At 59.9% G+C, this 111,036-nt stretch carries 106 protein-coding genes, 3 tRNA genes, 3 rRNA genes and 1 pseudogene (2 of these 113 running past the window's edge); 42 read left to right on the top strand and 71 right to left on the bottom strand.

Annotated features, from left to right (window positions below):
* Window positions 1–360 carry the 3' portion of a prepilin peptidase gene (locus AC0IYN_RS07275; RefSeq protein WP_457248551.1) on the top strand. Its footprint begins 90 nt before the window's first position, so 360 of the gene's 450 nt are visible here — the last part of the coding sequence; its start codon lies off the left edge, out of view; the stop codon is at window positions 358–360.
* A gap of 126 nt (window positions 361–486) precedes the next feature.
* A complete protein-coding gene (locus AC0IYN_RS07270; protein WP_457239564.1) occupies window positions 487–1,275 on the top strand; it encodes a response regulator in 789 nt (262 codons plus the stop codon).
* A gap of 11 nt (window positions 1,276–1,286) precedes the next feature.
* On the opposite strand, the gene AC0IYN_RS07265 is transcribed toward AC0IYN_RS07270, so the two are convergent.
* The 8 genes from AC0IYN_RS07265 to cpaB are packed head-to-tail and all read right to left on the bottom strand — an operon-like array spanning window position 1,287 to window position 8,710.
* Window positions 1,287–1,556 carry a DUF3613 domain-containing protein gene (locus tag AC0IYN_RS07265; protein ID WP_078046694.1) on the bottom strand — a complete coding sequence of 90 codons (270 nt, stop codon included), beginning with the start codon at window positions 1,554–1,556 and terminating at the stop codon, window positions 1,287–1,289.
* A 3-nt stretch (window positions 1,557–1,559) separates the two neighbouring features.
* The gene (locus AC0IYN_RS07260; protein ID WP_406599382.1) at window positions 1,560–2,276 is read right to left on the bottom strand and encodes a tetratricopeptide repeat protein; all 717 of its coding nucleotides are present in this window, start codon (window positions 2,274–2,276) and stop codon (window positions 1,560–1,562) included.
* 10 nt (window positions 2,277–2,286) lie between these two features.
* Window positions 2,287–3,174: a type II secretion system F family protein gene (locus AC0IYN_RS07255; protein ID WP_406599381.1), complete on the bottom strand. Its 888-nt coding sequence runs from the start codon at window positions 3,172–3,174 to the stop codon at window positions 2,287–2,289.
* A gap of 1 nt (window position 3,175) precedes the next feature.
* Window positions 3,176–4,057 carry a type II secretion system F family protein gene (locus AC0IYN_RS07250; RefSeq protein ID WP_471840924.1) on the bottom strand — a complete coding sequence of 294 codons (882 nt, stop codon included), beginning with the start codon at window positions 4,055–4,057 and terminating at the stop codon, window positions 3,176–3,178.
* 10 nt (window positions 4,058–4,067) lie between these two features.
* Window positions 4,068–5,339, bottom strand: a complete 1,272-nt coding sequence (locus AC0IYN_RS07245; protein ID WP_406599379.1) for a CpaF family protein — start codon at window positions 5,337–5,339, stop codon at window positions 4,068–4,070.
* On the bottom strand, window positions 5,336–6,529 hold the full coding sequence (locus AC0IYN_RS07240) for a CpaE/TadZ family protein (RefSeq protein ID WP_406599378.1): 1,194 nt from the start codon (window positions 6,527–6,529) through the stop codon (window positions 5,336–5,338). The genes AC0IYN_RS07245 and AC0IYN_RS07240 overlap by 4 nt, the downstream gene beginning before the upstream one ends.
* Window positions 6,526–7,743 (bottom strand): type II and III secretion system protein family protein, encoded by a 1,218-nt coding sequence (locus AC0IYN_RS07235; RefSeq protein ID WP_406599377.1) that lies wholly within the window; start codon window positions 7,741–7,743, stop codon window positions 6,526–6,528. Before AC0IYN_RS07235 ends, AC0IYN_RS07240 begins: the two co-directional genes overlap by 4 nt.
* Window positions 7,744–7,762: 19 nt before the next feature.
* The gene (gene cpaB, locus AC0IYN_RS07230) at window positions 7,763–8,710 is read right to left on the bottom strand and encodes a Flp pilus assembly protein CpaB (RefSeq protein ID WP_406599376.1); all 948 of its coding nucleotides are present in this window, start codon (window positions 8,708–8,710) and stop codon (window positions 7,763–7,765) included.
* A gap of 331 nt (window positions 8,711–9,041) precedes the next feature.
* Here cpaB and AC0IYN_RS07225 point away from each other — a divergent pair, with 331 nt between their 5' ends.
* Window positions 9,042–9,239, top strand: a complete 198-nt coding sequence (locus AC0IYN_RS07225; RefSeq protein ID WP_406599375.1) for a Flp family type IVb pilin — start codon at window positions 9,042–9,044, stop codon at window positions 9,237–9,239.
* A 47-nt stretch (window positions 9,240–9,286) separates the two neighbouring features.
* A complete protein-coding gene (locus AC0IYN_RS07220; RefSeq protein WP_252993445.1) occupies window positions 9,287–9,688 on the top strand; it encodes a response regulator in 402 nt (133 codons plus the stop codon).
* A 29-nt stretch (window positions 9,689–9,717) separates the two neighbouring features.
* On the opposite strand, the gene AC0IYN_RS07215 is transcribed toward AC0IYN_RS07220, so the two are convergent.
* The 4 genes from AC0IYN_RS07215 to AC0IYN_RS07200 all read right to left on the bottom strand — a co-directional run bounded on the left by AC0IYN_RS07215 (window position 9,718) and on the right by AC0IYN_RS07200 (window position 15,621).
* On the bottom strand, window positions 9,718–11,400 hold the full coding sequence (locus AC0IYN_RS07215; RefSeq protein ID WP_471840920.1) for a ShlB/FhaC/HecB family hemolysin secretion/activation protein: 1,683 nt from the start codon (window positions 11,398–11,400) through the stop codon (window positions 9,718–9,720).
* Between the two features lie 186 nt (window positions 11,401–11,586).
* Complete coding sequence (locus tag AC0IYN_RS07210; RefSeq protein WP_406599373.1) at window positions 11,587–13,125, bottom strand: collagen-like triple helix repeat-containing protein; 1,539 nt, start codon at window positions 13,123–13,125, stop codon at window positions 11,587–11,589.
* A 301-nt stretch (window positions 13,126–13,426) separates the two neighbouring features.
* A complete protein-coding gene (locus AC0IYN_RS07205) occupies window positions 13,427–14,275 on the bottom strand; it encodes a MaoC family dehydratase (RefSeq protein ID WP_471840919.1) in 849 nt (282 codons plus the stop codon).
* Window positions 14,276–14,277: 2 nt separating this feature from the next.
* Complete coding sequence (locus AC0IYN_RS07200; protein WP_406599371.1) at window positions 14,278–15,621, bottom strand: 3-oxoacyl-ACP reductase; 1,344 nt, start codon at window positions 15,619–15,621, stop codon at window positions 14,278–14,280.
* Window positions 15,622–15,735: 114 nt separating this feature from the next.
* Here AC0IYN_RS07200 and AC0IYN_RS07195 point away from each other — a divergent pair, with 114 nt between their 5' ends.
* Both AC0IYN_RS07195 and AC0IYN_RS07190 read left to right on the top strand, forming a co-directional pair.
* The gene (locus tag AC0IYN_RS07195) at window positions 15,736–17,013 is read left to right on the top strand and encodes an acetyl-CoA C-acetyltransferase (RefSeq protein ID WP_471840917.1); all 1,278 of its coding nucleotides are present in this window, start codon (window positions 15,736–15,738) and stop codon (window positions 17,011–17,013) included.
* A 124-nt stretch (window positions 17,014–17,137) separates the two neighbouring features.
* Entirely contained in the window at window positions 17,138–18,037 is a 900-nt protein-coding gene (locus AC0IYN_RS07190) for a PA4780 family RIO1-like protein kinase (protein ID WP_406599369.1), read from the top strand.
* Window positions 18,038–18,149: 112 nt separating this feature from the next.
* Here AC0IYN_RS07190 and cueR read toward each other — a convergent pair whose 3' ends face one another.
* From cueR to AC0IYN_RS07175, 3 genes are all read right to left on the bottom strand, one after another.
* The gene (gene cueR, locus AC0IYN_RS07185) at window positions 18,150–18,548 is read right to left on the bottom strand and encodes a Cu(I)-responsive transcriptional regulator (protein ID WP_406599368.1); all 399 of its coding nucleotides are present in this window, start codon (window positions 18,546–18,548) and stop codon (window positions 18,150–18,152) included.
* Window positions 18,545–20,746 carry a heavy metal translocating P-type ATPase gene (locus tag AC0IYN_RS07180; protein ID WP_471840915.1) on the bottom strand — a complete coding sequence of 734 codons (2,202 nt, stop codon included), beginning with the start codon at window positions 20,744–20,746 and terminating at the stop codon, window positions 18,545–18,547. Before AC0IYN_RS07180 ends, cueR begins: the two co-directional genes overlap by 4 nt.
* A gap of 166 nt (window positions 20,747–20,912) precedes the next feature.
* Window positions 20,913–21,293, bottom strand: a complete 381-nt coding sequence (locus tag AC0IYN_RS07175) for a hypothetical protein (RefSeq protein ID WP_406599366.1) — start codon at window positions 21,291–21,293, stop codon at window positions 20,913–20,915.
* Between the two features lie 147 nt (window positions 21,294–21,440).
* Between AC0IYN_RS07175 and AC0IYN_RS07170 the strand changes: the two genes are divergently transcribed.
* Window positions 21,441–21,638 (top strand): heavy-metal-associated domain-containing protein, encoded by a 198-nt coding sequence (locus tag AC0IYN_RS07170; protein ID WP_406599365.1) that lies wholly within the window; start codon window positions 21,441–21,443, stop codon window positions 21,636–21,638.
* A gap of 85 nt (window positions 21,639–21,723) precedes the next feature.
* The gene (locus AC0IYN_RS07165; RefSeq protein ID WP_099493350.1) at window positions 21,724–22,917 is read left to right on the top strand and encodes a Bcr/CflA family multidrug efflux MFS transporter; all 1,194 of its coding nucleotides are present in this window, start codon (window positions 21,724–21,726) and stop codon (window positions 22,915–22,917) included.
* A gap of 8 nt (window positions 22,918–22,925) precedes the next feature.
* Here AC0IYN_RS07165 and AC0IYN_RS07160 read toward each other — a convergent pair whose 3' ends face one another.
* The 3 genes from AC0IYN_RS07160 to AC0IYN_RS07150 all read right to left on the bottom strand — a co-directional run bounded on the left by AC0IYN_RS07160 (window position 22,926) and on the right by AC0IYN_RS07150 (window position 24,587).
* Window positions 22,926–23,108: a hypothetical protein gene (locus AC0IYN_RS07160; RefSeq protein ID WP_010213424.1), complete on the bottom strand. Its 183-nt coding sequence runs from the start codon at window positions 23,106–23,108 to the stop codon at window positions 22,926–22,928.
* A 146-nt stretch (window positions 23,109–23,254) separates the two neighbouring features.
* Entirely contained in the window at window positions 23,255–24,268 is a 1,014-nt protein-coding gene (locus tag AC0IYN_RS07155; RefSeq protein ID WP_406599363.1) for a zinc-binding alcohol dehydrogenase family protein, read from the bottom strand.
* Between the two features lie 25 nt (window positions 24,269–24,293).
* Window positions 24,294–24,587, bottom strand: a complete 294-nt coding sequence (locus AC0IYN_RS07150; RefSeq protein ID WP_025857591.1) for a putative quinol monooxygenase — start codon at window positions 24,585–24,587, stop codon at window positions 24,294–24,296.
* A 117-nt stretch (window positions 24,588–24,704) separates the two neighbouring features.
* On the opposite strand from AC0IYN_RS07150, the gene AC0IYN_RS07145 reads away from it, so the two are divergent.
* Window positions 24,705–25,631 (top strand): LysR family transcriptional regulator, encoded by a 927-nt coding sequence (locus AC0IYN_RS07145; protein ID WP_406599362.1) that lies wholly within the window; start codon window positions 24,705–24,707, stop codon window positions 25,629–25,631.
* A 137-nt stretch (window positions 25,632–25,768) separates the two neighbouring features.
* The gene (locus AC0IYN_RS07140; protein WP_406599361.1) at window positions 25,769–26,464 is read left to right on the top strand and encodes an ArsR/SmtB family transcription factor; all 696 of its coding nucleotides are present in this window, start codon (window positions 25,769–25,771) and stop codon (window positions 26,462–26,464) included.
* Between the two features lie 94 nt (window positions 26,465–26,558).
* Here the strand turns inward: AC0IYN_RS07140 and AC0IYN_RS07135 are convergent, their stop codons facing one another.
* Entirely contained in the window at window positions 26,559–27,512 is a 954-nt protein-coding gene (locus AC0IYN_RS07135; RefSeq protein WP_012722045.1) for an adenosine deaminase, read from the bottom strand.
* Window positions 27,513–27,706: 194 nt separating this feature from the next.
* Between AC0IYN_RS07135 and AC0IYN_RS07130 the strand changes: the two genes are divergently transcribed.
* Entirely contained in the window at window positions 27,707–28,798 is a 1,092-nt protein-coding gene (locus tag AC0IYN_RS07130) for a calcium:cation antiporter (RefSeq protein WP_406599360.1), read from the top strand.
* Here AC0IYN_RS07130 and AC0IYN_RS07125 read toward each other — a convergent pair whose 3' ends face one another.
* The 6 genes from AC0IYN_RS07125 to AC0IYN_RS07100 all read right to left on the bottom strand — a co-directional run bounded on the left by AC0IYN_RS07125 (window position 28,799) and on the right by AC0IYN_RS07100 (window position 34,766).
* Entirely contained in the window at window positions 28,799–30,154 is a 1,356-nt protein-coding gene (locus AC0IYN_RS07125; protein ID WP_368983923.1) for an 8-oxoguanine deaminase, read from the bottom strand. It abuts the gene before it with no gap.
* 145 nt (window positions 30,155–30,299) lie between these two features.
* Window positions 30,300–30,986: an SDR family oxidoreductase gene (locus AC0IYN_RS07120; RefSeq protein ID WP_078046721.1), complete on the bottom strand. Its 687-nt coding sequence runs from the start codon at window positions 30,984–30,986 to the stop codon at window positions 30,300–30,302.
* A gap of 35 nt (window positions 30,987–31,021) precedes the next feature.
* A complete protein-coding gene (locus AC0IYN_RS07115) occupies window positions 31,022–31,603 on the bottom strand; it encodes an IMPACT family protein (protein WP_471840911.1) in 582 nt (193 codons plus the stop codon).
* Between the two features lie 12 nt (window positions 31,604–31,615).
* Complete coding sequence (locus AC0IYN_RS07110) at window positions 31,616–32,275, bottom strand: TetR/AcrR family transcriptional regulator (RefSeq protein WP_457239575.1); 660 nt, start codon at window positions 32,273–32,275, stop codon at window positions 31,616–31,618.
* Between the two features lie 87 nt (window positions 32,276–32,362).
* Window positions 32,363–33,757 (bottom strand): uracil-xanthine permease family protein, encoded by a 1,395-nt coding sequence (locus AC0IYN_RS07105; RefSeq protein WP_457267732.1) that lies wholly within the window; start codon window positions 33,755–33,757, stop codon window positions 32,363–32,365.
* Window positions 33,758–33,845: 88 nt separating this feature from the next.
* Window positions 33,846–34,766 carry a LysR family transcriptional regulator gene (locus AC0IYN_RS07100; protein ID WP_078046725.1) on the bottom strand — a complete coding sequence of 307 codons (921 nt, stop codon included), beginning with the start codon at window positions 34,764–34,766 and terminating at the stop codon, window positions 33,846–33,848.
* 125 nt (window positions 34,767–34,891) lie between these two features.
* Between AC0IYN_RS07100 and aptA the strand changes: the two genes are divergently transcribed.
* The 10 genes from aptA (at window position 34,892) to AC0IYN_RS07050 (ending at window position 47,340) form a co-directional block, all read left to right on the top strand.
* Window positions 34,892–36,241 (top strand): omega-aminotransferase AptA, encoded by a 1,350-nt coding sequence (gene aptA / locus AC0IYN_RS07095; RefSeq protein WP_065900385.1) that lies wholly within the window; start codon window positions 34,892–34,894, stop codon window positions 36,239–36,241.
* Between the two features lie 39 nt (window positions 36,242–36,280).
* Window positions 36,281–37,774 (top strand): CoA-acylating methylmalonate-semialdehyde dehydrogenase, encoded by a 1,494-nt coding sequence (locus tag AC0IYN_RS07090; RefSeq protein ID WP_406599355.1) that lies wholly within the window; start codon window positions 36,281–36,283, stop codon window positions 37,772–37,774.
* Window positions 37,775–38,399: 625 nt separating this feature from the next.
* Window positions 38,400–39,936, top strand: a 16S ribosomal RNA gene (locus AC0IYN_RS07085).
* 82 nt (window positions 39,937–40,018) lie between these two features.
* Window positions 40,019–40,095 (top strand) — tRNA-Ile (locus tag AC0IYN_RS07080).
* Window positions 40,096–40,125: 30 nt separating this feature from the next.
* Window positions 40,126–40,201, top strand: a tRNA-Ala gene (locus AC0IYN_RS07075).
* Between the two features lie 249 nt (window positions 40,202–40,450).
* Window positions 40,451–43,342: ribosomal RNA gene (locus AC0IYN_RS07070) — 23S ribosomal RNA — on the top strand.
* A gap of 157 nt (window positions 43,343–43,499) precedes the next feature.
* A 5S ribosomal RNA gene (gene rrf, locus AC0IYN_RS07065) occupies window positions 43,500–43,615 on the top strand.
* The 16S, 23S and 5S rRNA genes sit together here with 2 tRNA genes alongside, the layout of an rRNA operon.
* Window positions 43,616–43,774: 159 nt before the next feature.
* Complete coding sequence (locus AC0IYN_RS07060) at window positions 43,775–44,434, top strand: paraquat-inducible protein A (RefSeq protein ID WP_025859499.1); 660 nt, start codon at window positions 43,775–43,777, stop codon at window positions 44,432–44,434.
* Window positions 44,421–45,044: a paraquat-inducible protein A gene (locus AC0IYN_RS07055; RefSeq protein WP_034101913.1), complete on the top strand. Its 624-nt coding sequence runs from the start codon at window positions 44,421–44,423 to the stop codon at window positions 45,042–45,044. Before AC0IYN_RS07060 ends, AC0IYN_RS07055 begins: the two co-directional genes overlap by 14 nt.
* Entirely contained in the window at window positions 45,037–47,340 is a 2,304-nt protein-coding gene (locus AC0IYN_RS07050; protein WP_099493957.1) for a PqiB family protein, read from the top strand. Before AC0IYN_RS07055 ends, AC0IYN_RS07050 begins: the two co-directional genes overlap by 8 nt.
* A gap of 190 nt (window positions 47,341–47,530) precedes the next feature.
* On the opposite strand, the gene mksF is transcribed toward AC0IYN_RS07050, so the two are convergent.
* The 3 genes from mksF to mksB are packed head-to-tail and all read right to left on the bottom strand — an operon-like array spanning window position 47,531 to window position 52,345.
* Window positions 47,531–50,359, bottom strand: coding sequence for an Mks condensin complex protein MksF (mksF, locus tag AC0IYN_RS07045; RefSeq protein WP_100491566.1), 2,829 nt, complete (start codon window positions 50,357–50,359; stop codon window positions 47,531–47,533).
* A complete protein-coding gene (mksE, locus tag AC0IYN_RS07040; protein WP_078046731.1) occupies window positions 50,356–51,063 on the bottom strand; it encodes an Mks condensin complex protein MksE in 708 nt (235 codons plus the stop codon). Before mksE ends, mksF begins: the two co-directional genes overlap by 4 nt.
* Window positions 51,053–52,345: an Mks condensin complex protein MksB gene (mksB, locus tag AC0IYN_RS07035; RefSeq protein ID WP_078046732.1), complete on the bottom strand. Its 1,293-nt coding sequence runs from the start codon at window positions 52,343–52,345 to the stop codon at window positions 51,053–51,055. Before mksB ends, mksE begins: the two co-directional genes overlap by 11 nt.
* A 187-nt stretch (window positions 52,346–52,532) precedes the next feature.
* Between mksB and AC0IYN_RS07030 the strand changes: the two genes are divergently transcribed.
* Together AC0IYN_RS07030 and rimI are read left to right on the top strand one after the other, a co-directional pair.
* Window positions 52,533–53,279 (top strand): energy transducer TonB, encoded by a 747-nt coding sequence (locus AC0IYN_RS07030; protein ID WP_457267956.1) that lies wholly within the window; start codon window positions 52,533–52,535, stop codon window positions 53,277–53,279.
* A complete protein-coding gene (gene rimI / locus AC0IYN_RS07025; protein ID WP_003188286.1) occupies window positions 53,272–53,724 on the top strand; it encodes a ribosomal protein S18-alanine N-acetyltransferase in 453 nt (150 codons plus the stop codon). Before AC0IYN_RS07030 ends, rimI begins: the two co-directional genes overlap by 8 nt.
* Window positions 53,725–53,835: 111 nt before the next feature.
* On the opposite strand, the gene AC0IYN_RS07020 is transcribed toward rimI, so the two are convergent.
* Complete coding sequence (locus AC0IYN_RS07020; RefSeq protein ID WP_406598494.1) at window positions 53,836–54,240, bottom strand: serine kinase/phosphatase; 405 nt, start codon at window positions 54,238–54,240, stop codon at window positions 53,836–53,838.
* A gap of 154 nt (window positions 54,241–54,394) precedes the next feature.
* Here AC0IYN_RS07020 and can point away from each other — a divergent pair, with 154 nt between their 5' ends.
* Window positions 54,395–55,039 carry a carbonate dehydratase gene (gene can / locus AC0IYN_RS07015; protein WP_010213394.1) on the top strand — a complete coding sequence of 215 codons (645 nt, stop codon included), beginning with the start codon at window positions 54,395–54,397 and terminating at the stop codon, window positions 55,037–55,039.
* Here the strand turns inward: can and AC0IYN_RS07010 are convergent.
* The 5 genes from AC0IYN_RS07010 to AC0IYN_RS06990 form a co-directional block, all read right to left on the bottom strand.
* Window positions 55,036–55,557, bottom strand: coding sequence for an SET domain-containing protein-lysine N-methyltransferase (locus AC0IYN_RS07010; protein ID WP_406598493.1), 522 nt, complete (start codon window positions 55,555–55,557; stop codon window positions 55,036–55,038). The genes can and AC0IYN_RS07010 overlap by 4 nt on opposite strands.
* Window positions 55,558–55,704: 147 nt before the next feature.
* Window positions 55,705–56,874 (bottom strand): hypothetical protein, encoded by a 1,170-nt coding sequence (locus tag AC0IYN_RS07005; protein WP_406598492.1) that lies wholly within the window; start codon window positions 56,872–56,874, stop codon window positions 55,705–55,707.
* 122 nt (window positions 56,875–56,996) lie between these two features.
* On the bottom strand, window positions 56,997–58,697 hold the full coding sequence (acpA, locus tag AC0IYN_RS07000) for an acid phosphatase (protein WP_471840908.1): 1,701 nt from the start codon (window positions 58,695–58,697) through the stop codon (window positions 56,997–56,999).
* Window positions 58,698–58,790: 93 nt separating this feature from the next.
* Window positions 58,791–59,111 (bottom strand): hypothetical protein, encoded by a 321-nt coding sequence (locus AC0IYN_RS06995; RefSeq protein ID WP_406598490.1) that lies wholly within the window; start codon window positions 59,109–59,111, stop codon window positions 58,791–58,793.
* A 126-nt stretch (window positions 59,112–59,237) separates the two neighbouring features.
* Window positions 59,238–60,656, bottom strand: a complete 1,419-nt coding sequence (locus tag AC0IYN_RS06990) for a short-chain fatty acid transporter (RefSeq protein WP_406598489.1) — start codon at window positions 60,654–60,656, stop codon at window positions 59,238–59,240.
* A gap of 185 nt (window positions 60,657–60,841) precedes the next feature.
* Here AC0IYN_RS06990 and AC0IYN_RS06985 point away from each other — a divergent pair, with 185 nt between their 5' ends.
* Window positions 60,842–62,131, top strand: a complete 1,290-nt coding sequence (locus AC0IYN_RS06985; protein ID WP_406598488.1) for an MFS transporter — start codon at window positions 60,842–60,844, stop codon at window positions 62,129–62,131.
* A gap of 2 nt (window positions 62,132–62,133) precedes the next feature.
* Here the strand turns inward: AC0IYN_RS06985 and AC0IYN_RS06980 are convergent, their stop codons facing one another.
* Window positions 62,134–63,504 carry a GntT/GntP/DsdX family permease gene (locus AC0IYN_RS06980; RefSeq protein WP_214496693.1) on the bottom strand — a complete coding sequence of 457 codons (1,371 nt, stop codon included), beginning with the start codon at window positions 63,502–63,504 and terminating at the stop codon, window positions 62,134–62,136.
* A 292-nt stretch (window positions 63,505–63,796) separates the two neighbouring features.
* On the opposite strand from AC0IYN_RS06980, the gene AC0IYN_RS06975 reads away from it, so the two are divergent.
* From AC0IYN_RS06975 to AC0IYN_RS06960, 4 genes are all read left to right on the top strand, one after another.
* Window positions 63,797–64,702, top strand: a complete 906-nt coding sequence (locus AC0IYN_RS06975) for a cation diffusion facilitator family transporter (RefSeq protein WP_471840907.1) — start codon at window positions 63,797–63,799, stop codon at window positions 64,700–64,702.
* Window positions 64,703–64,811: 109 nt separating this feature from the next.
* On the top strand, window positions 64,812–66,035 hold the full coding sequence (locus AC0IYN_RS06970) for a TolC family protein (RefSeq protein WP_471840905.1): 1,224 nt from the start codon (window positions 64,812–64,814) through the stop codon (window positions 66,033–66,035).
* 18 nt (window positions 66,036–66,053) lie between these two features.
* Entirely contained in the window at window positions 66,054–67,160 is a 1,107-nt protein-coding gene (locus AC0IYN_RS06965) for an efflux RND transporter periplasmic adaptor subunit (RefSeq protein ID WP_471840904.1), read from the top strand.
* 18 nt (window positions 67,161–67,178) lie between these two features.
* Window positions 67,179–70,316 carry a CusA/CzcA family heavy metal efflux RND transporter gene (locus tag AC0IYN_RS06960; RefSeq protein ID WP_457266924.1) on the top strand — a complete coding sequence of 1,046 codons (3,138 nt, stop codon included), beginning with the start codon at window positions 67,179–67,181 and terminating at the stop codon, window positions 70,314–70,316.
* On the opposite strand, the gene AC0IYN_RS06955 is transcribed toward AC0IYN_RS06960, so the two are convergent.
* The 3 genes from AC0IYN_RS06955 to AC0IYN_RS06945 all read right to left on the bottom strand — a co-directional run bounded on the left by AC0IYN_RS06955 (window position 70,240) and on the right by AC0IYN_RS06945 (window position 74,025).
* Window positions 70,240–71,676, bottom strand: a complete 1,437-nt coding sequence (locus tag AC0IYN_RS06955) for a heavy metal sensor histidine kinase (protein WP_406598483.1) — start codon at window positions 71,674–71,676, stop codon at window positions 70,240–70,242. The genes AC0IYN_RS06960 and AC0IYN_RS06955 overlap by 77 nt on opposite strands.
* On the bottom strand, window positions 71,673–72,347 hold the full coding sequence (locus AC0IYN_RS06950) for a heavy metal response regulator transcription factor (RefSeq protein ID WP_058423142.1): 675 nt from the start codon (window positions 72,345–72,347) through the stop codon (window positions 71,673–71,675). Before AC0IYN_RS06950 ends, AC0IYN_RS06955 begins: the two co-directional genes overlap by 4 nt.
* A gap of 358 nt (window positions 72,348–72,705) precedes the next feature.
* Entirely contained in the window at window positions 72,706–74,025 is a 1,320-nt protein-coding gene (locus AC0IYN_RS06945) for an OprD family porin (protein WP_471840901.1), read from the bottom strand.
* A 225-nt stretch (window positions 74,026–74,250) separates the two neighbouring features.
* Between AC0IYN_RS06945 and AC0IYN_RS06940 the strand changes: the two genes are divergently transcribed.
* The 4 genes and pseudogenes from AC0IYN_RS06940 (at window position 74,251) to AC0IYN_RS06925 (ending at window position 76,638) form a co-directional block, all read left to right on the top strand.
* Entirely contained in the window at window positions 74,251–74,583 is a 333-nt protein-coding gene (locus AC0IYN_RS06940; protein WP_406598481.1) for a DUF2790 domain-containing protein, read from the top strand.
* Between the two features lie 106 nt (window positions 74,584–74,689).
* Window positions 74,690–75,466, top strand: a pseudogene (locus tag AC0IYN_RS06935) (PAS domain-containing protein); the annotation flags it as partial.
* A 108-nt stretch (window positions 75,467–75,574) separates the two neighbouring features.
* Window positions 75,575–76,006: a methyl-accepting chemotaxis protein gene (locus tag AC0IYN_RS06930; protein ID WP_370589429.1), complete on the top strand. Its 432-nt coding sequence runs from the start codon at window positions 75,575–75,577 to the stop codon at window positions 76,004–76,006.
* 53 nt (window positions 76,007–76,059) lie between these two features.
* Window positions 76,060–76,638, top strand: a complete 579-nt coding sequence (locus AC0IYN_RS06925) for a flavin reductase family protein (protein WP_406598480.1) — start codon at window positions 76,060–76,062, stop codon at window positions 76,636–76,638.
* Between the two features lie 95 nt (window positions 76,639–76,733).
* On the opposite strand, the gene AC0IYN_RS06920 is transcribed toward AC0IYN_RS06925, so the two are convergent.
* Window positions 76,734–77,618, bottom strand: coding sequence for a LysR family transcriptional regulator (locus AC0IYN_RS06920; RefSeq protein WP_406598479.1), 885 nt, complete (start codon window positions 77,616–77,618; stop codon window positions 76,734–76,736).
* Window positions 77,619–77,740: 122 nt separating this feature from the next.
* Here AC0IYN_RS06920 and AC0IYN_RS06915 point away from each other — a divergent pair, with 122 nt between their 5' ends.
* Window positions 77,741–79,078 (top strand): MFS transporter, encoded by a 1,338-nt coding sequence (locus AC0IYN_RS06915; RefSeq protein ID WP_078046752.1) that lies wholly within the window; start codon window positions 77,741–77,743, stop codon window positions 79,076–79,078.
* On the opposite strand, the gene AC0IYN_RS06910 is transcribed toward AC0IYN_RS06915, so the two are convergent.
* Window positions 79,055–79,876, bottom strand: a complete 822-nt coding sequence (locus AC0IYN_RS06910; protein ID WP_406598478.1) for an AraC family transcriptional regulator — start codon at window positions 79,874–79,876, stop codon at window positions 79,055–79,057. The two genes, AC0IYN_RS06915 and AC0IYN_RS06910, sit on opposite strands and share 24 nt — an antisense overlap.
* A gap of 193 nt (window positions 79,877–80,069) precedes the next feature.
* Here AC0IYN_RS06910 and AC0IYN_RS06905 point away from each other — a divergent pair, with 193 nt between their 5' ends.
* From AC0IYN_RS06905 to ddlA, 4 genes are read left to right on the top strand one after another with little or no spacing between them, the layout of a single operon-like run.
* Window positions 80,070–80,633, top strand: a complete 564-nt coding sequence (locus AC0IYN_RS06905) for a DUF2975 domain-containing protein (protein WP_406598477.1) — start codon at window positions 80,070–80,072, stop codon at window positions 80,631–80,633.
* Window positions 80,634–80,640: 7 nt separating this feature from the next.
* Entirely contained in the window at window positions 80,641–80,862 is a 222-nt protein-coding gene (locus tag AC0IYN_RS06900) for a helix-turn-helix domain-containing protein (RefSeq protein WP_099493974.1), read from the top strand.
* A 31-nt stretch (window positions 80,863–80,893) separates the two neighbouring features.
* Window positions 80,894–81,532 carry a LysE family transporter gene (locus AC0IYN_RS06895; RefSeq protein WP_406598495.1) on the top strand — a complete coding sequence of 213 codons (639 nt, stop codon included), beginning with the start codon at window positions 80,894–80,896 and terminating at the stop codon, window positions 81,530–81,532.
* Window positions 81,533–81,576: 44 nt separating this feature from the next.
* A complete protein-coding gene (ddlA, locus tag AC0IYN_RS06890) occupies window positions 81,577–82,671 on the top strand; it encodes a D-alanine--D-alanine ligase (protein WP_471840900.1) in 1,095 nt (364 codons plus the stop codon).
* Here the strand turns inward: ddlA and pgeF are convergent.
* From pgeF to AC0IYN_RS06870, 4 genes are all read right to left on the bottom strand, one after another.
* Complete coding sequence (gene pgeF / locus AC0IYN_RS06885; protein WP_471840899.1) at window positions 82,661–83,386, bottom strand: peptidoglycan editing factor PgeF; 726 nt, start codon at window positions 83,384–83,386, stop codon at window positions 82,661–82,663. The genes ddlA and pgeF overlap by 11 nt on opposite strands.
* Window positions 83,387–83,413: 27 nt before the next feature.
* The gene (ggt, locus tag AC0IYN_RS06880) at window positions 83,414–85,243 is read right to left on the bottom strand and encodes a gamma-glutamyltransferase (RefSeq protein WP_471840898.1); all 1,830 of its coding nucleotides are present in this window, start codon (window positions 85,241–85,243) and stop codon (window positions 83,414–83,416) included.
* Between the two features lie 77 nt (window positions 85,244–85,320).
* Window positions 85,321–85,671, bottom strand: a complete 351-nt coding sequence (locus AC0IYN_RS06875) for a DUF2388 domain-containing protein (RefSeq protein ID WP_406598473.1) — start codon at window positions 85,669–85,671, stop codon at window positions 85,321–85,323.
* Between the two features lie 57 nt (window positions 85,672–85,728).
* On the bottom strand, window positions 85,729–86,562 hold the full coding sequence (locus AC0IYN_RS06870; protein ID WP_406598472.1) for an EamA family transporter: 834 nt from the start codon (window positions 86,560–86,562) through the stop codon (window positions 85,729–85,731).
* A 337-nt stretch (window positions 86,563–86,899) separates the two neighbouring features.
* On the opposite strand from AC0IYN_RS06870, the gene AC0IYN_RS06865 reads away from it, so the two are divergent.
* Window positions 86,900–87,145, top strand: coding sequence for a hypothetical protein (locus tag AC0IYN_RS06865; protein ID WP_471840896.1), 246 nt, complete (start codon window positions 86,900–86,902; stop codon window positions 87,143–87,145).
* 3 nt (window positions 87,146–87,148) lie between these two features.
* Here AC0IYN_RS06865 and AC0IYN_RS06860 read toward each other — a convergent pair whose 3' ends face one another.
* From AC0IYN_RS06860 to AC0IYN_RS06830, 7 genes are all read right to left on the bottom strand, one after another.
* Entirely contained in the window at window positions 87,149–87,592 is a 444-nt protein-coding gene (locus AC0IYN_RS06860; protein ID WP_471840894.1) for a hypothetical protein, read from the bottom strand.
* Window positions 87,592–88,038: a type II toxin-antitoxin system HicB family antitoxin gene (locus tag AC0IYN_RS06855; RefSeq protein WP_471840893.1), complete on the bottom strand. Its 447-nt coding sequence runs from the start codon at window positions 88,036–88,038 to the stop codon at window positions 87,592–87,594. Before AC0IYN_RS06855 ends, AC0IYN_RS06860 begins: the two co-directional genes overlap by 1 nt.
* A complete protein-coding gene (locus tag AC0IYN_RS06850; protein WP_471840891.1) occupies window positions 88,035–88,289 on the bottom strand; it encodes a type II toxin-antitoxin system HicA family toxin in 255 nt (84 codons plus the stop codon). The genes AC0IYN_RS06855 and AC0IYN_RS06850 overlap by 4 nt, the downstream gene beginning before the upstream one ends.
* 564 nt (window positions 88,290–88,853) lie before the next feature.
* Complete coding sequence (locus AC0IYN_RS06845) at window positions 88,854–89,054, bottom strand: hypothetical protein (RefSeq protein ID WP_471840889.1); 201 nt, start codon at window positions 89,052–89,054, stop codon at window positions 88,854–88,856.
* Between the two features lie 736 nt (window positions 89,055–89,790).
* Complete coding sequence (locus AC0IYN_RS06840; RefSeq protein ID WP_078827578.1) at window positions 89,791–90,015, bottom strand: hypothetical protein; 225 nt, start codon at window positions 90,013–90,015, stop codon at window positions 89,791–89,793.
* A gap of 842 nt (window positions 90,016–90,857) precedes the next feature.
* The gene (locus AC0IYN_RS06835) at window positions 90,858–91,613 is read right to left on the bottom strand and encodes an NYN domain-containing protein (protein WP_471840888.1); all 756 of its coding nucleotides are present in this window, start codon (window positions 91,611–91,613) and stop codon (window positions 90,858–90,860) included.
* Between the two features lie 714 nt (window positions 91,614–92,327).
* Complete coding sequence (locus AC0IYN_RS06830) at window positions 92,328–93,272, bottom strand: DUF4760 domain-containing protein (RefSeq protein ID WP_471840886.1); 945 nt, start codon at window positions 93,270–93,272, stop codon at window positions 92,328–92,330.
* Between the two features lie 971 nt (window positions 93,273–94,243).
* On the opposite strand from AC0IYN_RS06830, the gene AC0IYN_RS06825 reads away from it, so the two are divergent.
* Window positions 94,244–94,939, top strand: a complete 696-nt coding sequence (locus AC0IYN_RS06825; RefSeq protein WP_471840884.1) for a hypothetical protein — start codon at window positions 94,244–94,246, stop codon at window positions 94,937–94,939.
* 166 nt (window positions 94,940–95,105) lie between these two features.
* Here AC0IYN_RS06825 and AC0IYN_RS06820 read toward each other — a convergent pair whose 3' ends face one another.
* From AC0IYN_RS06820 to AC0IYN_RS06725, 20 genes are all read right to left on the bottom strand, one after another.
* Window positions 95,106–96,071: a hypothetical protein gene (locus AC0IYN_RS06820; RefSeq protein ID WP_471840882.1), complete on the bottom strand. Its 966-nt coding sequence runs from the start codon at window positions 96,069–96,071 to the stop codon at window positions 95,106–95,108.
* A 133-nt stretch (window positions 96,072–96,204) separates the two neighbouring features.
* Window positions 96,205–96,639 carry a hypothetical protein gene (locus tag AC0IYN_RS06815; protein ID WP_471840880.1) on the bottom strand — a complete coding sequence of 145 codons (435 nt, stop codon included), beginning with the start codon at window positions 96,637–96,639 and terminating at the stop codon, window positions 96,205–96,207.
* Between the two features lie 43 nt (window positions 96,640–96,682).
* Entirely contained in the window at window positions 96,683–97,267 is a 585-nt protein-coding gene (locus AC0IYN_RS06810) for a tail assembly protein (RefSeq protein ID WP_471840879.1), read from the bottom strand.
* Window positions 97,264–97,842, bottom strand: coding sequence for a tail assembly protein (locus AC0IYN_RS06805; protein WP_471840878.1), 579 nt, complete (start codon window positions 97,840–97,842; stop codon window positions 97,264–97,266). The genes AC0IYN_RS06810 and AC0IYN_RS06805 overlap by 4 nt, the downstream gene beginning before the upstream one ends.
* An 8-nt stretch (window positions 97,843–97,850) precedes the next feature.
* Window positions 97,851–98,231, bottom strand: coding sequence for a hypothetical protein (locus AC0IYN_RS06800; RefSeq protein ID WP_471840876.1), 381 nt, complete (start codon window positions 98,229–98,231; stop codon window positions 97,851–97,853).
* A 106-nt stretch (window positions 98,232–98,337) separates the two neighbouring features.
* Entirely contained in the window at window positions 98,338–98,946 is a 609-nt protein-coding gene (locus tag AC0IYN_RS06795; RefSeq protein WP_471840874.1) for a hypothetical protein, read from the bottom strand.
* The gene (locus AC0IYN_RS06790; protein ID WP_471840873.1) at window positions 98,943–99,251 is read right to left on the bottom strand and encodes a hypothetical protein; all 309 of its coding nucleotides are present in this window, start codon (window positions 99,249–99,251) and stop codon (window positions 98,943–98,945) included. Before AC0IYN_RS06790 ends, AC0IYN_RS06795 begins: the two co-directional genes overlap by 4 nt.
* A 336-nt stretch (window positions 99,252–99,587) precedes the next feature.
* Window positions 99,588–101,390 carry a DUF927 domain-containing protein gene (locus AC0IYN_RS06785; RefSeq protein WP_471840871.1) on the bottom strand — a complete coding sequence of 601 codons (1,803 nt, stop codon included), beginning with the start codon at window positions 101,388–101,390 and terminating at the stop codon, window positions 99,588–99,590.
* Window positions 101,377–102,258, bottom strand: a complete 882-nt coding sequence (locus AC0IYN_RS06780; RefSeq protein ID WP_471840870.1) for a toprim domain-containing protein — start codon at window positions 102,256–102,258, stop codon at window positions 101,377–101,379. The genes AC0IYN_RS06785 and AC0IYN_RS06780 overlap by 14 nt, the downstream gene beginning before the upstream one ends.
* Window positions 102,255–102,482 (bottom strand): hypothetical protein, encoded by a 228-nt coding sequence (locus AC0IYN_RS06775; RefSeq protein WP_471840868.1) that lies wholly within the window; start codon window positions 102,480–102,482, stop codon window positions 102,255–102,257. Before AC0IYN_RS06775 ends, AC0IYN_RS06780 begins: the two co-directional genes overlap by 4 nt.
* Window positions 102,475–102,762 (bottom strand): hypothetical protein, encoded by a 288-nt coding sequence (locus tag AC0IYN_RS06770; RefSeq protein WP_471840866.1) that lies wholly within the window; start codon window positions 102,760–102,762, stop codon window positions 102,475–102,477. The genes AC0IYN_RS06775 and AC0IYN_RS06770 overlap by 8 nt, the downstream gene beginning before the upstream one ends.
* Before the next feature lie 100 nt (window positions 102,763–102,862).
* Complete coding sequence (locus AC0IYN_RS06765; protein ID WP_471840864.1) at window positions 102,863–103,372, bottom strand: hypothetical protein; 510 nt, start codon at window positions 103,370–103,372, stop codon at window positions 102,863–102,865.
* Window positions 103,369–103,632 carry a hypothetical protein gene (locus AC0IYN_RS06760; protein ID WP_275964835.1) on the bottom strand — a complete coding sequence of 88 codons (264 nt, stop codon included), beginning with the start codon at window positions 103,630–103,632 and terminating at the stop codon, window positions 103,369–103,371. Before AC0IYN_RS06760 ends, AC0IYN_RS06765 begins: the two co-directional genes overlap by 4 nt.
* Window positions 103,633–104,104: 472 nt before the next feature.
* Window positions 104,105–104,578 (bottom strand): Rha family transcriptional regulator, encoded by a 474-nt coding sequence (locus AC0IYN_RS06755; protein WP_471840862.1) that lies wholly within the window; start codon window positions 104,576–104,578, stop codon window positions 104,105–104,107.
* Window positions 104,575–104,874 (bottom strand): helix-turn-helix domain-containing protein, encoded by a 300-nt coding sequence (locus AC0IYN_RS06750; RefSeq protein ID WP_471840861.1) that lies wholly within the window; start codon window positions 104,872–104,874, stop codon window positions 104,575–104,577. The genes AC0IYN_RS06755 and AC0IYN_RS06750 overlap by 4 nt, the downstream gene beginning before the upstream one ends.
* Entirely contained in the window at window positions 104,874–105,143 is a 270-nt protein-coding gene (locus AC0IYN_RS06745) for a helix-turn-helix transcriptional regulator (protein ID WP_471840860.1), read from the bottom strand. Before AC0IYN_RS06745 ends, AC0IYN_RS06750 begins: the two co-directional genes overlap by 1 nt.
* Before the next feature lie 198 nt (window positions 105,144–105,341).
* A complete protein-coding gene (locus AC0IYN_RS06740) occupies window positions 105,342–105,968 on the bottom strand; it encodes a hypothetical protein (RefSeq protein WP_471840858.1) in 627 nt (208 codons plus the stop codon).
* Window positions 105,969–106,141: 173 nt separating this feature from the next.
* Complete coding sequence (locus AC0IYN_RS06735) at window positions 106,142–107,383, bottom strand: tyrosine-type recombinase/integrase (RefSeq protein ID WP_471840856.1); 1,242 nt, start codon at window positions 107,381–107,383, stop codon at window positions 106,142–106,144.
* A gap of 170 nt (window positions 107,384–107,553) precedes the next feature.
* Window positions 107,554–107,630 (bottom strand) — tRNA-Met (locus AC0IYN_RS06730).
* A 192-nt stretch (window positions 107,631–107,822) separates the two neighbouring features.
* Window positions 107,823–108,374, bottom strand: a complete 552-nt coding sequence (locus AC0IYN_RS06725; RefSeq protein WP_078046761.1) for an RNA polymerase sigma factor — start codon at window positions 108,372–108,374, stop codon at window positions 107,823–107,825.
* Window positions 108,375–108,636: 262 nt separating this feature from the next.
* Between AC0IYN_RS06725 and AC0IYN_RS06720 the strand changes: the two genes are divergently transcribed.
* Window positions 108,637–109,707 carry an HrpJ domain-containing protein gene (locus tag AC0IYN_RS06720; RefSeq protein ID WP_471840854.1) on the top strand — a complete coding sequence of 357 codons (1,071 nt, stop codon included), beginning with the start codon at window positions 108,637–108,639 and terminating at the stop codon, window positions 109,705–109,707.
* Window positions 109,704–111,036: the 5' portion of a type III secretion system export apparatus subunit SctV gene (gene sctV, locus AC0IYN_RS06715; protein WP_457239045.1), read on the top strand. 761 nt of this gene lie beyond the right edge of the window; 1,333 of the gene's 2,094 nt are visible here — the first part of the coding sequence; the start codon lies at window positions 109,704–109,706; its stop codon lies off the right edge, out of view. Before AC0IYN_RS06720 ends, sctV begins: the two co-directional genes overlap by 4 nt.

Genomic DNA, 111,036 nt, shown 5'->3' with positions numbered 1-111,036 from the left:
GGGGGGGCACTGCTGGCATTGATTTACCTGCTCTGGATGGGCCTGACCTGGCTGGGAGCGCCCGCCAGCGAGGGGGGCTGGGCCTTCGCTGTGGTGCTGCTGCTGACCTTGCCCGGCTATGCGCTGGGCCGCTTTGGCGCGGGGGATGTGAAGCTGCTGGCCGCCCTGGCCCTGGCCAGTTCGCTGGACGTTTTGCTGTGGTCATTGATCGGTGCCGCCGTGTTCCAGGGTGCCTGGGTGCTTATCAGTCAAAGGCTTAGCGCGCGTCGAGAGGCGTCGGCTCCGGGAGTGTCAACAAAGCAGCCTTATGCACCCTTTTTATTGACAGGGTTTGCGCTGTATTGGTTTTGGATCCATTAGTCGCACAAGGCCTCTATCGCTATGTACATAGTCGGAAAGTAGGTCTACGTTTATTGAGTGGATGTATAGGATTCTTCGTCAAAAGGGATAGGTCAATCTTTTGGCTTGCCAGGCATGGAGTAGCGCGTGAACAAGCTTACCTCGGCGGTGAAAGTGCTCGTGGTCGACGATCAGCCGTTGATCGTGGAAGAACTGTGCGAATTTCTTGAAGGCAGTGGCTACCGCTGCGTCCCTTGTGAGTCCAGCCGACACGCCTTGCAGCGCTTCAGCGAAGACGCCGAGATCGGCCTGGTGCTGTGCGACCTGCACATGCCGGACATGGACGGCATCGAGCTGGTGCAGGCCATGCAGAAAGTGGCCGGCAAGCAGCGGGCGTTCGAGGCGATCATGCTGACCGGGCGTGCCGACAAACAGGACGTGATCAAGGCCCTGCGCGCCGGGATCTCGGATTACTACCAGAAGCCGATCAATCTCGATGAATTGCTCGAAGGCCTGCAACGCCAGGAAGCGGCATTGGAAGAGCGGCAAAAAGAGCTGCAACTGGGGCACCTGAACCAGAAGCTGCAATACCTCTCCGAATCCATCAATGACCTGTATCAGGACCTCGACAAAGTACGTCGCAGCCCAGGTGCCGGCTTGGCGGATGAGGGCGAGTTGGCCGCCGAAGAAACCGGGCCGCTGGAAATCCCGACCATTTTCAACCAGCTGTCACCGCGCCAGCTGGATGTGGCGCGCCTGGTGGGCAAGGGCCAGACCAACTACCAGATCGCCTGTGAACTGGGGATCACCGAAAACACGGTCAAGCTCTACGTGTCGCAGGTGTTGCGCCTGACCCATATGCATAACCGCACTCAACTGGCACTGGCCTTGTCGCCGAACAATTCGGCGATGCGCCAACGGGTGACGGCACACTGAATCTTCGGGTGTTATTGGCTCTTCCCGCCCTTGGACGAGCCACCGGACTCTGACTCGAAAAACTCCGGGATGGGGTGCTTGTTGCTGTCCAGCCAACGCTGCAAGGCATTCTCCCGTTCTGCGGGCGTGGTCCTTTGCGGCGTGGGTGAAGCGACACGCCCATCGACCTGCAAGGCCAGCCAGTTTTCCGTCTCTGCCTGTTGCGGGGACGATGGACCCGGTTCAATGGCCAGTGCGCTCAGCGGAAGCAGCGCCAGGCCGATCAGGTAATGTGCTTTCATCGATCACTCCTCACTTGATAGCCAGCGTATGGCATCGCTGACCGCCACGACTTTGCGTGCTGGTGCGCTGGGGCCCTTGAGTTTTTGCGCGCGGGCCTGGGCATCGGTGACTTGTTCGGGGCTCAGGCCCAATTGGCTGACCACCTTTGCCGCTTGCCCCCAGTCATCCTGATAGATCAGCAAGGTCACCAGGTTGACGGCGGCCAACGGGTCGCTTTGCTTGAGCTCGATGGCGGTCATGAATTCAAAACGCGCGTCTGCCATGCGCAGTTGGTTGAGGTACACCACGCCCAGGTCATTGCGGATTTTTTCGTCGGTGGGCGCCAGTTGCGCGGCCCGTTGCATATGCGCCATGGCCTGGGTGTTGTCGCCCCTGGCGGCCGCCAATTGCCCCAGGCCGTGCTCGCCTTCGGCGTCCATGCAAGTACCGAGCAGGCTGCGGTACAACGGCTCGGCCTCGCTGCGCCCGAGCAGTCGGTAGTTACGGGCCTTGCGCTGGCGCACCTGAGGCAGGGCGTCGGGCATATTTTGCAGATTGGCCAGGCTGGCGTGCAGCTTGCCTTCGTTGGCCAGGTCATCGGACAGGTTGAGCGCCAGCTCCTGGTCCGAACTCGGCTTGGCGCAACGGCCGGATGAGGTCAATGCCGACCAGGGTGATTGGCCATCGGTGGCGCAGCCGCCGAGCATCAGCAAGGCCAGGCCGGCAATCAGTACTTTCATCAACAACTCCTTAAAAGTGACTCAACGCGCGGGCGATGCCGATAAAGGCCGGGCCGCCAAGCACGATCAGCAAAGCAGGGAACAGAAACACCATCATCACCACTGACATTTTTGCCGACATCTTCGAGATGTATTCCTGCAGGCGAGTCAGGCGTCGGTCGTCGAGCAGTTGCTTGAGCGCCAGCAGCGACTTCATTGCGCCGCCGCCTTGCTGGATCAGTTGCTGGAGGATGATGCAGGTGTCGGTGAACTCATCCACTTCCAGCACGCGCGCGGTCTTGCCCAGTTCTTCGCCCAACTCCAGCCCGGAATCGACCCGCGCCAGGATCAGGCGCAATTCGTGCGTGAGATGGGGGAGCAAACGCTGGGCTTCGCTGCCCAGCACGCGCAACGATTGTTCAACCGCCATGCCCGACTCGAACAGGATGCGCAGCAGCGGAATGAAGGTTGAGATTTCCTTCGCAATGGCCTGCTGGCGATGTTTGGCCGCAGCAGCCAGCACGCGCTTGGGTAACAGGTAGCCAATGCCCAGGGCAAATAGCGGGGCGATCCATGCAGGGTCCGCATGGGGAAACAGAATCTGCTGGCCCAGGAGGGTCAGGCCCAGGAGCACGATGGGCAAACCTATCTGGAAGGCAGCAAACAGCGAGCGCTGGTTGGCCTTGCGCCATCCGACTCGGTTGAGCAACACCTGGGTCTCGTGGTCCAGGCTGACCGAGCGCTGGGCCAGGGTGCTCCCGCCGAGCTGGCGCATCAGCGTACCGAGCCGGGCATCGCCGCCCATCCGCCCTTGCAGTCGATCAGCGACCCGGCGATCGCGCCGGCGATGCTCCAGCAATTGGCCAGCCACCAGTACCAGGGCGGCGAGCAGCAACAAGGCGCTGGCGAGAAGGGCCATCTCAGACACTCCTCAGCATGCGCCACATGATCAGGGTGCCGCTGATGTCCATGGCCAGTGCGCTGAACAGCATGATGCGCCCGGTGCCGTCGTTCCACATGGTCATCAAATAGTCCGGGTTGACCATGATGAAATAGCCCACGATCAGTATCGGCAACCCACCCAATACATAGGCGGTCATGCGCGTTTCGCCGGTCATGGCCTTGAGTTGGCGGGCACCTTGTTCGCGCTCGCGAATCATCTTGATCAGGTTTTCCAGCAGCTCGCTGGCGTTGCCGCCGTAGCGATGGTTGACCTTCAGCCCCAGGGCGAACAGACGGAACTCGTCCTGTTCGTAGAACTCGGCGAAGTCGCTGACGGAGTCCGGCAGGCTGACCCCCATGCGCACGTTGCGCTGCACCCGGCCCATGGCGTCCTTGAGAGGGTTTTCAATGCTCTCGACACCGCCCAATACGGCATCGGCCAAGGTTCTGCCGGACTTGAGGCTGCGAACGCTATGGTCGAGCAACTGCGGCAGCTGTTCGACCATGCGTTGCACGCGCTGTTGATAACGCCAACTGATGTAGACGCGCAGTAACAGTGGCGGCCCCAGGATCATTGCGATCAGGCCCAGCCCGTCGGCGAACAGCCAGCCGAGCAATGCGCCGATCACCCAGCCGCTCAGCCATAGGCCCAGGCGATCGGTGGGCTTGCCCAGCCCGGCGCGCGCAAACATGCGCTCAAGGCCCGTCCATTTGGTCGCGGTTTCCTGGATGTCGGGCTGGCCGTCGCCGAGGCGTTCCAGTACGCGGTCCGTCTGGGCCTTGCGCAGGCCGTGGTGAAACTGCCAGAACGACAGGCCGATCAGCAGCAGGCAGAAAAGCAGCAATATCGGTCCGGTCATCAAGCGCCCCCTACGACTGCAACGCCGATTCACGGCGCAGTTTGTCGCCGGCCGGGTTGATGGCTTCGCGCAGGAACCCGAACCCGGTGCGCCGGTCGAGGCGGAACAGGGTGTTGGTGACATACACGTCATCGCGTACACCAACCACTTCGACGACTTCGCTCACACAGCGTCGACCATCGGGCATGCGCGTCAGTTGGATGATCACGTCCAGTGCAGCGCAAATCATCTGGCGCAGGGTTTTCTCCGCGACCACCCGACCGGTCAGGCCCACCAGGGTTTCCAGGCGCAGCAAGGCATCCTGGGCATTGTTGGCGTGCACGGTGCTCATGGAACCGTCGTGGCCCGTGTTCATGGCGGTCATCACGTCGAGCACTTCCACGCCCCGGATCTCCCCGAGGATGATACGGTCCGGGCGCATTCGCAGGGCGTTGCGGATCAGGTCGCTGGAGCGTACTTCACCATGGCCTTCGGCATTTGGCGGACGGGTTTCCAGGCGCACCACATGGGGGTGGCCCAGTTGCAGTTCGGCCACGTCTTCGATGGTCACCAGGCGCTCGTGGGGGTTGATCAACTGGCTGAGGATATTCAGCAGCGTGGTCTTGCCGGTGCCAGTCCCGCCACTGATGAGGATGTTGCAGCGCTTGCCCACGGCCTCCTGGAAGAATTCGAAAATGCTCTGGTCGATGGTCTGCATGGCGACCAGGTCGGTGCTCTTGAGCATGTCCTTGCGAAATTTCCGAATCGACAGGCATGGCCCGTCCAGGGCAATCGGCGGGATGATCGCGTTGACCCGGCTGCCGTCGGGCAGGCGCGCATCCACCATCGGCGAGGACTCATCGAGCCGCCGACCCAGTGGCGCGAGGATGCGTTGCATCACGCGCTCCACGTGGTGGTCATCGATGAAACGCAGGTCGCTCTGGTGCAGCAGGCCGTCGCGCTCGATAAATACCCGGTGCGGCCCGTTGACCAGGATCTCGGTCACCGAGGGGTCGCGCAGCAGCACTTCCAATGGGCCGAAGCCGGTGAGTTCGTCGACGATCTCTTCGGCCAGGCGCTCCATTTCATAGCGCGAGATCGCCAGGCGCATACGCGTGATGTATTCGGACACCTTGTCGATGACAAACTGCGCCAGGGACTGGCGCGTGCCTTCGAGCAGGTTCTTGCCCGACTCTTCGATGGCGTCGATGATGTAGCGATGCAGCACCAGTTTCAGGCCATCGTGATCGCTGTTACCCCCGGCGTTTCGGGCCGGGCCGCCAAACAATTTTTCGCCGTTCATCGTCCTGACCCCAGGAAGCGTTCAAACCAGCGCATTGAGGGTTTCGCAAGGCCCTCAGAGCGTTTTGCCAGGCGCTCGCCCAAGGTGCGCACGGCTTGGGTCAAAGGTTCACGTGGGGCCAGGGCGAACAGGGTCTGGCCCTGGTTTTTCACATTCAGGCGCAGCTCGGCGGCCAGGGGGAGTACGGCGATGCATTCGAGGCCGAAGCTTTTTTCCAGGGCTTCGGTGTCCGGTGCACAGGCCTTGATGTAGCGGTCCACCACCAGCTTGGCGTGATCGAGCTTCATGCCTTTTTCGCGCCAGCGGTTGAGCACCGCGAGGTTGCGGCGGCAGTCCAGCACGCTTTGGTCAGTGCACCACAGCAGCTTGTCGCAGTGGCTGACAAAGGTGCGAAGTGCTTCGCTGTCCGGTTGCCCGGTAATGTTCACGACAATGTGTTGGAAGTGCTGGCGCAGCGCACTGAGCAACATGAACAGCTCGGCGGCACTGGTGAGTTTGAGCGGTTCGTCACCGGTGGCGTACGCCAGGATGCGCAGGCCATCGAGGGCGGTGGTGAAGGCACTGTTGATCAAGGTGGTGTCGAGACGGCGCAAGTGCCGCAATGCATCGCCGAAATTGAACGTGCTCTCCAGGCCCAGCAAGGCCAGGCTGTCGCTGCGCGGCAGGCCCAGGTCGAGCAGCAGGGTCTGCTGCCCGCTTTTTTGCACCACCAGCGCCAGGTGGGTGGCCAGCATCGCCCCATCGGCGTTGCTCTGGGTGCCAAATAACACGGTCAGGCCGCCCAGTTGTGCATTGGGCGTGACGGTCGGCAGGCGCTTGCTGAGGCGTCGCACCAGGCCGGCCACTTCACTGGAACGTGAGCCGTAGGCGACGAAGTCGCGGGCGCCGGCACGCATGGCGTTGAGTACCAGCTGGTTGTCCATGCCATCGCCGAGGGCAACCACCGCGAGCATCGGCTTGGCTTCCAGGGCACCTTCGATCAGCGCGCTCTGGGCCACTACGTTTTCACGGTCCAGGCCGACAAACACCAGGTTGGCAAAGGTTACGTCCACCAGCGCCAGCAGTTCGTCCAGGCTGCCGGTGCCGGCGCTCACGACTTGGCCCAAGGGCGCCAGGGCACCCTGCAGCCACTCAAGGTCAGTGGCGTTGCGGGTGATGGCGAGGAAGGTCTGGCTCAGGCTATCGCTCATTGGGAAAGTCCACTGCGACGGTCGAAATTACCGTTTTCCAGGAAGAACAGCCGGTACCAGTTCGGGTCGTAGGTGCGCAGTTTTTCGCCGGGCAAGGAGGGCAATTGGGCGTTGGCGGCCAGCGGCTGCACCAGGTGCGGCGTGACGATCATCAGCAGTTCCTTTTCTTCGCGGCTGATATTTGAGTCGCGGAAAAACGCGCCGATGATCGGGATATCGCCCAGCCCTGGAAACTTGCTGATGGTAGAGCGGTTATTGGTGCTGATCAGGCCGCTGATCACAAAGCTCTCGCCATCGGCCAGGGACACGCTGGTGTCGGTGCGGCGCACGGTCAGCGCCGGCACCTGGATGCCTTGGATCTGCACCGCATTGCTGTAGTCCAGCTCGCTGACTTCTGGCGCCACCTTGAGGGTGATGCGGTTGCGGTCGATCACCGTGGGGGTCAGGGTCAGGCGGATGCCGAACTCCTTGTACTCGATGGAGATGGTGTCGCTGCCGGCGCTGGGCACCGGCACCGGCACCTCGCCGCCGGCCAGGAAGGAAGCGCTCTGGCCGCTCATGGCCACCAGGCTTGGACGCGCCAGGGTGTAGGCAAAGCCGCTGCGTTCCAAGGCATTGATCATGGCTTTTACCCGGCCACCGCCAAACCCGATGTTGAAACTGTCAGCGCTCACCGGCAGTTTGAACACGCCCTCCGAGGGGGACAGCAGGTTGGGGCTGCCGAGGAAAAAATTCGTGCCAGTGCCCAGGAACCGGGTACTGGCTTCCTTGAGCTTGGTGCGACTGACTTCCACAAAGCGGATATCGGTCTGTACCTGGCTGGGCAGCAAGGGATCTTCCGACGGCGACAGTGACAGGCTGGTCAATGCCGAGGTGGCCTTGCCCTTGACGAACACCATGCTCTGGCGCGGCGCGCTGGCGCAAGCGGTCCACACCATCAGGCTGGTGGCGCCAGACGAGACGCCGGTCAGCAGGAAGTGTCGGTCGCCGTTCACCCGCACATCGGCGATTTTCGGGTCACCGATGGCCAGGCGCGTAATGGCTACCGGTGATTGCAGCTCCTGTTGCAGGCCTTCTCCCACTTCGACCACGGCGGGCAACTGGCCCAAGGCGCTGCAATTGCCCGGCGCGGCCAGAGCCATGCCGACCGGCAGGCTCGACAACATCAGGGCCCATGCCAGTTGCGTGAACATGGGTGCGTAGCGATGGCTCATTCAAGGCATCCTTGCTCGATCACGGAGTTTGTGGCGCCGCCTGGGCGCCGCGTATCACTTCAATGCCACGGCGCACGCCAGGCTCACCACCGGCCGTGGCGGCGGCGACGCGTTTGGGCGGGCCGATCAGGGCCAGTTGAGTAAATTGGTAGAGGTCGCGGTTGGCGCTCTCCACTTTGTCCGGCGCGTCGCTTTCACCGGCCCAATAGCGGCTGAGCAATTGCTCTTCGGCACTGCGTACAGCCAGGCGCAAGACCCCGGCTTGTGCCGCGAGCATCAGGCGGCTTAACAGAGGCTCCGGCACCGCCAGCACCACAGTGCGCGCGCCTGCCCGGCGTTGGGCGGCCTGGGCGCGCTCTTCGGCGGTGGTCGGCGGGGGGGCGGCGGGTGTGCCATCGTTGGCCAGGCCCAATTGGTCGCCGACGCTGAGCAGGCGCATGGCGGGAAGGACGATCTGGGCCGATTGCTCGGCGTTGCTGGCGTCCTGGCGCAAGAACAACAGTACGTCCACGTAGTCGCCTGGGCTCAGTTGGCCGCCGGCGCCGATCACCTCATCCACGGCCACGGCCAGGGCGCGTTCGTTGGGGCGAATCATGCGTGCGAGCGGGCCGCCGCCGCTGAAGCTTTCTTCGGTGAGCCAGGTGCCGGCACCGAGGGTGCGCAGTGGCGTGCGGCCGATGGCCTGGTCAAGATGAGTGAGGCTGCCAGCGGGCACGGTGCGTAGTTTTTCCACCGCCAGGTCGGCGGCGGTCAGCGGAATAAAAGCCGGCACATCGTGCACCAGGACCACCACCGGTTGGCGGGTCTGGTCTTCGGCGGCGGCGACGGTGTTTGCAACGGAAACGACAGGTGCGGCTGGGGCGGCGACAGGCTCCGGTGTGCGGCTCAAGACCAGTCCCCAATACCCGGCGATCAACGCCCCGATCAGCAACAAGCCGGCCAGGACCATGCTGATACGACTGTTCATGACGGCTCTCCCTATCCCGTTGCACCGCGCGCCCGCTTAATCCAAACGGGTTAATTCGCAACCTGGCTGTGATGAACATCTAACGATTTGGCTATTTGAAGGTAGCTCAGCTAGGACGAAATGCCATTACCGTAGGAAAAATTTATCTGAACTATAGAAGCAGCGGCTTGGCGCGCAGGTTTATGGCGTCAACGTTGTGACTAATACTTTGTGATTAATCCGTTATTACAGTTGTGAGGCTGAGGTTTGTTGACAATGCTCTAATGGCACGCCGCGATCATCTGGTACTAGAGCCGTTCCGGCTTCCAGTGGCGTTTTAGGGAGAAGTCTTATGTTCCTTGACCTGGTGTTGAAACTTTACGTTCAGACGCAACTATTCTTCAGTCGCAAAGAGGGTGCCTCAGGTATCGAGTACGCAATTGTCGTGGCGTTGGTCGCGCTGGTTATTGTCGGCGCCGGAACGGGGCTGGGAACTAAGATCAAAACCATTTTCACCAACATGACCACAAGCATGCCGACTGGGACCTGATTTAAGTGTGGCAGTCGTTATGATTATTCCCTATTGCAGGTAATGCCATGAGCGCGTCTTCTTCACGCCAGCAAATTCTATTGGTGGACGACGAAGAGGACGCCTTGATTGAACTTGCCGAATCCCTCGAAAACGAGGGGTTTGTCTGTTTTACTGCCAATTCCGTCACCTTCGCCCTGCAAGAATTGACACTTCACCCCGATATCGCCCTGGTCATCACCGACCTGCGCATGCCCGAGGAAAGTGGCATCTCCTTGATCAAGCGCCTGCGCGAACACACCTCACGTTCCCACCTGCCGGTGATTGTGATGTCCGGTCATGCCGAAATGGATGATGTGAGCGACATGCTGCGTCTGCAGGTGCTGGACCTGTTTCGTAAGCCGATCTACCTGGTGCGGTTGATCGATACGTTGAACAACCTCTTCCCCCTCCCCAGAGCGAAACTGTAGGCGCCCGGAAATCCGGGCTCCTGCAAATGTCAGAGCTGGTAGCTGAAGCTCACCGAATAACGCGGCCGCCGATCGTAGCTGTCCAGTGCCACGTCCGACATCGGCTTGGCGACTTCCAGCGCGATGTTGTAGTACTTGGCATCGCCAAAACGCAGCCCCAACGCCGCCGATGACAGGTCATTGCCCTTCACCGGCAGGTCGTTGAACCAGGTCTTGGCGCGGTCGAACACCACGTAGGGTTGCAGGATCCTCACCCAGTCGCCGGCGCGGTTGTAGCTGTAGTTGACCTCGTAGGCCAGGCCCCAGCCTTTGTCGCCGGTGCCCTGGTCATCGGGATAACCACGGCCGAAACTCTGCCCGCCGAAGGTGGCGCGTTCGCTGTCGGGCAGGTCGTCGTTGCTCCAGTAGAGCGCGCCGGACAGCACGCCTTGCCAGTTGTCGAACAGCTTGTTGCTCTGCACGCCAGACAGGCGCAGGCGGAAGAAGTCGAGGTCGGGTTTGAGGCCGCCAAAGTCCGTGCGGGTCTTGGCGCCCATGCCATTGATGCCTTGGTACACGCCGCCGCTGATGATGCGCAACTGGGTGGTGTCAGCCTTGCGCCAGTCCCCTTCGAAGGCCAGGGCGCGCAGGTTGGTTTCCAGTTCGAAACGCTGGGGGAAACCTTCCAGTTTGTAGCGGTTGGTCTGGTCGACGGCGTAGAGCCGCGTGCCCAGGCTCAACGACTCGCTGGGCGAGGCGATGAAGGGGTGGCTGATGCCAATGGAGTAACGGTCGATCTGCTGGTGTGGCTTGAGTTCCAGGCCGTCGCCCAGTTGCAGGCTGGTGCTTGGGTCGGCGCGGTAGCGTTCGCCCGAGAGCGCGAGTTGGGTGCCCTCGGCGTTGATGAACTGGCTGTAGGTTGCGCGGTAGTAGTGCTCTTTGTCTTCGCCGGGCGGGAACAGGCCGCTGATGCTCAGTTGCTCGCCCATGGATGTCCAAGAGTTACTGGTGCCGGTCAGCAAGGCCTGGGTACCGCCACGGCTGGCCTCGTTGAGGCTCATGCTGGTGGTGATGGGCTTGCGGCTGGCGTTGATCTGCATGTGGGTGCCGCCATCGGTGGTGCCTGGCGGTGGCACTTGGGCTTGTACGTTTACACCCGGTATAGCGCCCATCAGCGTGGTATAGCGCTCGAAGGTTGTGCGCGTGAGCGGGCGTTCGGCCTTGAGTTTCTCGGCCAGTTTGTCGACGTAGGACGAGACCGCGCCAATGTCGCCTTGCAGTTGGTAATCCCGGATGTAGCCCTCTACCAGCACCACGCGCACCAGGCCGTCTTCGAAATGTTGTTCCGGCAAGAAGGCGTACGACAGCAAGTAGCCGTCCTGCTGATAACGCCGGGTGATGCTGCGGGTGGCTTCGATCAATTGCTCCAGATTGGTTTCGTGGCCGATCAGCGGCTCGAATGCCTGGGCGACGTCGCTGAGCGGGTAGACCGTGCCGCCGTCGATCTGCAGTTTGCGAATGGTCACTTTGGTGTCCATCAGCAACGGTTGCCCGGCGGTGGGCGCCGGCGTCGGCACCTGGGTGGGTGTGGCAGCCGGGCGGTAGGCGTCGGCGGGGAGGTTGGGCACGGGCAGGTTGCGGATGGTGTCGTTGCTATTGAGGAAGCTGGGTAGGGTATCGGCGTGGGTATAGGCACTGAGGGTGAGCAATAACAACGGCGTCAAGGCGCGCATAGGACACTCCATGGTCAAACTGCAGCAGCGTTTCGCAGATTCCCGCCGGGCTCTGGGGGCGCGGTTCGGGTGCTTTCAGGGATCGATCATTGACCCATAAAAAAAGACGAGAGACTTAGTGGGGTCTCTCGTCTCAACCAAGCGTAGGCGCTGTAGGTGAGGCCGTCTAATCGGCCAGGTGCAATTCTATTTTTTGCCGCCCAGGCCGCCTAACAGCCCGCCCAGCAGACCACCATTTGCGCTGCCGCCTGCACCGGCAGAGGCACCGGCGCCTGCGCCGACACCCAGGTTCAGGCCACCCCCGAGCAAGCCGCCGCCGGTGTTGGTGCCACCGGTGACCAGGCCGCCGATCGAGGCCACGGTGCCGCCCACTGCAGTCACGGTGCCGCCAAGGGCGTTGGTGACCGGGTTGGCGTTGGTGCCGCTGATTTTGCCGCCCAGGCTGCTGACGGCGCCGCCGACATTCGTCACCAGGCCGTTGACGGGCGCACCCAGGCCGGTGGCACCGCCGATGGTTTGGGTCAGGCTTTGCACACCGCTGGTGACAGGGTTGATAGCGCCGCCGATTTGAGTGGTCAGCCCGGCAATGGGGGCACCGGCCGCTGTGTTGGGGGTGCCGCTGCCGCCCAGGAGGGTGCCCAGGGACGCCACGGTGGTACCGGCTTTGACACCCGTGACGCCGGTCGCGCTGACCACGCCGTTGGTGCTGCCTGCATCCAGGCCGCTGCCGGCACCGGCGATTACGCCACCGATCAGTTCAGGCAGGCCCAGGTTGTTAGTACCGCCACCTGTACCGCCCCCTGTACCACCGCCATTGCCGCCACCACTGTTATCCGCATCCGGGTCGACATAACCGCTGGCCTTGCCGACTGCGGTGCCGACACCGTTGAGCACATTGCCCACTGCGCCCGTCACAGGGTTGCCGGTGCCGCCGGTGTCGGCGACTTTATCGCCCAGGCCGTCGACGGTATCGCCCACTTTTTTCAGCAAGCCGCCGACAGGGGAATCCAGGCCGGTAGCGGAACCTACTTTACCGGTGGTGTTTTCCACCAGGGAGACCACGGGCACCAGGACTTTTGCACCCACTGTGTTGGTGACCGATCCCAGCGGGCCGGTGGTGCTCGCGGTGCTTAGGGTGTCGCCGAGCATGGTCACGGCATTCCCGACTTTGTCGACCACGCCGCCCACTACCGGAGCAGCGCCGCTGACCACTGGCACCTTGCCAAGCAGGGTGGTGACATTGCCACCGGTGACGCTCAGGCCATCGCCCAGGTCGGAAACCCCGTTGGCCACGCCAGCGACGGTTTTGCCCAACGCGTTGCTGTCAGTACCCAGCGTGCCCAGGCCATCCGACAGGCCGGTACCGATGCTGCCGACCGCGTTGCCGGTCGCGGTGACCAGGCCGCCAGCGGTTGCACCGACGATTGGCAAACTGCCAAGGGTGGTGCCCAGGCTGCGGACGGTGCCGCCGAGACCGGTCACGGTATCGCCGACGGTGTCGACCACGGTCGCCGTAACCAGTGGCGTTGTGCCGCCGCCTGGGTTGGTGCCCGGGTCGGTGCCAGGATCGGTGCCGCCTCCGGTACCACCACCCGCGCCAGCGCCAGCATCGGAAGATCCACCACTGTGATGCCCACCACCACCGCTGCTGCAGCCGCCGAGTGCCAGTGCTACTGCCAGGGCCAGCGCGGTACTTGCTTTCCAAAACACTACTTGAGTTTTCATGATTGAGTTCCTTGCACCTGTACAACCTTGGTTGTCTTCAAACGCTCACTATTTCTAGGGATAGCGATACGTTTGTCCGTGTGGCTATAACAGCCCCGGACGTGCGTTCTCTCAATGCTCAACTTGGTATTAACGATTTATATATCGCGCAGCTGTACCGTTTAAGTAGCTAATACCAAGGATATAAGGCGGGGATGTATCAAGATGTATATATGTTTAAAATCAATAGGTTGAATAAAAAAGCGGACTTAATAAAGTCCGCTATTACTTAGGGTGTATATATACAATTAATCATTTTATTTCAGGCGATTGGCTGCCACTTGCCTACCATATGTTCAATATCGCCAGCGCCTTTGAGCCACAACTCTCCGCTGGAACCGGCGGCGCTGGCCAATAACGTCACTTCACTGGGCAGGCGTACGGGCTTCCTGAACTCGACGTTTATCTCAACATTGGCGGCGGGCAGGTGTTCGCCGAGTGCGGCGAGGGTATGCGCCTTGTTCCACAGTCCGTGGGCGATGGCCTGGGGGAAGCCAAACAGCTTGGCGGTCAGGGCGCTGAGGTGGATCGGATTGTAGTCACCGGACACCCGTGCATACCGGCGACCGATGTCGGCGGGTGCCTTCCAGCGGGACAATTCGCTGACCTGGGTGGGGGAGGGTTGGGCGTCCTCTTGCGCCTCCCCGTCCAGTTTCACGCCTCGGCACAGCATGCGGCTCTCGGCTTCCCACAGCAGGCCAAGGGAGTCTTCGACGGTGGCGATCAGGTCGAAGGTCGCGCCCTTGGGGTGGGGCTGGAGGTTCTGCGTGTGCACTCCGACGGACAGCTCACTGACACCCCCCAGCGGGCGATGGATGCGGATACGGTTACTCAGGTGAATCAGCCCCAGCAGCGGGAAGGGAAAGTGTGTATCGGTGAGCAACTGCATCTGCAGGCCAAACGCGAGGATATGCGGGTAGGTCGCCGGCAGGATCGGGCTGTCAGCAAAACCACAGACCTTGCGATAGGCGGCCACGTGCCTGGGGTTGATGCTCACCCGACAACGCAGTCCCTGCTCGGGCAGGGCGCTGCCGGTAATCTTGCGCTTGAGCGCTGCACGCCAATACAGCGGCGGCAGAAACGGCGTATTGCCCAGTGTCTTCCATTGCATGCTTACGCTCCCAGGAGACTTTGCCCACACACACGCAGCGCTTGTCCGCTGACCGCACCCGAACCTGGTTGGCCCAGCCACGCCACTGCCTCGGCGACGTCCTGTGGCAGGCCGCCTTGACCCAGCGAACTCATGCGTCGCCCGGCTTCACGCAAGGCAAACGGAATATGCGCGGTCATCTGGGTTTCGATAAAGCCCGGCGCCACCGCGTTGATGGTGATGCCACGCTTCTTAAGCAGCGGCGCCCAGGCCTGCGCGAGGCCGATCAAGCCCGCCTTGCTCGCCGCATAGTTGGTTTGCCCACGGTTACCGGCGATGCCGCTGATGGACGCCAGCAACACCACGCGGGCGTTGTCGTGCAGGGTGCCACTGTCGAGCAGCGCCTGGGTCAGTACTTGTGGTGCATTGAGGTTGACGGCGAGCACCGCGTCCCAATATTCAGGGGTCATGTTCGCCAGGGTTTTGTCGCGGGTGATACCGGCGTTGTGCACCAGGATGTCGAGGCCATCGGGCAGCTGTTCAATCAATTGGCGGGCGGCGTCTTCAGCGCAGATATCCAGCGTGACGGTGCGTGCACCCAGGCGCGCAGCCAGGGCTTCGAGGTCGGCCTTGGCCTGGGGCACGTCGAGCAGGATCACCTCGGCGCCGTCACGGGCGAGGGTTTCGGCGATGGATGCACCAATGCCTCGAGCGGCGCCGGTGACCAGTGCCTTGCGCCCGGCGAGGGGCCGCGTCCAGTCTTCGACTGGTGTGGCGCAGGCCTCCAGGCGAATGACCTGGCCGGAGATGTACGCGCTTTTGGGCGAAAGGAAGAAGCGCAGTGCGCCTTCCAGTTGCTCTTCGGCACCGTCACCAACATAGAGCAGTTGCAACACCCCCCCGTTGCGCAGCTCTTTGGCCAGCGAGCGACTGAACCCTTCCAAGGCGCGCTGGGCGCTGGCGGCGAAGGGGTCGCTGAGGCCTTCCGGCGCACGCCCGAGGATCACCAGGTGCGCGCTGTTATCGAGGTTTTTCAGCAGTGGCTGGAAGAATTCACGCAGCTGTTTGAGTTGGTCGGTGTGCTGCAAGTCGCTGGCGTCGAATACGACGGCCTTGAGCTTGGGCCCGTGGCCGGGAATCCAGGTCGAGGTCTCGGTGCCGTAGGTGTAGATGGCGTCAGTCAACCGATTGGCGAACGCCTGCACCTGGGTGGTCAGCGCACCGCCGCCCAGCAGCAATGCACCCTCCACCGGGCGCAGGCGCCCGGCTTGCCAGCGTTCCAGGCGTACCGGTGACGGCAGGCCAATGGCGGCGACCAAGCGATGGCCGAGGCTTGAGTTGGCGAAGTCGATATAACGGTCAGACATGGAACGCTCTCCGAAGGCTGGGGTTCAAAGGGTTGACCACCCCGGGGTGGCAGTCGTTCGATTGAGCCTAGGCTAGGCTTGGTGATTCCACCCACAACCATCAGGGAGCTTTCCATGACTCAATTGCGCCGTGTAGCGATCATTGGCGGTAACCGCATTCCTTTCGCCCGCTCCAATGGCCCCTATGCCACGGCGAGCAACCAGGCGATGCTGACCGCCGCCCTGGAGGGCCTGATCGAACGCTACAACCTGCACGGCCTGCGCATGGGCGAAGTGGCTGCCGGTGCAGTGCTCAAGCATTCGCGCGACTTCAACCTCACCCGCGAATGCGTGCTGGGCTCGCGCCTGTCGCCGCAAACCCCCGCCTACGACATTCAGCAGGCTTGCGGCACTGGCTTGGAAGCGGCACTGCTGGTGGCCAACAAGATCGCCCTGGGGCAGATCGAATGCGGGATTGCCGGGGGGGTGGACACCACCTCCGACGCCCCTATCGGCGTGAATGAAGGCTTGCGCAAGATTCTGTTGCAAGCCAATCGCAGCAAGTCCGTGGCGGACAAATTAAAAGTCCTGTTACAACTTCGTCCCCATCACCTCAAGCCTGAATTGCCGCGCAACGGCGAACCCCGTACGGGTTTGTCCATGGGCCAGCACTGTGAACTGATGGCGCAGACCTGGCAGATTCCGCGTTCCGAGCAGGACCAGTTGGCCCTGGAAAGCCACCAGAAAATGGCCGCTGCCTACGCTGAAGGCTGGCACAACGATTTGCTCACGCCGTTCCTGGGCCTGACCCGCGACAACAACCTGCGCCCGGACCTGACCCTGGAAAAGCTCGCCGCGCTCAAGCCCGCCTTCGAGCGCAGCGAAAAAGGCACGCTCACCGCCGGCAACTCCACGCCGCTCACGGATGGTGCGTCGCTGGTGCTGCTCGGCAGCGAAGCCTGGGCCCAGGAACGTGGCTTGCCGATCCTTGCGTATTTACGCGATGGTGAAGCGGCGGCGGTGGACTTCGTCAACGGCGCCGAAGGCCTGCTGATGGCGCCGGTGTACGCGGTACCGCGCTTGCTGGCGAGGAATGGTCTGACGCTGCAGGACTTCGATTACTACGAGATCCATGAGGCGTTCGCTGCCCAGGTTTTGTGCACGCTCAAGGCCTGGGAAGATGCGCACTACTGCAAGACGCGCCTCGGGCTGGAGGCACCGTTGGGCGCCATCGACCGCAGCCGCCTGAATGTGAAGGGCAGTTCACTGGCGGCCGGGCACCCGTTCGCTGCCACGGGTGGGCGTATCGTCGCCAACCTGGCCAAATTGCTGGATGCGGCGGGCAAGGGCCGTGGCCTGATTTCGATCTGTGCGGCAGGTGGACAAGGGGTAACCGCGATCATTGAACGTTGAAACTGGCATATTGGATGCATTCTTAAGTGATCAACGGTCGGTAGCCTCTCCCACCGGCGAGCTGATTGCCGTATAACGAGTGCCATACGCGTATTTGGTAATAAAGGACCCACAATAAAAGCTGATGAAGACTCCTAAACGCATTGAACCCCTGATCGAAGACGGTCTGGTCGACGAAGTGCTGCGCCCACTCATGAGTGGTAAAGAAGCAGCTGTTTATGTGGTGCGCTGCGGCAACGAATTGCGTTGCGCCAAGGTTTACAAGGAGGCGAACAAACGAAGTTTTCGTCAAGCGTCCGAATACCAGGAAGGCCGTAAGGTCCGTAACAGCCGGCAAGCCCGGGCCATGGCCAAGGGCTCCAAGTTCGGCAAGAAAGAAACCGAAGATGCCTGGCAGAATGCCGAAGTGGCGGCCTTGTTCCGCCTGGCCGGTGCGGGCGTTCGCGTGCCCCAGCCGTTCGACTTCCTCGAAGGCGTGCTGCTGATGGAGCTGGTGGCCGACGAGTACGGCGATGCGGCGCCGCGTCTGAACGACGTAGTGCTGGAGCCGGACCAGGCGCGTGAATACCACGCTTTCCTGATTTCCCAGATCGTGCTGATGCTGTGTACCGGCCTGGTGCACGGTGACTTGTCCGAGTTCAACGTACTGCTCACGCCAACGGGCCCGGTGATTATCGACCTGCCCCAGGCCGTCGACGCGGCGGGCAACAACCATGCGTTCAGCATGCTGGAGCGGGATGTGGGCAACATGGCTTCCTATTTCGGGCGCTTTGCCCCGGAGTTGAAGAAGACCAAGTACGCCAAGGAAATGTGGGCCTTGTACGAAGCCGGCACCTTGCACCCGGCGAGCATCTTGACTGGCGAGTTCGACGAGCCGGAAGAGTTGGCGGATGTCGGTGGTGTGATCCGCGAGATCGAAGCCGCGCGGCTGGATGAAGAGCGTCGCCAGGCGATTCGGGCGGCGGACGATGCGCCACCGAGCAAGGTGCCCGACGAGCCACCGCCACCGCCGTGGATGCAATGACCCGCTGACAACACCGCCCCTGTAGGAGCCGGCTTGCCGGCGATGAGGCCCTTGAATCCAGTGCAAGGGTTGAGGCCGCTATCGCCGGCAAGCCGGCTCCTACAAGGGATTGTCAGCAACAACTACCCGACGCCAACTCCTTGAGAATCGGACAATCCGGCCGATGATCGCCCTGGCAATGCTCCACCAGGTCCTGCAGCGTATCGCGCAGTTGCCCCAGTTCCAGAATCTTCTGGTTCAGCTCATCGATATGCTGGCGTGCCAACGCCTTGACATCGGCACTGGCCCGTTGCCGGTCCTGCCACAGGGTCAGCAGCTTGCCGACCTCTTCCAATGAAAACCCCAGGTCCCGCGAGCGTTTGATAAACGCCAGCGTGTGCAAGTCGTCACTGCCGTACACGCGATAGCCACTGTCGGTGCGGTGGGCGGCTTTGAGCAGGCCGATGGATTCGTAGTAGCGAATCATCTTGGCGCTGAGCCCGCTCTGGCGTGCGGCTTGGCCGATATTCATGGGCGTTGATCCTCCAGGTCTTTAGGCTTCCACGTCTTCAACAGTAAGGCATTGCTCACCACGCTGACACTGGACAACGCCATCGCCGCGCCCGCCAGCACGGGATTGAGCAGGCCAAAGGCAGCCAGGGGAATGCCAATCAGGTTATACACAAAGGCCCAGAACAGGTTCTGGCGAATTTTTGCGTAGGTCTTGCGACTGATCTCCAGGGCCGCGGGCACCAGGCGCGGGTCGCCGCGCATCAGGGTGATGCCGGCCGCGTGCATGGCCACGTCGGTGCCACCGCCCATGGCGATGCCGATATCGGCGGCGGCCAGGGCCGGGGCGTCGTTGATGCCGTCGCCGACCATCGCCACCACCCCGGTTTTTTTCAACTCGGCGACGGTGGCCGCTTTATCAGCGGGCAGCACTTCGGCGTGCACATCGTCGATGCCCAGGGCGTGCGCAACCACACGGGCGCTGCCGCGATTATCGCCGGTGAGCAAATGGCTGGTGATGTGCTGGGCCTTGAGTTGTTCCACGGCCTCCAACGCGCCGGGCTTGAGCGTGTCGCCAAAGGCGAACAGCCCCAGCACACGCGGTTGCGCACCTTGCTCGATCAGCCATGACAAGGTGCGGCCTTCGGCTTCCCAGGCGTTGGCCGAATCGGCGAGGTCGCCCGCGCTCAAGCCGCTTTCTTCCAGCAGGCGACGATTGCCCAAGGCCAACTGACGACCCTCCAGCGTGCCGGCGATGCCGCGTCCGGTCAGGGATTGGCTGGCCGTCACGTCGGCCACGGGCAGCCCTTTTTCGTTGCACGCATCCAGCACGGCCTTGGCCAGCGGGTGTTCGCTGCCGCGTTGCAGTGCTCCAGCGTGTTGCAACAGCAGCGATTCGTTACCATCCACTGCCGCCAGGTGGGCAATTTTCGGCGTGCCGGAGGTGAGGGTGCCGGTCTTGTCGAAGACCACGGCGCTCACCTCATGGGCGCGTTCCAGGGCTTCGGCGTCCTTGATCAGGATGCCGTGGCGCGCGGCGACACCCGTGCCGGCCATGATCGCAGTCGGCGTGGCCAGGCCCAGGGCGCACGGGCAGGCGATTACCAGCACGGCCACGGCATTGATAATCGCGGTTTCCAGCGGCGCGCCGTACAGCCACCAACCCACCAGGGTGACCAACGCCAGCACCAGCACGGCCGGGACGAAGACTTGGCTGACTTTATCCACCAGCTTCTGGATCGGTGCCTTGGCGGCCTGGGCGTCTTCGACCAAACGGATGATCCGCGCCAATACGCTTTCGGCGCCAAGGGCCAGGGTGCGCACCAGCAGGCGGCCTTCGCCGTTGATGGCGCCGCCAGTGACGGTATCGCCAGGCTGTTTCGGGACCGGCAGGCTTTCGCCGCTGATCAAGGCTTCGTCGGCATGGCTTTGACCCTCAACCACTTCACCGTCGACCGGGAAGCGCTCGCCAGGCTTGACCATTACCAGGTCACCGAGCTTCAACGCATTGATGGCGACGTCTTCTTCGCGCCCTTCAATGACCCGAATCGCCCGCTCGGGACGCAAGGCTTCCAGGGCGCGAATGGCGCTGGCAGTCTGGCGCTTGGCGCGGCTCTCCAGGTATTTGCCCAGCAGCACCAGGGCGATCACCACCGCCGAGGCTTCGAAGTACAGGTGCGGTGCCATGCCGGGGTGAGCGGTGAGCCATTCGTAAATACTCAGGCCGTAACCGGCGCTGGTGCCGATGGCCACCAGCAGGTCCATATTGCCGGCACCGGCACGCACGGCTTTCCAGGCCGCGATATAGAAGCGCGCGCCGAAGATGAATTGCACCGGCGTGGCCAGGGCGAACTGTGCCCAGGCGGGCAGCATCCAGTGCAGGCCTAAGGGTTCCACCAACATCGGCAGCACCAGCGGCAATGCCAGCAGGATCGCCAGCAGCAGCGCCCAACGCTCGCGCTGCAGGCGCTGGGCTTGATTAGCGTCGGTGGCGGTTTCGCTTTGTGGCAGGGTGGCGGTGTAGCCGGCTTTGTCGACTGCGGCGATCAGCACGCCGGGGTCCATCTGGCCCAGCACTTCAACATGGGCGCGCTCGTTGGCCAGGTTGACGCTGACACGTTGCACCCCCGGCACCTTGCTCAGCGCGCGCTCGACCCTGCCGGCACAGCTGGCGCAGGTCATGCCGCCGATGGGCAGGTCAAAGGTGGTGGATCCATTCATGGGGCAGTCCTCCAGGAGAAGTTGCCCGTAGGATCAACCTTGACCTGTTGGGAAGGTCAAGCACCTATTTTCTGCAGGAGCCAGCTGGCCGGCGATCGGGCCCTTGAGGCTTGCGTGGATTTCAAGGACGCCATCGCCGGCAAGCCGACTCCTACTGGGTGCCGGTTTAATATTCGAGGGCGGCGGGTTTGAGGTACATGCCGTCCGGGCCCTGGGCAATGCGCAATTTGCGCACGTCACCGGCCTTGAGCGTGATGTTTTGCGCGGGCGGTGCCAGCATCCCTGGCAGGCAGCCTGAGGATTGACCCGGCAGCAGCTTCAGGCGCAAGGACAGATTGCCCGCCGGCAGGTTGAACGACGTGGCTTGTTCCTGGAACAGCCGGCCCGCCAGTTGGTCATTCAGGTACAGGCCGATTTCGCAGTTGGTGGGCACTTCCAGGCGTTCCCGGGAAATGATCAGCACCGCATAGTCTTCGGTGGCGACAGCCTGCGGCGCAGCGGCAGACAAGCTCATCAGGCCGAGAAGGGCAAAAAACGACCAGCGCATGGCGAATGCTCCGTGGTGTGAATCGAAGATAGGTGAAGCTTGGCCGACGATGCCAACGATTACCAGCCCGGCAGATATTCCCGTAACTTGACCTTGCCATCGTGGCAAGCTTGAGACTGGGTCCAACCTCATCAAAGGAGTCATGTCATGCAAGTATTCAGCGTTGAAGGAATGACCTGCGGCCATTGCGTTCGAGCGGTGACCCAGGCAGTACAGGGCAAGGACCCGGCAGCCAGTGTGAAGGTCGACCTGGCGGCAAAGGAAGTGGGCGTCGAAAGCCGCCTGTCTGCCGAGCAAGTGATCGAGGCGATCACCGAAGAGGGCTACAGCGCCAAGCTCGCCTGACGCGAACAAATAGTTAGCGAGCTATCGTGTTCAATGCACCCAAGCGCGGCTAGACTATCGGGCTGCCGTCTTACTTGGGTGCCCGATGAACCTCCGCATAATCCTGATTCTGGGTGCCTTGAGCGCCTTTGCGCCGTTGGCGATCGATTTTTACCTGCCGGGCTTTCCGGCCATGGCCAAGGCCTTCGCGACCGATGAAAAACACATCCAGTTGACCCTGGCGGTGTACTTCGGTGGCCTGGCCATCGGCCAATTGATCTACGGCCCACTGGCTGACCGCTTCGGACGACGCGGCCCGCTGCTCAGTGGTGTCACGCTGTTCACCTTGGCGTCCTTTGCGTGTGCCTTTGCGCCTTCGCTGGAGTGGCTGATCGCTGCGCGCTTTGTGCAGGCCCTGGGTGGCTGCGCGGGCATGGTGATTTCCCGTGCGGTGGTCAGCGACAAATGTGATGCGGTGGGCTCGGCCAAAGTGTTTTCCCAACTGATGCTGGTCACCGGCCTGGCGCCGATCCTCGCGCCGCTGGCAGGCGGGTTGATGGTCGGGCTGTGGGGCTGGCAGTCGATCTTCCTCGCGCTCTCGATCTTCAGCGTAATGGCCGCCATCGCCGTGGCAGTCGGGTTGCCGGAAACCTTCCCGGCGCATCAGCCACGTCAGCCGTTGTCCGGGTCGCTGCGTCGCTACGCGGCATTGTTGTCGGACCGCGTCTACTTGGGCTACGCCTTGACCGGCGGTATCTCAATCGCCGGGATGTTTGCCTACATCGCCGGTTCACCTTTCGTCTTTATCCAACTCTACGGCGTGCCTGCCGAGCATTACGGCTGGCTGTTCGGTTCCAACGCTGCGGGCTTTATCCTCGTGGCCCAAGTGAATGCGCGGCTGCTGTCCAAGCGTGGCCCCGCGTTTCTGCTGTCGCGCAGTGTGTGGGTCTACCTGTTGGCGGCGCTGACGTTGCTCGGCATTGCAGCCTTGCGCACCGATGCGCTGTGGCCATTGCTGGTGCCGCTGTTTATCTGCATCGCCAGCCTGGGCTGCATTTTGCCCAATACCTCGGCGTGCGCCATGAGCGGGCAGGGAGCACGGGCGGGTAGCGCGTCGGCGTTGCTGGGCTGCATTCAGTTTGGCGTGGCGGCGGGAGCGGCGTCGCTGGTGGGGATCCTGCACGACGGCACGGCGATGCCGATGGCCATGGTCATCAGCTTGTGCGGGGTATTGGCGGTGACGATTGCGATGTCGACCCAGCGCCTGCAACGCAAACGGGCCTTGCAGGCGCAGGTCTGAAGGGCGGTTCAGCCAGCGGCGGAGCGTTGCTGGCTGTTCGGAAAACGGTGGGGCGCTTGGATACGGGCTTGCAGGGTGTCGGCAAAGGCACGGGCCTCGGCCTCGGTGCGGAAGGTGAACGCGTCCTGGTCGAGACGAACCTGCCATTTATTGCCTGCGGATTTTGCTAACGCTTTTATCAGGATCTTCATTGCTGACTTCCTCACGTAAAAGAATCGTGGCAAAGGCGGCCAATATAAACCCGAATACGCTCACAAATATGACAAAGGTCAACTCTCGGACTAGCGGTGTCGTCCATTACCTACATGAATAATGGACGACACTGACAGCCGTTTTTTCAGAACCCTTCCAGCACGATCTTGCCCTTGGCCTTGCCGCTTTCCAGCAGGGCATGGGCGCGTCGCAGGTTCGCGGCATTGATCACACCGAAGTGCTCGCCCACCGTGGTTTTCAGGGTGCCGGCGTCGATCAGTTCGGCCACGCGGTTGAGCAGGTTGTGCTGCTCGATCATGTCCGGCGTCTCGAACATCGAGCGTGTGTACATGAACTCCCAGTGCAGCGACAGGCTCTTGCGCTTGAGTTTGCTGACGTCCAGCGCCTTGGGGTCGTCGATCAGTGCCAGCTTGCCCTGGGGTTGCAGGGCTTCGACCAGTTGGTCCAGGTGATGATCGGTCTGGGTCAGGCTGGCGACGTGGGTCACTTGCGGGTGACCGGCGGCTTTCAGTGCTTCGCTCAGCGGTTGGCTGTGATCGATCACCAGGTCGGCACCGAGGGCCTTGGCCCATTCCTGCGTTTCCGGGCGAGAGGCTGTACCGATCACTTTAAGGGCCGTGAGTTGGCTGGCCAGTTGGGTCAGGATCGACCCCACGCCGCCGGCAGCACCGACGATCAGCAGGCTCTGGCCTTCGTCCTGCTTGCCTTCACGCACGTGCAGGCGTTCGAACAGCAGTTCCCAGGCGGTAATGGCGGTCAGCGGCAGCGCGGCGGCATCGGCAAAGCCCAGGCTCTTGGGCATGTGGCCGACGATGCGCTCATCCACGGTGTGCAGTTCGCTGTTGCCGCCCGGGCGCACCAGTGAGCCGGCGTAGAACACCTTGTCACCGGCCTTGAACAACGTCACTTCGCTGCCGACCGCCTTGACCACGCCGGCCACGTCCCAGCCCAGCACTTTGGCGGCACCGTTTTCCGGGGCGACGTTCTGGCGCACCTTGGTGTCCACCGGGTTGACCGAGATGGCTTTGACTTCCACCAGCAGGTCGCGCGGACCGGCGACGGGCGCTGGCAACTCGATGTCTTGCAGGGCGTTGGGATCGTTGATCGGCAGTGACGCGTAGTAGGCAATGGCTTTCATGATGGCTCCGGGAAATGGCGGGTGATCAGGCGAGAAATTTCAGGCGCTTGAGTTCGAAGTGTTCGATCACATCGGCGGCCTTGGCGCGAAAGCTCTGGATGTGCGCGCTTTGGTCGTGGTCGGCCAGTGCTGCGTCGTCGCTCCAGCGTTCGAGCATGTAGAAGGTCTCGGGGTGTTGCAGGTCCTGGTGCAGGTCGTACTGCTCGCACCCGGCTTCCAGGCGCGTGGGTTCCAGCAGGCCGCGCAGCAGGGTTTCTAGGGTGGCCTGTTGGCCGGGTTTGGCGATCAGCGTGGCAATGACGTTAAAGGCAGTGGACATATTCAACTCCAGACACGTGATGAACGGATGCACAGATGATTGGCTATTTCCCGCGCCGATAAAAGCGGCTAAAACAGCAGTCTGTTTCAATAAAATATTGATAATGAGCAGGAATGCATGCTGCGTTTTGATGATTTGCAGTTATTTGTACGTGCGGCGGACCTCGGTAGCCTGTCCGCTGCTGCACGGGTCATGGACCTGTCACCGGCTGTCGCAAGTGCGGCGCTCAAGCGTATCGAGCAGCAATTGGGCACACGCTTGCTGGCGCGGTCCACTCGCAGCCTGCGCCTGACCGCCGAAGGCGAAGGCTTCCTGGAATATGCTCGCGCTGCCTTGAGCTCACTGGATGAAGGCCGACGCTTGTTGGCCAGTGGCCAAGACCATGTCAGCGGCGTGCTGCAGCTATCGGCTCCATCGGATTTCGGGCGTAATCAGCTGCTGCCCTGGTTGGACGAGTTCCAGCAGGAGTACCCGCAATTGACTGTACGGCTGCTGTTGGGCGACCGGATTGCCGATCTGTTCCGCCAGCCGGTGGATATTGCCCTGCGCTACGGTGAACCCGAGGACTCCAGCCTTATCGCGCTGCCCGTCGCGCCGGATAACGTTCGCGTGCTGTGCGCCTCCCCCAGCTACCTCGCGCGTTATGGTGAGCCTCGGCACCTGGAGCAACTGGCCCAGCACAATTGCCTGCTCTATATGCTCGGCAGTCGGGTCCACGACCATTGGACCTTCCGCGACGGTAAGCGCGAAATCAGCCTGACCGTCACCGGCGACCGCTTCAGTGACGATGCCGATGTGGTCCGTCGCTGGGCGGTGGCGGGTGTGGGCATTGCCTACAAGTCCTGGCTCGATGTGAGTACCGACGTGCTGGCGGGGCGCTTGCGTTTGATCCTGCCGGAACTGCGTGGCGAGCGCACGCCGCTCAATTTGTTGTGTGCTCACCGTGCGCAGCTGAGCAAACCCATCAACTTGTTGCGAGAAATGCTTGTGTCCCGCTGTGCGACGTTGACCGCTCAGTTACCGGAACGATTGATCGCGACGTAACGCCCTGCATCACAAGAGGAAATTTCACTCATTCCCTGTCCCTATCCAGGCTGTCAGACGCCGTGGAACCGGCGGTTTGCGCCCCTATACTCTGGCGCTGACCTCAATGGAAAAATAATTCAACAGGGAATGAAACGATGGAAGCAGCACCGTGCATCAGTCAGATCGCCAGCTTACTCGCTGAACCCAAACGCACTGCAATGCTGTGGGCGTTGATGGATGGCTCGGCCAAGTCGCCGGTCGAGTTGGCGACACTCGCCGGGTTGTCAGCAACCTCTGCCAACGCGCACCTGGCGCGACTGACCGCCGGTGGTTTGCTGCGCATAGAGGCCAGGCGTGGCAAGCGCTTGTTTCGCGTGGCGGCGCCGGATGTCAGCGCAGCCATTGATGCCCTGGCCAGGACCACCATGGCGTGCGCCGCGCGCAGCGCGCCGGATGATTTGCCAACAGCCCTGGTCGCGCCAGCGTTGTTACGGCAGGCCCGGTTGTGCCACGGCCACCTGGGTGGAGAGCTGGGGGCGCAGTTGTATCAACATCTTCTGGAAGCGGGATGGATCGAGCGCCATGAGCAGCGTACCGATATCACGGTCAAAGGTGCGCTGTGCCTGGCAGGCTTGGGGATTTTCACCCAGGCATTGGCGTCGCCGCTGGTGTGCAACTGCTTTGACTGGAGCCAGCAGCAGCCGCATCTGGGCGGGGCGTTGGGGGCGGGGTTGTTGCAGTTGTTCTTGCAGTCGAACTGGATCAGCGTGATCAATGAGTCCCAGGCCTTGCAGGTCCATGCCATCGGACGGCAGGAAATCACCCGATTGGCCGTGCCAGCGAGGAGCTGACTGCGTAGGAACCGGCTGGCCGGCGATAGCATCACCTCGGTCATCCTGAACAACCCGAGGTGTCTGCATCGCCGGTAAGCCGGCGCTTACGGGATTACGGTTTGACCAGTCGCGCATCCAGGCTGTTTTGCGCCAGGCGTTTGGCCTGGTCCTGGGTCATGCCCAGCGAGGTGTACAGCGCGTGGAAGTTTTCGGTGACATAACCGCCGAAGTAGGCCGGGTCATCCGAATTCACGGTCACCTTCACGCCACGCTCGAGCATGTCGAGGATGTTGTGCTGGGCCATGTCGTCGAACACGCACAGCTTGGTGTTGGACAGTGGGCACACGGTCAGCGGGATTTGCTCGTCGATGATGCGTTGCATCAGGCGCTCGTCTTCGATGGCGCGTACGCCATGGTCGATACGCTGGATCTTCAGCAGGTCGATGGCTTCCCAGATGTACTCGGGCGGGCCTTCTTCGCCGGCGTGGGCCACGGTGAGGAAGCCTTCGTGGCGGGCACGGTCGAACACGCGCTGGAATTTGCTTGGCGGGTGACCCATTTCCGAACTGTCCAGGCCCACGGCCACGAACGCATCACGGAACGGCAGCGCCTGGTCGAGGGTTTTCTCGGCTTCGGCTTCGCTCAAGTGGCGCAGGAAGCTGAGGATCAAGCCGCTGGTGATACCCAGTTGCTGCTCGCCATCTTTGAGCGCGGCGGCGATGCCGTTAAGCACCACTTCGAACGGTATGCCACGGTCAGTGTGGGTTTGCGGGTCGAAGAAGGGTTCGGTGTGGATCACGTTCTGCTCTTTGCAGCGCAGCAGGTAGGCCCAGGTCAGGTCGTAGAAATCCTGGGACGTGCGCAACACATCAGCGCCCTTGTAATACAGGTCGAGGAACTCTTGCAGGTTGTTGAAGGCGTAGGCCTTGCGCAGGGTTTCGACGTCGTTCCACGGCAGCGCAATCTTGTTGCGCTCGGCCAGGGCGAACAGCAGCTCAGGCTCCAGCGAGCCTTCCAGGTGCAGGTGCAGTTCAGCCTTGGGCAGGGCGTTGAGCCAATCGTACATTTTCTAAATTCTCATCAGGTGCAATGGCGGCATTCTACAGCCCATGGCTGAAATAATTGGCAAAACCTGACCAGCAGGAGAGTTTTGCTTTTATTCATGCAAGGTTCCCGTGAACTAAGGTGTAACGAAACGTTAGCGGCTTGGCGCAGTCTGTACCCCATCAATGACTGATTTGCCGTACTAAAAGGCCCGGAATGCTCACATCCCTCAAGCAAGAAAAATTCATGCTGCTGGCGCTGATTGCCGCCATTGCCGCCTACCCATTGGAGCACTGGATGCTCCACAGCGGGCAAGTGGTGGCGCTGCTGGCGGGCGTGGTGCTGATTGGCTTCATCGTGGCGGCGTCGATGCGCGTGGCCCATCACGCCGAACAACTCGCGGAAAAAGTCGGCGACCCTTACGGCACCATGATCCTCACGCTTGCCGCTGTGCTGGTGGAAGTGGTGATCCTGGCGATCATGATGAGCAATGAGCCGTCGCCCACCTTGGTACGCGACACCATCTACTCGGCGGTGATGCTCGACATCAACGGGATTCTCGGCCTGGCCGCGTTGATGGGCGGTATCAAGCATGGTGAACAGTCCTATAACGACGATTCGGCGCGCACCTACAGTGTGATGATCCTCACCGCCATGGGCGTGTCGATGGTGGTGCCGGAATTTATCCCCGAAGCCGACTGGAAAATTTACTCGGCCTTCACCATCGGCGCGATGGTGGTGTTGTACACCCTGTTCCTGCGCATGCAGGTGGGGCCGCACAGTTACTTCTTCAGCTACAGCTACCCGGAGAAACGTCGCAAGAAACAGCCGGAAGAAGAACAGGCGCCGCCGGTCAACCTGGCGTTTTCCATCGGCACGTTGGTGTTTGGGGTGATTGTGATCGGCGCGCTGGCCGAGGTGATGTCCAAGACGTTGGACCTTGGTCTGGAAGGCACGGGGGCGCCGCCGGTGATTACGGCGATTGTGGTCGCGGCCATTTCGGCAGCGCCGGAGATTCTGACGGCATTGCGCGCCGCGTTGGCCAACCGCATGCAGTCGGTGGTCAACATTGCGTTGGGTGCTTCGCTGTCGACAGTGATCCTGACCGTGCCGGTGATGGAGGCCATGGCGCTCTACACCGGCCAGCCGTTCCAGATGGCGATGACGCCTGTGCAGACGGTGATGGTGTTCATCACACTGATCGTCAGCGCGATCAACCTCAACGATGGCGAAACCAACGCCATCGAAGGGATGACCCATTTCGTGCTGTTTGCGACCTTTATCATGCTGTCGCTGTTGGGGTTGTAATCAGCCAGCGATCAACTGCCGCGCGGCTTGGGTGTGATCGGCGATCAGGCCTTTCAGGTCCAGGCCTTCGACCTGGCCGTCGATCACGCGCCATTTGCCTGCAATCATCACCCGGTCCGCACGGTCGGCGCCGCACAACAGCAGCGCCGAAATCGGATCATGGCTACCGGAGAAGCGCAGCTCGTCGAGCTTGAACAGCGCCAGGTCGGCCTGTTTTCCGACGGCCAATTCACCGATATCCGTACGGCCCAGCAACTGCGCCGATCCTTTGGTTGCCCAGCCCAGCACGCCTTCCGGGGTGATCTTTTCCGCGCCGTAACGCAGGCGCTGGATGTACAACGCCTGGCGCGCTTCAAGGATCATATTCGACGCATCGTTGGACGCGGAACCGTCCACACCCAGTCCGATAGGCGCGCCTGCCGCGAGCAGGTCCAGCGTCGGGCAGATGCCGGACGCGAGGCGCATGTTCGAGCTTGGGCAATGGCAGATACCCGTGCCGGCGGCGCCCAGGCGCGCAATTTCATCCGGGTTGAAGTGAATGCCATGAGCCAGCCAGGTACGTGGGCCAAGCCAGCCGACGCTGTCGAGGTAGTCCACGGTGCGCAGGCCGAAGCGCTGCAGGCAGAAATCTTCTTCGTCGAGGGTTTCGGCCAGGTGGGTGTGCAGGCGTACATCCAGGCGGTTGGCCAGTTCGGCACTGGCTTCCATGATTTCCGGGGTGACGGAAAACGGTGAGCAGGGCGCCAGTGCGATCTGGATTTGCGCGCCGTCACCACGCTGGTGGTATTCGCGGATCAGACGCTGACTGTCTTCAAGGATGACTTGGCCCTGCTGCACCGTCTGTTGCGGTGGCAGGCCGCCGTCGGCTTCACCCAAACTCATGGAACCACGGGTGAGCATGGCGCGCATGCCCAACTCGCGGACGCTTTCCACTTGTACGTCGATGGCGTTTTCCAGGCCGTCGGGGAACAAGTAGTGGTGGTCCGCGGCTGTGGTGCAGCCCGAGAGCAGCAATTCGGCCAATGCGACTTTGCTGGCGAGAGCGAGCTTTTCCGGAGTGAGTCGTGCCCAGACCGGGTACAGGGTTTTCAACCAGGGAAACAATGGCTGATTGACCACCGGCGCCCAGGCGCGGGTCAGGGTCTGATAGAAATGATGGTGGGTGTTGATCAGGCCCGGCAGGACCACATGCTCACGGGCATCGAATACCTGTGTGCAGGGTTGTGTGGGCTCTTGTCCCAGGGCCAGCAATTCGGTGATCACACCGTCTTGCAGCACCAGGCCGCCACGGGCGTCGAGGCCGTTGGCGGTGAAAATCGCGAGAGGGTTTTTTAACCAGATACGGGTCGCAGGCATTGGCCGGCTCCTCTGAATGATGGGTTCAGGTTTGCCAGCTCAGTGTTGCCCTGTCTGCTGATCCAGGGTCGCCGGTAAAGGCGAGGGGGCAGTCTACGCGCGGATCGTTACCGACGGCAATCGGTCGATAACGATCCTCAGGGTTTTACCAGGCGATGGTGTCGCCTTTGTAATCGATGAAATGATGGCCGCCTTTGCCAGTGTAGGCGTTCACCTGGTCCACCAGGCCGCGCACGCTGGTGTCGACGTCGATGTGTGCGTTTTCACCGCCCATGTCGGTCTTCACCCAGCCTGGGTGCAACGACAGCACGGTCAACTTATGGTCGCCCAGCTGGGTAATAAAGCTGTTGGTCATGGAGTTGAGCGCCGCCTTGCTGGCTTTGTACAGCGCCAGGTCGGAGCCGTCGGGGATGGTCACGCTGCCCAGTACCGAACTCATGAAGGCCAATACGCCGCTGTCTTTACGAATTTGCCCGACAAAACGCTGGGCGAGGTTGATCGGCGCTACGGCGTTGGTGAAGAACAGTTGGCCGACTTCTGCCAAGGTGGCGTGGCCCGGCTCTTGATTGGCGGGACCCTTGACGCCGGCGTTGACGAACAGCAGGTCGAAGGTCCGTTCCTTCAGGCGTTGGCTCAGGGCGATCACAGCTTGCTGGTCGTCCATGTCGAGTTTTTCGATCTTTACTGGGCCGACGGCCTTCAGGGCATCGGCCCTGCTCGGATCGCGCACGGTGGCCGTCACGTCCCAACCGTCCTGCAACAGTTGCTTGACCAAGCCAAGGCCCAGTCCGCGCGAGGCGCCGATGATCAATGCGGTTTTTGGCGTAGACATGAAAAGCTTCCTTTAAGAGTCGCGGTTCAGGGTGTTCAATGTTGTAGCAGGATACGCCCACGGCTGAGGTCGGCGAGTTGAATTTGCAGGGTTTCGATATGCGCTTCGCCCAAGGCGAGTTGCAGCTCGACGCCATTGGCGGTGAAGGTTTCTTCGACCACCAGCCCGCCCAGTTCAGCAACGCGCAATTTCACCAGGTTCAGCTCGGCGAACCCACAGGCGCAGCTCAACGGGACACGGCTGATCAGTTCGATGCGGTCGGCATTTTGCAGGCATTTATTCGCGCCGCCACCGTAGGCGCGGGCGAGGCCGCCGGTGCCCAACTGGATGCCGCCGTACCAGCGAATCACCAACACCGCGACCTGATCAAAACCCTGTGCCTCGATGGCCGCGAGGATCGGCCGCCCGGCGGTGCCGCCGGGTTCGCCGTCGTCATTGCTGCGGTATTGGTCGGCCAATTTCCAGGCCCAGCAATTGTGCGTGGCGTTCAGGTCGCTGTGTTGCTCGAAAAACGCCTGGGCGTCTTGCGCGCTGGTGATCGGTGCGGCGAGGGTGATAAAGCGGCTTTTGCGTATTTCTTCGCGAAACTCGCAAAGGCCGGTGAGCGTGAAAGGCATAAGTCGCTTCGATTAATAGACGGGCTTGACGCCACAGCCCTTGAGAATGATGTGGATCAGGTTGGTGCCGGCGTCTTCCATGTCCTGCTTGGTCAGCTTGGTACGACCAGTGACGCGGCAAATCTGGGTGGCAAAGTCGGCGTAGTGCTGGGTGCTGCCCCACAACAGGAAGATCAGGTGCACGGGGTCTATGGGGTCCATTTTGCCGGCGTCGATCCAAGCCTGGAACACGGCCGCGCGGCCGCTGAACCAGGCGCGGTAGTCCTGGCTGAAATATTCGGTAAGGCATTCGCCGCCGCTGATGATCTCCATGGCGAAGATCCGCGAAGCCTGGGGGTGGCGTCGCGAAAACTCCATCTTGGTGCGGATGTAGCGGGTGAGGGCCACGGCCGGGTCATCCTCGGCGGTCAGCGCGTTGAAGGTGCTGTCCCACAATTCGAGGATGTTGCTGAGCACCGCGATGTACAGCCCCAGCTTGTTAGTGAAGTAGTAATGCAAGTTGGCCTTCGGCAGTCCGGCACTGGCAGCGATGGTGTTCATGCTGGTGCCTTTGAAGCCATGGCGCGCGAACTCATCTTCAGCAGCCTGGAGAATCGCTTGTTCGTTCTTTTGCCGAATGCGGCTGGCGGGTTTACCGGCTTGGTTGCTGTGGGCAGGAACTTCGAGGCTCATGGAGGTTTCCGTGCTGATCGATAGAGACGACGTGTGCACAGATAACCCACCCTCAAGCCCCAGACAAGTCCTGATGCAATAAAACCGTCAAAGCGGTTCCAGGCTGTCGCTTTCCGGCGCTTTGTTTGCGGCAGCCATGGGCGCTTTGCTTTCCGGCAGCAGCAGGCACAACACGATGGCCGTCAGCCCGCCGCTGGTGATGGCCGAGTCAAACAGGTTCTGCACCAGCGTTGGCATCAGGTGCAGCAGGTTCGGTTGGGCGGCGATACCCAGGCCGACGCCAAACGAGGTGGCGATGATCAGCATGCTGCGCCGGTCCAGCGGAGCCTGGGCAAGAATGCGCACGCCGGCGGCGGCCACACTCCCGAACATCACCAGGGTTGCGCCGCCCAGTACCGGCTTGGGGATTTGCTGCAGCACCGCACCAATCAACGGAAACAGGCCCAGGCAAAACAGCACCACGCCGATGTAGAGGCCGACGTAACGGCTGGCCACGCCAGTGAGTTGGATCACGCCATTGTTCTGCGCGAAGGTGGTGTTGGGGAAGGCGCTGAAGGTGGCGGCGATCATGCAGCTCACGCCGTCGCCGAGTACGCCGCCTTTTAGCCGGCTTATATAGGAGGGACCGCTGATGGGCTGGCGGGCGATCATGCAGTTGGCGGTGAGGTCGCCGACGGTTTCGATGCTGCTGATCAGATAAATCAGCGCGATCGGCAGGAAAGCGCTCCAGTCGAAATTGAAACCAAAGCGGAAGGGGATCGGCAGACTGACCAGCGGCAGGTCGGGCAGGGCCTGGGGCACGAGTTTGCCGCTGAACCAGGCGGCGAGGCTACCAAGCGCCAGGCCGATGATAATTGCCGAGAGGCGTACCCAGGGAGTGTTGGAGCGGTTGAGCAGGATGATCGTCAATACCACGAACAGACCCAGGGCCAAGTTGGTGGGCGCGCCGAAATCGGCGGCGTTGAACCCACCGCCAAGGTCAGTGATGCCGACCTTGATCAAGCTGATGCCGATCAGGGTGATGACAATCCCCGTCACCAGTGGCGTGATGACCCGACGCAGTTGGCCGATAAACCGGCTCAACACGATTTGCACCGCAGCACCGAAAAAGCACACGCCAAAGATCATCGCCATGATGTCCTCCGGGCTGCCGCCTCGTTGCTTCACCAGGAAGCCTGCCGACAGCACCGCGCCGAGGAACGCGAAGCTCGTGCCTTGCAGGCAGATCATCCCGGCGCCGATACCAAAAGGTCTACGCGCCTGGATGAACGTGCCTACACCGGAAACCATCAGCGCCATGCTGATCAGGTAGGGCAAATGGGCGGTGAGTCCCAAGGTAGAGCCGATTATCAGCGGCGGGGTGATGATGCCGACGAAAGCGGCGAGTACGTGTTGCAGTGCAGCGAGGAAGGCCGGGGCAGGTTTCGGCCGGTCGTTGAGGCCGTAGATCAGGTCGCTGTGGCTGGAAGATTCTGGTGGCATGGTGGGCAAACTCGAGTCGGACGGTTCTAGGTCCTTGGGCTCTTGCAAAAAGCTGTCCATTTGCTCAGCTTTTTGCGCAAGGCCCGAGTTAGCGCGTTGCAGCCAGGCTTTCGAGGAAGCTTTCCAGCACCAAATGGGGGCGACGGCCTTTGCGCGTGACCGATGCGAGGCTTAAATCGTAAAACCGTGTAGCCGGTTTCAGCGCACGCAGTCGGCCTTGTTGTACCCATAGGCTGGCGTAGTGATCAGGCAGGTAGCCGATGTAGCGGCCGGTGAGAATCAGGAACGCCATGCCTTCTCGGTCAGAGGCGCTGGCGGTGCAGTTGAGTGCCTGGTAATGGGCCTGGATCTCGGCGGGCAAGCGAAAGGTGGGGGCGATGGCGTCCTGGGCATCGATGCGCGCATCGTCCAGTTGCTTATCGTCGGCATAGAACAGCGGGTGGCCCACCGCGCAGTAGAGCAGGGAGCGCTCGCTGTACAGCGGCTGGTATTCCAAACCCGACAGTGCGCTGGCCTGGGGCACCACGCCGACATGCAGGCGGCCGTCGAGGACGCCTTGCTCGACTTCATTGGGAGCGATCATGCGGATCTGGATTTGCACGTCCGGGCCGCGCTCCTTTAACTGCGCGAGTGCGTGGGTGATGCGCATATGGGGCAGGGTGACGAGGTTGTCGGTGAGGCCGATGATCAGCTCGCCACGCAGATGCTGGTGCAGGCCGTTGACCTCGGTGCGAAAGCTTTCCAGGGCACTTAATAGTTGCAGGGCCGACTGATAAACCTCGCGGCCCTCTTCGGTCAGGGAAAAACCGGCGCGGCCGCGTTGGCACAGTCTTAATCCGAGCCGTTGTTCGAGATCGCTCATTTGCTGGCTGATCGCCGAACGCCCGATACCCAATACGGTTTCGGCCGCCGAAAAGCCGCCGCATTCCACCACGCTGCGAAAGATGCGCAGCAGGCGGATATCGAAGTCACTGACTTGGGCCAAAGGGTCGGGTCGACGGCTGCTCATAGTTTAGTGAAGGCCTGACTGAAGGTTAGAAGAGTTGGATTTCACCGACTTTATCGCCGTGGCAATTTAGCTGCAACAACGCTTTTCAATCCCGACGCTGCCTTTTGCCTTGCGAGGTTTTGCTGATGAACATGCCCGAAAACGCCCCATCGTCCCTGGCCAGCCAATTGAAGCTGGATGCTCACTGGATGCCGTACACCGCCAACCGTAACTTCCAGCGTGACCCGCGCCTGATCGTTGCTGCCGAAGGAAGCTGGCTGACGGATGACAAGGGCCGCAAGGTGTATGACTCGCTGTCGGGCCTGTGGACGTGCGGCGCTGGGCACACCCGCAAGGAAATCCAGGAAGCGGTTGCCAAGCAACTGGGCACGCTGGACTACTCGCCGGGCTTCCAATACGGTCATCCGCTGTCCTTCCAACTGGCGGAAAAGATCACCGACCTGACCCCAGGCAACCTGAACCACGTGTTCTTCACCGACTCCGGCTCCGAGTGCGCCGATACCGCGGTGAAGATGGTGCGTGCGTACTGGCGTCTAAAAGGCCAGGCCACCAAGACCAAAATGATCGGCCGCGCCCGTGGTTACCACGGCGTGAACATCGCCGGCACCAGCCTGGGTGGCGTCAACGGTAACCGTAAGCTGTTTGGCCAGGGCTTGATGGACGTTGACCATTTGCCGCACACCTTGCTGGCAAGCAATGCCTTCTCCCGTGGCATGCCGGAGCAGGGCGGCATCGCGCTGGCCGACGAATTGCTCAAGCTGATCGAATTGCACGATGCGTCGAACATCGCCGCAGTCTTTGTCGAGCCAATGGCCGGCTCCGCTGGCGTGCTGGTACCGCCGCAGGGTTACCTCAAGCGTCTGCGTGAGATCTGTGACCAACACAACATCCTGCTGGTGTTCGACGAAGTGATCACCGGTTTCGGCCGTACTGGCTCAATGTTTGGTGCCGACAGCTTCGGTGTGACCCCGGACCTGATGTGCATCGCCAAGCAAGTCACCAACGGCGCTATCCCGATGGGCGCAGTGATTGCCAGCAGCGAGATCTATCAAACCTTCATGAACCAGGCGACGCCGGAGTACGCGGTGGAATTCCCCCACGGCTACACCTATTCGGCGCACCCGGTAGCCTGTGCGGCCGGCCTGGCGGCATTGGACCTGTTGCAGAAGGAAAACCTGGTGCAGAGCGTGGCCGAAGTCGCACCGCACTTTGAGAATGCGCTGCATGGCTTGAAGGGCAGCAAGAACGTGATCGACATCCGCAACTACGGCTTGGCCGGCGCGATCCAGATCGCCCCGCGTGACGGCGATGCCATCGTGCGACCATTCGAGGCCGGCATGGCCTTGTGGAAAGCAGGTTTCTACGTGCGTTTTGGCGGCGACACCCTGCAGTTCGGGCCAACCTTCAACAGCAAGCCGCAAGACCTGGATCGCCTGTTCGATGCGGTCGGCGAAGTGCTGAACAAGATCGACTGATTTCTCCTTCTATATAGAACAACTTTTCAGGAGCCCTGCATGAGCCTTATCCAGCATTTGATCAACGGTGAATTGGTCAACGACAGCGGTCGCAGTGCCGACGTGTACAACCCGTCCACCGGCCAGGTGATCCACCAGGTGCCGCTGGCCAGCCGTGAAACCATTCAACAGGCGATCGACGCTGCCAAGGCGGCGTTTCCAGCGTGGCGTAATACCCCGCCGGCCAAACGCGCCCAGGTGATGTTCCGTTTCAAGCAGTTACTGGAGCAGAATGAAGCGCGTATCTCCCAATTGATCAGCGAAGAGCATGGCAAGACGCTGGAAGACGCTGCGGGTGAGTTGAAGCGTGGGATCGAGAACGTCGAGTACGCGTGCTCGGCGCCGGAAATTCTGAAGGGCGAGTACAGCCGTAACGTAGGACCGAACATTGATGCCTGGTCGGATTTCCAACCGCTGGGTGTAGTGGCCGGTATCACGCCGTTCAACTTCCCGGCGATGGTGCCGTTGTGGATGTACCCGCTGGCGATCGTCTGTGGCAACTGTTTCATCCTCAAGCCATCGGAGCGTGATCCAAGCTCGACGCTATTGATCGCACAGCTGCTGCAGGAGGCCGGTCTGCCTAAAGGCGTGTTGAGCGTGGTGCACGGCGACAAGGGCGCGGTGGATGCGCTGATCGAAGCACCGGAAGTGAAAGCGCTGAGTTTCGTGGGCTCGACGCCGATTGCCGAGTACATCTATTCCGAAGCAACCAAGCGCGGCAAACGCGTCCAGGCGTTGGGTGGGGCGAAGAACCACGCAGTACTGATGCCGGATGCGGATTTGGACAACGCCGTCAGCGCTCTGATGGGCGCAGCATACGGTTCCTGCGGCGAGCGTTGCATGGCGATCTCGGTGGCCGTGTGCGTGGGCGATCAGGTAGCGGATGCGTTGATCGCCAAGCTCGTGCCGCAGGTCAAGGCGTTGAAGATCGGTGCGGGCACCTCTTGCGGCCTGGATATGGGGCCGCTGGTGACCGGGCAGGCTCGGGATAAGGTCAGTGGCTATATAGAAGACGGTGTTTCATCGGGCGCCAAGTTGGTGGTTGATGGTCGCGGTCTGAGCGTTGAGGGCCACGAGGAGGGGTTCTTCCTGGGTGGCAGTCTGTTTGATCATGTGACGCCTGAAATGCGTATCTACAAAGAAGAGATCTTTGGGCCGGTGCTGTGTGTGGTACGGGTGGCTAGCCTGGAAGCGGCGATGCAACTGATCAATGATCACGAATACGGTAACGGAACCTGCATCTTCACCCGTGACGGTGAAGCGGCGCGTCTGTTCTGTGACGAGATTGAAGTGGGCATGGTGGGCGTTAACGTTCCACTGCCGGTGCCGGTGGCCTATCACAGCTTTGGTGGCTGGAAGCGTTCGCTGTTTGGCGACCTGCATGCCTATGGGCCGGATGGGGTGCGTTTCTACACCCGTCGTAAGGCGATTACCCAGCGTTGGCCGCAACGGGCCAGCCATGAAGCGTCTCAGTTTGCCTTCCCTAGTTTGTAAGGTTGGCTAGAAAGCCGGCCCCTTGGGGCCGGCTTTTGCGTTTTTGGGTCCTTTTTGACCGATATGACAGAAATGTGAAAAAAGGTGTTGACGGCAGATTCTGGAAGTCTATAATTCGCCCCACTTCCGGCGCAGTCGAAACGGAAAACTCCTTGGTAAACAAAGAGTTACGCAGAATTCGACAGCGACTTGCTTCAGTTCATCGAAGCCCAGAAGGAGTTGGTAGAGCAGTGTTGTTTGGCTCTATTAACGTTTCGATCTTCTCGGTCGAAAGCGGAGAAAAAGAGGTGTTGACAGCAGCGTGTAACGCTGTAGAATTCGCCTCCCGCTAACGAGAGATCGGAAGCGCAAGTGGTTGAAGTTGTTGAAGAAATCTTCGAAAACTTCTGAAAATAATCACTTGACAGCAAATGAGGCTGCTGTAGAATGCGCGCCTCGGTTGAGACGAAAGATCTTAACCAACCGCTCTTTAACAACTGAATCAAGCAATTCGTGTGGGTGCTTGTGGAGTCAGACTGATAGTCAACAAGATTATCAGCATCACAAGTTACTCCGCGAGAAATCAAAGATGTAACCAACGATTGCTGAGCCAAGTTTAGGGTTTCTTAAAAACCCAAAGATGTTTGAACTGAAGAGTTTGATCATGGCTCAGATTGAACGCTGGCGGCAGGCCTAACACATGCAAGTCGAGCGGTAGAGAGAAGCTTGCTTCTCTTGAGAGCGGCGGACGGGTGAGTAATGCCTAGGAATCTGCCTGGTAGTGGGGGATAACGTTCGGAAACGGACGCTAATACCGCATACGTCCTACGGGAGAAAGCAGGGGACCTTCGGGCCTTGCGCTATCAGATGAGCCTAGGTCGGATTAGCTAGTTGGTGGGGTAATGGCTCACCAAGGCGACGATCCGTAACTGGTCTGAGAGGATGATCAGTCACACTGGAACTGAGACACGGTCCAGACTCCTACGGGAGGCAGCAGTGGGGAATATTGGACAATGGGCGAAAGCCTGATCCAGCCATGCCGCGTGTGTGAAGAAGGTCTTCGGATTGTAAAGCACTTTAAGTTGGGAGGAAGGGTTGTAGATTAATACTCTGCAATTTTGACGTTACCGACAGAATAAGCACCGGCTAACTCTGTGCCAGCAGCCGCGGTAATACAGAGGGTGCAAGCGTTAATCGGAATTACTGGGCGTAAAGCGCGCGTAGGTGGTTTGTTAAGTTGGATGTGAAATCCCCGGGCTCAACCTGGGAACTGCATTCAAAACTGACTGACTAGAGTATGGTAGAGGGTGGTGGAATTTCCTGTGTAGCGGTGAAATGCGTAGATATAGGAAGGAACACCAGTGGCGAAGGCGACCACCTGGACTAATACTGACACTGAGGTGCGAAAGCGTGGGGAGCAAACAGGATTAGATACCCTGGTAGTCCACGCCGTAAACGATGTCAACTAGCCGTTGGAAGCCTTGAGCTTTTAGTGGCGCAGCTAACGCATTAAGTTGACCGCCTGGGGAGTACGGCCGCAAGGTTAAAACTCAAATGAATTGACGGGGGCCCGCACAAGCGGTGGAGCATGTGGTTTAATTCGAAGCAACGCGAAGAACCTTACCAGGCCTTGACATCCAATGAACTTTCTAGAGATAGATTGGTGCCTTCGGGAACATTGAGACAGGTGCTGCATGGCTGTCGTCAGCTCGTGTCGTGAGATGTTGGGTTAAGTCCCGTAACGAGCGCAACCCTTGTCCTTAGTTACCAGCACGTAATGGTGGGCACTCTAAGGAGACTGCCGGTGACAAACCGGAGGAAGGTGGGGATGACGTCAAGTCATCATGGCCCTTACGGCCTGGGCTACACACGTGCTACAATGGTCGGTACAGAGGGTTGCCAAGCCGCGAGGTGGAGCTAATCCCATAAAACCGATCGTAGTCCGGATCGCAGTCTGCAACTCGACTGCGTGAAGTCGGAATCGCTAGTAATCGCGAATCAGAATGTCGCGGTGAATACGTTCCCGGGCCTTGTACACACCGCCCGTCACACCATGGGAGTGGGTTGCACCAGAAGTAGCTAGTCTAACCTTCGGGAGGACGGTTACCACGGTGTGATTCATGACTGGGGTGAAGTCGTAACAAGGTAGCCGTAGGGGAACCTGCGGCTGGATCACCTCCTTAATCGACGACATCAGCTGCTCCATAAGTTCCCACACGAATTGCTTGATTCATTGAAGAAGACGATAAGAAGCAGCCCGAAATTGGGTCTGTAGCTCAGTTGGTTAGAGCGCACCCCTGATAAGGGTGAGGTCGGCAGTTCGAATCTGCCCAGACCCACCAATTTTGTGTGGGAAACGCCTGTAGAAATACGGGGCCATAGCTCAGCTGGGAGAGCGCCTGCCTTGCACGCAGGAGGTCAACGGTTCGATCCCGTTTGGCTCCACCACTACTGCTTCTGAAAGTTATGAAAGCTTAGAAATGAGCATTCCATCAGGTTGATGGTGAATGTTGATTTCTAGTCTTTGATTAGATCGTTCTTTAAAAATTTGGGTATGTGATAGAAAGATAGACTGAACGTTACTTTCACTGGTAACGGATCAGGCTAAGGTAAAATTTGTGAGTTCTCTTAGTTGAGAAATTCGAATTTTCGGCGAATGTCGTCTTCACAGTATAACCAGATTGCTTGGGGTTATATGGTCAAGTGAAGAAGCGCATACGGTGGATGCCTTGGCAGTCAGAGGCGATGAAAGACGTGGTAGCCTGCGAAAAGCTTCGGGGAGTCGGCAAACAGACTTTGATCCGGAGATGTCTGAATGGGGGAACCCAGCCATCATAAGATGGTTATCTTGTACTGAATACATAGGTGCAAGAGGCGAACCAGGGGAACTGAAACATCTAAGTACCCTGAGGAAAAGAAATCAACCGAGATTCCCTTAGTAGTGGCGAGCGAACGGGGACTAGCCCTTAAGTGGCTTTGAGATTAGCGGAACGCTCTGGAAAGTGCGGCCATAGTGGGTGATAGCCCTGTACGCGAAAATCTCTTAGTCATGAAATCGAGTAGGACGGAGCACGAGAAACTTTGTCTGAATATGGGGGGACCATCCTCCAAGGCTAAATACTACTGACTGACCGATAGTGAACTAGTACCGTGAGGGAAAGGCGAAAAGAACCCCGGAGAGGGGAGTGAAATAGATCCTGAAACCGTATGCGTACAAGCAGTGGGAGCAGACTTTGTTCTGTGACTGCGTACCTTTTGTATAATGGGTCAGCGACTTATTTTCAGTGGCGAGCTTAACCGAATAGGGGAGGCGTAGCGAAAGCGAGTCTTAATAGGGCGTCTAGTCGCTGGGAATAGACCCGAAACCGGGCGATCTATCCATGGGCAGGTTGAAGGTTGGGTAACACTAACTGGAGGACCGAACCGACTACCGTTGAAAAGTTAGCGGATGACCTGTGGATCGGAGTGAAAGGCTAATCAAGCTCGGAGATAGCTGGTTCTCCTCGAAAGCTATTTAGGTAGCGCCTCATGTATCACTGTAGGGGGTAGAGCACTGTTTCGGCTAGGGGGTCATCCCGACTTACCAAACCGATGCAAACTCCGAATACCTACAAGTGCCGAGCATGGGAGACACACGGCGGGTGCTAACGTCCGTCGTGAAAAGGGAAACAACCCAGACCGTCAGCTAAGGTCCCAAAGTTATGGTTAAGTGGGAAACGATGTGGGAAGGCTTAGACAGCTAGGAGGTTGGCTTAGAAGCAGCCACCCTTTAAAGAAAGCGTAATAGCTCACTAGTCGAGTCGGCCTGCGCGGAAGATGTAACGGGGCTCAAACCATACACCGAAGCTACGGGTATCACGTAAGTGATGCGGTAGAGGAGCGTTCTGTAAGCCTGTGAAGGTGAGTTGAGAAGCTTGCTGGAGGTATCAGAAGTGCGAATGCTGACATGAGTAACGACAATGGGTGTGAAAAACACCCACGCCGAAAGACCAAGGTTTCCTGCGCAACGTTAATCGACGCAGGGTTAGTCGGTCCCTAAGGCGAGGCTGAAAAGCGTAGTCGATGGAAAACAGGTTAATATTCCTGTACTTCTGGTTATTGCGATGGAGGGACGGAGAAGGCTAGGCCAGCTTGGCGTTGGTTGTCCAAGTTTAAGGTGGTAGGCTGAGATCTTAGGTAAATCCGGGATCTTAAGGCCGAGAGCTGATGACGAGCTAACTTTTAGTTAGCGAAGTGGTTGATGCCATGCTTCCAAGAAAAGCTTCTAAGCTTCAGGTAACCAGGAACCGTACCCCAAACCGACACAGGTGGTTGGGTAGAGAATACCAAGGCGCTTGAGAGAACTCGGGTGAAGGAACTAGGCAAAATGGCACCGTAACTTCGGGAGAAGGTGCGCCGGTGAGGGTGAAGGACTTGCTCCGTAAGCTCATGCCGGTCGAAGATACCAGGCCGCTGCGACTGTTTATTAAAAACACAGCACTCTGCAAACACGAAAGTGGACGTATAGGGTGTGACGCCTGCCCGGTGCCGGAAGGTTAATTGATGGGGTTAGCTAACGCGAAGCTCTTGATCGAAGCCCCGGTAAACGGCGGCCGTAACTATAACGGTCCTAAGGTAGCGAAATTCCTTGTCGGGTAAGTTCCGACCTGCACGAATGGCGTAACGATGGCGGCGCTGTCTCCACCCGAGACTCAGTGAAATTGAAATCGCTGTGAAGATGCAGTGTATCCGCGGCTAGACGGAAAGACCCCGTGAACCTTTACTATAGCTTTGCACTGGACTTTGAATTTGCTTGTGTAGGATAGGTGGGAGGCTTTGAAGCGTGGACGCCAGTTCGCGTGGAGCCATCCTTGAAATACCACCCTGGCAACTTTGAGGTTCTAACTCAGGTCCGTTATCCGGATCGAGGACAGTGTATGGTGGGTAGTTTGACTGGGGCGGTCTCCTCCTAAAGAGTAACGGAGGAGTACGAAGGTGCGCTCAGACCGGTCGGAAATCGGTCGTAGAGTATAAAGGCAAAAGCGCGCTTGACTGCGAGACAGACACGTCGAGCAGGTACGAAAGTAGGTCTTAGTGATCCGGTGGTTCTGTATGGAAGGGCCATCGCTCAACGGATAAAAGGTACTCCGGGGATAACAGGCTGATACCGCCCAAGAGTTCATATCGACGGCGGTGTTTGGCACCTCGATGTCGGCTCATCACATCCTGGGGCTGAAGCCGGTCCCAAGGGTATGGCTGTTCGCCATTTAAAGTGGTACGCGAGCTGGGTTTAGAACGTCGTGAGACAGTTCGGTCCCTATCTGCCGTGGACGTTTGAGATTTGAGAGGGGCTGCTCCTAGTACGAGAGGACCGGAGTGGACGAACCTCTGGTGTTCCGGTTGTCACGCCAGTGGCATTGCCGGGTAGCTATGTTCGGAATAGATAACCGCTGAAAGCATCTAAGCGGGAAACTAGCCTCAAGATGAGATCTCACTGGAACCTTGAGTTCCCTGAAGGGCCGTCGAAGACTACGACGTTGATAGGTTGGGTGTGTAAGCGCTGTGAGGCGTTGAGCTAACCAATACTAATTGCCCGTGAGGCTTGACCATATAACACCCAAGCAATTTGACTACTCTAACGAGCATCAGATTGCGGTGTGTGAAGACGAAATGAACCGAAAGTTCGACGTTCACAAAACACCGAAAGCTATCACATACCCAATTTGCTGAAGCGAGACCATCTGGTCACGACTCAGTACCCGAATTTCTTGACGACCATAGAGCATTGGAACCACCTGATCCCATCCCGAACTCAGCAGTGAAACGATGCATCGCCGATGGTAGTGTGGGGTTTCCCCATGTGAGAGTAGGTCATCGTCAAGATTAAATTCCAGAACCCCTGTTTGCTAACGCAAACAGGGGTTTTGTTTTGGGCGGTCGAAAACTCAATCACCGCGAATCCCCCGACAAATTTGCACAGTTATTTCTGAACCAGAACACTAGAATAGGCACCTAACCTTTTTTAGAGTCCGAGCCCTACCTATGCCCGATCCGGTTGATGCCCTTGAGGTATCGGATTTACCACTGGACGACCTGGTGGCATGCCATGAGTGCGACTTGCTGATGCGCAAACCAGTGCTCGCCCTTGGCGAAAAAGCCCAATGCCCCCGTTGCGGTTACGAGCTTTATGCTCACCGTCACAATGTCGTTGAGCGAAGTCTCGCCTTGGTTCTGGCTGCACTGCTGTTGTACATCCCTGCGAACTTTCTACCCATCATGCAGCTCAATCTACTCGGGCAGTCTTCTGAAGACACCGTGTGGAGCGGCGTCGTTGGTCTGTTCGATACAGGCATGCAGGGCGTCGCTGCGGTTGTCTTCCTGTGCAGCATGGGTATCCCCTTGCTCAAGCTGCTTTGTCAATTGGCAGTGCTACTCAGCATCCGCTGGAAGGTCGGCCGCAGTTATGGACTGCTGCTGTACCGCATCTACCATCACATGAAAGATTGGGGGATGTTGGAGGTTTACTTGATGGGCGTGCTGGTGGCGATCGTGAAACTTGCCGACATGGCTTCCATCACTGTTGGCCTGGGTCTGGTCTGCTTCGTCAGCCTGCTAATGGTTCAAGTGTTACTAGAGGTGGTGATGTCGCCCCACCAGATCTGGCAAGCGTTGTCAGGGGAGGATGATCATGCGGGCGATTGATGCGGGCATTCTGATTTGTACCGAATGCCATGAATTGAACAAGCAAGAACCGGATACCGACGAGCAAACCTGTACGCGTTGTGGTGCGCTGATCCATGCCCGCCGTCCCAACAGCCTCACCCGCACCTGGGCGTTGCTGATTACGGCAGCCATTCTGTATATCCCCGCTAACCTGTTACCGATCATGACCATCAACTCACTCGGGCAGGGTGATCCCAGTACGATCATGGCCGGGGTGATCCAGCTGGTGCAGCACGGTATGTTTCCTATTGCGGCGGTCGTGTTTATTGCCAGTATCCTCGTGCCGACGTTCAAACTGGTAGGCATCGGTCTGCTACTGTTCTCGGTGCAGCGTCACCAGCCGCTGTCCGCGCAACAACGCATCGTGATGTACCGCTTTATCGAATTCATTGGCCGTTGGTCCATGCTGGATATCTTCGTGATCGCCATCCTGGTGGCGGTTGTAAACTTTGGGCGACTTGCCAGTGTCGAGGCCAATCTCGGCGCTGCAGCGTTTGCCAGTGTGGTGATCTTGACGATGCTTGCCGCAGTAACTTTCGATCCCCGACTGATTTGGGATAACACGGAGTCGGACGACGACCATGAGTGATTTGCCTAAAGCTAAAACCCGCCCAGCCTCCAACTGGTCGGCTATTTGGGTGTTGCCCCTGATTGCCCTGATCATCGGTGGCTGGCTGGGGTGGCGTGCCTATTCCCAACAGGGCATCGATATCCAGGTACGCTTTGAAAGCGGCGAAGGTATCCAGGTCAACAAAACCGAAGTGGTCTATAAAGGCATGCCAGTGGGGAAGGTCAAGGCCCTGGCCTTGGACGATGAAGGTAACAATCGCGGGGTGATTGCGACCATCGAGATGAACAAGGACGTCGAACAATACCTCAAGACCAACACCCGCTTCTGGCTGGTCAAACCGAGCGTCAGCCTCGCCGGCATCACCGGCCTGGAAACCCTGGTTTCGGGTAATTACATCGCCGCCAGCCCAGGCGACGGTGAGCCCACGCGCAAATTCAAGGCACTCTCCGAAGAGCCGCCCTTATCTGACGCCAAGCCAGGCTTGCACCTGACGATCAAGGCCGACCGCCTCGGCTCCCTGAACCGTGGTAGCCCGGTGTTCTACAAGCAGATTCAAGTGGGCCAGGTCAAAAGCTATCTGCTCTCCGAAGACCAGAGCACCGTCGAGATCAAAGTCTATATCGAACCGACCTACGCCAGCCTGGTGCGCAAACACACGCGTTTCTGGAACGCCAGCGGCATCAGCATCGACGCCAACCTCTCCGGCGTGAAAGTCCGCAGTGAGTCACTCTCCAGTATCGTCGCCGGCGGCATTGCCTTCGCCACGCCAGAGAACCGCAAGGACAGCCCACCCACTGACCCGAGCCTGCCATTTCGCCTCTACGAAGATTTCGACGCCGCGGCGGCCGGTATCAAGGTCAAGGTCAAGCTCACCGACTTCGAAGGCCTGCAGGCCGGTCGCACACCTGTGATGTACAAAGGCATCCAGGTCGGCAGCCTGAAAACCCTGAAGATTGATCCGGACCTGTCCAGCGCCAACGCGGAGCTGACCCTCGACCCACTGGCCGAAGATTATCTGGTGCAAGACACCCAGTTCTGGGTCGTCAAGCCTTCCATCTCCCTGGCAGGCATCACCGGGCTTGAAGCGTTGGTCAAAGGTAACTACATCGCCATTCGCCCGGGTGACAAAGGCAGCGCTCCCCAGCGTGAATTCGTCGCGCGCGCCAAAGCACCACCGTTGGATCTGCGTTCTCCGGGCCTGCACATGGTGCTGTTCACCGACAACCTCGGTTCCCTGGATGTCGGCAGCCCGATCCTCTACAAACAGGTCAAGGTCGGCTCGGTGCAGAGCTACCAGTTCTCGCGCAAGAACAAGCAATTGGTGATCGGCGTTCACATCGAGAAAGAATACGAAAACCTGGTCAATGGCTCGACGCGTTTCTGGAATGCCAGCGGCGTCACCCTGACCGGCGGCCTCACTGGCGGCATTCAGGTGAAGAGTGAATCCCTGGCCAGCCTGATGGCCGGCGGTATCGCCTTCGAAACGCCCGAGCCCAACGTTCCGTTGAAAAAACGCATCCCACGTTTCCGCCTTTTTGCCGACCGCGAGGCCGCTAATCAACACGGTACCCTGGTGACCATCAAGGTCGACCGCGCCGACGGCATGCGTCCTGGCACACCGGTGCGCTTCAAAGGCCTGGACGTGGGCAAGATTGAAAGTGTCGACCTCAGTGCCGACATGCAGTCGGTGTTGCTCAGTGCGCGTATCACCCAGGTGGCGGACCGCATCGCCCGCGTCGGCAGCCAGTTCTGGGTGGTCAAGCCCGAGTTGGGCCTGATGAAAACCTCCAACCTGGAAACCCTGGTCACCGGGCAATACATCGAAGTGCAACCGGCCGCGAAAAACGCCGGCCCGCAAAAGAGTTTTGTCGCGCTGGACCAGCCTCCCGAGGCCGTCCACCAGGAAGCCGGCCTGAGCCTGACACTCAGCGCCGCACGCCGTGGCTCGTTGAAGGAAGGCGTACCAGTCACCTACCGCGAAGTCACCGTGGGCAAGGTGACAGGCTATGAGTTGGGCCAAACCGCTGACCGTGTCCTGATCCATATCCTGATCGAACCCAAGTACGCACCCCTTGTGCGCAGTGGTAGTCGCTTCTGGAACACCAGTGGCTTTGGCCTCGACTTCGGTCTGTTCAAAGGCGCTACCGTGCGTACTGAATCCCTGGAGACGTTGGTTGCCGGTGGCATCGCCTTCGCGACACCGGACGGCGAGCGCATGGGCAATGCCGCCAGGCCACAACAGACCTTCCCGCTGTTCGACAAGTTTGAAGATGAATGGCTGACGTGGGCGCCTAAAATCCCGCTCGGCAAATAGGCCGAGGCGCGGCCATCGCGGGCAAGCCCGGCTCCCTCACTCGACCGCATTCCTACAGGAAAAAACTCGGTCAACTGTGGGAGCCGGGTTTGCCCGCGAAGAGGCCCTCAAGCACACAACATTATTCAAACCCATAAAAAAAGGCCGCGATCCATAAGATCGCGGCCTTTTCATGTTTCAGCGCCGTGGATTAGACCTCGTCCAACTCCGGCTCATTCATCGTCGCCTTCACCACATCGTGACGACGGATGTACTTCCAGTCCGCTTCATCGATATAGATGCCGTTCGGCCCACTGCCACCTTCCAGGTCGATCGCCACTTGGGCGGACACCTGCGGTTTCACACTGGCCAGGATTGGCACGAAGCCCAGTTGCAAACTGGTTTCCAGCAGCGCCGCCTGGTTTTTCTCGTCGATGTCCGCCGCTTCGTCGAGGTAGTACGGCAAACGCACACGCCCGGCCTGGTCGCGGTCCATCAAGTGCAGCAACAGGTACATGTTGGTCAGCGCCTTGATGGTCATGGTGGTGCCGTTGGACGCGGCACCATCGATGTCGGTATGGATCACCGGCTGGCCATGTACCTTGGTGATCTCGAACGCCAGCTCGAACAAGTCCTTGAGGCCCAACTGGTTATGGTTGGCGGCCACCAGACGCGCCAGGTATTCCTTGGCTTCTTCGTTCTTGTTGTCCTGCTCGGCGCTCTGGCTGAGGTCGAACACCGAGAGGGTTTCGCCTTCTTCGTACTGACCAGCACTGTGGATGATCTGGTCGATATGCTTGAGGGCTTCCTTGTTCGGCGCCAGTACGATGCGGAAGCTTTGCAGGTTAGAGACCTGACGCTTGTTGATCTCGCGGTTGAACAACGCCAATTGGTGCTCGAGGCTGTCGTAGTCGCTGCGAATATTACGCAGGGTCCGCGCAATGTCGGTCACCGCCGCGCGACGTGCCTTGCCCAGGGTCAGGGCCTCGTCAGTGCGGTGTGCATAAGCGTTGATCAGCAACTGCAGGCGACGCTCCACGTCATCCTCGCTGTCGAACTTGGCCACGCCCTTGAGGCGCACCTGTGCATACAGCGCTTCAATCTGGCCATCGGCGCGCAGCAAGCCTTGCCAGCTGTCCTGGTAGTCGTTGAGCAGCGGCAGCAGGTTGTCCATGGAGTCGTCGACCGGGTCCATGAACGGTGTACCGAACGGCAGGTCTGCCGGCAACAGCTGACGACGGCGCAACGCGTCATCCAGCGTGCGCTGCTTGGCTTCCATGTCGCCGATCTGACGGCCCACCAGTTGCAGCTTGGCCGACAGTTGCTGGACGCGTTCAGTGAAGGCATCACTGGAGCGCTTCAACTCATCCTGCGCCGCTTCCATCTGCGCCAGGTTTTCCAGCTTCTCGCCTTCCTCCGCGCTCAGGGTTTGTGCACGGCGGAAATCTTCGAGGGCCTTCTGCGCATCCAGCACTTGCTGGTACAGCGCCTCGGTCTGGGTCTTGCTCGCGGCGCGGTCAGAGGCGACGGCTTGCTGGGTTTTCAGCTGCTTGAGTTCTTTTTCCAGGCGCTCTTTCTGGTCGCGCAATGCCGCACGATCCGCCAAGGCCTGCAAAGCTGGCGGCTCGATGTGGGAAATGTCGATGGACAGCCCCGGCACCTCAAAGCGTTCGCCCTTGAAGCCATCAAGGATCTGCTCCAGGGATTTGACCCACTGGCCATCCTCGTCCAGCGTGATGCCATGCTCGCCCAATGGCAGGCTGAACAACGAACTGTTGAACAGGCGCATCAGACGTTCGACGTCCTGCTGCGAGAACTCTTCCCGCAACTTGGCGTAGCTGTTGTTGTCGGCGTGGTCGAGTTGCTGCTTGACCGACTTCAAGCGCTTTTCAAGGTCGCGCAAACGCTCGTCCAGATCCTCGGCGCTGAACTGCCGCGACTGCGCCAGGGCGCCCGCCAGTTCATCGTGCGCGTCCTTGGCTGCCAGCAGTTGTTGCTCCAGCACCTTCACGTCATCCACCAACGCAAAGCGGTGCTTGAGCACCGACAGCTCGCCCAACCAGCGTTGGATACCGCTGATCTCACGCTCCAGGCGCATCAGCTCCTGAGTGCCGCCGCGTTGGTCGTTCTGCAGTGCGTCCTGCTCGTTGCGGTAGTGCTCGGCCTGGATGGTCAGCTCTTCCTTGCGTGCACTGGCGTAGTCCGACCAGGTGCCCAGCAACGAATCCAGCAGCGGCGACAGGCGATGCAATTTACCGCGCAACACGTCGCGTTGGCGTACACCATTGGACAGCGCCTCAACCAGCGGGCCGGCGGCGACCAGGGAGTTGTAGTCCTGCTCCATGCGCCTTACATCGCGGAAGGCTTCTTCGCACGCGGCGATGTAATCGACACTGCCGGAACGCAAGCTGTGTTCGAAGGCATCGAGGAACAATTGCTTGAGCTTGGCCGCGGTGATTTCGCGCATGTGCAGCAGGTTGATAAACAGCGCGCGGAAGGTCTTCAGGCTCTGCTCGCTGGTAGAGCGCAGGGGAATCAGCGTGAGGTCCAGCGGGATCGACGTGTGGCCGCCCACCAGCAAACGACGCAGTTCATCCGGCTTGAGTTCGTAGGCTTTCAGGCCTTCGCGCTCAAGGTTAGTGAACAGCTCTTTCTGACGCAGGCAGGTGTCGTTTTTCTGGTAGTGAGCCAAATCCAGCTTGCCCGCATAGGCAAAGAACTGGTGACCGAAACCACCGCCCGGGCCGCGTCCGACCACGCCGATTACGTGCGGGCCGTGGGGCAGGGAGACTTCGACAAGGATGTAGCTGGTGTCGGTGGCGAAGTAGAAGCGCCGCGATTGTTCCAGGGTGTACTTGCCGAAACTCATGTCCGACATGCGCGCCAGGATCGGGAACTGCAAGGCGTTGATCGACGCGGATTTACCCAGGTTGTTCGCGCCATACACCGACAGCGGTTCTTCCAGCGGGAACAAGCCCAGACTGTAACCGGCCGTGTTCAATAGGGCGAAGCGGCGGATGCCGTAGCGTTCCTTGCTCATGCATCGGTCTCCTGTTCTTCGGCAATCGCACGGGCCAGTGCGTCTTCTTCGCTTTCATCCGCGAAGTCGCTCAAGTCGAGTGGGTCATCGGTTTTCAGCAACTTCTCATCGCTGTCTTCGTCGATGATTACCGGTGCCGGCAGCGGCAACACGCTGTGCACGCTGGCCGCCAGGTCGCGGTCTTGCTGCACCGATAGGCACACATCGAGGAAGCGGTGCATCGGCGGGAGGAAGCGGTACACGCCGTTGTCTTCGCTGGCAAAGCCCAGCTGGGTCATGCGGCGCATGATTTTTTCTTCGAGTTCTTCCTGGGTCTGCACCTCGGCCTGGATAAACAGGTCGCGGTACTTCTCCAGCAGCGACGGCAGCTCATCACGGCCCAGGCTGCCACCGTCGAGCACGGCAATCGGGTCGCGGCCCTGGTCGGCCAGGTGCTCGACGATGATGAAGGTGAACAACGCCAGGCGCTGGGCGGTCTTGTTCACCTGCGCGCTGGCGATGGCGGAGTCCGGCACGAAATAGTAGAAACCCCGTGTATCGCAGACCAACTCAAAGCCCAAGGCCCTGAACAGCGTGCGGTACTGGTCCTGGAAGTTCGACAGTTGCGCGTACAGCTCCGGGTCGCGGCGGCTGACGTGGTAACCCTTGAACAGCTCGCGAAAGATTGGCGCCAGCTGGGACAGTTCGGATAGATCAAGATGCATGCGAAGTCCTTACAGAAGCGGTGCTCGCAGAATTCTCGGCGGCGTCGGGCGTGGCCGGGAGCAGGGCGAACGAGCGCAGGCTGACCTGGTGCTCGTGTGTGTGGTAATCGCGACGCTCCAGGCGTTCGCGCTTGAAGCGTTTTTCGCGAGACAGCCGTGAGAACCAGTACAGCAATTCGTCGGTAGCACCGTCCGGTTCCTGCTCCAGCAACCAGGTCATCAGGTCTGGCATCGGCAGTGCGTCTTCGCAACGCTCGAGCATCTCCTTGACCGTGCGCGGTGCGCGCTGGGCGTCGCCCTTGTGGGATTTGTGCGCCTTGGGGAACCGTGCCGGTTTCGGCTCGAAATTCGCCAGGGCATACACGTACGCCTCGACTTGGCTGGCACTGCCGAGAAAGGTACTTTGCGGCCGGGTAAACATTGGCATCGCCGCTTGCGGTACCGCGTCCAGGCCTTTGCGGCGGATGGCCGACAAGGCCAGCGCCGCGCCACGGGTCACGGCGTTGTGCCGGCGCGCTTCTTCGCGCAGCGGCAGCAGCAGCTCGCGGGCATGGCGCAGGGTCAGTTGGGCGCTGGTCTGCATTTCGAGGATGCGTGCATGGGTGCGCAGCAGCATGTCGTCGTCCACCAAGTGGCCGAGGCGCTGTTGCTCGGTGAGCATGCGCAGCAGCACGTTCTCTACCTTGCGTACGCCCTGCTCGAAGGCGCCGTCGGCGTTCACCAGCTGGATCATGGGTTCGACGTATTCGTCCCAGGTCGCCAATACCTCGGCATAACGCTGGCGCAGCGGGATCTGCCGATCGCTGGTCTTGGCCCGGTCGGCCACGGCGGCGAGGGCCTGCTCGTCGTTGGCAAGCTTTTTCAGCACGTCGCGCACGCGCATATCCAGCAGGCGCAGTTGGCGGGCCAGGTCGTGGCCATCACGGATGTCGAAGGCGTCCTGGATATAACCGGCCAGGCGCTCAAGGTGGCGCAGGTAGGCTTCGATTTCCAGGCACAGGCCAAGCCGGTGCTCCTTGCGCAGATAGGCCAGGAAGTCGTGGATCTGCGCGTTGAGCTCGAAACGGTTCGGGCTCTTGGCGACAGGCACCAGGATATCCAGGCGAATCCACACGTCCAGCAGGCTGGTGATGTCCTGGGGCGTGCTGTCCAGTTGTTGGGCGGCCAGTTGTGCGCGCAGCTCGCCCAGGCTCAGGGTGCCTTGGTCGAAGTGTTCGCACAGTGGCTCAAGTAAGGCCCAGTGTTCGGCGAGGGCGCGCAGGACGCGCTTGGGTTCGATCATGGGAATGGCCGGCTGGTTGGCGATTAAAAGTCGCGATTGTACTGCATCGGACGCGGGATTTATCCACAGCCGGTCAGTACGCAGTGGGCGATTGTTACCGAACAGCGGTAGAATCCCCGCTCTTTAGTTATCCACAAGTGGCCGAGCTGTGCTTATCGAGTCCCGACGTCGCGCTTACTTGACCGCCATGCAGGTGGTCAACTGGCTGCCCCGCACCGAACTGCCGTTTGCCGCGCCGTCGCGGCCGGAGCTGTTGCAGGCGCTTGAGCCCTACGAGGCGTTCGAGTCGTCGGGGGAAGAGGCGGCCGCACCCGTGGCGGTGGTCAAGCCCACCCCGCAAACGCGCCCGGTGCTGGAACGGGCGAAGATCGAAGTGCCGCGTCCCGCGCCAGTCACCAAGGCGGCCAAGGTGGTCGAAGAGGCTGCGCCGGTGGTCAAGGCCCCGGTGGTGCCGCCACCGCGTTTTGCCCTGCAATTGCTGCGGGCCGGGCGCTGCCTGCTGCTGGTGGAGTTGCCGACCGGCGAACGCTTCCAGACCCGCGACCCCGCCTACATGCTGCTAAAAGACATGCTGCGTGCCGCCGGCCTGCCCGACAGCCCGCAAATCGTCGGCGACCCGGTGCGCTGGCCGCTGCTGGTGCGCGGCAACATGGACCAGGGCCCGGAGGCCGCGAGGGATTTTGTGCAAGGATTTGTATCGGCGCGCCTGGAGGACGAACCCTGTGTGTGTCTGTGGCTGATCGGCCTGCCCGCCGTGCGATTTGCCGGCGAAGCCAACGCCGAAGCCTGGTACCGCGAACTGCAGGTCGAAAGCCTGGGCTCGGTATGGGCCCTGCCGGGCCTGGAATTATTAATGGAAGAGCCACAGCGTAAGGCTGATGTCTGGCAAGCCATGCGCCGGCTGATGGCGCGCTGGAAAACGACCGATGAGTGAGGCTTTATCCTTCCGCCCGATGACCGAGGCCGACCTCGACGCCGTGCTGAAAATCGAATACGCGGCGTTCAGCCACCCCTGGACCCGTGGGATATTTCTCGACGGGTTGGGCAAGTACCAGATCTGGCTGATGTTTGAAGGTGAACAGCAGGTGGGGCATGGCGTGGTGCAGATCATCCTCGACGAGGCTCACCTGCTGAATATCACCGTGAAGCCGGAAAACCAGGGCCGCGGCCTCGGCCTGGCGTTGCTGGAACATCTGATGTCCCGCGCCTATGCCGCCAATGCTCGTGAATGCTTCCTGGAAGTGCGCGACAGTAATACCGGCGCGTTTCGCCTGTATGAGCGTTATGGCTTCAATGAAATTGGCCGCCGCCGCGACTATTACCCCGCCGTCGGTGGCCGCGAAGATGCGGTCGTAATGGCCTGTACCCTGGTCGATTAAACACCGTCCAAAACCGTAGGAGCCCGGCTTGCCGGCGATGGCGTCCTAGAGGTCGCCATCGCCGGCAAGCCGGGCTCCTACAGGTCATTGTTCACGGCGGACGATGTCGTCTCAGCGATTGCCGTCGACGGGATCAATGTCGGCCAACTCGGCCTCATCCAGGCCATTGCCGCCGCCAATTTCATCTTCATCGACGATACTCAGGTCCCAATCCGCCTGCTCGCCTTCACCGGCTTCCCGTGCATCGCGCGCGCCATCTTCATGGATCAACGTTTCGGGGCTCATGTCATCGTCGGTCGACTCGTGATCCTCAGTCGATGCACCGGTCATCCCGGCCTCTCGCACCCGTTCGTCGGGCATCAGGTGCTCGCGTTCGCGGGGTGGGATCTCATCGCCAATTTCCGCCGTCGGCTCTTCCTGGTCAAAATCCAGCTCACGCATCGAACCCATGCGATCTTCGTTGTCATCAATGGGTTCGGGCTGCGTAGCACCGTAGGGACGTCGTGATTCAGTCATGGCCAATCCTCATACTGTGGGGCTTATAGTGTGTGGACAGGCTGCGCGGCCTAAAGATTCAAGCTAATTCACGCTTGTTATTCACCGGCAGGGCGTGACCTGGACGAAGGGTTGTCAGTCACAAAACTGCGCATCATTCCTGAGGCTTTCCCTGATGAACGAACTACAAGACCTGCTTGATAACAACGAACGCTGGGCGGACGCGATCAAACAGGAAGATCCCGAATTCTTCGCCAAGCTCGCCCGCCAGCAAACTCCGGAATACCTGTGGATCGGCTGTTCCGACGCGCGGGTACCGGCCAACGAGATCGTCGGCATGCTGCCCGGTGATCTGTTCGTACACCGTAACGTGGCCAACGTGGTGCTGCACACCGACCTCAACTGCCTGTCGGTGATCCAGTACGCGGTGGACGTGCTCAAGGTCAAACACATCCTGGTCACCGGCCACTATGGCTGTGGCGGCGTGCGCGCGTCGATGCAAGACCGTCAGTTCGGCCTGATCGATGGCTGGTTGCGCACCATTCGTGACCTTTACTACGAAAACCGCGACTTGCTGGCCCAGCTGCCGACAGAAGAAGAGCGCGTCGACCGCCTGTGCGAGTTGAACGTGATCCAGCAAGTGGCCAACGTCGGTCACACCAGCATTGTGCAAAATGCCTGGCACCGTGGTCAGAGCCTGTCTATCCATGGCTGCATCTACGGCATCAAGGATGGCCGCTGGAAGAGCTTGAACACCACCATCAGTGGCTTCGAGCAGTTGCCGCCGCAATATCGCCTGCGCCCGCTGGGTGAAGCCTAAGGGCGTTTGCGCTCGCGCCACTGGGCCATGAATGCCTGGCCCTCGGCGCTTAGCAGCTCGTCGTGACCGGTAATCCAGCCCCGGCAGTTCAGCTCGCCGCATTGGCAAGCGAACTGCCGGAACAGCACGTCTTCGGTCATGGCGTAATCCATGCTCAGCAGCTCGCCTGGATGGATGTCACGCAAGGCCCAGACCTCCAGGTAGTGCAGGTCGAGAAACACATTCGGTTTGCATGAATGTGAAAACAGGCCACTGAACCAACAGTCGTAGAGGTGGGTGCGCGACGATAGCTGCAAGGTGTGCAGGCGTCGCTCGTTCAGGGCATAGCCGGAGATTTTGGCGATGCACACACGGCTGTCAAAGGCCGTGCGAGCCTTGATTCCGACCCCCACGCCTTCAATGTTCTGCACCACTTCGAATTGCTCGCCCGAAGGGTAGCCCGGTCCGAGCGTGGACTTGAAAGGGTAAAGGCAGTCACTCACAGCAGTTTTAGCCTTATCCATGGCCTGAGTTTTCATAACTCTCCTGGTTTAGGCTGCATCGACCTGCGGGTGGTGTCTGACTACCAGTCTTGCAGCTGATGAACGCCGCTCAAGACTCGCTGAAGATGGTGCCGATTTCTACTGTCAATGTTGACAGTAGAAATCGACGGTTTTTTGTGCGAACTACAGCGCCGGGGCCGCAATGGCTGGGGTGGGGGCGGCATTCTTGAGTTGTTTCAACTGCGTCTTGATGGCGGGCGTGGCGCATTTTGCGTTTGCCTCCTCCGGGGACAAGTTGCGCACCGAGGTATAAAACAACTCACAGGTCTGCTCCTTGCGTGTGACTTGCCAGGTGTTCATGCATGCCTTGAGCAATACATTCGGATCGCTTGCTGGTTTCTGGCCCATCCCGGCCTGCCAGCACGCGGCGCTCAGATCCTGGCCCATCACCTTCAAACCGGCCTCATCGGCTTTCTGCTCGTTACCGTCGTAGGTGTCGGGGCTTGCGGCATACCAAATGTAACTTGGGTGGTTAGCGCCCAGCACCGACACGCTTTGGCCCGGTGTCGGGCTGATCTGCGCCAGGCTCAGCACGTTCACGGTCTGCCCGTATTGCTGCTTGATCCAGCTACGCACCGGCGCGCCGAACGCGACCATGGGCAAAGCGCCTTTGGCCGACAGGCTCAGTTCCTGGACCATGCGCGTCTGGTAATCGGTGAAATAGCTGTAGACGGTTTCCAGGTCCTTGCCTGCGTTGGATGGCGCGGCAATGGGCGCGATATCGATGATGGTCTGGTAAGCCGGGGTTTCAGTGGCCGGGATGCCGTTTTCCGTGAGCAAGGTAGCCCAGCGGTCTGTGGTGGCCGATTCCAGGTAATCCTGGGCCTGGGTCAGGGAATAATCCGGCGGGAAATGCAGCAGCTCGATGCTTCTACGGTTTTCCAGGGCCATGCCCAGCGGCAGGAACAGGTACCAGTTATAGGCCCACTTGCCATCGCTGTTGAGCTTGCTGGCGCCTTGGTAGGCCAGGTCGGCGGTATTGAGCAACGTGGTCAGGGGTTGGCCATAGCTCTCCGGTACCCCGCTGAACGTGGCGGATACTTGCCCGTCACGGGTCTTGACGCTGACTTTCGCCCGACTGTACCCATCCCGTTGCAGGCTCTGGTTCAGATAGTGCTCGGCAGTCTGTTCCAGCGTCCATGGCCGAAAGCAGATCACGTTGCAGTTATTGGGGTAGGCGAACAGTTGGGTCACACGCTGCGTGTTCCCCAGCGGCACCTCGATGTCGGCCTGTACGACCGCACTCGCCATCAGTGCGGCCAGGGTGAAGGACAGCCTGGTCGGTTTAAACATGGTTGTTTCCTTGTCAGCGAAAGCCCGTCTGCGCGGGATGAAAGCCCACCTCCACACAGTAGCGGCTGACCAGGAAAGCCGCGCACTAAATCACCCGGCGTGTCGCTATTGGATAAGAAAACCTACAGGATGAATTGCAAGGCATTGCTCAAGTCCCCCATGGGCTTCTGGCCACGGGCGATCATGGCGTCATCCCGCTGCTTGAGGCCGTCCAGGGTCTCCAGCTTGAACACCCGGGTGATCAAACGCAGGATCGAGGCGGTGTCGTACACCGTATGGTCCACCGTGCCCTTGCGTGCGAACGGCGACACCACAATTGCCGGGATCCGTGTGCCTGGCCCCCAACGGTCGCCTTTGGGCGGTGCCACGTGGTCCCACCAGCCGCCGTTTTCATCGACGGTCACCACCACCACCATATTTTTCCACTGCGGGCTCTCTTGCAGCACTTTCAGGGCGCGGGCGATATGGCGGTCGCCGGAGGCCACGTCGGCGTAGCCAGCATGCATATTCAGGTTGCCCTGGGGCTTGTAGAAGGTCACCGCGGGCAGTTTGCCGGCTTGGGCGTCGGCGAAGAACTTGTTGGTACTGGACTCATCCCCCAAACCGCCATCGCGCAGGCGCTTTTTACGCTCGGCGCGATTCTCCGGGCCCTGCTGCTTGAAGTAGTTGAATGGCTGGTGGTGATATTGGAAGTTAGGAATCTTCGGGATACCGCCCGAATCCTTGAACTGCTCCAAGGTGGCTTGCCACGCGCCGGCGTACCAGGCCCAGTCGACATTCTTTTTCGACAGCTTGTCGCCGATGTGTTCGTGGGTTTGCGGCACCAATACGTTGGGCAGGTCGGGCTTGGAGTAATCCGGGTTTTCCGGGTCGCGGATCCAGGTTGGCCAGTAGGGTGGGGCCAGGGTGTTCACGCCGTAACCGTCCGGGGTCAATGCACTAGGGCCGAACTGTGGCGGGCCGGTCATGGCGCTGGCCGGGGACTTGTCCAGCGGCTTGAGGCGCGGGTCGGTGGGGTCATCGCTTTGCAGCGTGGCGATCTGCGCCTTGGCCACCGATTGCGCGGCATTCGGGTAGAACGGCGCGGTGGCGCTGATCAGGTATTGATGGTTGAGGAACGAGCCACCGAACGCGCCCTGGAAGAAGTTATCGCACAGCACAAACTCCTTGGCGACGTCCCACAGGCGCAGGGAGTACCGGCTCTGGGCGTAGTGGCCCATCACCAGGCCACCGGAATCCGCCCAGGCGACGAAACCGTCGTTCTTGCCGCCATTGATCTGCATCTGGTTCTGGTAGAACACGTGCCACAAGTCGCGGGTGACCAGGCTCAGGGGCAGGTCTTCGGCGTTGGGCCCCTTGAGGGCGAACGGCGCGTTGGGCAGGTTTTCCTGGAATTGCACCTCGCTGGGGTAGGTCACCCCGTCCACCGTTTGCGGGCCGACTTGCAATACGCCGCCCCAGGCGGGAGGCAGGGTGCTCAGCACGCTGGCGTCGCGGTCGCGTTGCTGGGAGTCGGCGGCAGAAAGCGCCGACAGTGGTTTCTCTACACCAGGGAAATCTGCAAACAAATTGTTGAAGCTGCGGTTCTCGGCATAGATCACCACCACGGTTTTCACCTGGTCGTGCAAGGCCTTGTCCAGCTCTTGCGGCGTCAGTGGCCGCGCCACCGGCTTGCCCGGTACTTCGCCGGTATTGCCGCAGGCACTCAGGGTCGCACCGACCCCCAACACCGCCGCGCCTCCCAGGAAACGCCGGCGGCTGGTGTCGACGGGCGGTTGGTCGGCGGAATCGGGGACAGGGCGGTCTTCGTGCTCGTCACTCATTGCGGGGAGTCCTTGGCGAGTTGTTGCAAGATATTTCGCAGGACGGTAGCAACGGAATGTGACGGAACGAAGACAGCGATTTGAATCGGAGTATTACAGCAGACGCAGTGCCAACTGGCTGCCGGCACGTAGGTACTCCACCTGGGCCGTCACCGCATCTTTGACGATGGCCTCGCCCGTATCGGTCAGCTTGGCCTTTTTGGCATCGATCACGCTGGTCTGCAATAACTGCATGGCCACGTCCATCGATTTTTGAAAGGCGGTCACGTTGTTGTGCTGGCCGAACTCTTTGATAACGGCCGCCATGCGACGATCGGCATCGTCTCGCAAGGCCCTGTACTCAGTGAACGACACGTTGCCGTCCTGGTAAATATCAGTGATCAACTCTTCCAGTGATTTGGATAGGGGCGTCATCGGAGTTTCCTTGGTGCTAGGTGAGTAGGAGTCCGAGTCAGGTTAATCAAAGGTGTGGGCGAGAGGAGTCGGGGGTTGCCGTTGTCTGGAGTAGGACAACCCCACGCGTTACATCAGAAGGTGCTTTTAAGGCATCACCGGCGGCAAATACGTCAACGTCGTCCCCAGCGCCCACAGCAGGAACAACACCAGCGGGGTGTGCACCAGCAACTGCACGAACGAGAACCCGATCAAGTCCCGCGCCTTCAAGCCCAACACCCCCAGCAACGGCAGCATGTAGAACGGGTTGATCAGGTTCGGCAGCGCTTCGGCTGCGTTGTAGATCTGCACCGACCAGCCCAGGTGGTATTGCAGGTCATTGGCCACCTGCATCACATACGGCGCTTCGATGATCCACTTGCCGCCGCCCGACGGGATAAAGAAGCCCAGCACTGCCGAGTACACACCCATCAGCAGCGCGTAGGTGTCGTGGGAGGCGATGGAGGTGAAGAAGGTCGAGATATGGTGCGCCAGGGTCTGGCCGTCACCGCCCTTGACCACGGTCATCAGCGCGGCGATCGAGCCGTACAGCGGGAACTGGATCAGTACGCCTGTGGTGGTCGGAACGGCACGGGCCACAGCATCGAGGAAGCTGCGCGGGCGCCAGTGCAGCAGGGCACCGGTCATGATGAACAGGAAGTTATAGGTGTTCAGCCCCGAGATCGCGCTGATCGCCGGCTTGGTCGAAAACTCATGGAAGAGCCAGCCAGCCGCCAGCAGCGCCAGCAGGATAGTCAACAACGGGCTGTGTTCCAGCCATTCACCCGGGCGGGTGGGAGCGTGCAGCTTGGGCAGGTTGAAGGCCGGGTCGACCCCGCAAGCCTTAGCATCGCGGGCGCTGTTCGGGCCGGGTGCGGTGGCATAGGCGATGATCAGCGACACCACGATCAACGCCAGCAAGAGCACGCCGGATTGCCACAGGAAAATGGTGTCGGTGAAGGGGATCACCCCCGTGATCGACAGAATCGACGGCGGCAAGCTGGCCGGGTTGGCCTGCAACTGCGCGGCCGACGACGACAACCCCAGCGCCCACACGGCGCCAAGGCCCAGATAGGCCGCAGCCCCGGCCGCGCGATAATCCATGCGCAAATCGGTGCGACGCGCCAATGCCCGCACCAGCAAACCGCCAAACACCAAGGACAGGCCCCAGTTCAACAATGAGGCAACCATCGAGATCAACGCCACCCAAGCCACGGCGGAGCGTCCGTTCTTGGGGATACGCGCCAGGCGGTCAATCAGTTTCACCGCAGGCGGCGAACTGGCGACCACATACCCACCAATCACCACGAAGGCCATCTGCATGGTGAATGGAATCAGGCTCCAGAAGCCATCGCCGAAGGCTTTGGCCGCTTCGGTCGGCGCGGCGCCCATGCCCAGGGTTGCGACGGCGACGATGATCACGGCGAGGGCGGCAAACACCCAGGAGTCTGGAAACCAGCGTTCGGCGAAGTTGGAACAGCGCAGGGCAAATCGGGCATAGCGGCTTTCTTCGATAGCATCGGCCACGAGTCTTTCCTCTTGTATTTATTATGGTGTTGGCAGTTTTACGGCATGTTCCGCTACGGCCATTGATATGGGAATGCAGTTATCTTCATCGATCCATGAGGAAAACAAATATATCTGCCGTGATTGCCTTCAATGGGCTCAGCTCATAACCTGCACGCCATTTTGTTTGTCTGCCGAGCCATCACATGACTGCCACCTTTTCCCCACGGGCGCAGCGTTTTTCCCGCTCCGACTACAAAACCCTGGGCCTGGCCGCCCTGGGCGGTGCCCTGGAAATCTACGACTTCATTATCTTCGTGTTTTTCGCGCTGACCTTAAGCCAGCTGTTCTTCCCGCCGGAAATGCCCGAGTGGCTGCGCCTGTTGCAGAGCTTTGGCATTTTCGTCACCGGCTACCTGGCACGCCCGTTGGGCGGCATCCTGATGGCGCACTTTGCCGATCACCTGGGGCGCAAGCGCGTGTTCAGCCTGAGTATCCTGATGATGGCGTTGCCCTGCCTGCTCATCGGGATCATGCCCACCTATGCGCAAATCGGTTATTTCGCCCCGCTGATCCTGCTGGCGCTGCGCGTGCTGCAAGGCGCCGCAGTGGGCGGTGAAGTGCCCAGCGCCTGGACCTTTGTCGCCGAGCACGCCCCCACCCACCATCGCGGCTACGCCCTGGGGTTCCTGCAAGCCGGACTGACCTTCGGCTACCTGCTCGGCGCACTCACCGCGACCCTGTTGGCGCAAGTCTTCACCCCGGCCGAAATCCTCGACTATGCCTGGCGCTTTCCCTTCCTGCTTGGTGGCGTATTCGGTGTGATCGGCGTGTGGCTGCGCCGCTGGCTCAGCGAAACCCCGGTGTTCCTCGAAATGCAGGCCCGCCGCCAGGCCGCTGCCGAACTGCCACTGCGCACCGTGCTGCGTGACCACCGTGCCGTGCTGCTGCCTGCGATGATCCTCACCTGCGTGCTCACCTCCGCCGTGGTGGTGCTGGTGGTCATCACCCCGACCATGATGCAGAAAACCTTTGGCATGAGCCCCAGCCACACCTTCGCCTTGAGCGCCCTGGGCATCGTGTTCCTGAATATCGGCTGCGTACTGGCTGGCCTGCTGGTCGACCGCATCGGCGCCTGGCGTGCGGTGCTGGTCTACAGCCTGTTGCTGCCGGTGGGGGTCGGCATTTTATACGCCAGCCTGATCAACGGCGGCGTCTGGCTGGGGGCGGCGTATGCGCTGGCGGGACTGAGTTGTGGCGTGGTGGGCGCGGTGCCGTCGGTGATGGTCGGCCTGTTTCCGGCGCACGTGCGGGTGTCAGGGATATCCTTCACCTACAACATTGCCTACGCACTGTGGGCGAGTACCACGCCGTTGTTGCTGATTGCGCTGATGCCGACCAGCCCGTGGATTTGCGTGGGGTATTGCGTGGTGATGGGGGCGGTGGGCGTGGTGAGTGTGGCGCTGTTTGGAAAGCGCCACACCTTGGCTGCCTAGTTTCAGGTCAAGAAGTGCCACATCAACAACGTACCCACCAACCCCACCACTGACACGATGGTCTGCAACACCGACCACACCCAGATCGTCTGTTTCAACTGCAGGCCAAAGTACTCACGCACCATCCAGAACCCGGCGTCGTTGACGTGGCAGAAGAACACCGAGCCGGCGCCAATCGCCAGTGCTACCAGCGAACTCTGTGTCGCGGCAAGCCCGGCCATCATCGGTGCGAGGATGCCGGCGGTCGTGGTGGTGGCGACGGTGGCCGAGCCGGTGGCCTGGCGCAGCGCAACTGCAATCAGCCACGCGAGTAACAGGTAGGGCATGTGTGCGCCTTCGGCGACCTTGCTGATGGTCTGGCTGACGCCGGCGTCCAACAGGGTCTGCTTGAGGCCGCCGCCGGCGCCGATGGTCAGCAGCAACACGGCGATGGGGGCGAGGGCTTTGCGCAGGGTGTTGCCAACGTCCGCACGTGGCATGCCGGCGGCCCAGCCCAGGCAGATCACGGCGGCAATCACGGCCAGGCCGAGGGCGATCAACGGCTCGCCGAGGAACTTCAAGGTCAGGCCCACGGTGCTTTCGGCCGGCAGCGCTACCTTGGCCAAGGTGCTGCCGAGCATCAGGATCACCGGTAACAGAATGATCAGCAGCGACACGCCGAAACTCGGCTGGCGCGGCGCCTTGGGTGGCGCACTGAACAGCGCGCCAATGTCGGCCGGTTCATCCACATGCAGGCGCTTGGACAGCCAGTTGCCGTAGATCGGGCCCGCCAGGATCACCGCCGGCACCGCCAGGCAGAAGCCCAGCAACATGGTCAGGCCGAGGTCCGCATGCAACGCGCCCACTGCAATCAGCGGCCCCGGATGCGGTGGCATCAGGGCGTGCAGGGTGGTCATGCCCGCCAGTGCCGGGATGGCGATTTTCAGCAGCGGCTGGTTCGAACGCTTGGCCATCACAAAGATGATCGGCACCATCATCACCAGGCCCACTTCGAAGAACAGCGGCAAGCCGATCACCATGGCCACCAGCGCCATTACCCACGGCAAAGACTTGCCCTTGCCCAGCCCGAGCAGGGTGGTGGCAATGCGGTCGGCCGCGCCGGATTCGGCCATCAGTGCGCCGAGCATTGAGCCCAGGGCGATGATGATCCCCGCTTCACCGAGGATGGCCCCGGCGCCTTTGCTGAACGCCTTGGCCACCTCTTCTGGCGGCAGGCCGGCGCCGACTCCGGCGATAAAGGTGCCAATCAGGATCGACAGGAACGGCGGTAATTTGGTCGCGCTGATCAGCACAATGATGCTGGCGATGGCCAGCAGTACACAGAACATAAGGCGGGTGTCGTGGACCATCCACGCGGCAGTCGATAACTCCAAAACGGGACTCCTTATCGAACAGGTTGGGAAAATTGTTTCTTTTTGTTTCCTGTCCGAAAAGCATACCTGATAGAACCGTTGCAGAGCGCTCGTGTGCGATTTTGGTGCGCCAAAAATAACGCTGAACTGGCGTGCAGATGACAACGTTGCAAGGCATGCCAATGTTTTTGCGTCAGGGCTCTATCTTTGTAGGAGCCGGCTTGCCGGCGATGGCGTCCGTAAGATCGACGCCTAGGGTCAACATCGCTATCGCCGGCAAGCCGGCTCCTACAACAGATCAGGAGCACTCCCCATGAGCGCAGGACACAGCCACGCCCAAGTACGCGCCGGCCACGAACGCAAGCTATGGATCGCCTTGGGCCTGACCGGCAGTTTCATGATTGCCGAAGTCATCGGCGCTTTCGTCACCGGTAGCCTGGCGCTGCTGTCCGACGCCGCCCACATGATGACCGACGCCCTGGCCCTGGCGATTTCCCTGGTGGCCATCCAGATTGCCAAGCGCCCGGCCGACCGCAAGCGCACCTTCGGCTATGCGCGGTTCGAGATCCTGGCCGCAGCGTTCAATGCGTTGCTGTTGTTCGCCGTGGCGTTCTACATCCTGTATGAGGCGTACCAACGGTTACAGGCGCCCGCCGAGATACAGTCCACCGGCATGCTGGTGATCGCCGTGCTGGGGCTGATCGTCAACCTGATTTCCATGCGCCTGCTGAGCGCCGCCAGCGGTGAAAGCCTGAATGTGAAGGGCGCCTACCTGGAGGTCTGGAGCGATATGCTTGGCTCCATCGGTGTGATCATCGCGGCGCTGGTGATCCTGTACACAGGCTGGGGCTGGGTCGACTCGCTGGTCGCGGCGGCCATTGGTTTCTGGGTGTTGCCGCGTACCTGGACGTTGCTCAAGGACAGCATGAACGTGCTGCTGCAAGGTGTACCGGACGGCATTGATATCGACCAGGTGGAGCAGGCTATTCGCGGTGTGCGTGGGGTCAAGGAGGTACACGACCTGCACATTTGGGCGCTCACCAGCGGCAAGAATGTACTGAGCACCCACCTGGTGGCGGATTCGGCGCTCAGTACGGAACCACAAATCCTCACCGCGGTGACGGAACTGCTGCATGAGCAATTCGATATTTCCCACGCGACCATCCAGGTCGAAGGCGACGGTTTTGCGCATGACGAACATGACGACGTGCATGTCTGACCCTGTCTAACGGATTTGTAATGTTCTGCACACCGCTCTGATAAGTACCGAAAGCTACAGTGCCCCGGCTTGGATTTACCCGCCATTTCATGGGCCTGGAACTCTCGTTATGCCAATTCGTGCAAGAACATTTCTGTGGTCGGTCGTCGTGTTTCTGGCGACGGCGCAAGGGGTCGGTGCACAACCCCTGACCCTCGACGCTGCCCTGCAAACCGCCTTCGCCAACAACCCGGACCTGGCGGCCGCGCAATGGGAAATCGACATCGCCCAAGGCGCCCGTCAACAGGCCGGCCTGATCCCCAACCCGGTGGCCTCCTGGGATGCTGAAGACACGCGGCGCAACTCTCGCATCACCTCCATCAAGCTCAGCCAAACCCTGGAACTGGGCGGCAAGCGCGGTGCACGCATCGACGTCGCCACCCGTGCCCAGGACGTTGCCGCGCTGACCTTGGAACAGCGCCGCAACCTTTTGCGCGCCGACGTCATCGACAGCTATTACGGTGCCTTGCGCGCCCAGGAACGCCTCGACCTGGCACAGCGCTCCATGGCGGTGGCCGAGCGTGGACTGGTCGTCGCCAATGGTCGTGTCACGGCGGGCAAAACCTCGCCGGTGGAAGCGACGCGCGCGCAGGTGCAATCGTCGGAAATACGCCTGGAGTTGAACCGTGCACAGATCGGCCTCACCGATGCCTATCGCCGCCTGGCCGCCAGCACCGGCAGCGCCGTGCCGGACTTCCAGGCCGTCGCCTCGCAAAACCAATTCCCACCGTCCTTGCCGCCAGCCGTGCAGTTGCTCGATCGTCTTGAGCAAACCGTTGAACTGCGCCTGGCCGAACTGAACATTCTGCAAAACGAAGCCAGCGTGGGCCTGGAAAAAGCCCAGCGCATTCCCGACCTCGACGTGTCCATCGGCAGCCAATACGACGCCAGCGTGCGCGAGCGCGTGAACCTGGTGGGCGTGTCGATGCCGATCCCGCTGTTCAACCGCAATCAGGGCAACGTGCTGGCGGCTACGCGCCGCGCCGACCAGTCCCGCGACCTGCGCAACGCCGCCGAACTGCGCCTGCGCACCGAAACCCGGCAAGCCCTCGACCTGTGGCAAACCGCGAATACCGAAGTGCGCGCCTTCAACCAGCAGATCCTGCCTGCCGCCCAACTGGCGGTGGACAGCGCCACTCGCGGTTTCGAGATGGGCAAGTTCAGCTTCCTCGATGTGCTTGATGCCCAGCGCACCCTGATCGCAGCCCGCACCCAATACCTCACGGCCACCGCCCAGGCCACCGACGCCTGGGTGCGCATCGAACGGATCTACGGCGACCTCGCCCGGTTTTGATTTTTCCTGGAGTCCTTTATGAACAACACACATGGCGTGGCGCTTGCCATCGCCTTGAGCCTGATGCTGTCCAGCTTCGCGATGGCCGATGAAGAAGAAGGCGAACTTGAACTCACCGAACAGCAGATCCAGGCCGCCGGCATTCAGATCGCCCAGGCTCAACCTCGTGCGATCAGCACGCTGCTGGTGCTGCCGGGGGAAATACGCTTCGACGAAGACCGCACCTCCCACATCGTCCCGCGTGCGGCGGGTGTGGTGGAGGCGGTCAAGGTCAACCTGGGCCAGTCGGTGAAGCAGGGTGAGTTGTTGGCGGTGATCGTCAGCCAGCAGATTTCCGATCAGCGTAGCGAATTGGCCGCCAGTGAACGACGGGTCGAACTGGCCCGCACCACTTTCCAGCGAGAGCGCCAACTGTGGCAGGACAAAATCTCCGCCGAGCAGGATTACCTGCTGGCGCGCCAGGCCCTGCAAGAAGCCGAAATCGCCCTGAACAACGCCCGCCAGAAGATGACGGCATTGAGTGGCAGCGCAGTGCTGGTGGGTGGCAATCGCTATGAGCTGCGTGCGCCCTTTGCCGGTGTGGTGGTGGAAAAACACCTGGGCGTCGGCGAGGTGGTGAGTGAAACCACCAACGCGTTCACGCTCTCGGACCTGTCCCAGGTGTGGGTGACCTTCGGCGTGTTTCCCAAGGACTTGAACAAGGTGCGCGTGGGCAAGCCGGTGACCGTCAGCTCCACGGAAATGGGCACCGACGTGCGCGGCACCGTGGCCTATGTCGGCAATCTGCTCGGCGAGCAGACGCGCACCGCCACCGTGCGCGTGAGCGTGCCCAACCCCGATGACGCCTGGCGCCCTGGTTTGTTTGTCAGCGTGCAACTGGCTACGGACACGTTCCAGGCCAAGGTCACCGTACCCCAGGAGGCGATCCAGACCGTCGAGGACAAGCCCTCGGTGTTTGTGCGCACCGAGCACGGGTTCGTTACCCGTCACCTGGAACTCGGCGCGAGCGAAAACGGCTACGTCGAAGTACGCCAGGGCCTGGAGGCCGGGGCGCAGGTGGCCACGGTCGGCAGCTTCATCCTCAAGTCCGAACTGGGCAAGGGCTCGGCCGAGCACGCCCATTGATCCTGCGAGTGATTCCCCATGTTTGAGCGCCTTATCCAATTTGCCATCGAGCAGCGCATTATCGTGCTGTTGGCGGTGCTGTTGATGGCCGGTGTCGGCATCGCCAGCTACCAGAAGTTGCCCATCGACGCGGTGCCCGACATCACCAACGTGCAGGTGCAGATCAACTCGGCGGCGGCCGGTTTTTCGCCGCTGGAAACCGAACAGCGCATCACCTTTCCCATTGAAACAGCCATGGCCGGCTTGCCCGGTTTGCAGCAGACCCGTTCGCTGTCGCGGTCCGGTTTGTCCCAGGTGACGGTGATTTTCAAGGACGGCACCGACCTGTTCTTCGCCCGCCAATTGGTCAATGAGCGGCTGCAGGTGGCGCGCGAGCAACTGCCCGTCGGCATCGAAACCGCGATGGGGCCGATTTCCACCGGCCTCGGAGAAATTTTCCTATGGACCGTGGAGGCCAAGGACGGCGCGCTAAAGGACGACGGCACGCCCTATACCCCGACCGATCTGCGGGTGATCCAGGACTGGATCATCAAGCCGCAACTGCGCAACGTGCCGGGCGTGGCCGAGATCAACACCATTGGCGGCTTTGCCAAGGAATACCAGATTGCGCCCGACCCCAAGCGCCTGGCCGCCTACAAGCTGACCTTGAATGACCTGGTCACGGCGCTTGAACGTAACAACGCGAATGTCGGCGCCGGCTACATCGAGCGCAGCGGCGAGCAACTACTGATCCGTGCGCCGGGGCAATTGGCGTCCATTGAGGACATCGCCAATATTGTCATCACCAGCTCGGACGGTACGCCGATCCGTGTGCGTAACGTGGCCCAGGTCGAGATCGGGCGTGAGATGCGTACCGGCGCGGCCACGGAAAATGGCCGCGAAGTGGTGCTGGGCACGGTGTTCATGCTGATCGGCGAAAACAGCCGCAGCGTGTCCCAGGCGGTGGCGAAAAAACTCGAAGAGATCAACCGATCGCTGCCCGAAGGCGTCGTCGCGGTCACCGTCTACGACCGCACCAACCTGGTCGAAAAAGCCATCGCCACCGTGAAGAAAAACCTCTTCGAAGGTGCCTTGCTGGTGGTGGCGGTGCTGTTCCTGTTCCTCGGTAATATCCGCGCTGCGCTGATCACCGCGATGGTGATTCCGCTGGCGATGCTGTTCACTTTTACCGGGATGTTCACCAACAAGGTCAGCGCCAACTTGATGAGCCTTGGCGCGCTGGACTTCGGCATTATTGTTGACGGCGCGGTGGTGATCGTCGAGAACGCCATCCGCCGCCTGGCCCACGCGCAACAGCGCCATGGTCGCCTGTTGACCCGCAGCGAGCGGCTGCATGAAGTGTTTGCCGCCGCCAAGGAAGCGCGGCGCGCGCTGATCTTCGGGCAGTTGATCATCATGGTGGTGTACCTGCCGATCTTTGCCCTCACCGGGGTGGCCGGGAAGATGTTCCACCCCATGGCATTTACCGTGGTGATCGCGCTGTTGGGCGCGATGATTCTGTCGGTGACCTTCGTGCCGGCGGCGATTGCGCTCTTCGTCACGGGCAAGGTCAAGGAAGAAGAAAACGTTGTCATGCGCAGCGCGCGCCGGGTCTATGCGCCAGTGCTCGATTGGGTCATGACGCGTCGTCCGCTGGTATTCGGTCTGGCCGTGTTGACCATCGTCGCTTCGGGCGCTGTCGCCAGCCGCATGGGCAGCGAATTTATCCCCAGCCTCAGTGAAGGTGACTTCGCCCAGCAGGCCTTGCGCGTGCCGGGCACCAGCCTGACGCAATCGGTGCAGATGCAGCAGCAGCTGGAAAAAACCTTGATGGCCCAGGTGCCGGAAATCGAGCGGGTATTTGCGCGTACCGGCACTGCGGAAATTGCTTCGGATCCGATGCCACCGAACATTTCCGACAGCTACGTGATGCTTAAACCCAAGGACCAATGGCCAGATCCCAAGAAGTCCCGCGAAACCCTGATCGCTGATATCCAGCGCGCCAGTGCGATTGTGCCGGGCAGTGCGTACGAGTTGTCGCAGCCGATCCAACTGCGTTTCAACGAGCTGATTTCCGGCGTGCGCAGCGATGTGGCGGTGAAGGTGTTTGGCGATGACATGGACGTGCTGAACAAGACCGCCGGAGAAATCGCCGAGACCCTGCAAAAGCTCAGCGGCGCCTCCGAAGTCAAGGTGGAACAAACCTCTGGCCTGCCGGTGCTGACCATCAATATCGACCGCGACAAGGCCGCGCGTTTTGGCCTGAATGTGGGCGATGTGCAGGACACCATTGCCGTCGCCGTCGGTGGGCGCCAGGCCGGTACGTTGTATGAAGGCGATCGGCGTTTTGACATGGTTGTGCGTTTGTCCGACGCGCTGCGCACCGATATCGACGGGCTGTCGCGGCTGTTGATTCCGGTGCCGAGTAACGCGTCGGGTCAATTGGGCTTTATCGCCTTGTCCCAGGTGGCGAGCCTGGACCTGGTGCTCGGGCCGAACCAGATCAGCCGCGAGAACGGCAAGCGCCTGGTGATCGTCAGTGCCAACGTGCGTGGGCGGGATATCGGCTCATTCGTGGAAGAGGCCGAAGCCGCGCTCATCGCCCAGGTGAAAGTGCCGGCGGGCTACTGGACCTCGTGGGGTGGCCAGTTCGAACAACTGAAGGAGGCGTCCGACCGGCTGCGCATCGTGGTGCCGGTGGCGTTGCTGCTGGTGTTCGGCTTGCTGTTCATGATGTTCAACAACCTCAAGGACGGGCTGCTGGTGTTTACCGGCATTCCGTTCGCCTTGACCGGTGGGATCATGGCGCTGTGGCTGCGCGATATTCCGCTGTCGATCTCGGCCGGGGTGGGTTTTATTGCCTTGTCCGGTGTGGCGGTGCTGAACGGGCTGGTGATGATCGCCTTCATCCGTAACCTGCGCGAGGAAGGGCGCTCGTTGTCGGTGGCCATCCACGAAGGTGCGTTGACCCGGTTGCGCCCGGTGCTGATGACGGCATTGGTGGCGTCCCTGGGGTTTATCCCCATGGCGCTCGCCACCGGCACCGGCGCCGAAGTGCAGCGGCCGCTGGCGACGGTGGTGATCGGCGGGATTATGTCGTCTACGTTGCTAACGTTGCTGGTGCTACCGGCGTTGTATCAGTGGGCGCATCGCAAGGAAGAGGAAACACCAGGCTGAACCGCGTGAAGCGGCCCGGCTGGCTGCTGACGTCGGCGTGCCCCTGATGCAGGTGCATGATCGATTGCACAATCGCCAGCCCCAGGCCGGTGCCGCCTTCGGCCCGGGTGCGGCTGCTGTCGGCCCGGTAGAAACGTTCGAACAGGTGCGGCAGGTGATGGGCTTCGATGCCGCGCCCCGGATTGCCGACCGACAGCGACACACTCTGGTCATAGCTTTCCACCAACAGCAATACGCTGGAAGCGTTGGGGGTATGGCGAATCGCATTGGACAGCAGGTTGGAGATCGCACGCTGAATCATCAGGCGGTCCCCTGTCACCCAGGCGTCGCCGCGCAGGCTCAGGGTGATGTGCTTGTCCTCGGCGCTGAGGGCGAACAGTTCCATCACCCGCCGGGCCTCCTGCGCCAATGACACCGGGGCAAACCCGGCGCGTGCGGCGGGGTGGCTGACCTGGGCCAGGAACAGCATGTCGGAAACGATTCGCGACAGGCGTTCCATTTCCTCGGTGCAGGATTCCAGGCCGGCCTTGTATTCCTCCGAGGGCCGTTCGCGGGACAGGGTGACCTGGGCCTTGCCCATCAGGTTGGTCAAGGGCGCGCGCAGTTCGTGGGCGAGGTCGTCGGAGAACTGCGACAGTTGCTGCACCCCGGCGTCGAGGCGGTGCAGCATGAAATTGATGCCCTGGGCCAGCTCGCCCAGCTCCTTGGGCAGGTTGTCCAGGGACAGGCGATGGGTCAGGTCCTGTGTCGTGACCTTGGCCGCCACGCGGCTGAACTGCTGCAACGGCGCGAGCCCGCGTTGCACCAGCCACCAGGCGCCCATGCCGATCAGGATCAGCAGCATCGGCAGCGCGATGACCGTGGAGCGCAGGTAGGCACTGAGCAACGCTTCATCATCGGAGCGGTCCAGCGACAGCAGCACGCGTACATATTCGCCGCCTTGCAGGGGCATCAGGCGCGTCGCACTGAGGATGCGATTGCCCTGGCCGTCGACCCAGTTCAAATAGGCCAGGTTTTTGCCGGTGGGCACATCGAGCAGCAGCGGTTGTTGGGGCTTGGCGCCGACGCTGAGGAGTACCGGTGCATCGGGCCGGGCACCGATGATGGTCAGGTAGATGTTGTCGTGGCCCATCACCAGGTCCAGCAGTGAATGGGGGCGGTTGGTGATGCGGTGTTCATCGAGGCCCTGGCCGAGGGTATGGGCCAGTTGTTCCATTTTGTTTTCCAGGCCCTTGCGCGCCAGCTTGTCCAGTTCATGGGTCAGGGCCAGGAACGCCAAGGTCGCCAGCAGCACCACCAACCCGGCGCCCATCAGGCTGACCGTCAACCCCAGGCGCATCGACAGGCTGCTGGTCTTCATGGGCGCGCCTCCAGCACATAACCCACGCCGCGGATGGTATGGATCAACTTTACTTCGCTCTGGTCATCGACTTTGGCCCGCAGGCGGCTGATGGAGACTTCCACCACATTGGTGTCGCAGTCGAAGTTCATGTCCCACACCAGCGAGATGATTTGCGTGCGGGTCATCACCTCGCCGGCCTGGCGCATCAGCACATGCAGCAGGGCGAACTCCTTGGTGGTCAGGTCGATCCGGCGGTTGCCGCGATAGGCGCGATGCCGGCGCGGGTCCAGTTCCAGGTCCGAGACCCGCAGCACGTCCGGCACCGGGATGTGCTCGCTGCGCCGCAGCAGGGTACGCACCCGGGCCAGCAACTCGGGAAACTCAAAGGGCTTGACCAGGTAATCATCGGCGCCCATGTCCAGGCCCTTGATCTTGTCGGCGAGCCGCCCGCGTGCGGTCAGCATCATCACGCGCTGGTTGCCGTCGCGGCGCAGTTGCTCCAGCACTTCCCAACCGTCGGTGTTGGGCAAGTTGACGTCAAGGATCACCAATTCGTAGCTGTGTTGCCGTGCCAGGTGCAGGCCATCAATGCCGCTGGCGGCGCAATCGACGACATAACCGCTTTCGGTCAGGCCTTGCTGCAGGTAGTCGGCGGTTTTCTGCTCGTCCTCAACCACAAGGATACGCATGGGGAGTTACCTTCAAAGAAAACGAAAAGGGCATGGCCTCATAGCGAGGCGGGGTAGTCTGTAGGCCACGTCATCAAAAGCGCAGCCTGAACGGTGAAGTAGCTTTAGGGTCAAGCCACGTCAGGCGGGCGCGACGATTCGTCACAGCGCCTGCACACAAAAAAAACGCCCCGGCTGGGGCGTAAAAATTCATCTCTGTTCCAAAGGAGCTACACAAAAGCTGCAGAGATGAGATGTGTTCGATGTGCAGTGTAGAAAGTGCAACTTAACGCGAAGGTGAGGCTGATATTACAGTTCTGACAGACTTCAACCTGTGAAGAGATGTAGTGCATCGGCAAGTGAATGTAATGGGCTGGCTTTACAGTACGGCGATGGGGTACTCGACAATAAGCCGAACTTCTTCCAGGTCCGACTCAAATGCACTGGAGCGCACGGTCGCCTGTCGCAGTCGCAGCGATAAGTCCTTCAAGTTGCCAGCCTGCACGACATATTTGGCCTCGATATCCCGCTCCCAGCGGCGTTGATCGGTGAGAGGGTCACCTGCCGCATCGCGACGCATGTACACCGCGTTGGCATTGCTGTAGTCGGCGCCGGTGCCTTTGCCGTAGCGGGTCATGAACGACAGGCCGGGGATGCCGAAGGCCTGCATGTCCAGGTCGTAGCGCACCATCCACGAACGCTCCTTGGGCGAGTTGAAGTCGCTGTACTGGATCGAGTTGTTCAGGAAGATCGAGTCCGACTGGCGCAGGTAATCGAAGTCGTCATCGCCGTTGTTGCGCTGGTGCGATACGGCCAGGCTGTGGGCGCCGACCTTCACCCCGAGCCTGGCGCTCCAGATGTTGTTGTAGAACTCACCCAGGCGTTTTTTACCTTCGTCCACGGCCTTGTAGTAGTTGAAGTCACCAAACAGCGAGACGTCGTCATTCAGCGGATAACTGGCGGCGCTGCCGAAGTAGTACTGGTCCCAGGCGTCCTTCAGGCGGCTGCTGTAGAGGCTGACGCTGAGGTGTTTGTTGACGGTGTAGTCGCCGCCGAAATAGCCGACCCAAGGCGAGTCGACTTGCCCCGCGTAGAAGGTCGCAAAGCCTTTGTCCATGCCACTTTCGGTCGGTTGGCTCATGCCGCTCAAGCGTCCGCCTTGCAGGGTCAGGCCCTCAAGGCTGGTGTTTTGTGCGGTCACGCCCCGGAAGCTCTCCGGCAAGACGCGCGAATCGCCGTAAGCCACCACCGGGTTCAGCGGGAATACGTCGCCGGCCTTGATCACGGTATCCAGCACACGCAATTTCGCCGCACCGCCGACTTTGCTGTAGTTGTCCTCAGGGTGGTTTTCGCTGTCCACCGGCAACATGCCGAACGAACCCTTGCCGCCGCTGCGACCGGTGCCCGAGTCGAGTTTCACGCCGACCATGGCGAACGCGTCCAGGCCAAACCCCACGGTACCCTGGGTAAAGCCGGATTCAAATTTGCCGATCAAACCCTGGGCCCAGGCTTCGGAGTAGCCGTTGCCGGTGGGGCTGGACTGGCCCTTGCGATCATCGCGGTTGAAGTAAAAATTACGCGCCAGCACATTGAAGCTGCTGCCCTCGATAAAGCCTTCGGGCTTGTCCTCCACGGCCACCGCGGCCAGCGGCAAGGCGGCACACAGTGACAGGGGAAAGCTGTAGTGACGGATACGCATGGTTCGCTCCTGGGTATTGGCAGTTATCAGCTTCTTATGGGAGTGGGCGTTCTTATTGATGTGGCCCGGGCTGATAGTTGCAAACCGTGGATAACGAATACGTGGCGCGCAGATTACAATTCTGGAAACTCAGCGTTATCTAACAAATAAGTAATGTTCCAGTGAAGGTGGCGTCAGGGTCCGTTGTTTAGTCTCGGCACTTAACAGTCAGTCGAGGAACTAAGCATGAACTTTTATACCGTGGGTCTGGGTGTGTTAACTGCAATCTTGTCTTTTGGCGCATTGGCCGAGGGCGGGGGGGATCGAACGTTTGCGTTGATGATGGAACGCAACGAGAAGGCCATGGCCGACTACGCAGCCAGGAATGGCAAGCCGGCACCCGTGGTGCAGGCGTACCGCTATGGCATGACGCTGGACATTGCCAAGGTGGTCAACGTTACGCCGCCGATCCGTGCGTGCAACCCGGTGCCGTCGCGCATGACCTATGAGGACTCCAGCGGCAAGCTCACTACCCTTGAGTATCAAGTGATGGGGGTGTGCCGAAATAACGGCAGTTAATGGATCCAAAAATATAGTTGGATTGGGGACTAAAGCCTGCTTAAGAAAACGCTGGCAGCGCCGATGCAGGTCAGGTTCATCTCCCTCATTTGGTCATTGGTGCCCCATGTTCAACACCCGTTTGAAGCAGGAGCTGGCGGCTCTTCGCGAAGAATTGTCCAGCTTGAATCAGGTCAAGGAGAGCCTGGAAAGTGAAATGTTGTGCCTGACGCTGGACGCCGAAGGCCGGGTGGAGTGGGCGAACGCTAACTTCCTGCAGGAACTGGCCTACCAGAATGGTCAACTGCTGGGGCGCGCGATCGAAGATCTGGAGCCGGCCCACGTTCGCCGGGATGAGTTCCAGCAACGCTTCAAGAACGCCCTGGTGCGCGGTGAACACTTCGCCGGCACCGTGCGCCTGATGCGTGGCAATGGCCAGGAAGCGTGGCTGCGCTCGATTGTGCAGCCGGTGCGCAGTTCCGATGGGCGCATCAAGCATTTTTCGATTTATTCCAGCGATCTCACCCGCACGATCGAAGCCTCCCGTGAGCATGAAAACCTCATGAACGCCCTGGTGCGCTCGACGGCCGTGATTGAGTTCGACCTCGGTGGCCACGTGCTCACCGCCAATGATCGGTTCCTCGGCGGCATGGGTTACAGCCTGGCGCAGATCCAGGGCAAGCATCACCGGATGTTCTGCGAGCCGGAGGAATACAACAGCACCGAATACCAGGACTTCTGGAAACGCCTGAACACCGGGGAATTCGTCGCGGCGCGCTTCAAGCGGGTCGACAGCCATGGCCGTGTGGTGTGGCTGGAAGCGACCTACAACCCGGTGCTGGACGCCAATGACCGGCTGTACAAAGTGGTCAAGTTCGCCACAGTGATCACCGACCAGGTCAACCAGGAACAGGCGGTCGCCGAAGCGGCGAACATTGCCTACAGCACCTCGCTGCAAACCGACAACAGCGCCCAGCGCGGTACCACCGTGGTGACCCAGGCCGTGGATGTGATGCGCGACCTGGCCAAGCACATGCAGCAGGCCGGCGACGGCATCGAGGCGCTGAACGCTCAGTCCCAGGTCATCGGCACCATCGTCAAGACCATCAGCGGCATTGCCGAGCAGACCAACCTGCTGGCACTCAACGCGGCCATCGAAGCGGCGCGCGCGGGTGAGCAGGGCCGTGGCTTTGCCGTGGTGGCCGATGAAGTTCGGCAGTTGGCATCACGGACCAGCAAGGCGACCGAAGAGATCGTCGGCGTAGTGCGCCAGAACCAGGACATGGCCCGCGATGCTGTAACCCTGATGAACGATGGTCGTCTGCAAGCCGAGCAAGGCCTGGCCCTGGCGGCCGAGGCGGGCACGGTGATCGTGGAAATCCAGGACGGTGCCCAGAAGGTGGTCAGCGCGGTCGGCCAGTTCGCCAACCAACTGTCGAGTTAAGCGTAGGGCTTCAGGTATCGTAGGTGCTTTCTTGCACGAAGAGTCGACCTTCCATGAGCCCTACCCACCGTCGCCCCGTTCCGCTGTCCAAGGCCTACCGTTTGCTCAACCACGGCCCCACCGTGCTGGTGAGCGCCGCGCACAACGGACAGCGCAATATCATGGCGGCCGCCTGGGCCATGCCGCTGGACTTCGAGCCGCCGAAAGTCGCGGTGGTGTTGGACAAAGCCACCTGGACTCGCCAACTGTTGGAAAGCGCCGGCACCTTTGTGCTCCAGGTGCCGTGCGCGGCCCAGGCTGACCTCGTGCAGACGGTGGGCAACATCACCGGGTCCGAGACGGACAAATTCGCCACTTACGGCCTGCAGGTATTCAACGGCGAACACACCGAAGCACCGCTGCTGGAAGGCTGCGTGGCCTGGCTGGAGTGCCGCCTGCTGCCCGAGGCCCACAACCAGCAAACCTACGACCTGTTCCTGGGTGAAGTGGTCGCGGCCTATGCCGACGAGCGCGTGTTCAGCGACGGCCACTGGCACTTCGAAGGGCATGACGAACTGCGCACCTTGCACCACGTGGCGGGCGGGAACTTCCTGACCATCGGCCAGCCCATCATCGGCAAAACCCTGGCCTGACAGGCCCTTGTAGGAGCCGGCTTGCCGGCGATGGCGTCCCAAAGATCAACGCTGGTTTCACAGGCCGCATCGCCGACAAACCGGCCCCTACAGGTTTACCAGTGTGCCTGGCTGAGCGCTTCGGCGAAGGCCATCAATTTGGGCGAATACTGCCGGGACGGCGGATAGACCAGGGAGATCGCCCGACTGCGCCCGGCAACGTCCTCCAATATCGGCACCAGGCGCCCGGCGGCCAGATCGTCGCGCACGGCAAAGTCCATCACCTGGGCGATGCCGAAACCGCCCACGGCACCATCCACCAACGCATCGCCGATATCAAAGATCAGTCGCCCTTCGACACTCACGTCCTGCACGTTGCCCTCGATCATGAACTGCCAGTCCACCATGCGGCCGCTGCGCAAATTGCGCACGGTGAGGCAATGGTGGTCGTTGAGTTCCTCCACGCTGGTGGGGGTTCCGAAACGCGCGAGGTAAGCCGGCGCGGCAACGGTCACCCAGCGCAGAGGCGGCAGGGCACGGGCGATCAGGCGCTGGTCCTGGATCTCACCAGTGCGCAGCAAGGCATCGAAGCCTTCGTCGACGATGTCCACCAGGCGGTCCGTCATCACCGCTTCAATGCGCAGTTCGGGGTAACGCAAGGTCAATTCGCCGATTACCGGCATGACCACTTTGCGCCCGAACAGCGACGGCGTACTGATCTTCAACAGGCCGGAAGGGGTGCTGCGTCGGTCGAGCATCAGCTTCTCGGCTTCGGCCAATTCCGCCAGCAATGGTGCGCTGCGCTCGTACAGCATTTGCCCGTCGGGGGTAAGGCTGACGCTGCGCGTGTTGCGTTGCAGCAGGCGCACGCCCAGCTCGTTCTCCAGGCGCGATATGGCGCGGGACAGGCCGGACTGGGTCAACCCCAGATCGCCAGCCGCACGGGTGAAACTACGGGTTTCGGCGACGCGGACCAATAGGCGAACAGCGTTCAGATCCATGATTAAAGTCATTACTGAAAGGGTGATATCCGTATTTATCATCTATCTGGCATGAAAGACACTGGCGGTCTCTCTTTTTCGAACAGGACGTTGTGATGTCTCCCTCCCGACCCTCTGGCTGGATGCTGGCGTTGCTGGCCACGGCGCAACTGATCATCGCGCTGGATGCCACCATCGTGTTTGTCGCCTTGCCGCAGATCGGCGCTCACCTGGATTTTTCTGCCCAGCAATTGCAGTGGGTGGTGAGTGCCTACAGCGTGGCGTTTGGTGGATTCCTGCTGCTGGGTGGCAGGGCCACGGATTTGCTCGGCAAGCGCCGTTTGTACCGGGTGGGGCAGTCGCTCTATGCGTTGGCGTCCCTGGCGGCGGTGCTGGGCGGCAGCGCAGTGTTGCTGGTCCTGGCGCGGGCAGTGCAGGGCGTGGGTGGCGCGATGCTGTTCCCGGCCACCCTGGCACTGATCAACACCCACTACGCCGAAGGGCCGGCGCGCAACCGTGCGTTTGCCGTGTGGAGCGCGGCCTCGGCGGCCGGGCTGGCGCTGGGTGCACTGCTGGGGGGCGTGTTGACCCAGGTGTGGGGCTGGGAAGCGGTGTTCCTGGTAAACGTGCCCCTGGCGGGCGGCTGCGCCTGGGCGGCGCGGTACTGGATCCCCGCCGATGGTGAACAGGCGCGAGGGCGCAACTTCGACGTCAGTGGTGCGTTGACGGTCACCGTCGGTGGCACCTTGCTGGTGTTCTCGTTGGTGCAGGGGCCGGAATGGGGTTGGGCGGCGCCGTCCACCCTCGGCTGTCTCGCCTTGGCGCTGGCGCTGCTCGGGCTGTTCGCCTGGATCGAGCACCGTGGCCGCGACCCGTTGATGCCGTTGCGCCTGTTTGCCTACCGCGAGTTGCGCATGGCGATGGTGCTGACGGCGGTGTTCATGAGTAGCTTTGGCGTGCAGTACTACTTCCTCGCGCTGTATTACCAGCAAGTCTACGGCTACAGCGTGTTGCAGGCGGGGCTGGCGTTTTTGCCGGCGACCCTGGTGTGTACGTTCGGCATCTGGCTGGCGGAGCGTTCGTTGGTTCGGCTGGGGTTGCGCAACACCCTCGTCAGTGGGCAACTGGCCGGGGCGGTGGGCATTGCGCTGGTGGTCTGGGCACTGCCGACCGGCGTGGGGTTCTGGTCGCTGCTGCCGGGGATTTTCATCCTGAGCATCGGCCAGGGCATGACCTGGACCGCGATGTGGGTGGCAGCGGGCCTGGGCATTCGTCCGGGCGAGCAGGGCGTGGCGGCGGGGATGGCCTCCACCAGCCAACAGATTGGCGGGGCGCTGGGGCTGGCGGTGCTGGTGTCGGTGGCGAGCGCGGGGGGCATCGAACGGGCGTTGTGGTGGAGCGCAGCGATTGCTCTGGCAGGCGCGGTGTTGGCGCTGCGCCTCAGGCAACCTGCCGAGTCAGCGGGCCTGGAAGCGGTCTGACATCTTCACCCAACGCGACGGCGGCATGCCGTAGGTGCTGCGAAATTGCCGGGTCATGTGGCTCTGGTCGGTAAAGCCGGCGGTCATCGCCGCGTCCACCAGTGATTGGCCCTGGGCCAGCAGGCTGCGCACCAGGTCCAGCCGGCGCATGGTCAGGTAGCGATAGGGGCTGGTGCCGAACAGCAAGCGAAAATCCCGCGACAAGGCCCAGCGGTCACGGCCGGCGTGGTCAGCCATTTCATCCAGGGTGATGCTGCGGCCCAGGGCGCTGTGGATAAACTCACGGGCCCGCTCGGCGGCGACATAGTCGAAGGTCTTGCGGCTGACGATCCCGCCCGAGACGTTGCTAAGTGCGTGGGCCAGGTCGAACAGGGCGTCGTGTTCCTGCAGCGGGTCGATGGGGTTGTCCAGGTTCTGCAGCAACACTTCGCTGGCGCGGAACAGCCGCGGGTCGGTGGATAAACCGTTGGGGATAAACGGCAACGGCTTGCCGCCGAGGATCTGCTGGATGAGCGCCGGCTCGACGTAAATCATCCGGTACTTGAAGCCTTCATCGCTGCCGGCGTGGCCGTCATGGGTTTCATCGGGGTGAAGCACCATGGTCGTACCGGGCAGGCTGTGCACCATGTCGCCCCGATAGTGAAAGCTCTGCACGCCGCTCAACGTGCGACCGATGGCGTAGGTGTCATGGCGATGCGGGTCGAAGGCGAAGCCGGCAAAGTACGCCTCGATACGGTCCAGGCCACTGGCATGTGGGGCGCGGTGCAGCCAGTCGAGGGTGGCGGTGGGTTTGCCCATGGTGACTTGTCACAAAAAATGAGATGGAAACACGTTAACCCAGTATTCGACAGATTGCCTGGCAAGGTCTTGAACGATTGTGCAGCCGATTCGATGGGCAGCTCAAAGTTTCTATTGTTTTTAGGTAAAAAATTATTGTTTTACGATAATTAATTCGTTATTTTGCCTCGACATCTATTCAGCGAGGTTGTTTATGAACACCCAACGTCTTGCCCAACTCAGCCAGCGCATGTCCCTGATCACGCTGCTGCTGATCGTTACAATGCTGGTCCTTAACGCCGCAGTGTGGTGGTTTCCGGTGCTAAGTTCTTCAGCCGATGGGCTGGGATTTGGTTTCGCGCTGAGCGACCGCCAGATCCAGGGGCGCGCCGCTCAGGTGGCACTGTTTCCTGTTTGGCAGACACTGGGTGGCATCTTGCTGTCGAGCGTTCCCTTGCTGGCGTTGGCGTCGGGCCTGAATCAATTGCGTAAACTGTTCCAAAGTTATGCGCGAGGCGAGTATTTTTCCAGCGCGGCGGCGTTGCACTTGGGCAAGGTCGGTAAGGCGGTGGCTTTATGGGTTTTGCTGGATTTTTTGTGTGAACCGCTGTTGAGCGTGTGGGTGACGATGAACGAACCTGTCGGCCAACGGTTGATCACCTTGAGTGTGACGGCACCCAGCTTTGTGGCATTGTTTCTGGCCGCCTGCATCGCGGTCATCGCGCGTATCCTGTGGCAGGCCAGTGAAGTGGACTCCGAAAACCGCACGTTTGTATGAGATTCAAATGCCCATCGTGATCGAGCTGGACGTTATGCTTGCCCGGCGCAAGGTCAAATCCAAGGACCTGGCGGCCGCTATCGGAATTACCGAACAGAACCTGTCGTTACTTAAACAAGGCAAGGTCAAGGGGGTAAGGCTAGGGACGCTGGATGCCATCTGCGCCTATCTGGATTGCCAGCCAGGTGACTTGCTTGTCCACATTCCCGGGCCTGCTGCCGACCAATAGCCGCTACCCACATCGCAAGAAGGACCGTCCGATGCTGTTCTCCAACCTGCCGTACGCCGCGCCATTGTTATCATTGGCGTTGCTCTGGACCGTCGCGGTGGTGACGCCCGGCCCCAACTTTTTCAACACGGCGCAATTGGCAGCCAGTTGTTCGCGCCGCCATGGCGTGGTGGCGTCAGCGGGTGTGGCCACGGGTACCGTCATGTGGGGGTTGGCGGGTGGCCTGGGCATCAAGTCGCTGTTTGCAGCGGCCCCCATGCTGTACCTCGCGTTCAAGATCATCGGCGGCTGTTACCTGATCTACCTGGGGTTGAAACTGTTCAAGCGCTCGGCGCCAGCGATGGGCGAGAACGTGCTGCCGGATGAAGCGCGGCGTTCGTTGTTTTCCGCCTGGCGCCTGGGGTTGCTGGGCAACTTGTCCAACCCCAAGGCGGCGTTGTTTGTTGCCACCATCTTTGCGTCCACCATGCCGCCGTCGCCTTCACCGATGCTGCTGACCCTGGCGGTGATCACCATGGCCACCTTATCGTTCAGTTGGTATTCCAGCGTGGCCCTGGTGTTTTCCAGTGAGCGCATGGCCACTCTCTACAGCCGTTCGCGCAAGTGGCTCGACCGCTTTGCCGGGGGCTGCTACGTACTGTTCGGTGCACATCTGGTGGCGAACCGCTGACGGCCCGTGGTAAGAAGCCTTACTTTCAACAGTGAGGCCGGGTCATGAGCAAGGTGCGGGTAGGTATTATTTTTGGTGGCCGTTCGGCGGAGCATGAAGTCTCGTTGCAGTCGGCGCGCAACATCGTCGATGCGTTGGATCGCTCACGGTTCGAACCGGTGCTGATCGGTATCGACAAGGCCGGCCACTGGCACCTCAATGACACTTCGAACTTCCTGCTCAACCAGGAAAACCCCGCCCTGATCGCCCTCAACCAGTCCAATCGCGAACTGGCCGTGGTGCCTGGCAAGGCCAGCCAGCAACTGGTAGAGACCTCTGGCACCGGCTTGCTGGAACATGTCGACGTGATCTTCCCCATCGTCCACGGCACCCTCGGCGAAGACGGCTGCCTGCAAGGCCTGCTGCGCATGGCTGACCTGCCTTTCGTCGGCTCCGACGTTCTCGGTTCGGCAGTGTGCATGGACAAGGACATTACCAAGCGCCTGCTGCGCGACGCCGGCATTGCCGTGACTCCGTTCATCACCCTGACCCGTAGCAATGCCGCGTGTACAACCTTCGACACGGCAGTGAGCAAGCTCGGCTTGCCGATGTTCGTCAAGCCGGCCAACCAGGGCTCTTCGGTGGGCGTGAGCAAAGTCGGCAACGAAGCCGAATACCACGCTGCTGTTGAGCTGGCTTTGGGCTTCGATGAAAAGGTCTTGGTGGAATCCGCGGTAAAGGGCCGTGAAATCGAATGCGCCGTGCTGGGCAACGAAAACCCGATCGCCAGCGGTTGTGGCGAGATCGTGGTGAGCAGCGGTTTTTATTCCTACGACAGCAAATACATCGACGGCCAGGCTGCCCAAGTGGTAGTGCCGGCCGCTATCAGCCACGAGGCCAGCGAGCGTATCCGTGGGCTGGCCCTGGAGGCGTTCGAGGTGCTGGGCTGTTCGGGGCTGGCACGGGTCGACGTGTTCCTCACCGACGACGGCGAAGTGCTGGTTAACGAAATCAACTCACTGCCCGGCTTCACCCGCATCAGCATGTACCCCAAGCTGTGGCAGGCGGCGGGCATGAGCTACAGCGAACTGGTGAGCCGCTTGATCGAGCTGGCGCTGGAGCGGCATGCGGGGCGCAAGGGGTTGAAGATCAGTCGTTGATGCGAGCAATCCACGAATAGATCAACGTCTTCCCCTCCTCAGGGTGATGCGTCCTGCGACGATAGCTGGCAAAGGTGGGGGAGGTGCAGTAGGTGCACACTTCACTCACCTCGATCTGCTCACGCCGAATCCCTGCCGCTTGCAGCAACATCACCCCATACCCGCTCAAGTCGAACCATGCACTTGCGGCTTGCCTCGCAGAGGGCGGGGCAATTTCGGGGTGCAGCAGCGGCGCCGGTTGGACCTGGCTCCAGGGCGCCTGACGGTGGCGCCACAAGTGGCCCTGTTCAGTTTGAAACTGGGTAATGAACTCCCGGCTCACCTCATAACAGCACGGCTTGATCGAGGGACCGATCGCGACCTGCAACTGGTCGATGGCAATTCCTTCATCGGCAAAACGCTGTATGGCATTCGCCACAATCCCGGCTTGCAGCCCCTTCCAACCGCCATGCACCGCAGCCACCTTCTCAGCGTTTTTCGAGGCAATCAGGAGGGGTAGGCAATCGGCGGTGATTACCGCGATGGGGTAATGCTCACCCGTGCACACCCCGTCAGCCTCGACCGTATTGCTCACCTGGTCCGCCTGCCACTCAATCACCGAAGCGCTGTGCACTTGCTTGCAGATGAACACGTCTGCCGGGCGCTGCGGATCATTGATCGAACAAAAACCGTGGTCGACGCCAGGGATGGCGCCGAGATTATCTGCCTGTTGCACGAGCGCTTTCTCCGTTGATTGATGTGTTCAGTCGCCAACCGCTTCGCCTTCACGCCGAGGGTCGGCACCGCCGCTCAGTGATACCTTGCCCTGGGCATCCCGCGTGCGCACGATGGCCTGGATACCACTGGTCATGTCGATCTCGCTCAGCGCATGGCCCTTGTCCTTGAGCGCCTGTTTCAGCGTGGGGCTGAACATACCGGTTTCCAGCTCGGTCGCGCCATTGCGGCTGCCGAAGTTCGGCAGGCTGATGGCCGCTTGCGGATCAAGTTTCCAGTCGAGCATTGCCACCAGGGACTTGCTCACGTACTCGATGATTTGCGAGCCGCCGGGAGAGCCGACAGTGGCCAACAACTCGCCGCTCTTGCGGTCGAACACCAGGGTCGGCGCCATCGCCGAACGCGGGCGTTTGCCAGGCTCGACCCGGTTGGCCACGGGCTGGCCGTTTTCTTCAGGGATAAACGAAAAGTCGGTCATCTGGTTGTTCAGCAAAAAACCCTGGACCATCACATGGGCGCCAAATGCCGCTTCCACCGTGGTGGTCATCGACACGGCGCCGCCCCGGTCATCCACGGCCACCACTTGCGAGGTGGAGATGCGCAACGGCGAGCGATCCGGCGCGTAGGCCACCTGGATGCCCGCAGGGACGCCCGGCTTGGCGATACCCATGCTGCGCTCGCCGATCAGCGCGGCGCGCTTGGCCAGGTAGTCCGGTGCGACGAGGCCGGCAACCGGCACGGGGACGAAATCGGCGTCGGCGAGGTACAGACCGCGATCGGCGAAGGCCAGGCGCCCCGCCTCAGCGAGCAGGTGTACCGCCTCCGGTGTTGGTTCCAGGCCTGCAGGCGATGAGCTTTTCAACGGTCGCATCGCTGCGATACCCAGGCCTGGGTCGCGGGCTTGCAAGGCCTGCAATGTACCGAGGATTTGCGCGATGGCGACGCCACCCGATGAAGGTGGCGGCATGCCACAGACTTTCCACTGCTGGTAGTCGGTGCACAGCGGTGTACGTTCCTTGGCGGTGTAGCCCTCCAAGTCCGCCAGGGACAGGCTGCCCGCATTGCGATGGCCCTGCACCTTGCGCGCGATCTCATCGGCAATCTGCCCGTGATACAGCGCGTCCGGGCCTTCCTTGGCGATACGTTTGAACACCTTGGCCAGCGCCGGGTTTTTCAACACTGTTCCGGTGGCTTTCGGTGTGCCATCGGCGTTCAAAAAGTACGCCGCCATGTCCGGCGATTGTGGGATATAGCGGTCAGCCGCAATCAGGCTGTGCAGGCGCGGGGAAATCGCGAAGCCCTGTTCCGCCAGCCGGATCGCAGGCTCGAACAGCTCGGCCCATTGCAGGTGGCCGGTCTTTTTGTGCGCCATTTCGAGCGCACGCAGTACCCCAGGCGTACCGACCGAGCGCCCGCCAATCTGTGCCTCGGGAAACGCCATTGGCTTGCCGTCGGCCTTCAAGAACAAGCGCTCGGTGGCCCCAGCCGGAGCGGTCTCACGGCCGTCATACGCGTGCACGTTCTTGCCGTCCCACAGCATGATGAACGCGCCACCGCCGATACCGGAAGACTGCGGCTCCACCAGGGTCAATACCGCCTGCATTGCAATCGCGGCATCAATCGCCGAGCCACCCCTGCGCAACATCTCGCGACCGGCCTCGGCTGCCAACGGGTTGGCCGCCGCCGCCATATGGCGCTCGGCATGTTGGGAGGTGAGGTCGGTGCGATAACCGGAACCCAGCTCCGGTGCCGGTGGCTGTTCGTTGACAGACGTGTTGCAGGCAACTAGGGCGAGGGCTGCGGCAATTACCGACAGTTGACGGTGGGAAATCGAAAACACGCGCGGAACTCCGTTCATTTTGAGAATGATCTGTTGTCCTTTGAAACACATCGCTATTGCCGAGCTGGTCATATTTGGCCAGCACCAGCAACAGGCTATCGACCCTCCGGCGGGTGTGCCTCGGTCACGGCGATCGCTTGGGCCAGTTGCATTTCACTCATGTGAGGCGCCGGGTAAGACGTGTGGTAAGTCCTCACGGCGAGCTCAAAGCGTGCGCCACGGATATTCCCGTCCGAGCCGATGAAGGCCAGGGCGTCACCCTTGGCCGACTCAAGCATATCGAGCGGATGGGACGTGGTGCCCAGCGTGGCGAAGCTGGTCAGCACCGGGCCGGCGAGGACCATCAAACTGGCCTGATCGACCTTCCCCAAGCCTTCGGACGCGGCACTGGCAAGCGATGGCAGGGCTGACAATGCAAGTGCAAGGAGCAGGGGCTTGATGGTCATCAGACACTGATTCCATTTAGTGTGATTGAGCGCGTGATCCTACTCGGTAACGCGGGTTTAGCCCAATCGCAACACCATCGCCCCACCCGCAATGATGCAGGCGGCAACCACGCGAGTGCGCGTCAGTTGCTCCTTGAGTATCAGCGCGGAGATGACCACGCCGAACAGGATCGACGTTTCCCTGAGCGCTGAAACGGTGGCGATCGGGGCCGCCGTCATTGCCCAAAGCGCCAGGCCGTAGGACGCAACCGTACCGACCCCGCCCACCACGCCGAGGTGCCAGTGACGGATGACGTAGCGGCAGAAAACACCGCGCTGGGTGGCCAGGGCCCAGGCGGCCAACGGTAGGCCAGTCAGCAGGAAAATCCACAGTGTGTACGCCGCGGGAGCGCCGGATTTGCGCACGCCCAAACCGTCGACAAGGGTATAGCTGGCTATGACCCCTGCATTGATCAATGCAAGGACCAGCCCTTTTCGCGGGCCCGTCGAGGGGGCGACAGCCATGCTCAGGATGCCGATGCAGATCACTGCAATGCCGCTCCATGCAAACGCTGACAACGACTCGGACAGTGCAAGCACACTCGCAGCTGCCACCAGTAACGGCGCAGTGCCGCGCATGATCGGGTAGGTCTGGCTCATGTCTGCGACTCGGTAGGTCGAGGCGACCAAGACGAAATACAGCACCTGCAAAATCACCGAGGCACCAATGAACGGCCAGCTTTCTCTTGCCGGCAACGCCAGGAATGGAATGACGACCCATGCGATCAGCGAGGCGAAGGAGGTGATCATGCAGGTCGTCAGCAGCTTGTCGCCGCCGCCTTTGACCACGGCATTCCAGGTCGCGTGGAGAGCGGCGCCCAGCAGGATGACCGCGAACACGTCAAAGCTCATGAGTGGGGTCCTGTCGGGCTCAGCCTGGTTAGTCGGGGAGAATCGCTGCGAGTATGCCGCAGCATTTTTCTTCAGGCATAAAAAAACGGCCTACCTTTCGGTAAGCCGTTTTTAGTACTTGGTGGTACACAGACATTTGAACTGGTTAATTAACTTGCTGTTTTAGTTGATTATTCTAGTGTTCGTATTTTGAAGGGATACACCTGGGGATACACGGTGCTGTCTGCTGGGGTGTTTCTGGCTTGTTTCACGCTGGCTGAAAAAGCCGTCTTGGTTCGTGGCTCCGTCCCCGACGAACGGTAACGTATCCTGATAAACCCGCCACAAGTGCAAAGGTATGGTCATCACCACCACTCCTTTGATGGATCAGCCCAAAAGTGGCCAGATTATCTCGTTCCTCACTTTTGAGGAGCCATCGTCACACTTTTGCGGCGATGGTGCTGGCGCCGTGTGGCAGCTGCACCACACAGAGGCGTTCTTGCCATTTCCCCGCGCCAGCACCACCCCGGATCAGGGTAGTGGCGCACCAGAGTTTGAGTTCGCGAACAGGCAAATAGAAAGCCCGGCACATGGCCGGGCTTGAATATTATTTCTCTGTGTTCTTTAGCCTTCTTTTCCGTAATGGCGGTTTCGCTTGAAGGGGCGGCGCAGGCGGGGCGAACGGAAACTCGATCGCATTAGCACCGAGGTACTCAAGCAGAGGCTTGGCTACGTTGCGAACGTAAGGATAGAGCAAAGAACCGAGTTCATATGGGGCGTCGGGATGGTCGAGGCCTCCCATTGCCGCATCGGTCATGGCCTGGAAGGTACCAATCATGCTCAGCGAGAAGAAACCTTCATTTCCATCAATTGAAGTTTCGAGGTTGATACGAACGTCGAAGTTGTCACGGACCTTCAGCTCCTTAATCGATCCTATAAACTCGACATTCATTTTCGCGGCGTAACCCTCTTCATCTTCAGACGGATCGAAGGGAAGCCCATGGATCTCTTCCACCCTAACCAGTTCGAGGCGAATATCATAAAGGTTCATTAATTCACGGCTCGCAGGGTGACTCGCTGTGTTGGTCGGCGCTCGTGAACCTTAAATGACGTCTCGTAGCTTGGGACCTCAGGATAATGGTGATGAATTTCCTGGTGTCTTCCATATAGGTGGCAGTCGATGGCCTCCCTGACTACGTCATTAATGCTCTTATCTTCGCGAGACGCATGGCGAGCGACTTCTCGATGAAGGCTCGTGCCAATGCGCACGTTGAACGTGCCCGAAAACGGTTTGTTGGGTTCGGTACCTAGCTCCTTGCAGGTTTCCAAATAATCTTCGATCGATTCGACGAAGGAGTCGTGCAGATCCTTGATGTTGTCTGCTTCGAAAGTCACCAGATCGTCGATGTGGAGAATTTTCCCAAAAAGGATGTTGTTTTCCAAAGAAAACTCCACCGATCCCTGAAATCCCTTGTGTTCAAGAATCTTTTTACTCATTTCAAATGCCCTTGAGATGTCAGAGCTTCAACCACAAGCTCAATCTGATAATCCAGCAGTGTGCTGTCAGGATGTCTTTTGTGAAGCAAAATCTTGTGTTTTGAATGGCTCACGAATTTTTTTCGCGAGCCTGTGCCTTCTATTTCAGCATAGCCAAAAGATTTCAAAATTTTGACTACGTCCGCCCAAGCGAAGTCTCTGGGGGATGGTTTGCGCGTCAAATCGTCGATGAGCTTCTGGAGCCTGCTCATTTGGACAACCCAGGAACGCGCGGGTTGCAACTATAGTTCAGTTGCAATCCAAGCTGCAAATGACAGACGGCAGGTATTTGTAGGGCTGTCGTTAGGCACGCTGAAATTGAGTGGCAATCCATACCAATTCACCAGGTTTATCAAAGACATAGTCTATTTATGAAATATTTTTTATGATTCGATAGCTTTCTCAAATGAGAATGCTTGCCGCTTTTGTCGCTCCGTTAATCCTGAAGGCGCATCTCAAAAGCAGTCAGGGCGATGCGGAAATCCTCACGCGAATACTATCAACATGATGGCGCGGCCTCGGCGAATATAACAAAGCCATAGGTATTCACGTAAGAGTTGTGGAAGTCGTGGGGTTGCAGATCCACATGAAGGTTTTTGAAAACGTCATCTTTGATCTGCTCCGCAGGCTGGGGGAGTTGAGCGATCGCTTCAAACGCTAGCTGAAGGGGGCGCGCAACAATTGATGCTTAGCCGCTGGTCGCGATATCCGAGCTCCCAGTCCGTTATGGCAGGTACTTGAAAAACTACCGAGGCCACGGCAATCCCATTTTCCGCCTACAAGCGCATTTCCCTGATGACTCGCGTTGGCTCAGTTCCCTGCGACAGTGCGCGTCGGGCGTCCTTGGTGAGCTGATCGAGGGCTTGCTCCTCGAATGCCGCGGCCATTGCGCTGGCCTTCCTGACGATCAGCAGCGCCAGCTCCGGCGGAAACACCACCTTGTCGGCGGGTAGATAATCACAGTCAATAACGGACACGGCTCTATCCTCGGTACGCGGTGGATGCTGGCGCCGGAATGAAGCGGGGCCTGCAGATGACATGCAGATGTTACCAGCGGAACGTGAGCAACTACCTGGAAACTGGAGGGTGGCCAAGCTGGCAAGTCGACCGGCTTCCGCTCCAGGGGGAGCAAATCGTTCACCACCTGCTCCGACCTGCTGTCAGGTCGCTGGAAGCCCCGGAAAATACTTGACGAGCATCAAGCACCAGCACGCCACCTTTAAGGCTGTAAGCGGCATATTGCTTGGGCTGTGGGCAATTTGAACGTGGTCTGTTGGCGAAAATCCGTCTAGGGCCTGTCTAATATTGCCCTGTGCGCTAAGCGTTTGTCTGGACCGGTATTTCACCACCCCATCCAGCCAGGATATTGATCGAGCATCCACCTTGACGGCCGCCTCCCGAATTTTAGACGGGGCTGGTGCTGGTCAGGCAGCCCGAATGCTCGCAAAGCCTTGAACTGCGTGGCTTTCAGCGCGCCAACCGCTGATGGCGCCGGATAGATCCGTCAAGACCTGTCAATAATTTCGTCAAGGCTGGTCAAGGATTCGGCTCTCGGAACCGCCCGCTACGGGTATGCGCACAATTCTGGACGTGGTGGGTATCTGGACTGCTACGCCGATCTGTCGGAGCCCTTGATCGCTGGGGCTCCCGGCCTGAATCAGGTTGCGTGCCGCGCCGCGATCCGTCCAGAACTGTCCAGAATTATTTGCCTCCTCACGACTGCCCCAGGCTGCCGGCGACGGTCAGCTCAGCAATGCCCTGGCGAATGAACACCAGGTTCTCGTCGAGCGTCTCCAGTGCGCCGCGCACGTTATTGGCAATGTCTGCCGATCCGCGCTGCTCGACCCAGTTGGAAAGCTCCTCCACCGCGGCGCCCAAGGCGAGCTGGTTCTGATTGAGGCGGTCGAACAGGTTGGCGATCAGTTTGGTGTCCGTCATGGTGGCTCTCCGTGTTTCGAGAGAGCGTAGCACCGGCGCCGCGAATGCCTGGAATCACCTTTACGTGGTTTGCGTCTGCCGGCGGCAAAGTGGCCTGGCGATGTGATACGGGATTTCCCCGCATCTACCGCGTGAGCCCCGCCCGCATTTGTCGCTGCGCGTTCTCAGGCGGCCATGCTCGCCGAATCCGTCTCATGCCTGTCTCACATTCGCCAGCGATTCGGTAAAGGCCGGGTAAAAAGTAGGTGGGCCGAAAGCGCCGTATCCGTCTGGGGTCTGTCAGGGGTATCAGCGGCAACGGTGCGCTTGTTTGACGGGCTGGCCACGCGATAAGCCTCAGACGCCAACCGGCTTGGGTTTGGTCTGATGCCTGTCTCGCATTCCGTCAAAGTGTGGTCAAAGTAATTGCCTTCGCCAGCGTGTTGGGAACTACACGGTCAGTTGAATTCAACATTCAGTGCTAGCTCGGATCGTGCGCGCCGGCCAGTCGACCCCGAGCCGTGGTTTGGTCTGGGCCTGGCCAGGTTTCCAGTGGAAACCGCTGCTAAAGTCTGTAAACCACAGTGGAATCCTGCGCCTGGGAACCTTACTTTTGATAACAGGTGGGCGGCATGGTCCGCGCGCCGATGGTTGCAAACCTGCCCTACACGATTCGATACTCTGTAGCGGCGTGTACAGAGTTGTATTCTGAAAAGTTAACGCGTCCTGCGACGCGCCAGGAATGCACTCCAAGCAGGCCGGGTGGCTGCGATCACAGGGTGCATTCTCTGACTGTCACATATCACCGCAGGCGAGGATAAACAGCGCTTGTCATATTGCGCCGGCCACCTAACCGAGACTCATTACGCGGTTACAGGTTCTCCCTGCAGAGAAACAGTCCAATGCCCACCAAGCTCCTTGTGTAAGTTCAACGAGTCATGTGCCTTCATCATTTCTAATAACCCAGAAAAACCGTATTTCGAGGGGGAGAAGCTAGGATCTCGTCGCTTGAGATAAAAGCCTACAGCACTAACAGTGACCTTGCCTTCCGGAGCGTCTCCAGCCAAGAGTGAAACTGCCTCCACGACGAATGCAGTGGATTCCTTGGATTCGTGCTCACTCACTTGGGCTGACCCGTCTCCTTTTTCAGTCAGGCTTGGAACGTCCTCACTTACGCTATCTTTGCGCCATTCGAAAAACTGATCGCTCGCGTTCCTCAAGGCAGGAGGGGTCTTACTCTCGCCCACAATACAGACAGCAGCTCCTCGTTCTCTGAGTTTTCGGCAAAGGTATGCGAAGTCGGAATCGCTGGTAACTAAGCAAAACAGATCAGCGCGATTGTCAAAAAGCGTCTCCTGGGCATCTAGCGCCAATGCGATATCAGACGTATTTTTACCTGCGGCGTATTGGAACTGAAGGCAAGGTGTGAATGCGAGTCGCACCAGTGCCTCTTGCCATTTGTTCGCGAGGGTTCCATGGTTTCCATATCCTCGTCTCACTACTATGCGCCCGAACTGAGCTGCGACCTTGAGAGCGTGTTCCAGTACGTCTGGAGATACGTTGTCACAATCAACGAGTACAGCTACTCGAGATTCCCCGTGGTTTTGTATAGACGCCATTGAATCCTCCTTGAATAAACGCGGTCTGCGGCTGATTAATTCAGCCCAATAGAACATAGCACTGTGCCACATATTGGATCTATACCGCGTGAGAGGACTATTGCGATTGACTGTATAGGTTCGCGCGTTGGCGGTTGCGAACCTCAGTGCGAACCTGCTGCCAGTACGCACCCGAATGCGTACCAACGTGCGTCTGAGCTGCGTAATTCCTGTGCGCAATTTGCGCAGTTACTGCGCAGTGCTGAGGCTTAAACATCTGCGGGCCGCCAGGGCTTCACGCGGCCCAGTGCGTGAACATGCTGCGTGAAGGGTGCGTGAAACCTTGACGGGGGAGGTCTTCGCGCAAAGGCCAAGTGCGCGACGGGCGTGCGCGAAGCACTGCGCGAAAGCTGGTCGACCGCCCCTTGACGTGAGCCTTCCATGGGGTTGTTTCGCAAACTGGGCATCGTGATGGTTGTGACCAGCACAAAGTGGTCACTGATGGCGGTCACCGCGCCTGGTCACCGCCATCATATCCAGCTTGGATCAGCAACAATCTGTGGATACCTGATTGGATACCGGCAGTTTTCCGCTAGAAGCTGCCGCTCAGTACTGTCCAAGACGCTCGGGGCGATTCACAGGTTCCGTCGACTCAAATGGCGACATCGCATCGCCTGCAGCCCGCGTGGGTCAAGCCGAGGTCGCTCGCCATCCAACTATCAGTCCCTACGTGTATCAATCAGCGCTTTGACCGTGCTGATGACCAGGGGGCTCATCCTGCTTAGGAGCAGAATGGATCGAAGTTACGGGAGCCGGTGATTTTCTTTTCGCCGACATAATCATCTGCACTTCTTCCTTCCCTGGAAAAAGAGGGCCAATTGGAGCATTAGCTGGATTTGCCCTGTACTTCTCGACTACGGATTCGCCGCACCACTCTTTGGTCAGCCGAGTCACACCCTCGTAAGCTTTTTGGTCTGACTTTTGTGCTTCCACAATCAAATGAAAATTTCTACGTTCTAATCCTGCCAAAATATTACTGAAGCACTCCCTCAGCAAACAATCATCAAGATCCCGAAATTTAATTCCCTGGGCGAGAAATTCGTAATAGTTTAGAATATATACGGAACCGTCTAACGCTTCCTTAATATCCTGGGGTACTTCAGCATCCCTAAATTCGTCTTTATGGGGATCAACCCTCCACTCAGCGAGCTCCGAGGGCACAGCTGAGGCTCTGAAAACTTTACTCATATTTCTTGACTGGGTCTGGTACTCAGTGCTGGTTCGCGAGGACATAATTATGTTTAGCGTGTGCGTCCGCCGTGAGTGAGCGGCGCTGGTGATGGATTGAATCCACCAACCCATTCCGACGAAAACGCCAGTAACCAAGATCGAAAGTGAGGTCTGGTAAGTATCTTGATAGCGCAAAACTAGATAACTAGAAACAATTACTGCGCACACAATTACACTGAAGAGGGGAAGCATCTCTTTAGTATCTGGATATTTCTTTAAGACTAAGGAGTAGACCGATAACCCGAGACTGCTAGCAGTGCATAGCACTATGCAGAAATCGATCCATCCCAGCGAAAACGGCAGTGGAATGCTTGCCAGCTCGAAAAAAATCCTCGAGATGATCCCTATAATCAAGGACGCAAATGCAGAGCCGATGAGATATTTGCTCATAAGTTCCCTCTATTTATTTTTGGCATTAAAAAAGGCCCGTAGGGGGCCTTTTTCAAGGTTGTACCTTGCTCAGCTATTCAGCTGTCACCAAATCCGACATTCAGCATATCAATCTGCTCCCTTTAGTAAACGAAGTTACTACATCCCCACCCCAGGGGTACGGCCCACCCTAGGAGGGGTGGGAACTCAAGATGTCTGCTACAGATTTTGGCAATCTGGTCGCCTCGCGACGATCATCTATCTACATATTTAGCGAGTAAACGCCCTGCCGTCAACAGGCATGCCTCAGTTTCGGTTCCATCGAGACATGCCATCCGCAGGGCGTGCACTATGCCACAAGGATCAGGCCTTGCGAAGCTCATTCAAGCATTTGACTATGGTAGCTAGCCAAAAGCTAACTGTTGAGAGCGGTATCGCCGATCAAGAGGAATCGGCCAGGACGCTCGCTGCAGGCATCACAGCCTTCACTCCTCGCGCTCGTAAAGGTTATGCACATCGTGCAGAGGCTCGCGTACATCGTCTGAGTCGGCCCTACGTTCGCAGGCACATCTCACTGACTCCTTTTCCCGATTTCTGCCGTTTGGTCAGTGCCAGCGACTTAACAAAACTTAACCTTTTTTCAAGGCGAGAACCTGACAAAACCTGACATTGGATCGAGTGCGGGGCCTGCCGCGATGTTGAGAAATGTTGAGATCAGACCGGCCTGGAGCCAGTGGCAGTGCTCGCGGCCTGTTAGCAAAAGTTAGCCCCGGGGGAGGTTGCCCGCTCTCAGGCGGCTAACAAGTGGTAAGGCAAGTTTCAAACCTTCCATCTGCGACTATCATTGCGCTTTCAAGTGGGCGGGATGCTTTGTCGACAAATCCAAATTTCTCTAGATCACGAGGGGCCGTCCGATGGGGCTTTTTTTCGAACCATACCAAGCTGACCGCTGCTGCCTATGTGGCTCCCCGGAATCTCTCACGGGAGAACACATGGTAAAAGCTTCTGCGTTACGAAAGATCTTTGGGAAAGAGCCTACGGTCATCGGCAGTTTTGATGGCACCAGCGTTCCCCGTGACGCGCAAGGTCCGAAGTCCCAGGCCTTTCATTTCTCGGCTCGCATATGTTCGTCATGTAATAGCTCTAAGACCCAAGCTCCTGATCGCGAGTTTGACCGGTTTAGTGCCTTGGTATCCGAGCTGATATCGCAAGGTAAGTCTCCGGAATCAGTATTCAACCTACCGCAATATGAACTGTCGTCCACGCCGTACCTGAACGTATTCCGCTACTTCGCCAAACTCCTGTGTTGTCACGTTGCGGAGTCGTGCGGTCCGCGTCCATTGGCATTAAGCGAATTCGCGGTAGGGAAAACAGATCTTAATTTAGTGCTCCTAGATATTGATGCAGACCCAATGTACGAAAAATTGCTGGATAGATTCGGAGAGCAGCAATTTGCTGGGCACGGTGGGCTGACGGTTTGCGCTGATTCATCCAGCCTTCCCGCGAGCTTCCGAAGTTCACTAAGCGTTGCACGTGTTCGCTATAAATTTTGGGTTCAGTACGGCGCGGACGTACAAGCGGAGCTCCAACATTTCCATCCTGATTTTTGGGGGAAATGCGAGGCGGCATATCGTGAGGCAATAGAAGCTCGATTATCAGACGATGACCGAAGTCGCCTCGGCATTTAGCCTAGCTGGCTGAAGTTTACGAGGGGTGGCCAGTCTCTGAACCTGTTAACAATTGTCAAGGTTGGCGGGCGTGTGGCGCCTCCGTGAGGGAGATCCCTACGACTGAGGGTAACCAGGCGGGGTGGTTACTTTTGATGGTTACCTGAGTGGTTGCCAGGCACGGCTTCTATTCCGCCATCATCTTGCCGAGCTTGTAATTACAGTATGAGCACAGGCCTTCAAAATGTTGTTCATCCACGCTCAAACCCGTTTCACACGCTTTGCATGAGTTATATTCCAGTTCTGAAAAGCACACGGCACACTCACCTTGCGCGACCAGGAAGGTTTCCTCTCCGCACATAGGGCAGTCCTCTATAAGTGAATCGCCTCCATCCTTTACGCTCACATAGTTGGCACCTTCCATGCTTTCAGGAAGGGCTGCGGTGATGACGGTTTCATATGAAGAGTTTGACCCACAACTGCTACAAACGAATTCGATGTCAGCACCAAGATCTGTAGGGTCTAGTACCTTGATGAGCTGTGAGTCGCAGTCAGGACACCTCATATAATCAATGGCGTCCTTTACTTCTGGGTATGGCCAATCAACAGACTCAAGGTTCTCTTTTGCGGCTTTTAACTCAGCCTCATAGAGAGACGCCACGCCGAGAAGCAAATCCCAGCACTCTTGGCCTAGGATTTGTACCGGATCTTTTCCAAGATGAGGCTTGCAGAACTGAATAATCAAATGAAGCGCGCTTGCAATGGCCTCCTTCATTCGTTCAACAGGATCTTTGCTGTAATAGTGCTCTATATTATTTCGAATCTTCTGAAGGTTCTCCAAGCGGCTCCATTCGATGCCCTCGACCCCTAGAGATTTCAGCCGATCTCTGATGTCCCTAACCTCGACAGTGTTGATTCCTGATCCGATCCATACCGTTTCTCCTGTCACTGAGTCGATTACGGGAAGGATATTCTTCTTTAGCAGCACCTCTTCTGAACCCTCCGGGCTTAGCTCTTGCAGCTTGCATTTGAAGAGTAAGAGGATGCCGGCATAAAAGTTACGAATGGCCGAGACGGCTCGTCGAGGATCGTCATTGTGGAAGTCTTCCATGCCGATCCAAATGGAATCGACCGCGTTTTTCATCATCGACATGGTGCTCTCCTTGAACAGATGAGTTGACGATGCGGCTTCAGCAGCAATTTGAAACCACGTCTTGGATGGAGGCTATCGGTGAAACAGACGATTTGGTCTGAGTGAGACCATATCGTCTGTCTCGATCAGTCAGTTAAATGGAGCTCGGGCGTATGTCCGTTCCATTTTGAGTACCCGAAATCCTGAATTTTTGGGTTTCTCCTGAGCTGACCTCGGCTGCCGTTTCCTTCACGGGCTGACCGATCTGCATTGCACAGAGGCCGTTGCCTTCGTCATCGCCGGCAATGCCAACGATATGCCGACCTGGCTTGACCTTGAATTTCACAATTTCGCCGGTTTCGATGCGGGCGACCTTTTTTCCGTCGATGAGCACGGTGGCCAAGCAGCCGCCAGACGCCCAAAAACCGGTGTCTCGACTAACTGCCAGTGTCGCACCACCAGGAACGTCTGACTGATAGGCGTAGACCCTGTCGGCAGGCACCCGCTTTGCAGAGCCAGGCGCTACTGGTGTGCTTGAACATCCAGCCAGTAGTGCGAAGGTGACGGTGGCGAGCAAAATCCTGTGCATATTTCTTCCTCCGGGGTTGATGGATCACTTTACACCAGCACCCCTACATCTGGTCTTCGGCGTAAATGGCAGCGCTGATGATCGCTCCGCCTATCCGCCGTTTGCCGTAACAGAGCGGCACCGGGTTGCCACTGGCCGTGGTGTTCTTGGCGCTGCCGAAGGCGTACCCGGGGGTGTTCTGTGGTGCGGCACTGGTCTTGAGACCGCCGGCCTGGGGGCTGAGCATTTGGATAACACCACCAGCAGCGAGAGCAATCCCTGGGGCAAGCGTAGCGCCGTTGGTGAACGGACTAGCCACGATCAACACAATTCCGATGATGGTCTGAAGTATCCCAGCACGCTTGCTACCGGTGATCACGGGGACGACCCGTATCTCCTTGGCTCCGCCGAGTGTCAGCTCGGATTCGCCAACATTCTTCCTGTTGCGGAAAATTGCGAACTCCAGACCGATGGAGCGTGCTCGCGCGATATCGCTCAGGAACCCTGGGTGATTCACATCTATTGCCCTCAGCGCCTCCCTGGTGTCGCCATGAGCGGATAGGGCATAGGTGTGTCTACGGCCGTACTTTTTGGCCAGTGAACCGCTGAGCAGAATGGTTGTGCGCGGTGAATATTCGATGGCAGTCATACCCGATCCTCAGCGTAAATAGCAGCGCTGATGATCGCGCCACCCCAGCGGCGATGGCCGATGCAAAGAGGTACGGGCAAGCCTGATGCCACGGTGTTTTTTGCACCACCAAAGGCATAGCCAGGAGTATTCTCGGGCGCGGCGCTAGACTTCAAGCCCTGGGATTGCGGGCTCAACATCTGAATTACGCCGCCGGCGGCCAGCGCGATACCCGGCGCAAGTGTTGCGCCATTTGTGAAAGGGCTCATAACGATCAGTACGGCCCCTATGATCGTTTGCAAGATACCTGCCCGCTTACTGCCGACGATCACGGGGGCGATAATGATGTCGCCATGGCCTTGATAATTGAGCTCACTTTCACCGATGTTTTTCTTTCCTCGGAAAACAGCAAACACAAGTCCGCGCGACCTGGCGTTTGAGATGAATCGCTCAAGGCCGGGAATCTGCACGCACAGCGCTTTCAAGGCTTCCGCTGGCGTGCGCACGGCAAGGTCGTAGGACCTGCCGAACTGCCGGAGTTGTCCGTAGAGCTTGATGGTGGTCATAGGGGAGTTATCGAATGCGGTAGCGGCCATGTGGCCTCCTATACGGTGATCGAAGGGGCAGGTAGCCCAAGGCGAATGGCGAGTACTGCGCGCGACATATGCGCCTGGTCGATGGTCAGTTGTTCCTGGCGCGGGTCGTAGTTCCACACCCGGTTGTAGATTGTTTCGCTTGCCCTGGCGCCGCGGAATGTTCCCCGCATCAGGTCCGCCGAAACCCGGGCTTCTTCCTCAGTGAAGTAGGGGCCGTCTATGGTCACTTGATGGCCATTGCGAAGGTGCTGGACCTCCCACACCAGATAGCCTGCGCCCGGCCCCTGAATCAGCTCGTAGGGTTTGAATTTAAGTGTGTTGCATGCGTCGGTGAATCGCTCCTGATAGGTGGGCGTGTGGCCCGCTGTGTTGCTGTCTTGGTCAGTCATGTTTTCCTCAATGCGCCGCTGGCGCTGATCATGGGCAGTTGCCCGATGGTGTTGCTCGGTGTCGCGCCACGTTTTCGTGATTCGCAAAACGTGGCGCGCAAAATGGTCATTTGCCGACGATGCTTAGGGCGGGCGGCAGCTTTGGGCCGAACGGCGCGCCAGGGGCGAACGGGTCGGGTAGTTGGTCTTCTGGGCATTCACTGATGAACCGGATCATCGCGGCGTGGCAGGCGCGATACAGCGGGCCACCGGCGCCCCATTCGTCGCTCTTGCGGTCGGCGCTGTCCTCCAGTTGGTATAGGTAGGCCACTCCGCGAAGGCTGGTGTCACCGTCTGCGCTGGCATCCTGGCGATGTACTGGGTTGACGCCCAGCAGATCGCACATCTGGTCGAAGCCCAACGCCTGCGCCAGCCCCTCGCGGTCGAACATCAGGGATTGGCCAAACCCAGCAAGTGCACTCCACGCTCCGCTGCGGGTGGTTTCCTGGTGCTCGCGGGCCTTCTCCTCCAGTTCCGCAATGGCCTGGCAAGTGAATGGGAGAAACGCTTTCAGCTTTCCCGCCTGCCGGCGAAGGGCTCGCCGTTCACTACGGATAACGTCGAGCTGGTCAGCAATGGCGCGACAGATTCGCCGGGTGGTGATGAGCTGCGTGGCGGCGCTGATGCCGGGTTTCATACCGATGTTGCACAAGCGGGTGATAAGGCTGGGCGTCATTGGTGCGCCTCCATAGGTGTGGCGTCGTAGCTGGCGCGCAGGTGGCTGCCAGCCGTGCAATAGCGGCCGGTGGGCGCGTAGCAGCTCCGACAAACCATGATGTGGTTGAGGTACTCGTCACGGGCGTGTCGCCATTCGAGCGTTGCAGTGGCGGCGCTTGCGTGTGGGCTTGTGATGAGCCGGGAAGTGCGCTCGACAGGGTTGACCAGCACCAGGCGTGGGCGAGGCCGGCTATCCATTTTTGGCGTGTCGGTACTGGCAATGGCTGGCGGCATGTTATCGAGCAAGCCGGAAAGTAGACTCATGGGGTCGCCTCGGCCTGATTGCTCCATTGCCCATATGTGTCTCTAGAAAAAAATCTGGGGAACGGGGGAACAGTGGGAACAGCCAATGTTTCCAGGGCTTTCAGAGGGGGTTTCTGTTCCCCACGTTTTTTTGTGGGGAACGGTGATAACCAAATTCTGGAAAACGCGGACACGCTTATATTCAAAAACATGTTTGTGTTCCCCCTGTTCCCCATACATTCAATAAGGGGGAACGGCCACAGCCCACGGTTTTACTGGCTGTTCCCCCGTTCCCCCTGTTCCCCACGTTTATAGGTTCCTGTGAACTCGGGCATTCATACTTGGTGGATATGGTGGTCATGCGCCGCCCCCATCGCTGTCCATGGCTTCTGGGTCGATCACGTACAGGCGCGCCGATCCGCCGGCAGGGATGCGGTACTTTTTGGTTTTGCGGCTATCGCGGTCGGTGTCGCGTTTGGCCAGGGCTCCGCCAACCTCCAGTGCCTTGACCACGCGGGTGAGGCCGAACCCATGGGCGGCCTCGATCAGCGCGGACTTGTTGAACAGGTACAACCGTTTGCCGGCCGCCAGCTCCCAGTACCCGGCGCGGTTGAATACCTTGGCGTCCACCTCTGCTGCGTCGACATCGGAGAATCGGCTGCTACCGTGCTTGTCGATAAAATCGATGATGCCGGCCAGGATCTGGCGGTCTTCCGCGTTGCCCCCGCCGACACGGGAGAGCCATTCCCCGTAGAGCAAGCGGCAGTCGGAGAGGGCGGTGCCCGGCTCCCATGGCAACAGGCCGTAGGCGATGGCCATCTCGCCCGCCAGCGCGATCACGGCGAACCGGTCAGCCACGCGGCCGGCCTGGGCGTTGTCCTCGACGAACTGGGCGCGGATGCCGTCAAAGTCACTGAGTAGCCCGGGCTTATCGTCGGCGGCGACCAAGCACTCCACAAACGCTGGTCCAAGATGGCCGTGGTGGGCGCCTACCGCTACGGTGAGCTGGCGGTGAAAGTCTGCCCCCTCAAGCCCGTGCAATTCGTCGAAGGCCCGGTGTGTGCGGGTACCGGCGTTCACGTCGACCATGCGTAACTCAGCGCCAGCGTGGGCGGCATTGCCGGATATGGCCGCGTGCTCAGAGAGGGAGCGCTCGCCGCTGGAGAGTGTCAGCAGGCGCCAGCTCAATTTGGCGCGGCCTTCGCGCTCTCGGGTCATGGTGCCTTTGCCCTGGCCGTTGGCGAGGGAGTAGGCCATTTCCTGTACGCGCTTGGGGTCGGCGCGCTTGATCTCATCCAAGGGCAGGATGGTGTCATTGCGGCTCGACGCCTCGATCTCCAGGCCGCCCTTGGTCATGTCCCAACTGGCGGCGAACACGCCCGGGTCGCCCCATACCGACGATCCGATCAGTTGCGCCAGCGACTTACCGCTCGAGCTATCGCCCACCAGGTGAACACCGCCACCTAGCACGCCGACCAAACTCAGCAGTGGGCCAGCCAGCGAGCAGCCAATCGCGAGTGTCAGCACCGGGTTGCCCGCGCACTTGGCGGCTACCTCCGATTGCCACAGCGCCAGCTCGCCGCGCCGACTGAAAAGTACCTGAGCCTTGTTGCTGGCCTGGTACCGCACATTGGCGCTGCCGATGGTTCGCCCAGGCAGCACGAACGCGCCCGACTCATGCCAGCCCGGCCGGCTGGTGGTGGCAAACACTTCTGCAGGATGCTGGTCGAGCAGGTACTCCATGAACGTGCCGCGCTTCTTGAGGGCAATGATGACGCCCATCCCGAACAAGGCGCGCCGGGCGTCCTCGCCGCTGCCGCCGAACACCTCCATGGCGATGATCCATTCCTTGATGCCGCCCTCGGTGACCAGGCGCAGCAATCGGCCTTCGCTGTCATCGTCGCTGTTGGTGGTGCGGGCGACGACGGTGACGGGGCTGGAGATCCACTCATCGGTGATAGGCCGGTCGCCGGTATCGCCCTCGGCGTCGTCCTGGTCAGCGCCGGCGCGCTTGAAGCTATGCCAGTAAACGCCCGGGCGCAGCTTGCGACCCTTCTCATTGACTACCCAATGCTCATACACCGCCCAGCAGGGGCGATCTGGCGCAATGGTCGCGGCGTCCGGCCGAAGGTTGATCACGTTGGTGTCAGGCTTGGACATGAGCGAGTTTCCAGTTGGCGAGGTCGTTGAAGTCGGTGAGGTCATCGGGGGCGCCTTCCGGCCATTCAGGGAAAGCCACTTGGCCACCCACGGCCGCCGCCGCTGCGTTTGCCGCTGCGCGCCCCGGGTTGCCATCGGTGAGCCGGTCGTCGTCGCCGGCGATGACGATTGGCTGGCCCGGGTAGCGAGCGCGAAGTGCCATCGCCGCCGGGATCAAGTTGCCCGCGTTCATGGCAGCGGCAACGACATAGCCGCCGTGCTGGTGGAGGCTGGCGGCCGTCGCCCACCCTTCGCAGATGCAAAGCACAGAACCTGGCTCGATGATGCCCAGCGGTGAATAGGTGCCCTTGATCCGGCCGCCGAACAGGAAGCGCTTCTCGCCGTCCGGAGCAATTCGTTGCAGGTTGACCAAGCGCCCATCCAGGTACAGCGGGATCAGCAGGTCAGTGCCGCGCTGGCGCAGGCCGTAGGAGCGAACTGCCTTGGCTACCAGATACGGGTGGTCGGGTGAGGCGCGGCGCGCGTTGCGCCACCAGTGGTTAGCCTTCTCGGCGGCCTGCTGCTGGCGCCGGTGTTGCTCGGCTTCGCGCTGGCGCCGGGCCTGGTCAACTCGCTCGCGGATCTGGGCCGCTTCGCGGGCGTCCACCGGTTCGCGACTACACCAGGTACTGGCGCCGCCGGCTTTCCAACTGCCGAACGCGCCGGATGCGATGCCGTCCAGGTACAGCACATACCACCCGTTGAGCGAGCCGGGCTTATCCTCCGGCACACGGAACCGGTGGATTGCACCGTCGGGCTCTGGCAGCCAGTCGAGAGGGCCATAGATGGCCTGGAGGGCATCACGGAATTGGATCGTTGCGTCCGTCATGCGGCCCCCTTCGGCGGGGTAAACCGCTTGGCCAAGTTCTCCAGTTTCTGAGTCAGGCGCTCCAGCTCATCGCAGTGGCGGCCTTGATCGCCTTCCGAGATGCGCAGCTCCAGGAAGCCAACCATGGCTTCCACCAGCAGCACATAGCTGGCGCTGTCGATATAAGCGCCAGCAGCGGGTGGGCCGCCACTGCCCTTGCGCTTGATGGGGGTGACGTTACCCATGGCTGACCTCCCGGCGATCAGCGCCAGCAAAAGCCCGGCAAACTTGACCGTTGTTCACGCCGTGCCAGTGGGTGATGTCGTCGATCCCGTCAACTAGGCAGGCCGTTACCTGAGCGCCAGCACAACGCATAACTACGCGCCCGCACTCTGCGCCGGCCTCGCTCAAGAACGGCCCTAGCAAAGCCTTGGGCACCTTCGGGTGGGTGACGAACCAAAGCTCTGTGGCTTTTTTCGGGCAAGCCGATCCCGTCGACGCAGATGCGCCGTTTTGAATTTTCATGCTTAACCTCTTAGGTCAGTGCGTCGGCGGTTCGCGTGAGTACGCGGTGGAAAAAATGTGGGGCTGATAAAAAGGATCGAATGTGAACGCATGTGTTGGCTCATAGGGCGACCTCGCGGTATTGCTGAGCGCCGCCCAGGTCGTTCGATCCGAATAGGGCTTGATTGACGGCCTTCCGGCTTTCCAGCAGCAGATCGTGTTCATCATGCGTGCCGACGCCCGGCGCAACCCAGTCAGGCAGTTCCTTGCGGCGCCGCATCTCGTTTAAGTGCGTCCACCACCGGGTAGCGTGCGTGCGCTCGGCAGAAATCGCCTCGGCCACCTCGTTACTGCGCTGGTCCTGCAGGTAGTGCGCCAATGGCGCAGCCTTTTGCGCTTCGCCGTTCGCATCATCCAGCTCGTTTTCCATGCACTCACACCACTGGTAAACCTTGGTGTTCCAGTCGGTTATCTCGATAGTGCCCAACTGCGCGAAGGCGTGAGGCGTGCTGTCTTCGGGGAAGGTCTCAAGCATCAGCGTGAAGATTGCGCGCACGCTCTCGAGCGCACTGGTCACTTCGTACAGATCCTGGACGCCGGTCTCGGCTATTTCCTTGTAGGAACGGCTCATAGGTCCCCCCCGGCGCCCAGGCCAGCGCACCCGGACAGAGCGGCGGAAATTGCCTCGCGGTTGCAGTCGGCGGTGTTGGCACCGTCAGCGGCTAGGTTCCACGCGACATCTACCAGATTGCGGACGTGCTGACTCGTGCCCTTGTCTGCCAATGCGGCATAGAGAACGGCCTCAACCTTGCGCAGGGCGATCTGGGCGCTCTCGAGATCCTCAAGCGTGTCGTGGGCGATTTCTTGGATGGTGCGGGCGGGAGTATTCATTGCGCACCCTCAGCAGACTCCAGGGTACGAGCGATGGCAATGTGGGAGTTGTAGCGGGCGAGGCGAACGGAGAGTGATGAGTTTGCGCGGAGGGCGCTCAGGGCCATGCGGCGGTGAGCAAATGCGCGAATCGCAGACGGATATAGGGCGGGCATACGTGGAGCTCCTAACGTAAAGAGGGAGCTGCCACGTTCGTTACCAAGCGAATGGGTGGCAGCTGTGCGCAGGTTGGTAAACCGGGACGTTAGGAACCCGGCAGGCACGAATGCCTCCCACGCACAGCCGCCATAACACGTAACTGCGGGCACAAAAAAAGCGCCTGCAATCGTAATGGGGGCGCTGTTGCGCCTAACGTTCAGCGGGTTACCAAGCCCGGTCGCTGAATTTGCAGCGACGGGCAAACCATACCGACGAGCGCGATTGCTTGCAACAAAAGTTATCGACCGTTTATCGCTGATCATGAGCATAGCTGTCATGGGCGGAAGTCCTCAGAATCGATTGGCAGCTTTAGTTGCTCCCTCAGATGAGCAACGTGCGCGTACACACCCGGCTTGTCATAGCGCCAGTGAGCCAACCGGCGGCCACTGCTGCTGGCTTCCTTCTTGCGGGCCTCCAGCGTCTGGCAGGCGTTCCCATACCGTGCTTCGCGGAACGCCATGATCAGGCTCGCTTTCAGCTCCACAACGCGGTCGGTATTGCGGGACAACGACAGCAGGAAGAACGCTTGATCCTCATTGAGCAGGGCGAAGCGCACATCACCACCGCCATGCTGGCCCGCCGGCCTTGCCTCCGTTTCAAACGCGAGCAAGCCGAACTCTTTGAATTTTTCGGAGTAGCGCTCAATCAGTGCCATGGAGTTCTTGTGTTTGTTGTCCAACTGCTCGGCGAGTTGTCGGCTATCCACGCGAGGCTCGCCCCCGATTTGAGTCACCATGATTGTGTTCATGCTGTCACCCCCGTCGGCGGGTTGGTGCTGAGGTAGTAGAGCGCCATGCCCTGATGACTGCGCCCTTGATCGTCGGTCAGGGTGAGGCGGTGGGTCAGAATCTTGTGGCCCAGGCCGCGCAGTTCATTAATGCGCGCACCTGGGCGGACGATATTCAGTTCGCGGATGGCGGTGAAGGTATCAATCGGGCCAGCTTGCAGGCGCTCCAAAAGGCGAGCGCGTTGTGCGGTTCCGCTGGTATTCTCGACGCGAGTATTTTTGTGGCTGGCCTGTTGGTCGGCCTTTTTTTTGTTCATTAGGCGGCCACCTCGCGCAGAGCGATGCGCTGGCGCACCCAAGCTTGCGCCTCAGCCAAAATCCAGCCGACAGGTGCTCCCCGCGATTTGCTATCGCTCAGTGGGACGGGGCGCGGGAAGGTCGGATCGTCTTTGAGGCGCTTGTAGATTGTCGGTCGGGCGTAGCCGGTGATCGCGGACAGTTCGCTGATACGGATGATTACCGTGGCTGGGTCGAACTGGTGAACGCTTGCAGCTACTGGCTGCATATTAGATGGCGTGGTGTGCATGTTCTGTATCCCGTGATTGCTGTAGATGACGGAAGACAGATTGGCGGTGGGTAATCGGATGGAATAGCTAGGAGGGTTGCGAAAACTTACCCATCGAAAGAGGCTAAGGGGTAGGTAGGCTTAAGCGTGAAACAGGGAGAGTACTTCCGCGCCAATCATTCGAGGCCTTTAACGGCGCGGGTTGTAGGGGGGGGAGGGTTACTCAATTAGCGTCTTGCTAGCGCCGCCTTCTGGCTTCCAGTTCGCCAGTTTGGCCGCCTCTTCCACACCGCTTGCGTTCGGTGTGCCATCATCTTTGATTAGTCCATAGGACGCTGCGTGCTCGTTGAGCCACTTGGAAAGCGCAGCCTTTGGCGTTTTTCCACGGAGTCTCTCCGGGTCGCTGGTTACTGCCTCCCATGCGCGTATTGCTGCTGCCAGCTTGGGGGCATAACAAGGATTGTTTTCGTCCAGATAGCCGGTAGGGATTTCGTCTCCGACGGGGAAAAAGAACCCAGATTGGAATCCTCTGCCAGCTAACCATTTGCGAAGGGCTTCGACGTTCACCATAGACTCATTGAGGTCAACCGAGCCCTCAATCCACCCAATGTGGTTTCCGTTTATATCCCATTCGGGGAGCAGAGCTAGCGTCCCTTCTAGTGACCCTCGCCGAAGCGCGCTTGTAATTGCGGACTTCGCGGCCTCATACCCACGTGGCCGCTCGTGAATCTTCCAATCCTCGCAATAGCACGCAGTCTCTGAAGAGGGGTCGGTGCCGGCCGTCAGTAGTGCCGCTTGGATAATGCTTAAATCTTCGCACAGCCTCCAGTAGTCCAACTCGTCCATCACCTTGCCCTCCAGAGGCTATCGTCCGTTGTAGTTCGCTTCACTTGGTTTGCGGAAAGTCCGCTTTGGTGTCATTGAGACCAGCCAATCAGGTCTAGACCTGTCCGGCGTACTGGCTATGCAAACAGTAATGGCTATCAGTCTATATCTGTACACAGGCGATAGGGAAGCAATCAGGCCCGCTTGCTAAAGTTGCCTTGGATAACGACGCCACCGGCGAGGCCGTCAAGGTAGTTCGCATACCATTGCATCATCACCGTGCGCTGCGGCAGGTACTGGGCCTTGTTGTAGACGCCGGCAACGCCAGGTTTTTTGTGTGATAGCTGGGCCTCGACGTGGTTCTCGTCAAAGCCGTTCTCGTTGAGCACAGTCGACGCGATATGCCGGAAGCCGTGACCGGTTTGCCGGCCTTCATATCCCATACGGCGCAGCGCCATCAGAAACACGGTGTCACTGCGTGGTTTGGTGTGGTCGCTGCGGCCAGGGAATAGTAGGGGATAGCTGCCGGTGTACTGGCGTAGTTCCTCTAGCGCCTCTATCGCCTGAGACGAAAGCGGCACCAGATGCTCAAGTCCCTTTTTGCGGCCTTTGCGCTCGACTGGGATCGTCCAGAGCTTTTTGGTGAAATCGAACTCCGACCACTGCGCCTCGCGCAGCTCGCTGGGGCGCACGGCGAACAGGCTCAGCAGGCGCAGGCCGAGTCGCACATCGTTGGCGTGCGGGTAGGCAGCGATGGCGCGGATCAGGCCGGGAAGCTCATCGGGTGAGACGTGGGCGTAGTTCTCGGCCTTGCCTGATTGGAGGTATTTTTGCAGCCCCTCAAGGGGGTTATGGGTCGCCCGGCCAGTTACTCGGGCGAGGTCGTAGGCGTCTCGGCAGTACGAGCGCACACGGCTCATTTGCTCGAGAATTCCCTGCTGTTCCATGCCGCGTAAGAACTCCATCCACTCAAGCGGAGTGATGTCGGCGTAGGGGCGCTTGCCGAACACCGGGAAGACGTGACGTTCCAGGGCACCGATGATTCGCTTGGCGGTGCCCGCGTCCCAGTTGGTGAGACGAGAGGCGTACCACTCCCGCGCGAGTGGCTCGAATGTCTCGCCTGCGATATCTCTTTCTGCTTTCTTGCGGGCTTGCTTGGTAACGATCGGGTTTTTGCCGTCGGCGGCGTCGGTGCGCAATTCGGCAGCTTTCTGTCTGGCGACTGATCCGCTCACCTCGGGGTAACCGCCAAGCCCAAGCCATGACCATTTGCCGTCGGGCTTCTTGTAGCGAAGCTGCCAGGACTTTTGGCCATCAGGCTTCACGCGGAAATAAAGGCCGCTCCCGTCCAGCTCGCGATACTCGTTGGCATCAGGCTCCAGGCCGGCCAATGCGGTATCGGAAAGGGGGCGGCGTTTTATCTCGGATCGCTTCATTTGGGCTTGTATCCCCTCGGTTCAATTATTTGTCGAGGATACACAGGGGGATACACGGAGGGAAGGTATAGGGGGATACAAGGAGAGATAGCCAGAAACAAGAAAGCCCGCACTAGGCGGGCTTCTTGAGGTTGTTTAGAGACTCATGTAGACATCTGTAAACAGGTACTTGGTGGCTACACAGGGACTTGAACCCCGGACCCCAGCATTATGAATGCTATGCTCTAACCAACTGAGCTATGTAGCCAAGTGGCGCGCATTATTCGCGTAGAACGGCAATGCGTCAAGTATTTATTTTTAATTTTTATCTACGCTTTCAACTGTTTAAGCGAAATCAGCGGATCGGGCGACGAGTGGTTCCTGATTAATCCCGACGCCTCCCCGCAAAAACCTGATCGCGTGGGGCAGATATCCCTGCCACCCCACGCGTGGCCTGACTTCAAGGATACGACGAGTTATGCGTGGCGCGTTTGAGCTGCTCGCGGGCTCGCGACAGGCGTGAGCGCACGGTGCCAATAGGAATGTCCAGTACGTCGGCGGTGTCCTGATAGCTACCGTCGGTTTCCAGGGAGGCGTAGAGCGTCTTGCGCATTTCTGCCGGTAGGTGGTCGATGGCGTTCAGGGTTTTTTCCAGGCGCCGGTTGATTTCAAATTCCCAATCCAGGTTGTGGTTCTCCTCCTGGCCATGCCACAGCGACTCGTCAAATTCGCAATGCATAGGCTTGGCATACAGGCGCCTGAAGTGATTGCGTATGAGGTTTTGCGCGATACCGCACATCCAGGTGCTCAGCGTGGCATTGCCGCTGAAACGCTCGCGGTTGCGCCAGGCTTCCAGATACGTCAGTTGCAGCAGGTCGTCTGCATCTTCCGGGTTGAGTACGCGCTTGTGAATGAAGCGCCGCAGTTTTTTTTGCTGGTCGTCTGTCAGGTGAAGCATGAATTGAGGCGAGCTGCCAACGAGGTGCGCTAAAGCTTCAATAGGGATATTCATGGTTTTTTCCTTGGTGTAGACGCAGTCGAAAGGATGTCGACGGGGACCTCGTTTGCACTGGTTGTGCCAAGGAAAAATTTTTTCAACTTACTGATTTATATAGATAAATATCCTGAAATGATGAGATGTTGTGCAGAGGGTTGCATAGAGCTGCCATGGGGTGTGCAAGTCTTTTCAATTTAGCCGTGCAAGTGTTTTTCGATGGAACCAGATGGGCAGGTCTTGCCACACAGGGAAACACTCTTCCCGCTCAGGGCTGTCCATGAAAGTTGAACTCTCCCCCGAGGTAAAGTCGATCCAGCCCGTGGATCAGCCTGCCGTCAGCCATGCCCCGACGCCTCAGCCCGCCAGTGGCGTAGATGCTCTTGCTCACCTGTTCAGCCAGGAAGTGGCAAGCAATAGCCTGCCGCTGAGCCAGCGGAAGATGGGCGCGCGCGTTTCCCCGGTCGAACAGATAGCGGAGCTTTATCGGCAGTTGGGGCATCCGGCCAAGAAGACCCTGGCAATGATTTCGTTGATGGTCAGGGAGGCGCTGAGGCAGGGGGGCGAGGGCGGGTTTGAAGCATCGCTGAAGCTTTCCGACGGAGACCCCGCGCGTGCGTTCGTGGTGCTCAAGCATGTGGCGGCCCAGGCGGACACTGGGTCGCGCCCCGCCGAAGCGGCCCTGGCACGTGTTGCCATTGCCAAGCTGAAAGTGCTCTACGAAAAGGAGATCCAGGCCGGCCTGAACATTGCCGTGGCGATGCAAGCGTCTGGTGTCGACCCACAGGAGCGTCAGGCACTGCGTACGCTCTACTACGCCAGTGTGGTCATGCGGCAGTCGCTGCCGACGATGATGCAGGCGCTGCTGGGCTTATACGGCAGCGAACGGTTTGCCGACGGGCTCATGTTGATGCGAAAGGCTTTGGCGGACGATATCGCGGCCAAGGTGTCGTCAATGCCTACACCGCTACTGCGTACCTTGTTACTGGGGCTGCAAAGCTGTGGGCAACTGAGCGGGACGCTGAACGGGTGTCAGAAGCTGATCGAAGACCTGAAAATCGACCATGACAAGGTAGAGCTACTGCAGCGCATTTTGGGTTTCACGGGCAGTGGGCTTGATGCTGATGGAATCCTTCGGCTTGGGATTGAATTGCAGGGCAACACAAGCGCCCTGCCATTGTTGGCACTCAATGCGCTTTGTCCGGTGCTCCACGATTTGCCATTGGCGCTATGGCTCGATGGTCGAGTACGTGCAGATACCCTGCGTTGCTTACGGGTGGTGATCGGGGAGCAAGACCGGGCTACCCGCAATCCTGCACGATTTTCAGGTGTGCTGGGGGCCCAGGCGTGACAGTGCTGTTGGTCATCAACCGCGTTTTGCTAAAGGTCGCGCAGCGCGCCGAAGTGCTGGGCGCCGTGGTGGTGATGGCCATCGTGTTCATCTTTATTGTGCCGCTGCCAACTTGGCTGGTGGACATCCTGATTGCACTCAACATCTGCATCTCGTGCCTGTTGATCGTGTTGGCGCTATACCTGCCGGGGCCCCTGGCGTTCTCATCTTTCCCGTCGATCCTGCTGTTGACCACCATGTTTCGCCTGGCGCTGTCGATTGCGACGACGCGCTTGATCCTGCTGGAGCAGGACGCTGGTGACATCGTCGAGGCCTTTGGCAATTTTGTGGTCGGCGGCAACCTGGCCGTGGGGATGGTGATCTTCCTGATCCTGACCCTGGTCAACTTTCTGGTGATTACCAAGGGTTCGGAGCGGGTCGCCGAAGTGGCGGCGCGTTTCAGCCTGGATGCGATGCCTGGCAAGCAGATGTCCATCGACAGCGACTTGCGTGCCGGCTTGATTGACGGCGCGCAAGCGCGGGACAAGCGCGAGCAGTTGTCCCGCGAGAGTCAATTGTTCGGGGCTATGGACGGCGCCATGAAGTTCGTCAAGGGGGACGCCGTCGCCGGCTTGATCATCGTTGTGGTCAACCTGTTGGGCGGGTTCTCCACGGGCATGTTCCAGCATGGCTTGAGTGCCGCCGATTCAATGGCGCTGTACTCGGTACTGACCATCGGCGACGGCCTGATTGCGCAGATTCCCGCGCTGCTGATCGCACTCACCGCCGGCATGATCATCACCCGTGTAGCGCCGGATGCGCGCAGGGGTGTCACTAACATGGGCGCCGAAATTGCTCGGCAGATGACCAGCGAGCCCAAGAGCTGGATGATTGCGTCGGTAGGAATGCTCGCCTTTGCGGCGGTGCCCGGCATGCCTACCCTGGTGTTTATCCTGATCGCGATGGTCACTGGCGGCCTGGGGTATTACCTGATGCGTCAGCGTCAACGGCAGGAACAACCTGAAGCCGAAGCGGCTGAAGCGGTGCGTCCCGAAGAGAACGGCAGTGAGGACTTGCGAGGGTTCGATCCTTCAAGGCCCTACCTGCTGCAATTCTCTCCAGCGTTGCGAGGCACGCCGGAAGTGACGGATCTTATCCACGCGATTCGCCAGGCGCGAAATGCGCTGGTTGCCAATATTGGGCTGACACTGCCGCCGTTCGAGGTAGAGCTCGATGACTCGCTGGCCGACGATGAAATGCGCTTTTGTGTGCATGAGGTGCCAATGGTCAGGGCCTCGGTTGTCAGCCTGGTGGCAGTTGAGCGAAAGGCGCTGACGGTTGAGCCTGCAC

The sequence above is a fragment of the Pseudomonas sp. AC112 genome, assembly GCF_979253545.1.
The sequence above is the reverse complement of the archived record's forward strand: the minus strand, read 5'-3'. Positions and strand labels throughout refer to the sequence as shown.

Bases quoted from the DNA above. Each gene is read 5' to 3' on its own strand.
- AC0IYN_RS07265 (WP_078046694.1), bottom strand. From the start codon at position 1,556: ATGAAAGCACATTACCTGATCGGCCTGGCGCTGCTTCCGCTGAGCGCA.
- AC0IYN_RS07260 (WP_406599382.1), bottom strand. From the start codon at position 2,276: ATGAAAGTACTGATTGCCGGCCTGGCCTTGCTGATGCTCGGCGGCTGC.
- AC0IYN_RS07255 (WP_406599381.1), bottom strand. From the start codon at position 3,174: ATGGCCCTTCTCGCCAGCGCCTTGTTGCTGCTCGCCGCCCTGGTACTG.
- AC0IYN_RS07250 (WP_471840924.1), bottom strand. From the start codon at position 4,057: ATGACCGGACCGATATTGCTGCTTTTCTGCCTGCTGCTGATCGGCCTG.
- AC0IYN_RS07245 (WP_406599379.1), bottom strand. From the start codon at position 5,339: ATGAACGGCGAAAAATTGTTTGGCGGCCCGGCCCGAAACGCCGGGGGT.
- AC0IYN_RS07240 (WP_406599378.1), bottom strand. From the start codon at position 6,529: ATGAGCGATAGCCTGAGCCAGACCTTCCTCGCCATCACCCGCAACGCC.
- AC0IYN_RS07235 (WP_406599377.1), bottom strand. From the start codon at position 7,743: ATGAGCCATCGCTACGCACCCATGTTCACGCAACTGGCATGGGCCCTG.
- cpaB (WP_406599376.1), bottom strand. From the start codon at position 8,710: ATGAACAGTCGTATCAGCATGGTCCTGGCCGGCTTGTTGCTGATCGGG.
- AC0IYN_RS07225 (WP_406599375.1), top strand. From the start codon at position 9,042: ATGTTCCTTGACCTGGTGTTGAAACTTTACGTTCAGACGCAACTATTC.
- AC0IYN_RS07220 (WP_252993445.1), top strand. From the start codon at position 9,287: ATGAGCGCGTCTTCTTCACGCCAGCAAATTCTATTGGTGGACGACGAA.
- AC0IYN_RS07215 (WP_471840920.1), bottom strand. From the start codon at position 11,400: ATGCGCGCCTTGACGCCGTTGTTATTGCTCACCCTCAGTGCCTATACC.
- AC0IYN_RS07210 (WP_406599373.1), bottom strand. From the start codon at position 13,125: ATGAAAACTCAAGTAGTGTTTTGGAAAGCAAGTACCGCGCTGGCCCTG.
- AC0IYN_RS07205 (WP_471840919.1), bottom strand. From the start codon at position 14,275: ATGCAATGGAAGACACTGGGCAATACGCCGTTTCTGCCGCCGCTGTAT.
- AC0IYN_RS07200 (WP_406599371.1), bottom strand. From the start codon at position 15,621: ATGTCTGACCGTTATATCGACTTCGCCAACTCAAGCCTCGGCCATCGC.
- AC0IYN_RS07195 (WP_471840917.1), top strand. From the start codon at position 15,736: ATGACTCAATTGCGCCGTGTAGCGATCATTGGCGGTAACCGCATTCCT.
- AC0IYN_RS07190 (WP_406599369.1), top strand. From the start codon at position 17,138: ATGAAGACTCCTAAACGCATTGAACCCCTGATCGAAGACGGTCTGGTC.
- cueR (WP_406599368.1), bottom strand. From the start codon at position 18,548: ATGAATATCGGCCAAGCCGCACGCCAGAGCGGGCTCAGCGCCAAGATG.
- AC0IYN_RS07180 (WP_471840915.1), bottom strand. From the start codon at position 20,746: ATGAATGGATCCACCACCTTTGACCTGCCCATCGGCGGCATGACCTGC.
- AC0IYN_RS07175 (WP_406599366.1), bottom strand. From the start codon at position 21,293: ATGCGCTGGTCGTTTTTTGCCCTTCTCGGCCTGATGAGCTTGTCTGCC.
- AC0IYN_RS07170 (WP_406599365.1), top strand. From the start codon at position 21,441: ATGCAAGTATTCAGCGTTGAAGGAATGACCTGCGGCCATTGCGTTCGA.
- AC0IYN_RS07165 (WP_099493350.1), top strand. From the start codon at position 21,724: ATGAACCTCCGCATAATCCTGATTCTGGGTGCCTTGAGCGCCTTTGCG.
- AC0IYN_RS07160 (WP_010213424.1), bottom strand. From the start codon at position 23,108: ATGAAGATCCTGATAAAAGCGTTAGCAAAATCCGCAGGCAATAAATGG.
- AC0IYN_RS07155 (WP_406599363.1), bottom strand. From the start codon at position 24,268: ATGAAAGCCATTGCCTACTACGCGTCACTGCCGATCAACGATCCCAAC.
- AC0IYN_RS07150 (WP_025857591.1), bottom strand. From the start codon at position 24,587: ATGTCCACTGCCTTTAACGTCATTGCCACGCTGATCGCCAAACCCGGC.
- AC0IYN_RS07145 (WP_406599362.1), top strand. From the start codon at position 24,705: ATGCTGCGTTTTGATGATTTGCAGTTATTTGTACGTGCGGCGGACCTC.
- AC0IYN_RS07140 (WP_406599361.1), top strand. From the start codon at position 25,769: ATGGAAGCAGCACCGTGCATCAGTCAGATCGCCAGCTTACTCGCTGAA.
- AC0IYN_RS07135 (WP_012722045.1), bottom strand. From the start codon at position 27,512: ATGTACGATTGGCTCAACGCCCTGCCCAAGGCTGAACTGCACCTGCAC.
- AC0IYN_RS07130 (WP_406599360.1), top strand. From the start codon at position 27,707: ATGCTCACATCCCTCAAGCAAGAAAAATTCATGCTGCTGGCGCTGATT.
- AC0IYN_RS07125 (WP_368983923.1), bottom strand. From the start codon at position 30,154: ATGCCTGCGACCCGTATCTGGTTAAAAAACCCTCTCGCGATTTTCACC.
- AC0IYN_RS07120 (WP_078046721.1), bottom strand. From the start codon at position 30,986: ATGTCTACGCCAAAAACCGCATTGATCATCGGCGCCTCGCGCGGACTG.
- AC0IYN_RS07115 (WP_471840911.1), bottom strand. From the start codon at position 31,603: ATGCCTTTCACGCTCACCGGCCTTTGCGAGTTTCGCGAAGAAATACGC.
- AC0IYN_RS07110 (WP_457239575.1), bottom strand. From the start codon at position 32,275: ATGAGCCTCGAAGTTCCTGCCCACAGCAACCAAGCCGGTAAACCCGCC.
- AC0IYN_RS07105 (WP_457267732.1), bottom strand. From the start codon at position 33,757: ATGCCACCAGAATCTTCCAGCCACAGCGACCTGATCTACGGCCTCAAC.
- AC0IYN_RS07100 (WP_078046725.1), bottom strand. From the start codon at position 34,766: ATGAGCAGCCGTCGACCCGACCCTTTGGCCCAAGTCAGTGACTTCGAT.
- aptA (WP_065900385.1), top strand. From the start codon at position 34,892: ATGAACATGCCCGAAAACGCCCCATCGTCCCTGGCCAGCCAATTGAAG.
- AC0IYN_RS07090 (WP_406599355.1), top strand. From the start codon at position 36,281: ATGAGCCTTATCCAGCATTTGATCAACGGTGAATTGGTCAACGACAGC.
- AC0IYN_RS07060 (WP_025859499.1), top strand. From the start codon at position 43,775: ATGCCCGATCCGGTTGATGCCCTTGAGGTATCGGATTTACCACTGGAC.
- AC0IYN_RS07055 (WP_034101913.1), top strand. From the start codon at position 44,421: ATGCGGGCGATTGATGCGGGCATTCTGATTTGTACCGAATGCCATGAA.
- AC0IYN_RS07050 (WP_099493957.1), top strand. From the start codon at position 45,037: ATGAGTGATTTGCCTAAAGCTAAAACCCGCCCAGCCTCCAACTGGTCG.
- mksF (WP_100491566.1), bottom strand. From the start codon at position 50,359: ATGAGCAAGGAACGCTACGGCATCCGCCGCTTCGCCCTATTGAACACG.
- mksE (WP_078046731.1), bottom strand. From the start codon at position 51,063: ATGCATCTTGATCTATCCGAACTGTCCCAGCTGGCGCCAATCTTTCGC.
- mksB (WP_078046732.1), bottom strand. From the start codon at position 52,345: ATGATCGAACCCAAGCGCGTCCTGCGCGCCCTCGCCGAACACTGGGCC.
- AC0IYN_RS07030 (WP_457267956.1), top strand. From the start codon at position 52,533: ATGCAGGTGGTCAACTGGCTGCCCCGCACCGAACTGCCGTTTGCCGCG.
- rimI (WP_003188286.1), top strand. From the start codon at position 53,272: ATGAGTGAGGCTTTATCCTTCCGCCCGATGACCGAGGCCGACCTCGAC.
- AC0IYN_RS07020 (WP_406598494.1), bottom strand. From the start codon at position 54,240: ATGACTGAATCACGACGTCCCTACGGTGCTACGCAGCCCGAACCCATT.
- can (WP_010213394.1), top strand. From the start codon at position 54,395: ATGAACGAACTACAAGACCTGCTTGATAACAACGAACGCTGGGCGGAC.
- AC0IYN_RS07010 (WP_406598493.1), bottom strand. From the start codon at position 55,557: ATGAAAACTCAGGCCATGGATAAGGCTAAAACTGCTGTGAGTGACTGC.
- AC0IYN_RS07005 (WP_406598492.1), bottom strand. From the start codon at position 56,874: ATGTTTAAACCGACCAGGCTGTCCTTCACCCTGGCCGCACTGATGGCG.
- acpA (WP_471840908.1), bottom strand. From the start codon at position 58,697: ATGAGTGACGAGCACGAAGACCGCCCTGTCCCCGATTCCGCCGACCAA.
- AC0IYN_RS06995 (WP_406598490.1), bottom strand. From the start codon at position 59,111: ATGACGCCCCTATCCAAATCACTGGAAGAGTTGATCACTGATATTTAC.
- AC0IYN_RS06985 (WP_406598488.1), top strand. From the start codon at position 60,842: ATGACTGCCACCTTTTCCCCACGGGCGCAGCGTTTTTCCCGCTCCGAC.
- AC0IYN_RS06975 (WP_471840907.1), top strand. From the start codon at position 63,797: ATGAGCGCAGGACACAGCCACGCCCAAGTACGCGCCGGCCACGAACGC.
- AC0IYN_RS06970 (WP_471840905.1), top strand. From the start codon at position 64,812: ATGCCAATTCGTGCAAGAACATTTCTGTGGTCGGTCGTCGTGTTTCTG.
- AC0IYN_RS06965 (WP_471840904.1), top strand. From the start codon at position 66,054: ATGAACAACACACATGGCGTGGCGCTTGCCATCGCCTTGAGCCTGATG.
- AC0IYN_RS06960 (WP_457266924.1), top strand. From the start codon at position 67,179: ATGTTTGAGCGCCTTATCCAATTTGCCATCGAGCAGCGCATTATCGTG.
- AC0IYN_RS06955 (WP_406598483.1), bottom strand. From the start codon at position 71,676: ATGAAGACCAGCAGCCTGTCGATGCGCCTGGGGTTGACGGTCAGCCTG.
- AC0IYN_RS06950 (WP_058423142.1), bottom strand. From the start codon at position 72,347: ATGCGTATCCTTGTGGTTGAGGACGAGCAGAAAACCGCCGACTACCTG.
- AC0IYN_RS06945 (WP_471840901.1), bottom strand. From the start codon at position 74,025: ATGCGTATCCGTCACTACAGCTTTCCCCTGTCACTGTGTGCCGCCTTG.
- AC0IYN_RS06940 (WP_406598481.1), top strand. From the start codon at position 74,251: ATGAACTTTTATACCGTGGGTCTGGGTGTGTTAACTGCAATCTTGTCT.
- AC0IYN_RS06930 (WP_370589429.1), top strand. From the start codon at position 75,575: ATGCGCGACCTGGCCAAGCACATGCAGCAGGCCGGCGACGGCATCGAG.
- AC0IYN_RS06925 (WP_406598480.1), top strand. From the start codon at position 76,060: ATGAGCCCTACCCACCGTCGCCCCGTTCCGCTGTCCAAGGCCTACCGT.
- AC0IYN_RS06920 (WP_406598479.1), bottom strand. From the start codon at position 77,618: ATGGATCTGAACGCTGTTCGCCTATTGGTCCGCGTCGCCGAAACCCGT.
- AC0IYN_RS06915 (WP_078046752.1), top strand. From the start codon at position 77,741: ATGCTGGCGTTGCTGGCCACGGCGCAACTGATCATCGCGCTGGATGCC.
- AC0IYN_RS06910 (WP_406598478.1), bottom strand. From the start codon at position 79,876: ATGGGCAAACCCACCGCCACCCTCGACTGGCTGCACCGCGCCCCACAT.
- AC0IYN_RS06905 (WP_406598477.1), top strand. From the start codon at position 80,070: ATGAACACCCAACGTCTTGCCCAACTCAGCCAGCGCATGTCCCTGATC.
- AC0IYN_RS06900 (WP_099493974.1), top strand. From the start codon at position 80,641: ATGCCCATCGTGATCGAGCTGGACGTTATGCTTGCCCGGCGCAAGGTC.
- AC0IYN_RS06895 (WP_406598495.1), top strand. From the start codon at position 80,894: ATGCTGTTCTCCAACCTGCCGTACGCCGCGCCATTGTTATCATTGGCG.
- ddlA (WP_471840900.1), top strand. From the start codon at position 81,577: ATGAGCAAGGTGCGGGTAGGTATTATTTTTGGTGGCCGTTCGGCGGAG.
- ggt (WP_471840898.1), bottom strand. From the start codon at position 85,243: ATGAACGGAGTTCCGCGCGTGTTTTCGATTTCCCACCGTCAACTGTCG.
- AC0IYN_RS06875 (WP_406598473.1), bottom strand. From the start codon at position 85,671: ATGACCATCAAGCCCCTGCTCCTTGCACTTGCATTGTCAGCCCTGCCA.
- AC0IYN_RS06870 (WP_406598472.1), bottom strand. From the start codon at position 86,562: ATGAGCTTTGACGTGTTCGCGGTCATCCTGCTGGGCGCCGCTCTCCAC.
- AC0IYN_RS06865 (WP_471840896.1), top strand. From the start codon at position 86,900: ATGGTCATCACCACCACTCCTTTGATGGATCAGCCCAAAAGTGGCCAG.
- AC0IYN_RS06860 (WP_471840894.1), bottom strand. From the start codon at position 87,592: ATGAACCTTTATGATATTCGCCTCGAACTGGTTAGGGTGGAAGAGATC.
- AC0IYN_RS06855 (WP_471840893.1), bottom strand. From the start codon at position 88,038: ATGAGTAAAAAGATTCTTGAACACAAGGGATTTCAGGGATCGGTGGAG.
- AC0IYN_RS06850 (WP_471840891.1), bottom strand. From the start codon at position 88,289: ATGAGCAGGCTCCAGAAGCTCATCGACGATTTGACGCGCAAACCATCC.
- AC0IYN_RS06840 (WP_078827578.1), bottom strand. From the start codon at position 90,015: ATGACGGACACCAAACTGATCGCCAACCTGTTCGACCGCCTCAATCAG.
- AC0IYN_RS06835 (WP_471840888.1), bottom strand. From the start codon at position 91,613: ATGGCGTCTATACAAAACCACGGGGAATCTCGAGTAGCTGTACTCGTT.
- AC0IYN_RS06830 (WP_471840886.1), bottom strand. From the start codon at position 93,272: ATGAGCAAATATCTCATCGGCTCTGCATTTGCGTCCTTGATTATAGGG.
- AC0IYN_RS06825 (WP_471840884.1), top strand. From the start codon at position 94,244: ATGGTAAAAGCTTCTGCGTTACGAAAGATCTTTGGGAAAGAGCCTACG.
- AC0IYN_RS06820 (WP_471840882.1), bottom strand. From the start codon at position 96,071: ATGTCGATGATGAAAAACGCGGTCGATTCCATTTGGATCGGCATGGAA.
- AC0IYN_RS06815 (WP_471840880.1), bottom strand. From the start codon at position 96,639: ATGCACAGGATTTTGCTCGCCACCGTCACCTTCGCACTACTGGCTGGA.
- AC0IYN_RS06810 (WP_471840879.1), bottom strand. From the start codon at position 97,267: ATGACTGCCATCGAATATTCACCGCGCACAACCATTCTGCTCAGCGGT.
- AC0IYN_RS06805 (WP_471840878.1), bottom strand. From the start codon at position 97,842: ATGGCCGCTACCGCATTCGATAACTCCCCTATGACCACCATCAAGCTC.
- AC0IYN_RS06800 (WP_471840876.1), bottom strand. From the start codon at position 98,231: ATGACTGACCAAGACAGCAACACAGCGGGCCACACGCCCACCTATCAG.
- AC0IYN_RS06795 (WP_471840874.1), bottom strand. From the start codon at position 98,946: ATGACGCCCAGCCTTATCACCCGCTTGTGCAACATCGGTATGAAACCC.
- AC0IYN_RS06790 (WP_471840873.1), bottom strand. From the start codon at position 99,251: ATGAGTCTACTTTCCGGCTTGCTCGATAACATGCCGCCAGCCATTGCC.
- AC0IYN_RS06785 (WP_471840871.1), bottom strand. From the start codon at position 101,390: ATGTCCAAGCCTGACACCAACGTGATCAACCTTCGGCCGGACGCCGCG.
- AC0IYN_RS06780 (WP_471840870.1), bottom strand. From the start codon at position 102,258: ATGACGGACGCAACGATCCAATTCCGTGATGCCCTCCAGGCCATCTAT.
- AC0IYN_RS06775 (WP_471840868.1), bottom strand. From the start codon at position 102,482: ATGGGTAACGTCACCCCCATCAAGCGCAAGGGCAGTGGCGGCCCACCC.
- AC0IYN_RS06770 (WP_471840866.1), bottom strand. From the start codon at position 102,762: ATGAAAATTCAAAACGGCGCATCTGCGTCGACGGGATCGGCTTGCCCG.
- AC0IYN_RS06765 (WP_471840864.1), bottom strand. From the start codon at position 103,372: ATGAGCCGTTCCTACAAGGAAATAGCCGAGACCGGCGTCCAGGATCTG.
- AC0IYN_RS06760 (WP_275964835.1), bottom strand. From the start codon at position 103,632: ATGAATACTCCCGCCCGCACCATCCAAGAAATCGCCCACGACACGCTT.
- AC0IYN_RS06755 (WP_471840862.1), bottom strand. From the start codon at position 104,578: ATGAACACAATCATGGTGACTCAAATCGGGGGCGAGCCTCGCGTGGAT.
- AC0IYN_RS06750 (WP_471840861.1), bottom strand. From the start codon at position 104,874: ATGAACAAAAAAAAGGCCGACCAACAGGCCAGCCACAAAAATACTCGC.
- AC0IYN_RS06745 (WP_471840860.1), bottom strand. From the start codon at position 105,143: ATGCACACCACGCCATCTAATATGCAGCCAGTAGCTGCAAGCGTTCAC.
- AC0IYN_RS06740 (WP_471840858.1), bottom strand. From the start codon at position 105,968: ATGGACGAGTTGGACTACTGGAGGCTGTGCGAAGATTTAAGCATTATC.
- AC0IYN_RS06735 (WP_471840856.1), bottom strand. From the start codon at position 107,383: ATGAAGCGATCCGAGATAAAACGCCGCCCCCTTTCCGATACCGCATTG.
- AC0IYN_RS06725 (WP_078046761.1), bottom strand. From the start codon at position 108,374: ATGAATATCCCTATTGAAGCTTTAGCGCACCTCGTTGGCAGCTCGCCT.
- AC0IYN_RS06720 (WP_471840854.1), top strand. From the start codon at position 108,637: ATGAAAGTTGAACTCTCCCCCGAGGTAAAGTCGATCCAGCCCGTGGAT.